Genomic DNA, 115,343 nt, shown 5'->3' with positions numbered 1-115,343 from the left:
ATATTTGTTAAGATCATTAATTAAAAATTTAATTTATAATATATATCACTAGGGGGGAAGTGTAGTGGGAAAGCCTAGTATATTCAGTAAGGATTATGAAAGAAAAATGAAGAGAAGAAAATTCAAAATACTATTTATAGGATTAATTGTAGCTTTAGTTGTGGGAACTATATTATGTAGTGGATATATATCTAATTTTATACAGGAAACAAAAAAACAATATTTAGCTGATAAACAAAAGGAAGAAGAAAAAGAAAAAGAAGTTTTAGATAAAAATAAGGATAGCAGTGAAGAGAGTTCTTTAATTAAAGAAGAAAAGGATATAGCTAAAGAAGAACAACTTTACTATGAAATAAAACTCACTGATGATACTATAGTAAAGCTTGTATATGAAGGAAAAGACGAAAATATAAAATATAAATTCGCCGAAACTGATGGTAATAAAATATATTTTGATATAAATCCTTCAGGGAAAAAGCTTCTTATTTATGAGGAGGGTACTCAAAATCTATTTATTTATGATACAAATGGTAATTATGTAGATGGAACTATGAAAAATTTCACTTCAGGTTCTGCTGGTAAAACTTTTGATAAAGATACAGAGCTTGGTAAAAATCCTTCATATATCTGGTGTGGTATGCCAAAATTCTATAGTGATACACAGATAGCATTTATAAGTCAACTTCCTTGGTTTGGAAAGGAAGATAAATATATATGGACCTTGGATTTAGATGCAAAATCATATAACAATACTAATATTCAAGGAAGAAATATAATTATAAATGGAATGCAAGATAAAGGATTAGAGATAAGTTTAGATGGAGTTTTAAACTATATGACAAAGGATGGAAACATTGTTCAATAATGAAAATTAGATTTAGTTGGTAAAAAAGTCTATAGCCGAGCCTTAATTCGAAAATATTTCGCAATAATGTTTGAAATGAATTTCATAATTATGTTATAATGTCTAGGTTAGTATATGGCTTTTAATATAAGAGTTTATTAGGAGGAATTACACAATGAACGTTAAAATGGAAAAAACAGAAGCTAATGTAGTTAAGCTTGAAATTACAGTAGATGCAGATAAGTTTAGTGAAGCACTAAAGAAATCATATAATAAAAATGTAAAGAAATTTAGTGTGCCAGGATTTAGAAAAGGTAAAACACCAATAGGAGTTTTAAAGAAATACTACGGAATAGAAGTTCTTTATGAAGACGCTATAAACTTCTGCTGCGAAGATACATATCCAAAGGCTGTAGAAGAAAATAATATTGAACCAGTAGATTATCCACAAATAGATATAGTTCAAATAGAAGAAGGAAAAGACTTTATATATACTGCACAAGTTATTGTAAAACCAGAAGTTGAACTTGGAGAGTATAAAGGTTTAGAAGTTAAGAAAGTAAAATATGAAGTAAATGAAGAAGAAGTTCAAAAACAACTTACAGCTATGCAAGAAAGAAATTCAAGACAAGAAGTTAAAGAAGAAGGAAATGTTGAAGATGGAAATATAGCTGTTATAGATTTTAAAGGATTTATAGATGATGTGGCTTTTGAAGGTGGAGAAGGAAAAGATTACCCACTTGAAATAGGATCAGGTACATTTATAGGAGATTTTGAGCAACAATTAATAGGAACAGCTTTAGGAGAAACTAAAAAAATTAATGTTAATTTCCCAGAGAACTATGGTAAGGAAGAATTAAACGGAAAACCAGCTACTTTTGAAGTAACTGTAAATGAAATAAAGGTTAAAGAATTACCAGAACTTGATGATGAGTTTGCTAAAGAAGTATCTGAATTTGATACTTTAGAAGAGTTAAAAAATGACATAAAAGCAAAAGCACAAGAATCCAATGAACTAAGAGAAAAAAGAGAATTTGAAGAAGCTGTATTAGAGGCTGTATGCGCTAATGCAACTATAGATATACCAGAAGTAATGGTAGAAAAAGAAATAGATCAAATGATGAGAGATCTTGAAATGAGACTTAAATATCAAGGATTAGATCTTGAAACTTACTATGCATACACAAATAATACAGAGCAAAAGATGAGAGACTTCATGAAAGAAAATGCTGAAAAGAAAGTGAAGACTGATTTAGTTCTTGAAAAAGTAGGGGAAGTTGAAAAAGTAGAAGCTACAGAAGAAGAAATTAAAGAAAAGGCTATGGAAGTAGCAAAACAATACGGAGATAAAGAAATAGAAAAAACTGCTGATTTAATTGTTAAAGCTCAAGGAGAATTATTAAAGACAGATGTAGTAATAGAAAAGACTATAAAATTATTAGTAGAAAATACTAAATCTATAGAAGAATAAACCTTAAAGTATATTGCCAGAATAATTGATTTCTGGCAATTATTTTCAATATAATAGAAATTATATAGAAATTAATATATAATTAATATATAATTATTAAATAAATAATATTATATAGTTACAATATTAAAAAATTGGTTATATTATATAATGGATGAATTTTTGAGGAGGGAAAAATATGAGTTTAGTACCTATGGTTGTAGAACAAACTAATAGAGGAGAGAGATCTTACGATATATTTTCAAGATTATTGAAAGATAGGATAGTGCTTTTAAGTGATCAAGTTAATGATACTACAGCAAGTCTTATAGTAGCACAATTGCTTTTTTTAGAAAGTGAAGATCCAGATAAGGATATACATTTATATATAAATAGTCCAGGAGGATCTATAACAGCAGGCATGGCGATTTATGATACTATGCAGTATATTAAAGCAGATGTATCCACTATATGCATAGGTATGGCTGCATCTATGGGAGCGTTCTTATTAGCAGCAGGTGCAGAAGGAAAAAGATTTGCTCTTCCAAATAGTGAAATAATGATACATCAACCACTTGGGGGATTCCAAGGCCAGGCTACAGATATAGATATCCATGCAAAAAGGATATTACGAACTAAAGATACGTTAAATACTATATTAAGTGAAAGAACAGGTCAACCAATTGAGAATATAAAAAGAGATGTTGAAAGAGATTATTTCATGACTGCAGAAGAAGCCATGAAATATGGAATAATAGACAAAGTTCTAATTAAAAATCAAATAAATGCTGAATCTAATAAATAATATTAGTTTAAGCATAGAAACCTTAGAGAGGTGTGACGATGGTAAAATATGATGATAAAAAGCAGCTTAAGTGCTCTTTTTGTGGCAAAAATCAAGATCAGGTAAGAAGACTTATAGCAGGTCCAGGAGTTTATATATGTGATGAGTGTATAGAATTATGCTCAGAGATAATTGCAGATGAATTTGAAGAGAGTTTACAGTTAGATGTAACTTCTTTGCCTAAGCCAGTAGAAATTAAAACTTATTTAGATCAATATGTAATAGGTCAAGAAGATGCAAAAAGATCTTTAGCAGTAGCGGTTTATAACCACTATAAGAGAATAAATTCTAATGAAAGTGATCAAGAAGTTGAATTACAAAAGAGTAATATACTATTATTAGGACCTACTGGTTCAGGAAAGACACTTTTAGCACAAACTTTAGCAAGATTTTTAAATGTGCCTTTTGCCATAGCTGATGCTACTACATTGACAGAGGCAGGTTATGTTGGAGAAGATGTTGAAAATATACTTTTAAAGTTAATTCAAAACGCAGATTATGATATTGAAAGAGCTGAAAAAGGTATTGTGTATATAGATGAAATTGATAAGATAGCGAGAAAATCAGAAAATCCATCTATAACAAGAGATGTTTCTGGAGAGGGAGTTCAACAGGCACTTCTTAAGATATTAGAAGGTACTGTAGCTTCAGTTCCGCCTCAAGGAGGAAGAAAACATCCACATCAAGAGTTTATACAAATAAATACTTCAAATATATTATTTATATGTGGAGGAGCTTTTGATGGTGTAGATAAGATAATAGAAAAAAGGACCATCAAAAATACAATGGGATTTGGAGCACAAATTCAATCTAAAAGTGAAAAGGATATTGGCAGATTATTAAAAGATATAATGCCAGGAGATCTTTTGAAATTTGGACTTATACCAGAGTTTGTGGGTAGACTTCCCATAGTGGTTACATTAGAATCTTTAGATAGAAGTGCTTTAGTTAATATACTAAGTAAACCTAAAAATGCTCTTGTTAAGCAATATACTAAGCTGTTTGAGCTTGATAATGTTAAACTTGATTTTGAAGATGGAGCTTTAGAGGCTATAGCAGATGAAGCTTTAAGTAGAAATACTGGAGCAAGAGGTCTTAGAGCTATAATTGAAGAAATAATGAGAGATATAATGTTTGAAGTTCCTTCTGATGAGGAGATTCAAAAGGTTACAATAACTAAAGAGTCTGTAGACACTAAGAAACCTTTATTTGAGAAAGTAGAGGGAGAAAAGAGACTACCTATAAAGCCTAAGAAATCTAAGAATAAAAAAGGTATAGAGAGTGCTTAGACTTTAGTATTAATATGAGTGAATTAAAAACACTTAGTATGATAAACAACAACTCCTTATATAAGGAGTTGTTTGTTTTTCATAAAAGAATATGAAGTGTTCACTTGATATAACAATTGAATTTTAGTTATAATATGTGTATACTAAATTAGATTGAATACTATATAAAAATTAATATATAATAAAATTTAATTTATATTAGTGTATATGTTTTAGTTTTTATTTAGAAATAAAGTTTAAAACTACTATAGAATATACCACAGAAATGAGGGAAGAAACATGAATAAAGAAACAAGAGTAATTCCTCTTATTCCTTTAAGGGGAATAACTATTTTTCCTTATATGGTATTACATTTTGATGTAGGAAGGGAAAAATCTATAGCTGCATTAGAGGAAGCTATGATGAAGGATCAGGAAATATTTCTTGTTGCTCAAAAGGATGCAAAGATAGAAGAGCCAGAACAAGAGGATATTTATACCATAGGAACACTATGTAGTATAAAGCAGTTATTAAAGCTTCCAGGTGATACTGTAAGAGTATTAGTAGAAGGATTAAATAGAGCAAAAATTATAAAATATATTGAAAGTGAATCCTGCTATAAAGCTGAGATTGATATCTTAGAAGAAAAGGATTGTGTAAAAGATAATAAATGCGAGGCTTTGGTAAGAAGTCTTAGAGAAGTTTTTGAAGAGTATATAAAGATATCTGGAAGCATACCTTCAGAGGCATTAATTAGCTTTGAAGATATGGATAGCCCAGGAAGACTTGTAGATACAATTAGCTCCTATTTAATGCTTAAAGGAGATATTAAACAAGAACTTTTAGAAGCTTTTGACGTATCCAAAAGAATAGAAAAGCTTATTGTAGTTATAAAGAATGAACTTGAGATCTTAAAACTTGAAAAAAAGATTGGTGTAAGGGTTAAAAGCAAGATAGATAAGGTTCAAAAGGAATACTATCTAAGAGAGCAGTTAAAGGCTATCCAAGAAGAACTTGGAGAAGATGACGAAGATAAAAAGGAAATAAACAGATATAAAAATAAAATCAAGAAAGCAAAGCTGCCAAAACCAGTTAAAGACAGAGCTATCTATGAATTAGAAAGATTAAAAAACAGTGGAAGTTATTCCTCAGAGGGTGGAGTAATAAGAACTTATTTAGATTGGATATTAGACCTACCTTGGAATACTCAGACTAAAGATAATATGGATGTTAAAAAAGCTAGAGAAGTATTAGAAGCTGAACACTATGGGTTAAAAGATGTAAAAGATAGGATAGTAGAATATCTAGCAGTAAAACAGATGAGTAAGTCATTAAAAGGACCTATAATATGCTTAGTAGGACCTCCAGGAGTTGGAAAAACTTCTATAGCTAAGTCTGTAGCTCATGCTTTAAATAGAAATTTTGTAAGGATGTCTTTAGGTGGAGTAAGAGATGAGTCAGAAATAAGAGGTCATAGAAAGACTTATGTAGGTGCTATACCAGGTAGAATAATATATGGAATGAGGCAGGCTAAATCTAAAAATCCTTTATTCTTATTAGATGAAATAGATAAGATGAGTAATGATTTTAGAGGAGATCCAGCAGATGCATTATTAGAAGTGCTAGATTCAGAACAGAATAGTACCTTTAGAGATCATTACCTAGAATTAGAAATGGATCTTTCAAATGTAATGTTTATAACAACTGCTAATAGTTTAGATACTATACCAAGACCGCTTTTAGATAGAATGGAGATAATAGAAGTTTCAGGGTATACTTATGATGAAAAATTAAGTATAGCTAAGCAGTATCTAATACCTAAACAAATAAAAGAACACAGTGTAGATGAAAATATGATTAAGTTTACAGATAGTGGCATTAATGAAATTATAGAAGGATATACAAGAGAATCAGGAGTAAGAAATCTTGAAAGGCAAATTGCTTCTATTATAAGAAAGACTTTAGCAGACATGCTAGAAACAGATAAAAAGGATGTAAGTATATCCACTAATCAAGTAAGAAAATACTTAGGACCTGTAAGGTTTACTTATGATAAAGCCGATAAAGAAGATAAAATAGGTGTAGTTACAGGTATGGCTTGGACTGCATATGGTGGAGATATACTACCAATAGAAGTAAGCGTAATGAATGGAAGTGGAAAGTTAGAACTTACAGGACAATTAGGAGATGTTATGAAAGAGTCAGCTAAAGCAGGATATAGTTATGTTAGAGCAAATGCTGATAAGTATGATATAAATCCTAATTTTTATAAAGAAAAAGACTTGCACATTCATGTTCCAGAGGGTGCAGTTCCTAAAGATGGGCCATCAGCAGGAGTTACTATGATAACAGCTATGGTATCTGCATTAGCTAATAAAAAGGCAAGACATAATGTAGCTATGACTGGAGAGATAACCTTAACAGGAAGGGTACTACCTATCGGAGGGTTAAAAGAGAAATGTCTTGCAGCTTATAGAGCTGGAATTGATACAGTAATAATTCCAAAGGAAAATGAAAAAGATATGCTAAAGATACCTAAATCTATAAAAAGCAAATTAAATTTCATACTGGCTACAGAGATAGGTGAAGTTACTAAAAATGCTTTAATTGAGGAGAATTAAAATGATAATAAAAACATCAGATTTTGTAAAATCAGCAGTAACTAAAAGTCAATATCCAGAAGATAAAAGGCTGGAAATAGCCTTTTTAGGAAGATCAAATGTAGGAAAGTCATCCTTGATAAATGCTTTAACAAATAGAAGAAAACTTGCAAAGGTAAGTTCCACTCCAGGTAGAACTAGGCTTATTAATTATTTTCTAATTAATGATGATTTCCACTTAGTAGATTTGCCTGGATATGGATATGCTAAAGTTTCCAAAAGTGAGAAGGCAGCTTGGGGTAAGATAATTGAAGAATATCTTATGAGCAGTGAAACCTTGACAAGAGTTGTACTTTTAGTAGATTCTAGGCATAAGCCTACAGCTGATGATATTATGATGTATGAATGGATAAATTATCACAATTATGATGTAGTAGTAATAGCTACTAAGAGTGATAAAGTATCTAAAAATGATATTAGAAAAAATGAAAAGCTTATAAAGGATACTTTAAAACTTAAACCAGAACATAGATTAATATTCTTTTCTTCAGTTAAAAAAGATGGAAGAGAGGATCTTATAAATACTTTATTTGAGGATCTAGCCTCAAAATAGTATTATAAGATTGAAGTTTTTAAATTTAAACATAGTAAAAAGACCTAAAGTCTAAAATTAATTAGACTTTAGGTCTTTTTTGTTAAGTTATACCATGACGGTTTTTATAGGAAACTCATCTTCATATCTTCAGATGAGTACTGGAAGAGTAAGCGAATACCATCAAACCATAGGTTTGGGTACCTGCTTAAGCGACTATCACCAAATCATAGATTTGGGATATCTGGTTAGGTTGGAGTAAAGAGTGGTTAGGTCTCTTGATAGCAAGTTCTAAGGAACAGTTGGAGTTTTTTAAAGAGTATTAGAAATGATATAAATTACATAAAGGATAAATAAAATATTAAAAATTAAATTAAAGTGGTAAGTAACAAAATTAACTATACAGAATAGTATATAGTATAAACTAAAGATAAATAAGATGAAGAAAGGAGGAGGTAAAGTGGATATAAATAATTTGATAAGTGAATTAACGAAAAACATGGATGGAGCCAATATGGATGGATTAAACATGGATGGGCTAAATATGGATGGATTAAACATGAATGGCCTTAATATGGATAATATATCATCTCTTATTGGAGGTAAAGGAACATCAAAGAATTCCTTCTTTATATTGATTCTACTATTCCTATGTTGCTGCTGTAACAATGGAGGAGGATTCTGTTGCGGAGGAAATGATGATTGTTGTTGCGACCCTTGTTGTGATCCTTGTTGGGACCCTTGCTGCTGCAAGTACAAAAAGAAAAAACGCCGTGTGAAATGTTACTACTATGAGCCTTGCAAGGTAGAATGTGATCCTTGTTGTTGTAACAACCGTGGTGGATGGGGTGGTAACTTTGGTGGATTCGGAGGAGGTAACTTCTGTGGATTTGGCGGAGGTGGCTGCTGGTGGATAATAATTATACTATTCTTCTTATTTGCTTGTGGCAAGAAATCAACACCTATATGCAATGACACATTTGGATTAACAGAAGAGGTTTAATAAAGAGCTTAAGTATTTTATATAAATTCAAAGGAAAAAATTAAAAGTAACACTTAAGCTATTATAAATAGCTAAGGATAAGAAATAGATTACAAATAACCATAGCCCAAGAAAGGGGGGTTCAGCATGTCAAGAAGAAGAAGATGTTGTGATAGATGCTGCAGAGATGATAACAGATGCGGAAGAGGACTTAATATATGTACTCTATTACCATTCCTATTAATTTTAGGAGAAACTAATTTATTAAACAATAATAGAGTGTACACTTTAATCCTTTTATTCTGGTGCTGCTGTGGCGGTAACTGTGGCAAAACATTATGCTGCTAATATAAAGGGAAATTGTTGGAGGGCTTAATAGCCCTCCAAAAAAATATCTAAATCCTTAATAAGGAGGAGTATTATGGGAAAGAAGAAGAAGGATAGATATGATAGATATAGAGAAGATAACAGGATGCCACAGGGGTCAAATAATGGCTTTGGTGGAGGAATGAATCCACTTATGTCTATGTTAGGCAATATGGATATGAGTCAAATATCATCTCTATTAGGAGTTTTAAATTCAGATGGAGCAAATTTGGGAAATTTAAATATCGGTGATTTATTAGGAAGTATGAACAATCAAAATAATCGTCCCCCTATAAAACAAGGAAGAGAAGACATAAGTATAGATGTAGGAGATCAAGCTATTATACAACTTTTAAATTCCTTAAAACCATTTCTAGGAGAAAGAGAAGGTCTAATTGATAAGGTAATAGACATGTACTTAGCAGGAGATATGGATGAGGATTAAAATCCTGCAAATTTTATGAAAATTAAGATTTAAGAAGTGTTTTTTAGCTTTGTAAATTCTAATTTAATTTTTAGATTTTAAACCATCTAGAAAATTTAATTAATCTTTAATTAAAAAAGGCGACAATGTCGCCTTTAAAATATTATTCTAATATAGATGGGTTATCGCTAACCATAGTGCATTTACCGTCTAAAGATCCACCTTCTTTTATAATAAGATTTTTAACCGTTATATCACCTATTATTTTACCGCAGGGTTCAATAATTAGAACCTCTTCGCAAGTTATATTTCCTTTAACTTTTCCATTAACTTTTGCATTTTTACAACTTATATTTCCATCATATAATGCGGTTTCACCAATTATAACATCATCTCTCCAAAGCATATCACCTTCTATAGAACCATCTATTTTTATTAGGCCTTCCCCAGATAAGTTTCCAACTATATTACATAGTTCACCAATTAGTGTTTCTATTCTATCAATATTTTTGCTATCTTTATCAGAAAACATATTAATCCTCCTTTAAATTAATAAATAAAATTTTAAATATTATTTATAATGTGTATATTTTAAATTGATATGGTTAATACTATTAATGAAATAGGAGATATATCTCCTATAGCTAAAAATTTTTTAGCTATATAAAACCCCCCATCCCCCTTTGGGTCGCTATAGCGACCCTTATTTTTTTAGTATTTTATTCATTTGAAATAGATAGTGAAGAAATTCTAAATTCATTATTAAACGCTTCACAGGGTTTTAATATTAATTTTAATGAGTGTTTAGATTTTGAGCTTTCTGGGGTTTTTAAATTATACCCAAAGTTCATAGTCCACTTTAATTCTATGATTTCGCCTTCTTTGTTCCACTTACTGTCTTTAAAGGAACCATCTAAGAACTTGTAGTTATTTCCTTCAGCAGCTAATTGTCCTATAACAGCTATATCTTGAGCCGTTAATCCACTATAAAATATATCAGGTTTGTTTACTTCACCCTCAGGCAAACTTTCTATGTAGTGGATAAAGTTTAATATAATATCTTTTCCAGGAAACTTACTAGAATCGTAACTATAATTTTTAAATTCTTTACCTATAAGTATGTTGTAGGACATAGCTATGTTTCCATTTTTTATATTTCCGGATATATATTTAGGTGTTTTGTTATTTTCACTGTCTAAAAAACCCATTACATTGTTGTTTGAGCAATAAATATCTTTAAATTGCTTGTTGTCCCACAAAAAAACATGTTGAATGGGTAAGTTGTTCTGAGAAGATTGTATAAATATTTCAGGAATTTTATCTCTTGAAATATCAGTGAAATTTATCCTTAGTGGCCAATGATGATATAACTCACCCATGGTATTTAATTTTTTTTCAGGTTCTAGAAAATAACTATCATTTTTAGTATTCACTTGAAGGTAATATTTATTTTTGTCTATATTTATATAAAGTAAGTCTTCTTCACCATCACCATTAAAATCAGCTTTTATGGATTTTGAATCTTTTATAGACATAAAGGTAGGGGCGGATCTCCTTTTCAAATTAAATAAGGATAATACTATAATAAAGAAAGTTGCTACTATAAGAAAATATAAAAGATGTTTTTTCTTTAGAAAAAATACCCTGAGTTTCATAAAATCACCTCTATTAAATTATATGATTATAATAATATATTTAAGTATTCTACATAAAATATATTTAAAACAATTGAAAAATATGATGAAAAGAACTTAATACATTATAAACTCCTTAATTATTTAGGAATTTAATAATTGTTAAGGGGAGGATATTATGAAAAAAAACAATAGAAATATACTTATAGCTATAATTATTATATTTTTTTTATCACTAAATATATGTTCCTGTAGTAAAGCAAAGAAAGAAAAGAAAAAGGAAGACAAAAGCAAGATAAATATATATACAGATATAAAGGATGAGTATTCATTAAATATAATACAATTGGGTATAGATTCATATAAAGAAAAAAATAATAAGGTAGAAATAATTATAAAAAATTCTATTAACCAAAAGGATATTTCTAAATATTTAAATGATAATAAAGATATAGATTTAGTTATAACCAATAGAAATAATATGTTAGAGATTAGTAATAAAGGACTTTTGGCTAACTTAAATGGTTTTTACAATAAAAATGATATAAATAATAGATTTTATAATATTATTACAGCATATGGTATGAAGGGAGATAAATACTTTGGGTTAGCACTTGTACCTTTTACTATAGAAATAATATATAATGAAAAATATTTTAATAGTATGGGAATAACAAATACTAATAACAAAGTTTCTTTAGAGGAATTAATAAAAAATATAAAAGACAAGAACCTTAAGATTCCAATGGTGATTCCTGAATCTATGGATACTATGGAAATGTTAAGTATAATCTTTGGAAATAGCTTAGTTGACAATAGGAAATTAGAAAGCATATATGATTCTGGAGGAGAAAAGTATAAGGAATTTAAAGATGTACAAAATTTCTTAGATAGCTTTAATAAATTAATTAAAAGTGGATATTTTAATAAAGAAACTTTTGAAAGAGGCAATGAGAGTACTATAGCTTATGTAGAGAGAGGAGAGTACCCTATGGCCTTTGTAGTATCTTATTATAATCAGGAAATGGCAAAGGCTAATATTAAAGTCTTAGATAATTATAAGATTTTAGGAAAAGAAAATACACCTGTAGTACTTGTAGATACTTTAATTTCCCTTACAAATAATTCAAAGAATACAGAAGATGCCACTGACTTTATAAAGTTTATATGCAGTGATGAGTTTCAAGATAAGTTAGCTGACTCAGGTGTTATAGTAGGCAATAAGAAGTCTTTAGATAGTATGATTTCTCTATATCCTCATATAAAAGGCAATTTAAGCTCTAGTAATATGGATAGTGTTGTTTATATTTATAATTTGCCTATTCAAATGCGAAAAGAGTTAAAAATAGAGATAGAAAGCCTATCAAAGGGCAAATATGATGGGAAAGAATGGAGTAGGATTATAGATAGTTTATATAAATAAGATTAAATCTAGTTTATAATATCTTACTAGTTTATAAATATCTTTATTAATGAAGTAGCTATATATTTAAGGCGCTATGCAATTAAAGTTATGCAGGAGCTATTAATTGATTTATTCTTGTATTTACATGGAGTTTACTTAAAGTCAATAGCTTTGTTATGTGAAGCTTAGAAGGTAAGTTTCATATTAAGATTATTAGATATCATAGTCATGATATAAAAAAACAAAAACTACTCCTGATTAGGGAGTAGTTAAAATAAATTTTAAATTTTAATTTGGATGTAAAGTTTATATGCTATTCACTCTTTTTCTTACACTCATTACATAAGCCATAAAAATAAATCCTGTTAGTAACTACATCGTAGTTAGTATAAGGTTTTATGGTTTCATTAAGTTCGGTAAAAGATATACCTTCTATATCATCCACTCTATTACAGCACATACATTGAATATGAGGATGTGCTCCAACTTTTCCATCATATCTAAAATTTCCTTCGCCTACATTGATTTCTTGCACCAAGCCTACTTCAACTAAAGTCTTTAATGCCTTATAAACTGTTGCTAAACTCATTGTAGGATAGGATGGCTGAAGAGCTTTATATATGGCTTCAGCTGATGGATGTTCTGTAGTGGATTGAAGGTACCTGTAAACAGCAATCCTTTGAGGGGTTAGCTTTAATTTTTTTTCTCTAAAAATAGCTGTTATATTATCCATGTTGCACCATCCTTACTATTAATCAATTATATTATATAATAAAAATTATTACAAGTCAAAATCTATTTACAAATATAGAATATTTATTTATAATAATGTGTATTAATATATCAAATTGTGTAAATCACCATTGTAATTATAGCACTAAATCATAATAAAGCATAGTTGATTTTAAGGGCTGTTAATTTATTAACCAATATAAACCTTTAAAAAAATAAATTTTTATGGTGAAATTATAAAAAACTCTTGTAATTATAAAAAAATCTGATAAAATTGAATTAAAGGCTGTTAAGAAATTAACAATTTTCGTCCATGTTCATTTTATTTATTTTAAAGAACAGAATTTCTGTTCTTTATTTTTATAAAGCATTAATATTAATATATCTAAAATAAGATTTCTAATATTAAAATAGAATTAATTTAAGTCTTCTTTTTTATAAAGAGGACTTTTTTTATTACTTACATTCTTTAAAGAAGGTTTTTTTAGTTTTTATTAGAATTATATATTATATAAATATTATAATAAGGAGGTTTTAAATTTGATAAATTTAGATTTAGCATTAAGCTATGAAGAATATATGGATAAACTTACAGAAGATCATAAAGCTGTATATGAAAAAACATTTATAGCAGAAGATACTAAGGATACACTGAAGGGGTTAGATAGAAAAATTAATGCTATAGTATTTAGCGAAGGTTTTTGCCCAGATTGTACTGTATCTCTTCCTATACTAAAAAGATTTCAAGAAATAAACTCTAATATAAAGATAAAGATGCTTCCTAGAGAAGGGAACGAAAGTTTTTTAGAAGAGAATTTAGGTGAAGCAAGAATTCCTACCTTTATGTTTTTTGATGAAAATATGAATCCTTTAGGGGTTTTTGTAGAGTTTCCAGAATCTTTAAAAGAAAAGATAGCTTTAGCAAAGATGGATGAAAAACAACAATTTGTTAGAGAGTATAGAGAAGGAAAATATAATAATCTTATAGAAAAAGATTTTTTAAATATTATATTTTCTTAACTTTAAAAAAAGCTTAAAAAATACTATTAAATTAATATTTTAGGAGTGCCTATATGGATAAAAAGCAGATAGCGAGCATAAAGAAAAATATAAGTTCTAATGGAAAACTTCTTCAATTAGAAGAGATCTACAGTTGCTATGTAAAAAAAGATACTGGAAAAGTTATATATAGTGAGAAAAAACACTTTAATACATTAGAAGAAGAAGTAGAAAAACTATATATAAATAATTTTAAAAAGATACTTACAGGTAATATTGATGAAAAGATTTTTCAATTAGATTTTGTTCAAGGACAGGAGTTAAGTACTCAAAATGTATTATTAGATATACTCAATGAAGATATAAATGAAGAAAATATGGAAAGTCTTATAAAGAAGATATATGAAAATTGTATATATGAAACTGATATAACTATAAATATATTAAAAGGTAAATATACTATAGATAAAAATTCTTCTTTAGATGAAAATCCAAATTTCATTATAGTCTCTATAAATAGAGTAGTGCCACCTAAGAAGTCACTAAAATTTGATCATAGCAGCAAAACTTTTAAAGAAAGTTCAAATTTAGATGTTATTGTAGACTTAAATTCACCTATACAAGGTTTTCTTTATCCTTTATTAGAGGTAGATGGAGATAATCTAGATAGAATACTATATTATAATGGAAAGATGAAAGCCTTAGATGAATCTTTTATAAAGTGGGTATTAAACTGTGAAGCTAAATCTACTTTATCAGAAGATAAAGAGAATTTTTTAAATATAATAAAGTTTTCTGCAAAGGAAGGACTAAAAATATCTACTTTGAAGAATTTATATGAATTTATAGATGAACAAAAGGAAAACGGAGAGGAAGCTTTAACTATAAGGGACATATTACCTTTTATAGAAGAGGAAAGCAATCTAGGAGAAGAAGAGTTAATTAATATGGGAAAGAACTTGCTACCAAGTGAGGACTACTCTTTTAATATAAATAGTATACTTCCAGATATTAAATCAAAATCCTTAAAGATAGAAAATGAATATTTAACCATAAATATAAGTCCTTCAGCTCTGAATAAGATTAAGCAAAACATAGGAGATGATGGGAAGAGATATCTCATGATAAGTATGGATGAAAAACCTTCCATTGGAGATATAGAAATAAGAGATGATGAAGGTAAGGAAATAATAGAAGACTTAAATTCAGCTATAGATATATAAAAAGTGTAAAAGGTTATGTTTTAAAATATATTGATATGAAACCTATCTTAGGTATTTTATATCAATATATTAAGACATAACCTTTATAAATTATAATTATTCTATCTATAATTATTTTAGCCTATGTATATATTTATCCATAAAAATTATAATCAATGTAAGGGCATAATCAAAGATTATAAAAGAGATTTCAATGATTATAATTATTAGTGCATAAGGTAAGTCTATATATGGAATGGAGGTAAATATAAACTTAAAAACATATACATTTATAAAGAGAGAAATATTAAAAAAAGTGAGTTTTACTAATATTTCTAAGGGCGCTTTTCTTAAATTCTCTATATAGTACTTTATGAATCCGTATATTCCAAAAAATAGTATATAGGTTATAGAGACTCCTTTTAATCCTAATATTAAGGAAAGTATGGATGAGGCTAAATATATTCCTAAAGCGTACCTTACGTTGATGGATAAGATTCCAAGAGGAATTATGGCAGATGCCAAAGTTAATAGTGTGAGTTTGCTAGTAGGGGCTATATTTGCAATATATAATATTATAAGGGTTAAAGCAGTTAATATTCCACTTTTAGCAAGGTTTTTACTCTTATTCATTCTTATCCTCCCTATTAGTTTATATAAGGTTTAACAACAAGGAATTATGTCCCCACCAAAACATTCGCAGATACTGTCTAAGCACCAAAGCTTAAGGCAAATCTCGCAAAAGCTATCATCTCTTCTACCGCCACCATAGTAGGAATTTCTATAATGGGTATTCCTTTGATTTATCATATTCAAAGTATGTCTATACTCTTGATTGTTAGGGGATAATCTACAGGCATTTACTATATAATTATAACCACTATCATTCCAACCCTTTTTTAAATGTGTAAGTCCCATAAGATAATTCCACTCTGCATCTCTTACTTTAACATTGTTTAATTTTCTTTCCGCAGATATTATATCCCCTCTTTGTATATCCATTCTTATTTCGTTAAAATTAGGATATTCAGAACCATAACTTTCACTGTTATAGTTTTGATTATTATAGCTTTCCCTGTTATAATGATTTTGATTTGAACTAGTATTTTTTACATTTTTTATAAGATAATCATAAGCTTCATTTATTTCTCTCATTTTATCTTCAGCTAAACTTCTTAAAGGATTATCTCCATATTGATCAGGATGATATTGTTTAGCTAGTTCTCTATAAGCTTTTTTTATTTCTTCTTCGCTGGAACCTTCTTTGATTCCAAGTATTTCATATGGATTTTTCATCTTATTACACTCCTTTTTGTAGATCCTTATAGATATTGTTTTTCTTATATTGTTCAGGATTAAAAATCATATCCATTTTTTCCATTAGACCATATTTAAGTATATTTTCTAGTAGTTCATGATTTCTATTAAGGGGAAGTTTATGAAAATAATCTAAACATTGAGAGCCACAAGAAATCAATATAAACTCAACTCTATTTTTTATTAAGTCATATAACGCTTTATATGTCATATTTTGCTCATTAAAGCAATGATTTATGGCGTTAAATCTATTTTTCTTCATATCTTCCTCTAGATCATCCATAGCATCTATTATGTATATCCATTTTCCTAGATTATAACCAAGCCAATAAAGATCTTGTTTAAAGCTTTCATCTTTGAATTTATACTCTGACAGTATACATGCTGTAAGGTGCGCAAAGCTATCACTTAGGCTATCTATATTTTTTTCTTTGGGGTCTTTTTCTTGATTTGATAGCTTATCTAAAGAGTCTTTTATTAACTGTTTCATATTATTTAAATCTGAAGAATCTTTATTTACATATATGCGTGAAATTCTATATAATAGACTAAATTTTAAGGATTTTTCATCATTTAAGTCATCTAGAAATTTGTAATGAGCAAGATTTATGTTCATTTTTGAGGCATAGGATACTGCATTGTTATTAGCTATATAAAGTCTTTTCTTTAATGGGTGTACAGCACAACGATGAAGCTTTACATCTAAAGGATTAGTTTCAAGAGAATCAATTAATATAGCTAAAAAAGTCATATCATAATTTAATGAGGCTCTTGGAATGTTGCCATAGTTATCTTTTATGGATTTGCATACACCGCAGTAATAGGCTTTAAATTTTTCGAAGTCTTTTATTTTAAGTTCCATTCTACATGGAGTTACGTATCCGAACATTATATGAGTATACTCTCCTTTATATCATATAGCGTTAACACTATATTATTTTACCATAAGGAGATTATAACATAAAATTAAAAAGAATTTTTATATTACTATAAAAAGATAACAAGCTGTTAATATGAATAAAATTAATAGCTTATTAAAAATGCTAGAGTGCATACATTATTATATAGAATTTTCACATAATAGTATATTTAAATGAATTATGTTAAAATTAAATTATATTTATAATATTTAAAAAGGAGATGAGGTCATGAGTAAGTACAAAGTAGGAGATGAATTATTAATAATTGAAAACCCAAACGAAGAAGGGGATAGGCTAAAAGAAATGACCAAGTTGCAAATTGATGGAGAATTCGCACAAATATCTTGGGGACTAAAAATTGTGGATGTTGAGTATGATAAACCTAATGTTACGTTAACCTATAGAAATGTATATGGTGAATTAAACAAGGTGTTTGCTGTCTGCAAGGATGTAGCAAACTTTGATAAAGAAAAGGTTTTAGAGAAGGCTTTGCTTAAAGCTTTTCAAAATGAAATAATAAATATAACCGTAATAAAGAATTCAGGTAAAAAATCTGAAAAATAATTAAATAGTAACCTTAAATATAAGATTTGAAAGAACTTTAAAATAACTATTATTTTAAAGTTCTTTATTTTTGTGTTGTATTTACTGACTATTCAAAACCAATGTTAAATTTATTTACTTTTATGTTTAATATTTTGTTCATTATTTATTAATAATTACAAATACAGTCTATAATGAAAACATATACATTGAGACTAGATGAAATTATTTTATAAAATAAGGAGGAACAAATTGTGAATAAAAAGAGACTAATAGCTTTAACATTGGGAGTAATAATGTCTGTTGGAGTTTTTGCAGGTTGTGGTAAAAAACAAGGAGATTCAAAGAAGAAAGATCTTAAATTAACTATATACTCAGGACTTATGGAAGATCATATGATTAAAGCTATGTCAGAGTTCGAAAAAGAAACTGGAGTAAAAACAGAGGCTGTTAGAATGAGTTCAGGAGAAATACTAGGAAGAATAAGAGCAGAAAAGGAAAACCCAAAGGCTTCTATTTGGTTTGGTGGCCCAGCAGATGGATTCGTTCAAGCTGATGAAGAGGGTTTATTAGAAAAATATGCTTCACCTAATGCAAAGGATATACCAGATAAGTATAAAGATAAGGATGGAGCTTGGACAGGTATATATGTAGGATATTTAGGATTTGTTTCTAATGGAAAATTGTTAAAAGAAAAGGGTGCTGAAGTTCCAAAGTCTTGGGATGACTTATTAAAACCTGAATTTAAAGGGCAAATTTCCATATCTAATCCAGGGTCTTCAGGAACAGCTTATACAGCTTTAGCTACAGTTATTCAACTTATGGGTGAAGAAAAAGGTTTAGAATATATGAAACAACTTAATAGTCAAGTAAAATCCTATGAAAAATCAGGGACTGCACCTGCAAGAATGGCAGGGCAAGGTGAAGTTATGGTAGGAGTAAGTTTCCTACATGATGGAATCAAATATAGGGAAGAAGGTATGAAAGACTTAGTTATGAGTACACCTATAGAAGGAACAGGATATGAAATAGGTGCAGTAGGAATGATAAAAGGAGCTCCAGATGCAGAAGCAGCTAAAATGTTTATTGATTGGTGCTTAACTAAGAAAGCACAAGAACTTGGACAATCAGTTGGTTCTTATCAATTTTTAACTAATCCAAGTGCTCAACCTCCAAAACAAGTAGAGGAGTTAAAGGATACAAAACTTATAGATTACAATCTTGATTGGGCAGGTAAAAATAGAAGTGCTGTAGTTGAAAAATGGAGTAAGGCTATCAAATAATTATAGGATAAATGCTTTTAAGAGGAGACCAGATACCTGGTCTCTGATTTATATTAAAGAACTGTTGTATAAAAATTTTACCTTTATGTAGAATATTTTGCTCAATAAATTAAAATGAGGAGGAGCAATAGAAATGGCATTAAAAAAACATGGAAATTCCATAAATCATAATATTAATGATATGAAAAAAATATGGCGGGATCCTATGCTTTTAGTGACAATAATTTTTGTTATACTATCTTTAGCAATATTTATAATTTATCCATTAATTTCTGTATTAAAAGTGAGTTTTATAGGCAAAGAAGGATTTACCTTAAGTGCATATTTTACTACTCTTAAAAACCTAGAATTTCAAAAAACATTGAAAAATACCTTGTTATTAGGAGTTACAGTAGGATTTTTATCTACACTAATAGGGTTTATATTTGCTTATGCAGATTCTTATATTAGGACTCATTTTAAAAAACTATTTAAAGTTGTATCATTATTACCAATAATATCACCACCTTTTGTTTTAGCACTTTCAGCTATAATGTTATTTGGACAGTATGGACTAATTACAAGAAAGTTATTTGGAATACAGGATGCTAATATATATGGATTTCATGGGTTGGTTATGGTTCAAACTATGACTTTCTTCCCGGTAGCTTATCTTCTCTTGACAGGACTATTAAAAAGAATAGATCCATCCTTAGAAGAGGCTGCTAGAAATATGGGAGCTTCAAGATGGAAAACTTTTAAAACAGTTACATTGCCACTTATGGCTCCAGGTCTTGCTAATGCTTTTCTTTTAACTTTTATAGAAACAGTGGCAGACTTTTCAAACCCAATGGTTATAGGGGGAAACTACTCAACTTTAGCCACTCAAATATATCTTCAAGCTATAGGAAACTATGATATGCAAGGGGGAGCTGCTGTAGCAGTAATATTACTTGCTATATCTATTCTATTATTTGTATTAGAAAAGTATTGGATAGAGAAGAAATCCTATGTTACTGTAACTGGAAAGGCTTCAAGAGAAAGAGATTTAATAACAGAGGGGCATATAGTATGGCCAATAGATATGATATGTCTATTAGTTACAGTATTTGTATTAGCCTTTTATGTTCTAATACCTCTAGGAGGATTTTTCAAAGTAATGGGAGTAGATTACTCTTTAACATTAGATCACTTTAGATATGTATTTAAATTAGGAACTAGTGCTTTAAAAGATACTACCTATTTAGCAGCTATTGCTACACCCATAACAGGATTATATGGAATGATAATAGCATTTCTTATTGTAAGAAAAAAGTTCTACGGAAGAGGATTTATAGAATTTACTTCTCTTCTTGCTATGGCGGTTCCAGGAACAGTAATAGGTATAGGCTATGTATCTGCTTATAATACAAAACCTTTAGTATTAACAGGTACTGCTGCAATTATTGTTATCTCATTTATAATGAGAAGTGTTCCAGTAGGAGTAAGATCGGGAGTTTCTGCCCTTCAACAGATTGATCCTGCAATAGAAGAAGCTGCGTCAGATTTGGGGGCAAACACAAGAAAAGTATTTACATCTATAACTTTACCTCTTATAAAATCTGCATTCTTCAGTGGACTTGTATACACTTTTGTAAGAAGTATGACCGCAGTAAGTGCCGTTATTTTCCTTGTATCAGCTAGATATAAATTACTTACTGTTCAAATATTGTCACAGGTAGATAGTGGTAGATTTGGAGTTGCATCTGCATTTTCAACTATACTGATAATTATAGTATATATAGCTATTTCATTAATGTATTTAGCACTTAGCAAAATGGGCGTAAGTAGAGAAGAAATGTAATATGGAGGTAGTAAAGATGAAAAGTAAGGGAGTTAATATAAAAAATTTAACCAAAATATATGCAGGAAATAATAATGAATTTAAGGCTGTAGATAATATTTCTGTAGACATAAAGGCTGGAGAGTTTGTCACTCTTTTAGGTCCTTCAGGTTGTGGAAAGACTACCACTTTAAGGATGGTGGCAGGATTTGAAATACCAACTTCAGGAGAGATATATCTAGGAGGAGACCTTATTAATAATCTTACACCAGATAAAAGAGATACTTCTATGGTTTTTCAAAGCTATGCCCTATTTCCTCATTATAATATATATGATAATATAGCGTATGGATTAAAATTAAAAAAGATGGATAAAGAGACCATAAAAGATAAGGTTAGTAGTATAATAGAATTAGTAGGATTAACAGGTATGGAGAATAGATACCCTAATCAACTATCAGGAGGACAGCAACAAAGAGTTGCTTTAGCTCGTGCACTTGTTATGGAACCAGGAGTACTGTTATTTGATGAACCTTTATCAAATTTAGATGCAAAACTTAGAGTTTATATGAGGACAGAAATCAGAAAAATTCAAAAAAAGGTAGGTATTACAGCTATATATGTAACTCACGATCAATCTGAAGCCATGAGTCTTTCAGATAGGATTATAATAATGAATAAAGGTATAATAGAACAGGTAGGAACACCAAAAGAGATATATTATACACCAAAGACTGAATTTATTGCTGACTTTATTGGTACAGCTAATTTTATAGAAGGTAAAATATTAGAAGTTAAAAATAATAATGCTACTATAGAGATAGAAGGACATGAAATAAAGGTTCCATATAGTGGAGAAAAGAAAGATGGAGAACTATGTAAGGTGGTGCTAAGACCAGAAGCTGTTAGTATAGGCAAAGAGGGAATGCTTGATGTGGATGTTGTTTTATCAACATTTATGGGAGCATACCAAGACTACACAGTAAAGACAAAGAGTACTGAAATTAAGATCCAAGATAATAATCCTCAAGGTAGAGAGGTATTTAAAGAAGGAGATAAGGTTAAAATTAGTTTTTCACCACTTAATGTTCATATAATCTAAAAAGGAGGAAGATAATGAAAGTCCATGAGGTTATATTTAGGCTTTTGATAGCTATAGTAATAGCTGGGGCTATTGGGTATGAAAGAGAATCTAGAAACAGACCAGCAGGATTTAGGACTCACATATTAGTTTGTGTTGGTGCAGCGGTTATTTCTATGATACAAATTCATGCAGTGGAGGATGCTCTGAAAAGGATTATTGAAAACCCATTATTGACTAATGCTTTAAAGGCGGATGTAGGAAGAATGGGAGCTCAAGTTGTTAGTGGAATAGGTTTTTTAGGAGCAGGAGCCATAATTCATGAAAAGGGCTCCATAAGAGGACTTACTACAGCCGCTAGCCTTTGGGTAGTAGCTTGTATTGGACTTGCAATAGGGATGGGTTATTATGTACTAGCTATACTCTCAGGCATAAGTGTAGTCATTGTATTAGGTATTCTAAAAAGATTTGAAAGTAAATTTCTGTATAAAGGAAAGCTAATGAAGATTGAAATACAGTATGATAATCAAAAAGTTGTAACAGAAGTACTTGATAATTATTTTAATAGAAGAAAGATAAAGATAAAAAATATAGAATACAGTATAGATGATGAAGATGACGACACTACTAATGACAATACTCATATTAAAACTAGTTTGTATACAATTTTAGCACCTAAGTATGTAAAAAGCGGTGAACTGTTACATGACCTTATGGAAAACGAATTTATAATAAAAGTTAGTGTATTATAATTTTGCTAAAAACATATTTGCTTTTAAAATGAATATAAAATCAGATATTTAAAATACCTATAGGAATTATAGAAAAATATCATATATCTATTGTATTAATTAATTATGTGGTATAAAATAATACTATAATAATAATTGATAATAGTTATTATTATAGTATTATGAAAAGAGGTTTTTTTATGAGTACATTAAAGATTAGTGATTCAGCTTATGAAGAATTCAAAAAGCTTTTAGATGATAATAATATTTCAGATTATGTTATAAGAATTAATCTAGCGGGAATGAGTTGTCATGGACCTGCATTTAACATAGTAGTAGATTCTGAAAAAGAAGATGACGTAGTTGAAAAAGTAAAGGATATAACTTTTTTAATTAATAAGTCACTTATAAATGATTTTGAAGGTTTTATAATCAGTTCAGCAGAAGAGAATGGTAGAGGATTGCAACTAGAGCCTATTAAAGATTTAGGTCTTGGTGGTGGTTGCTCTGGTTGTTCTGGTGGATGCGGAGTTTAAGAACCTATAGATTAAAAATAATTAATAGTATATAAGCCACAGTGCTAAAGGGAACTCTTTAGTACTGTGGCTTATACTTTTTATTCTTCTAATAATATATTTCCACATTATTAAAAGAAATGCATAAATTCCATAGAACTTATAAGGACTAAATACATAAGCATTTATGATATAATATTAAGTGAAAACCTTATAAATTATAGTAAAGTGAGAGAAAATAAATGAAGTATAGATTTATAAACAAATCCTTTGGTAATAGACTTTTTAAAGCCTTCATGCTCATAGTTTTAATACCTGTTATTGTTATGTCAGCATTTTATTATAAAAATCTAAGTGAATTTACTGAAACTAAGATAAATAATAGTGTTACAGAAAATTTAGAGTTTACTAGTAAGCTAATAGATTCAACAATTTCTAGTTTTATTAAGATTACTAATTATATGTCATATAATGATGATGTACAGTCTATTCTTAAAACAAAAGAATACAATACATACGATGACAGGTTTAAAGATATACAAGCAATGTATAAAATATCAAGTGGTGTATTAGCAACTCAAAGCTTTGAGGTACCTATTCACATTATTGATTTAAATAGAAAAAGCAGATTTAGTACTACAGAATATAATGTACCTATTTACGAAGATTCAAGAGGAAATTTTTTTCACATCATGGATAGCAATGAAGGAAAAGAGCTATCTTTTATTCATAGAAGGGTAGACGGTAAAGAGAGTAAAGATATAGTTATGGCTGTAGGAAAGCAGGTTAGAGATAAACAGGAGGGAGAAGCTTTAGGATACATAATCTCTGATGTCTATGATGACTATTTTACAGATGTATTTAAAAATACAAATTTATATGAGGACAATAATATATATGTTATTGATAAAAATGGTTATATAATTACAGATAAAAAATATAAAAATATGACTGGTTTTAAGTTTTATGAAGAATATTTAAGCTATATATTAGAGAATAACAAAGGTACTATGGAGATGGATATTGATGAGGTAACTTACAAAGCGTATTTCACTACTTCACCACATACATCTATAAAGATTATAGAATTGATACCAAAAAGAATTATTTATAAAGAAAGACACTTAGCTATTGTTACTTTTATAATATTTATAGTGATTATTTTGTTTATGTGTATAACCGCATCATACATGCTATCTAAAAGTATATCTCAACCTATAAACGAGCTTTCAGGGTTAATGAAGAAAGTAGAATCTGGTGAAAGGGAGGTTAATTTTCATATTAAAACAGAGGATGAGATAGGGCAACTAGGAAAAAGTTTTAATGACATGGTAAAGGAAATAAATAGACTAATAAAAGAAGTATATGAAAAACAGTATTTAGTACAGGAATCGGAATTTAAAGCATTAAAAGCACAAGTTAATCCTCACTTTTTATATAACACCTTAGAGTCAATTCATTGGATGGCAAAACTAAAAGACTATGAAGGAGTTACAGATATGGTGGTGTCATTAGGTAAGCTTTTAAGGTATAGCACCAATAAAAATAGTGATATAGTTAAGGTAAAAGAGGAAATAGAGCAGATAAAAAATTATCTTAGGATTCAAAAGATAAGGTATTCAGATAAATTTGAAGTTGTTATAAATATTGAAGAAGAAGTTTATGACAAATATATGCTTAGATTTTTATTACAGCCCATAGTGGAGAATGCTATCACCCATGGATTAGAGCAGAAGATGGGTAAAGGTATTATTGAAATAAGAGGAATAATTAAAGATGAAAATATATGTTTTGAAATATTGGATAATGGGGTAGGTTTTGGAAACAGCAAGTCTAAAGGCGAAGGAATAGGAATGGATAATGTTAATAGTAGAGTAAAGATACATTATGGAGAAGCTTACGGGTTAATTGTAGAAGAAAAAGATGGCTTTACTTCCGTTAAAATATTAATACCAGACATAGACGAGAGTAGCAATATGAATAACAGAGGTGAAAAATTTGTTTAAGGTTTTTATAGTAGATGATGAATATTTTGCAAGAGAGGGAATGAAAAGAACTATAGATTGGAATTCCTTAGATTGCGAAGTTTGTGGAGAAGCGGATAATAGTATAAAAGCTATAGAGTACTGTAAAATATTAAAGCCTGACATAATAGTTACAGATATAAATATGCCTGGAATGAATGGGCTTGAGATGGCTTTTAATATAAAAACCTTTCTACCAGATTGTAAGTTTATAATAATTACCGGTTATGATGAATTCCAATACGCAAAGGAAGCTATAAAATTAAAGGCTGTAGATTTTATACTAAAACCTATAGATGAAATTGAACTTATAGGGGCTATAAAGCATTGTATAGAAGATTTAAATAAACTTGCCTTAAATAGGTCTGTGGCTCAAGAAAAATTACTTTTAGATGCTATGAGAGGAAGATTTTCAGAAAAAAAAGTTATGTTAGATGCTTTAAGTGAATCTAGAATAGATTTAAATACTATAAGAATTATAAGTATAGAAAACGATAGTTATAATGGACTTGTGGAAGAAGAGTTAGCAGATAAATTTTATATGGAAAATAGAGTTATAAGAGACTTAATACATAAATATTTTAAAAATAGGTATTATGTGGTTGACTGCCATCTTTATAGGTTAGCTATAGTACTTGAAGAAAATGAAGAACTTGATGATTTAAAGGAAAGTTTAAAATCTTTTACTAAAAACATAAAGGAAGTTTTAAATATTACAGTAACTCTTGGAGTATCAAGTAGAACTTCTTTAATAAATATAAAAGAGGCCTATAGTGAAAGTAAAGAAGCTATAAGTCATAAACTCTATCTTGGAAAAGATAAAATAATATATTTTGAAAATATATTAAAAAATGGTTCCCCTATAAATTTAGATTTTACCAAAGAGAAAAGTGAAATAAATCTATATGTAAAAGCAAAAGACAGAAGAAAAATTGAAAATAAGCTAAAGGATTTATTTACTAAATTTAAAATTTATAAGTCTAAGGAAGATTTCATAAGAGGAATAAGTATTGAAATAATATTAGAATCAATCTCTGTACTAAAAAACTATAATGAATGTATTAAAAGTATGGATTTAGAGGAATCTAATATATATGAATATGCTACTAAGTTAAATATTATTGATGAGTTATATGAGTTTGTTTATTCTTATCTTATGAAGGTTGTGGATATTTTAAGAGAAAAGGATGCGGAATCTGAGGAAACTGGTATAGAAAAAGCTGTAGAGTTTTTAAAGGCTCACTATAGAGAGGACATATCCTTAAAAGATGTGGCAAGTTATGCTTATTTAAGTGAAAGTTATCTTAGTAGAAAGATGAAGAAGGTTTTGGGGATAGGATTTAGTGAATACATAACTAAGCTTAGAATGGAAAGAGCTATAGAGCTTTTAACGGAACCTAAGGCTAAGGTGACAGAGGTTGCCCTTCAAGTAGGATATACGGATTACAGATATTTTTCTCAATCCTTTAAAAAGTATACAGGATATTCACCTAGAGAATTTACAAAAGATAAAAAATAAAGTTAACAAAAAAGCAATGAGCTAAGATTATCTTAGCTCATTGCTTTATATATATAAAGTTACTATAGTTTCAATTGATCAACGATATGTTTATTGTTCATCATTAGTTTCATTATGGTGCATCCAATTATGGTAACCACAACAAATTCTCCAAAGGCAACATATAAGGTAGTGGCCAGTAATGGCGCATTTGTTAATATGTTAAACTCTAAACCCAAAATGATACCATTAAAAATTGCTGGCCATAAAGAAGCTACAATAAGGTTTTTTGACTTTGTTATCATAAATAGGCTTATAGTTGTTGCGAAGCTACCGAAAAATATATCTACTATACCTAAAGGGCTTGTAAAGTTTGCAATTACGCAACCTAAAACCAATCCAGGTACATAAAGTGGATCTATAAACGCAAGTAAGACCATAAGTTCAGAAACTCTGAATTGAACGGGTCCATAACTAATAGGCGCAAGACCCATGGTTAATACTGCGTATATAGCTGCTACCACAGCAACCTTTATCATTTTGTTTAAGGAAATCTCTTTTAAATAATGCTTAAACACTAAAAATAGCATAAGCATTGTTAAAAAAGAAAAAGAAATTAATATAAGTTTATTATTCATAAAAATACCTCCTTTTTTTAGTAGTAGTGGGTACAAGGAGAAAACACTATAGTAACCTTATAGATTATATCATATTATTTAAAGATAAAATAGCAGTTAAATTAAATTATTTTATTTGAAACTAATATAATTTAATTAGTATAATATAAGTAATGTTAGGTATTTATGGTTAAAGCTAGTTACAGTACTTTAAATATCAGATTGAGGGTGATTATGGTGGATGTTTATGTTGCAAGACAACCTATATTTGATAGACAGGAAAAGGTATTTGGATATGAGCTTTTATTTAGGGGGAATAAAAACAATTCCTATGAATCCTGTGATGGGGATGATGCTACTATACAGCTAATAAAAAATAGTTATTCTGTTATAGGGATAGATAATTTAACTAATGGAAAAAGGGCCTTTATAAACTTCACAGAAAACCTTATCACAAGTGATGTTATTGATTTATTGCCAAAGGATTCTGTGGTAATTGAAATATTAGAAAACGTTAGACCTACTGAAGCTGTAGTAAAGGCATGTAAGAATTTAAAGAAAAAAGGATACATATTAGCTTTGGATGATTATGTATATGAGAAAAGTATAAATCCATTAATATCTTTAGTGGATATAGTAAAGGTAGACTTTTTGTTAAATGATGATATAAAAAAAGAAAAAATATATAAGATGTTAAAATCTAATTTTAATATTAAGGTTCTAGCTGAAAAAATTGAGACTATAGAGGAATATCATAGAGCTATGGAAATAGGATATGATTATTTTCAAGGATATTTTTTTAGTAGGCCTAATATACTTTCGGGATATGACTTTCCACAACAAAATATTTATTCATTTAAAATATTAAAAGAATTAAATGAAGTGGAAGTGAATTTTGATAATATAGAAAAAATCTTTAAGACAGATGTAACTATGTCTTATAAATTATTAAAATTTATAAATTCTGCAAAGTTTTATTTTCCTAAGGAAATAACATCTATAAGGCAAGCTATAGTTCTTTTAGGAAAAGATGAGTTAATGAAGTGGATTTTATTAGTATCTCTCAGTAATATAAATAAAATGGGTAATTCAGAATTGATGACAATCTCCATAATAAGAGGTAAATTTTGCGAGATAATATCATCTAAATGTGATAATACTGATAAATCATCAGCTTTTATGGTTGGTAGTTTATCCATACTTGATGCTATATTAGATAAACCTATAGGTGAAATAATAAAGGATTTACCATTAAAGCTAGAGATTAAGAATGCCATTATGGGTGATGAAAGCTATTTAGGAAATATATTAAAGCTAATAAAGGCTTATGAAAGAGGTGAATTAGGAGAACTTCATGAATTAAGTTATAATATTGGATTAAATTCAGATTTTATACAGGAACTATCACATATGTATGTAACATCATTGATTTGGGCAGATGATGTAATAAATAAATAAACTTAAATTAATATACTAATTAATTCCTCATACTTTATAGTTGAGGAATTTTATTTTTGGGGAAATTAATGAATTTAATAATGGATTTGGCACAGCATAATAGAAGTTTTAATATTTGTAACATAATATTAACATTTAAGACTTTAATTTTTAGAAGAATTAGAATATAATGATTTTAATTAAACCATAGGGGTGAGGGGGAAGTAGGATGAAATACTGTCCATTTTGGTCAAATAAAAAAGAAAAAGTTAGATGTTTTAAAGAATGCGCTTTTTATTCTTTAAATAAGGATGAGGAGTGTCCCTTTAAACTTTATGATTTAAGTAATCCAACTTTTTTGGATAGTTTAATTGAGATAGATATGGATGAAAGGAAAGAAGAGCTGGCCTGGTAAGAGTATAATGATTTATGTATTAAATAAGGTTTCCAATAGTTGATTCTATTGAAAACCTTATTTCTATGATGATTCATGTAAGTTTTTTATGTTATTCATTGTCTTTATAGGCTTCAGAATATTTATGAAGTAAGTTTTGTTTTATGCCCCAAAGCTTTGGAGATAAGTCAACATAATATGTATGAGGATTTTCAAATCTTAAAACCTCATTCCATAATTTTGAGGTTTCCTGTTTAGCATATTCTCTTATTTCTAATACAGAAGGACTTTCATAAATAGCCTCACCATTATCGAATATTTTAACCATAAGATCTTTTACATAATAATTTTTAATCTTTTTCTTTTTCCAAGTATACACAGGATTAAATATTTCAAGAGGTTTACTCTCATCTATAGTTTCACCGTTTAATGTTATTAAATCTGCTATGGCTTTATGGCTGTTTTTATCAAATATTCTGTATATTTTTTTAAATCCGGGATTAGTTATTTTCTCTTCGTTTTCACTTATTTTTATCTTAGCAGTTATGCTTCCGTCTTCTTCCTCTATAGCACATAGTTTATATACCCCGCCAAAAACAGGCTCTGACTTAGCTGTTATTAATCTTTCACCTACTCCAAAACTATCTATTTTGGCACCTTGAGATAGAACATCAGATATTATATGTTCATCCAGTGAGTTGGATATAACTATTTCGCAGTCAGGATAACCAGCATCATCGAGCATTTGTCTGCATGTATTTGCTAGATATGTAATATCTCCACTATCTATTCTTATACCTTTAGGTCTTAATCCTTTAGGTTTAAGTATCTCATCAAAAACTTTTATGGCATTTGGTATTCCAGATTTTATAACATTATAGGTATCTACAAGAAGTAAACAGTTTTCAGGGTAGGTCTCAGCCCAAGATTTAAAGGCTTCATATTCCGTAGGGAACAATTGAACCCAACTATGAGCCATGGTCCCTACAGCAGGTATACTGAATATTTCATCAGCTATGGTACATGCTGTAGAACTGCAGCCTCCTATAACAGCAGCTCTTGCTCCATAGATAGCTCCATCGTAACCTTGAGCCCTTCTTGATCCAAATTCCATAACAGGTCTATCCCCAGCAGCGCGACATATTCTATTTGCTTTTGTAGCAATAAGGGTTTGATGGTTAATAGTTAATAATATCATAGTTTCTATAAATTGAGCTTGAATAATAGGTCCTTTAACTGTGACCAAAGGTTCATTTGGGAAGACAGGATTTCCCTCAGGTACAGCCCAAACATCACAAGAAAACTTAAAGTTCTTAAGATAATCTAAGAATTCTTCTGAAAATAGGTTTTTGGATTTTAAATAAGCAATATCCTCCTCTGTAAATTCAAGACTACTTAGATATTGGATTAGCTGATCCACCCCAGCCATTATACAATATCCACCTCCATCAGGGACTCTTCTAAAGAACATGTCAAAATAAGCAACTTTATTTGCTACATTGCTGCTTAAATAGGCATTTCCCATAGTTAATTCATAAAAATCTACCAACATGGTGAGATTTCTATGATTATGAACATCGAACTTTGTTATATTACCCATAGTAAATCTCCTTTAAATTAAGGTTTTGTATAATATATACTAGTTATATTATATATCAAATTTATCAAATAAAATCAAATAGTTAATCTATTCAAATATATGATAGTATAAATATAGAATTAATAAAAGTGGCTATAATGATTATTAAGATAATTTTCATTATATATTTTAATTATTAAGGAGAGAAGTATGCAATTTTCTTTAGATAAATATCAGAAAGAAGCGGTTAGGACTAAAAAAAGAAATCTTTTAGTAATATCTGCACCAGGTTCAGGAAAAACAACGGTGATCGTGAATAGAGTTGATTATATTGTTAAAGACTTAGGGATTAATCCAGATAATATTATTGTAATTACATTTACAAGGGCAGCTGCTCAAAATATGAAAGAAAGATATTTAAATATGACAAAAGGAAAGAGATCACCTTTCTTTGGTACTTTTCATGGACTTTTCTACAAAATATGTAGTAGACATTATAATGAAGTCAAACTTATAGAGCAAAGGGATACTTATAGAATAATAAATAATGTGCTTATTAAATATTTAGATGAAATAGGAGAAGAAAAGGTAAAGGAGGTAATCAATGATATTTCACTATTTAAAAGTAGTTCTATAAACTTAGAAGACTTCAACAGTAATATAGATAAAGATGTATTTGTTCATTGCTTTGAGGCTTATGAAAAGTATAAAGAGGAAAAAGGGCTATGGGATTTTGATGATCTTCAAATAAAGACTGTAGAGCTTTTTATGAAAAATCCTAATATTTTAGAAGGGTATAGAAATCTTTTTAAATATATATTAGTAGACGAGTTTCAAGATTGTGATGATATTCAAATAAATATACTTAAGCTTTTAAATAGAGATAACTCAATATTTGCAGTGGGTGACGAGGATCAATGCATATATTCCTTTAGAGGCTCTAAACCAGAGTGCATGGTAAGATTTTCAGATATATTTTATCAGGGAGAAAAAGTGTATCTATCTTACAATTATAGAAGCGCAGAAAACATAGTAGAAGTATCTAAATCTCTTATAGAGTTTAATAAAATGAGAAATAAAAAGATTATAAAAGCTTATAGGCATGACAGAAAACCTATTTTCAATAAACAGGTATTAGATGAAACTTTTCAGGGGGAAGACATAGCAGAAAAGATAAGTGTATATAAAGCTATGAAGGGAAGTCATTATAAAGATAATGCTATTTTGTATAGGACTAATTTTGAGGCAAGAGCAGTGATAGATACCTTCATAAGAAAAAAGATACCTTTTATGTTGTTAGATAAGGAATATAATTTCTTTGAACATTTTATATGTAAAGATATGTTAGGGTATTTAAAGCTTTCTATAGATCCATTTCATAGAGAAAGCTTTTGTAGGATAATAAATAAACCCTTTAGGTATATAAGTAAAGTTAATTTAGATAAAGTAAGAAATCATAAATATCAGGATAATTGCTTTGATATTTTAAAAGCTATTGAAGGGATGGCTACCTTTCAAATAAAATCTGTAGAGGATATTAAAAAAGATATTTTATGGCTTAATAAGATTTCTTTAAGAAGTGCTATAGATTTTATTATTACAGACCTTGGATATATAAATTACCTTAGAGAATATAGTGAGAAATTTAAAGTTAAACTAGGAGATTTAGAGGATATACTAGAAGAGTTTAAAAATTCCTCAGAAGGGTATAACAATATAATAAGTTTTTTAGCTCATGTAGAGACAGTAAAAGAAGAAGTGGAAAAGAGTAAAAATATAAGAAATAAAGATGCAGTTATAATGAGTACCATTCATGGGGTAAAGGGAATGGAATTTAAAAATGTATATATAATAAATTGTAATGATGAGGTAATTCCGCATATAAGTTCAGGAAAAGAATCCTTAGAAGAGGAAAGAAGATTATTTTATGTTGCCATCACAAGAGCTATAGATAATCTACATATATATTCAACACAGTATATGACAGGGAAGAAGAGGCAAATATCACCCTTTATAAAGGAGTGTAACTTTAAAGAAGAAAAATTAACCATGCCTTATAAAGAGGGAGATAGGATTTATCATAATTCCTTTAAAGAGGGAGTAATAAAATCTATAAGCGAGGATGAGATAGATATTTCATTTATAGATGGGTTAGAAAGAAGATTTGATTTCAAAACACTATATATGAATAATTTGATAAAAAAGATAAGTTAAAATGGAAATTAGCATATCTTATATGCTATAATAATAAAAATAGAATACTCTCTTTCGATATACACACCTTTTAGAGTATGTTATATACCCTTAATAGGTTAATTGTTAAAGGCATAACATATAGAAAAATTTCTCGTATATTATTGTAGAGAGTTAATTTGAAAGGAGGCACTACTATATTTTGATATAGTGGGAAAAAATATGGTGGCTTTTAAAACTATGTGGGAAGATGTAAATGATCTTTTAAGCAGGGGAGAGAAATTTAATATAAACATAGTTGAAACTTTTAATTGTGGTTTCACTGTAGAGGATAATGGTAATACAACTTTTATAACAAAGGATGATTTTGTAGATTTTTGGTGTAATATGCTTTACTTTAATGAAATACCTAAATCTAAGATTATAAATGATGAGAGAAGCAAATCAAAATATGTTTATGAAATAATAAAGAAATTACCTTATATAAATGAGAAATCAGAGGTTTTAACGCTTTTAAAATAATATGAAACTTATAGAGAATTTCTAAAAAGACGACCAAGTCGTCTTTTTTTAATATTTTGAATTAAAAATACCCTACCAAATTTCGTAAGCTTTGTTGTATAATTATGAGGAGATAATAGTTATAAATGAGGATAATGTATATCAATCTTTAAAAGAGAGGTTTAGTTATATGGAGGAAATTAAGATTAATCAAAAGGATATAGTTTTTGCTTTAGATATAGGAACTAGATCTGTTATAGGAACAGTTGGATTAATAGAAGATAAAAAATTTAAGGTTATAGCAGAGCATTATGTAGAACATGAAGAAAGATCCATGATAGATGGACAGATTCATGATATTAATAAGGTAGCTGAGGCTGTTCAAGTAGTAAAACATAATTTAGAAAAGCAATTAGATATAAAGTTAAAAGAGGTTGCCATAGCTGCTGCAGGTAGATTTTTGAGAACTGCAAAGGTAAAGGTAGATTTAAATATAGATGAAGATAGGGAGATAAATAAAGAAGAAGTTAGAAGATTAGAGCTTACTGCAGTAAAAAAAGCAGAAGAAGAAATAAGTAAGGCCTCAGAGGGAAAACTTTACTGTGTAGGTTATAGCATAGTAAATTACTATCTTAATGGTTATGTAATATCAAATCTTTTGTCTCATAAAGCAGAGAATGTAGGAGTTGAAGTTATAGCTACATTCTTACCAAGGACTGTGGTGGATAGTTTATACTCTGTTATGAAAAAAGTTAATTTAAAGGTTATAAGCCTTACATTAGAGCCTATAGCTGCTATAGAAGCTGCTATACCTAAAAATTTAAGACTTTTAAATTTGGCTTTAGTAGATATAGGGGCGGGTACTTCAGATATTGCTATAAGTAGTAAGGATAGTATAACTGCATTTGGAATGGTTCAAATGGCAGGAGATGAGATTACAGAAGCTATAGCACAAAATTATTTAGTGGACTTCAATGGAGCTGAAAACATAAAAAAAGCTCTTACCAGTGATGAAGTAATAAAGTATACAGATGTGCTTGGATTGGAAAATCAGGTTAAGTCAGAGGAGGTAATAAAGTTAATACTTCCTTTGGTGGAAAAGATAACCCATGCCATTGCTCACAAAATATTAGAGCTTAATGGGGGGAAGGCTCCTAATGCTGTATTTTTGGTGGGAGGAGGAGCTCACACCGCTTATATGAGAGAAAAGCTTAGTGAAAAGCTTAATATTCCTACTCAAAGAATTGGGGTAAAGGGTAGAGAGGCTGTAACGGATTGTATATGTAGGGATAATTCACTTGGAAGTGTAGGCGTAACAGTATTAGGTATTGCTTTAATGGCAATAAAAAACTTAGGTCAGGATTTTATAGATGTTTATTTAAATGGAGAGGTAATAAGTCTTTTCAATATTCATGATCACAAAGTCACAGAAGTACTGTTACAAGCAGGAATAAATCCTAAGATGCTTATAGGAAGAAATGGAAAAAATATTAGATTTAGTTTAAATGGTAATAAGAGACTTGCTTTTGGTAGTCTTGGGAAGAATTCAATTATTCTTATAAATGGAAAAGAGTGCAGTATGGATTCAGAGGTTAAAGAAGGAGACAGTATTGAGGTACAGTTTGCTTTAGATGGAAGAGATGCACAGCCCAAGATTAAAGAGTACATAACCAAGCTAGACTCTATTAGTTTTTTCTATAATGATATAATTCAAAATCTTGATCCTATATGTATGATAAATGATGAAATAAAAGATATAGACTCTATTATAGAGGAAGATGATTATGTAGAGATAATTTATCCTTCTACTTTAGGAGAATTCAAAACCTATATGCTAAAAGAGCAAGGTACATTTTTGCTAAAGGATCACATTATAGGCGATGAGTATATAATAAAAGAGGGAGATAGAATATATAAGGCTTTAGTAGTAGAGGATAATAAAGAAAATAATAGTTCTATAGAAAATTTAGCTTTATTAGAGACTGCTGTAGACCTTGAGGAAAAAACAGTTGAGAATATAACAAATGATCTAGATAGACCTATAAGTAAAGATAATTATGAGGATAAAAAAGAGAGTAAAGGCTTAGAAGAGGATCATCATTGTATAGTGATAAATGTAAATGGGGATTTAGTAACTCTTAAAGGAAAAAAAGAGTATATATTTGTAGATATATTTAACTATATTGACTTTGATCTTTCTAAGTTAAGAGGTAGAATAACTCTTGAACTTAATGGGGTGGAGGCTTCTTATGGTGATAAGCTTAAGGAGGGCGATATCATAAAGGTTTATTGGGCATAGATTTTAACAAATAATAAATAAGTTGTAATAAAATTAATATTTAGCTAGATGGATAATTTTTACTTAAGGAGGGAAGAATTGTGGAAAAGAGAATAGATTTTTTTAAAAAGGCTGAGGCAATAAAAGATGAATTAATAGAAATAAGAAGAGATATACATGAGAATCCAGAACTGGGATTTGAAGAGTATAGAACCTCTCAAAAGATAAAAGACTTTTTAGATAAGGAGGGTATACCTTATAAAACTGTAGCTAATACAGGGGTTTGTGCCTTAATAGAGGGAGGAGCAGTAAGTAAAGATAATATAAAAACTATAGCTCTAAGAGGAGATATAGACGCTCTACCTTTAAAAGATAACAAAAGTTGCATTTATTCTTCTAAAGTTGAAGGAAAGATGCATGCTTGTGGCCATGATGCCCATACTACAATATTATTAGGTGCAGCTAAAATTTTAAATAGTATTAAAAGTGAATTAAAGGGTAATGTAAAGCTGTTATTTGAGCCTGCAGAAGAAACTGTAGGTGGTGCAAGATACATGATAAAAGAAGGAGTTCTTGAAGAGCCTTATGTAGATGCAGTAATAGGTCTTCATGTATCAGAAAACATAGAAGCTGGTAAGATAGGAATAAAGAAAGATGTTTTTAATGCGGCTTCTAATCCTTTTACCATAAAGGTTAAAGGAAAGGGAGGACATGGTGCACATCCGGAACACACCATAGATCCAGTACTTATTGCTAGTAATATAATTGTTACATTACAAAGTGTAGTGAGTAGAGAGATTCCACCAGTATACCCAGCAGTTATAACCGTGGGGAGTATACACGGGGGAACTGCACAAAATATTATTCCAGAAGAAGTAGAGATTAAAGGAATAATGAGGACAATGACTGCAGAACATAGGGAATATGTTAAAAAGCGATTAGTAGAAATATCAAAGGGTATAGCTACTTCTTTAAGAGGAGAAGTGGAAATAGATATAGAGGAAAGTTATCCTTGTCTTTATAATGATGATAATATGGTTGAACTTTTAAAAACTACGGCTCTCCCAGTGGTAGGAAAAGAAAATATTATAAATCTTCAGCATCCTAGTATGGGAGTAGAAAGCTTTGCCTATTTTTCTATGGAAAGACCGGCAGTATTTTACTTTTTAGGTAGTGCTAATTTTGAAAAAGGGATTAATCACCCTGCTCACAGTAACTTATTTGATATAGATGAAAAGTGCATACCTATTGGTGTAGCTATTCAGTGTAATACGGCCTTTGAATATTTGACAAGGGAATAAATAAGTATTAATCTTAAGAGTGATATAAAGTAGCTGTGTTTGTGATATAATATCAAAGACACAGCTATTAAGGATTTTTAGACTTGTGTATTTAGTTCGATAGGAGTGATGTTGTGAAAATAGAAATTGGAATAAATGAAGCTGGCCAAAGATTAGATAAATTTTTAAGAAAGTTATTAAAGGATGTACCCTTAAGTACTATATATAAAGTAATTAGAAAAGGCGATGTAAAGGTAAACGGAGTTAAATCTAAAGAAAAGTATTCTCTATCACAGGGAGATATAGTCACTATAGATAATATAGAGAGTAAAAAAGAAAAAGGTTTAAAGTTCCAAAAGGTTAAAGCGAACTTTAAGGTTACATATGAAGATGAGAACATGTTATTACTGGAAAAATGGCCAGGAGTATTGGTTCACTCAGATAAAAAAGGAGGAGAGCCTACATTAACAGATTATGTGCTTTCTTACTTATACGATAAGGGAGATTATAACCCAGAAAAGGAAATTACTTTTACACCAGCTTCCTGCAATAGATTAGATAGAAACACTTCTGGAATTGTAATTTTTGGTAAAAATTTTGATTCTCTCAAAGCTTTAAATGAAATGATAAGAGAGAGAAAAATAAAAAAGTATTACTCTGCTTTGGTTAAAGGAAGAATAAAAGATGGTGTATATGAAGCTTACATATCTAAAGATGGTGAAGAAAATAGATCTAAAGTCTTTAATGAAAGAAAATCTGATACAAAAAAAATAGCTATGGAAGTAAAAACTATACAAAGCAATGGAGCTTTTTCTTTTATAGAGATAGATCTTTTAACAGGAAGAAGTCATCAACTTAGGGCTCATTTATCCTTCTTAGGTAATGCAATAATTGGAGATGGAAAGTATGGAGATAAAAAGTTAAACTCATTCTTTAATAATAAGTTTGGTTTAGACTATCAATTTCTTTATGCCTATAAGGTTATATTTAAGGATTGCCCTGAAAGCTTGAGTTATATGGTAAATAAGACCATAGCTGAAACTCTTCCGCCTATATTTAAGAAAATTAAGAGTGATGTTTTTAGATTTTAATTTATAATTAATATTATTTAAATAAGAGGAGATAGGTATGAAAGAGCAGTCCACTACAAAAGGATTTGCCGTATTGTCTGCAGCGGGTATGTTTGCAAAGGTACTATCACTTTTATATGTACCTTTACTATTAGCTACCATTGGGGATGAGGGGCATGGAATATATGCGGCAGCTTATGATATATTTAGTCTTATCTATGTTATGACTAGCTCAGGGATGGAGGTAGCCATAGCAAAACAGGTATCAGAGCTTATGGCTCTTAATAATCCTAAGGATGCTATAAAGACCTTTAAGCTTGCTAGATTTGGACTTATGGTTATGGGAACCTTAGCAGCCTTAATAGTAATTATATTTGCAGGACCTATATCAACCTATACAGGTAATCCAAGGTCTTATTATGCAATAATAGCTTTAACACCAGCAATGCTTGTAACTTCTGTGCTAGCAGCCTATAGAGGGTATTTTCAAGGGCTTAGTGTAATGACTCCTAAAGCTGTATCACAGATTATAGAGCAAATAGCTAACATACTGTTTAGTTTGATTTTTGCCTATATTATGATGAAAAAAAGTGTAGACTTAGGAGCAGCAGGAGGAACAATAGGTACAACCATTGGAGCCATAATTGCAGGATATTATCTTGCTAAGCTATATAAAAAGAGTAGAGGTATAAGGATAACGAAATCAGTAGCTGAAACTCCAGTAAAAAGATTATCAACGAAGACTCTTTTAAGAAGACTCTTAAAATACGGGTTTCCAATAACATTAAGTTCTGGGATGCAATATGTAGGTGCAGTAATAGATTTAACTATAGTAAAGAAAAGGCTAGAGGTTGCAGGGTTTTTACTAACAAAAGAAAGAGATATAAAGTATTCGCTTTTGAGTAGATACAGAACATTATTATATGTACCTCTTACCATAATATCGGCACTTTCATCAGCACTTTTACCTGCTATATCAAGGGCTGTAGTATTAAATAATAAGAAAGAAGTTAAAGAAAAAATAGATTTTGCATTTAAGATAAGTTATATTGTTTCAATACCTTCAGCTGTTGGACTTGCAGTTTTAAGTAAAGAAATATATAGACTCATAAGATATGGAGCAGGACATGAAATAATGACTTACGGTGCTATAGTAGTAGTTTTTATGGCTATAGTTCAAATTCAAACTACTATACTCCAAAGTATAAATAGATTATACATAGTAATTGTTTCTCTAGGTGTAGGTATATTAGCGAAGCTTATAACTAATTACTATTTAGTGGCAATACCAAGTATAAACATAAATGGAGCTGTAATTGGAAGTTTATTATGTTTCCTAATACCTATGATAATTAATAATATAGCTTTAAATTCAGCTTTAAGAGTAAGGATAAGTCTTATAAAAGTTGCAATTAAACCTACATTGGCAGCCATACTTATGGCTGTAGTTATAAAAATATTAAATGCTAATTTTTCTTTTATATTAGAATTAGTTGGAAATACATATGTGTTAAGTTCAATTTTTACTTTAATAAGTGTATTTGTTGGTATGATAGTCTATCTTTATGGATTAGTTCTTACTGGTGGAATCACCAAAAAAGATATGAAAGCATTACCAAATAAATTAACTAAACTTGTACCTAAGTTTATATTAAATAGATTAAGATAAACAGATAGCTTGCAAAATTGCAAGCTATCTGTTTTTTTAAAAAGAAATTTAAGTAGAATGTTTTCTTGGAGTAAAAATTATGGAAAGAAAGAATGAAGAAAAACCTACCAATATTAATAGGAGATTTTTTATTTGACTTAAGGAATCGGGTATTCTAGTTTTTAATATTATAAGATTAAAATAGAATAAAAGACTTATTAAAATATATATAAATATATTTATTATAGATATATTTATAGAGTAATATTTTTTTATTTCTTTTAAGTTCAGGATTATGGAAACAATAGAGGACATCATCATAGTGATTCCATAACCAAATATATTAATGCTTTTTATACCAGTAAGTATATATAGACTTACAAGCTCGAATAAAGAAGTTACTAGAGAGTTTCTAAGTACTGTATTCTGTTTACCTAAACCATTTAATATGCCATAAGTTGTAGAAGAACAATATAAAATTGGAGCAGAAAGTGAAGCAAATTTTATATAGGTTGTAAGATCATCTCTTTTAAAAAACATTTTACCCAAATACTCAGGTATTGAAATACAGAGTATCACTGTAGCAAGTCCTAATATGAAAGATATTCTAAGTACTTCCAATATACGGTTTTCTACAAAATAAGTATCCTTTCTATTCACGCTTTGAGATAAATCTGGAATAAGCACTGTTACTATAGAAGAAATAACTATCATGGGGAAAAATACAATGTTTAATGTCATACCAGTAAATTTTCCTATAGTAGAAAGAGCTTCGCTGTATTGAAATCCTGAACTCATAAGTCTTCTAGGTAAAATCAGTGTAGATAAGGCTCCTAAGGCTGTAGATATAAATCCATTCAAACAAAGAGGAAGAGATATAACTAGAACATCAAATAATAGCTGAGCTCTACCTTCTGTTTTTTTAGGAACATAACTTAGCTTTCTTGTAGATCTTTTGTAGTAAATGTAAAGTAGGGCAAGGCTTATAAATTCTCCAAAACATAAAGCTACATAGGCAGCAGAAACTGTTTGAGTTATGGTGCTTAGCTTAAAATAATTAACTATAAAAAGGATTATTATAATCCTTATAAATTTTTCTAATATATCTATAAAAGCGGGAATCTTTATGGAAGAAGTACCATAAAAATAACCTTTTAATATATTAGAAAGAGCTATAAATATCATTGCCGGACAGGTTATTCTTATTGCATAAATAGTTCTTGTATCTTTTATAATTTTTTCTCCAAGAAAAGGTGCGAAAATGAAAACTAATAATACTATTATAAAAGACCATAAAAAGTCAAATTTCATTGTGGCTTTTATAGTGTTTTTAAGGTTACCAATGTCATTATTATCTTTATAAATTGCGGAAATCTTTGATATAGCCACTATTATACCTCCACATATAAGGCATATAAAAAGATTATATATAGGCATTATTAGTCCATATAGCCCCATTCCCTCTGGACCTAGCTCTCTTGAAAGTATAATCGAAAACATAAATCCTAAAACACCAGTGGTAAGATTTGACAAAGTAAGCGTAAATGAATCTCTATAAAATCTATCTTTTACCATTAATAACTACCCCTTACAATAATGCTGACATTAATAATTATTCCTCAAGTTAAATATATATTCTTTATTTAATTCTAATGAAGTGTAAAATAGATAATTTTAGTAATTAAAGATAATAAAATTAAATATACATGAATTAAATATATTAATTTATTAATACAGTTAGGGGAGAAGTTATGAAAAGAATTATAAAAACTGTGGCAGTAATTATTATACTTCCTATAATAGCCCTATGGCTTTTAAGATTTAAATCAGAGTTTAATATAAATATTATGGAAAATGACCTTAAGGTAAGTAAAAAGTTTAAAGGATTAAAAGGTGCTATAGATTTTGAAATAGACCAGGACGGAAATTATTTTGTTGCATTTAAAGATCATATTCAATATATTGATAATAGAGGTAAAAGTGATATCTTATTTAAAGAAGAGAATATTGAAATAAGTTCAATAGCTATAAAGGATGAGTATATATACTATTCATCTTTAGATAAGGTATACAAATATAATAAAATTACAGAAGAGAAAGAAAAGGTTTTGGATAATATACCTAACTTTGGGGACTATAATAAGAGTAATATAATGATAAAGGATGAAAGCCTATTTGTTACCATTGGTTCTGCAACCAATTCAGCAATAGTAGGGCCAGATAATTTATGGGTAAGTAATAATCCTTTTAATTATGATATAACTCCTAAAACTATAACTATAAGAGGAACTAATTTTGAAAATGGTACTACAGGCGCCTTTGTACCTTATAAAACAAAAAATATTTCAGGACAAATAGTACCTGGACATTTCCCAGGCAATGCTTCCATAATAAAATATGATATAGATTCAAAGAAAACAGAGTTATATGCTTGGGGTATAAGAAATGTGACGGCCTTAGATTATGATAGTTCTGGCAAGATAATAGGAATAGTAGGAGGAATAGAAGATAGGGGTCTTAGACCATTAAAGGGAGATTGTGATTATATATATAATATAAAAGCAGGGGTTTGGTATGGATGGCCCGATTATAGTGGTGGAGATCCAGTGGATTCTCCTAGATTTAAAGATAATGAATCTAGGAAAATAAGTTTTTTATTAGATAAGCATCCTTCAACTAATCCACCAGCACCATTATATCAACATAATAAATTAAGTACCTTAAGGGAATTAGTTATAGATAAAAAAGGTCATATAGGAGAAGAAAATGTAATATATTTTTACGATATAGAGGATAATATCATATATTCTTTAGCTAAGGAGTCGGTATTAAAAGAATTTATAAAATTTCAAGGAACGGTAGAAGTAAGTTCTATGAAATTTAATGCAGAAAATCTAAATATATTAGATAAATCTTCTGGTATACTATATGAAGTAAAAAAAGGAGAAATTATCAACAATTATGCATTGAAAAGAGGTATAATTTATTGTATTCTTGGGGTGATAGGAATGATTATCATTTCTATCTTGTGGCAAAGTAAAAATTCTTAAACAAAAAGAGGTAAAAGCTAATGGAAAAAAACAAGTTTGAATTTACTTATGGCAAAGCCCTTCATGGAATAATGTTTGCTGTTAATCCATTGAAGAAACTAGTATTAAAAACTCACTGCATTGTTCATAAATTTATTAATATACAAGCTATACAAATACTAAATAATGACGGCTATGTTGAAGCTGGAGATTACTATAGAGATCATATAAAACCTTTAAATGAAGGTGTTACTTGGGCAGACCAAGACTTTAAAAGCTCTAATCATTTTTACCATGTTACAAAAGGCAAGGGACTTTACGGATTTTCAGATGCTTTAACAGAAGGTAAAAAATATTATAAAATGGCTATAAATTATATGGAGGCAGGGGATACCAATAAGGCTCTATTTTATCTTGGAGCAGCTTGTCACTTGGTACAAGATACTACAGTACCTCACCATGTAAATAATAAGCTTTTAAAGAAACACAGAAAGTTTGAATTGTGGATAATTTCTAAGTTGTTTAGTGATTATTCTTTTGCGGTGGAAAGTGGAATTTTAAGATTTGATAGTATTGATGATTATATAAAAAGCAACTCACAGGTAGCTTATAGTGCATATTCTAAATTTAGTAGTATTGAAGATAAGGAGGAGAGATACTTTAGGATATCTTCCCTTATATTAAAGCAGGCACAGGTAACTACTGCTGGATTTTTATTAGACTTTTATGAAAGTTATATAAAGTAAAATGAATTTTTATAAGGAATAATTCTTCCAAATCATGGAAGAATTATTTTTTTTATGTTAAATTAATTATAGGAATGATATTTTAGGAGGGATACTATGGAAAAGAAAATAGAGCATATTATTGACTTGAAATCCTTTAAATTTAAAGGGAATGTATTAGATATAGGTGAAGAAAATCATGGTATAGTATATAATTTATTTAAGAATAATGAAGAAGATGAAAGCACAGTAGATTACATAGAAGGAAGTGAAAATAAATCTGTGCTAGAAAAGGAATACTATCACAATGTGGTGTTATTTTTTTATTTAAGTACTTTATGGAATGGAAAGGATAGGAGAAAAGTTTTAAAAGATGCATATGAATTTTTAAATCCAGAAGGGCAAATACACATATGGGACATAAGCAAAATAAATAGCAAAATACTAAATGAAAAGATAAAGCTAATTCTACCTAAGGAAGAAATAAAGGAGATAAAGATAAAGGATTATAATATTATAAAAGAGTATTCTAAGATGGATGCTTTAAATATGTTAGAAGAACTCTTTGAAATAAAAGATATAAGGCAATGGAATGATGTTTACTATATATCTGCACAAAAGAAGGGGGACGTAATTAATGAAGATTCTACTAGTAGGGATAAACTCAAAGTATATACACAGCAATTTAGCAATAAGGTATTTAAAAGCATATACCAAAGATTTGGAATATCAATGCCAAATAAAAGAGTACACAATAAACGATAGAGTTGAAAATATTGTTCAGAGTATAATTGAAGAAAATGCAGAAATAATAGCATTTTCTACTTACATTTGGAATTTAGAATATGTAACTAGGGTAGCAAATCTTATAAAGTTAATAGATCCTTCAAAAGAAATACTATACGGAGGGCCTGAGGTTTCTTACAATAGCAAGGAGTTTCTTTCCAATAATCCTGGAGACTATGTTATAGAAGGAGAAGGTGAAGAAACATTTAAAGAGTTTGTAGAAAGAAAAATTGGAATAAAAGAAAAAGGTATGATAAAAGGATTATATGAGAAGGAAAATGGAGATATTATTTATGGAGGGAAGCGACCTTTAATGGATATGAATGACCTTATATTTCCATATAATAAAGAAGAAGATTTAACTAATAAAATAGTTTACTATGAAGCATCTCGTGGCTGTCCTTTTAATTGCAAATATTGTCTTTCCTCCACTATACATGGAGTAAGATTTCTAGATATTGAAAGGGTAAAAAAGGAGTTAAAGTTTTTAATAGATAAAGAAGTTAAGCTGATCAAGTTTGTAGATAGGACATTTAATTGTAATAGTAAATTTTCTATGGGAATATGGCAGTTCTTAATAGATCAAGATACAGATTCTACTTTCCATTTTGAAATATCAGCAGATATATTAAAAAAAGAAGAAATTAAGTTACTATCTAAAGCGCCAAAAGGACAGTTTCAATTTGAGGTAGGAGTTCAGACTACCAATGATGAGGTATTGAAAAATATAAATAGAAATGTGAATTTTAGTGATATAAAAGAAAAAATAGAAGAGATGGAAAGTATAAAGAATATAAAACAACATTTAGACCTTATTGCGGGACTTCCAGGAGAAGATTATGAATCTTTTAAAAGATCCTTTAATGATGTATATTCCATAAAACCAGAGGAGATTCAGTTAGGATTTTTAAAGCTTTTAAAAGGATCACCTATGACAGCAGAAGCAGAAAAGTGGGGGATGGTTTACTCTCCTTATCCACCCTATGAAATATTAAAAACTGATATGATAAGCTATGATGAGTTACTAGAGCTTAAAGCTGTAGAAGCTATGGTAGATAAATACTATAATTCTCAAAAGTTTAATAATATAATTGATTATTTAGAAAAGAAATTTGATGCCCCCTTTGAATTTTTCCATAGTTTAGCTATGTTTTTTAAAGAAAAAGGATATTTTCAAAGAAACTTATCTAATACTGAATACTACAATGTATTTTTAGACTTTAGTGAAAATATTTTTGGGGAAGATAATATATTAAAAGAAATAATAAAGTTTGATTATATGAATTTTAATAAGAAAAAATGGCTTCCAGAGTTTTTAGATAGAGACTTATCAAAGAAAGAAGATAAGCGTTTAAAAGAATATATAAAACTTAATTATGAACGTGGAAAGAAATATCATGGAGAGTTATATAAAATAGACATTTTAAAATACATAAATTATGGAATTTTGTGTGAAGAAAAGTCTTATATACTATATGATGAGGAAGATTGGAGTTTTATAGAGGATATCACAGGAGATTTTGAAAAATTTTAACAATTATTCGGTAAAATATTACATTATATGACTGCAAAAAAATTATTTAAGCTAACTTTTTTAATTAATAAAGAGTATTTTAATTAAAAATTTACTTATAAAAGTTGAAATATACGCAAAACATAGTATAATTATATATAAATATATTGTAATTAATACTATATTAAGTATTAATGAATATAAAGTTTAGGATTATTAAACATTGAATAAAAAGGTGGTGAGACTTTGGCATTAGACGTACTCAAGGATATTAAAGCCGCAGAGCAAAAGGCTGATGGTATAATCAAAAATGCTCAATCAGAAAACAAAGACATATTAAAGAATGCACAATTGGAAGCACAAGAGCAATATGAAAATATATTGAAAGAAGCCAAAAAAAAGGCAGAAGATATAATAAATGTTGCTGTTATGTCAGGAGAAAAGGAATCGGTGCCTATTCTTGAAGCTGGTAATAAAGAAAAAGAAGCTATATTAAATGCACCTAAGGATAAGTTTGATGATGCAGTAAAAATAGTTATTGAGAGGATAGTGAAGATCAATGGCAATAGTTAAGATGAACAAATTTACTTTACTAGCCTTTGAATCACAAAAACAACAGCTTTTAGAGGAATTGCAACGATTTGAAGGAGTGCAATTTATAAATCTTCAAGATGAGATTGTCTTAGAAAAACATGAAGAGTTAAAAGACTTAAAGAAGGATAATCTTGGAGAAGAGTTTGATAGTTATGAGGACGCTCTTTCAAAGATAAAGTTTTCTTTAGAATTTCTAAATCCTTATATGGAAAAAGAGCCTGCAGTAAAAGCTTTCTTAAATGGTAAAAAATCTCTAGACTATAGAGAGTTAGATGAAAAGATGAAAGCTAACCACTGGAAAGATATCTATGAAACTTTAAAGAAAAAAGAAGAAAGGCTAAATACTTTAAGTAATGAAAGGACTAAAATAGATACAGAGATTACCACCTTAGATTTATGGGTGAATTTTGATGCTCCTTTTAAAGATTTGAAGAACTTAAAGTATGTTTCTCCATTTATAGGGAATTTAGCAATGCAATATGAAGAGGATCTTTTGAAGGACTTTAATGAAAGCATAAAGGAAGGGTACATAGAGGTTATCAATAAAGATAGCCAGGATATGTATATTTATGCACTAGTACCTAAGGAAGACGAGGATAAGGCACGTGAAGTATTAAAAAATTATGGATTTAACTCTTTTGCACTTATATATGATGAAAGCCCTAAAGATCTAATAAAAGATTTCATGGAAAAAGTTACTAGTATAAACAAAGAAGAAGACATTATACATTCAGAGCTTAAAGGGTTAAAAGAGGATTATGAAGAATTACAGATAGCTTATGAGTATTATAACAATAATGCTATAAAGCTTAAAGCTTCGCAAAACTTCTTAAAAACTGATAAAGTTGTAACCATTTGTGGTTGGAATACAGTAGATTCAAATGAAAATCTAAAGAGCGTAATTTCAAATGCAATAGGTGAGGATCATTATTTAAGTTTTAATGAAGTTTCAGATGAAGACTTAGAAGAGGTACCAATAAAGCTTAAAAATAATAAGTTTGCAGAGTCTTTTGAAAATATAGTAGAGATGTATAGTTTACCACTATATAGTGAGATAGATCCTACACCCATATTGTCTATATTTTACTTTATATTCTTTGGAATGATGCTTTCAGATGCGGGATATGGATTAATAATGGTAGTGGCATCTATATTGGGATTAAAGTTTGCTAAAGACAAGGATAAGAAAAAAACTTTTAAGTTTTTCTTACTTGCAGGTATATCTACAGTAGCCTGGGGTGCTATTTATGGTGGTTGGTTTGGAGATTTGTTATCAGAATATCTAGGTATAAAGGTTCCATACCTGCTAGATCCTCCAACTAGTATAATAGAGATATTCACACTTTCATTGGCTTTTGGTATTATTCACATATTTGTTGGTCTTGGTATAAAAGCTTATATGTTAATAAGAGATCATAAGATAAAAGATGCAATTTATGATGTATTCACCTGGTATATAACCTTAATAGGATCATTATTACTAATATTAGGAAAAGGTGGATCAGCAGGAAAATGGATGTTAATTTTAGGTTTAGTTGCTCTATTATTAACTCAGGGAAGAAGTGCTCCAACCCTAGGTGGTAAAATCGGGGGAGGTGTATATGGTGTTTATGGTATAACTGGTTATTTAGGAGATGTAGTTTCTTACTCAAGACTTTTAGCATTAGGTCTTGCCACAGGATTTATAGCTAATGCCTTAAATCTTATAGTAAGCTTATTCCCTAAACCTTTCATATATGTGTTAGCACCAATACTTTTTATTTTCTTACATCTTTTTAATCTAGTTATAAATGCTTTAGGATCATATGTCCATGCAGCTAGATTACAATACCTTGAATTTTTCGGTAAATTCTATGAGGGTGGGGGTAAAAAGTTTACTCCATATAAACTTTCAGAGGAATATATAAAAATAACAAAATAGATAGGAGAGGATTTTAACATGACATTCGTACAATTTTTAGTTGAAAACAACGGTGGACTAATATTAGCATTATTAGGGGCTGCTCTTGCAACAGGACTTGCAGGAATAGGTTCCGCAAAGGGAATAGGAATAGTAGGTGAGGCTGCTGCAGGTTTAATGACTGAAGAGCCAGATAAATTTGGTAAAACATTTATACTAGTTGCTCTTCCAGGTACTCAAGGTTTATATGGTTTCGTTATAGCACTATTACTATTTACAAAGATAGGTATATTTGGAGGAAGTGCTCCTTCTTTAGATCTTGGATTTAAATATTTAATGGCTTCACTTCCAGTTGCACTTGCAGGATGGAAATCAGCTATAGCTCAAGGTAAAGTTGCTGCTTCAGGTGTTCAAATATTGGCTAAGAGACCAAATGACGTAATGAAGGGCGTTATATACGCAGTTATGGTTGAAACTTATGCAGTTTTAGGATTCGTTGCATCATTATTTATGGTTTTATTTGTAAAATAGTTTGGAGTGATAAGGTATGTCTAATATAAATAATCTTGTAAACAAGATATTAGATGAAGCAAATGCTAAAAAAGACGAAATCCTTAAATCTGCTCATGAAGAAAAAGAAAATATAATAAATAAAAAAGTACAAGAAGCTAAATCACTTGAAAAGTCTATAATAGAAAAGTCAGAAATGGAAAGTGTTACAAGAAAAAGTAGAATAATTTCCAATGCAGAGCTTAAAGTAAGAAATGAAAAGCTAGAAGCAAAGCAAATTATGATTTCAAGGGTTTTAGATGAGGCTTTAGAAAAATTAGCCATAATGGATTCAATGGAATATATAAACTATATTAAAAATAGAATTAGTGCCTTAGACATAATAGGAGATGAAAATCTTATATTAAACTCTAAAGGCAAAAGTTTACTTTCTAATGAAGTTATACAAGAAATAAATCAATCATTAGTGGCTAAGGGCAAAAAAGGTAATATAAGAATAAGTTCTGAGGATAGAGAATTTAAAGGCGGCTTCATTTTAGAGAAAAATGGTATAGAAATTAACAATACTTTTGAAGCATTAATCAATTCCATGAAAGATGAATTGGAGTATGAAATAGCAAGGGTATTGTTTAACTAAGGAGGGTAATAAATGGATTCAATGCTTTTTACCCAAGTAATACCCAGACTTAGGGTTTTAGAAACTAGACTTTTAGATAGAGCAAAAATTGATAGAATGATAGACTCAGATTCTGCAGAGGATGCTTTAAAGGTTCTTCAAGAATCAGAGTATTCTACCCTAATGTCTAATGTAAAAAGAGCTGAAGATTATGAAGTCATATTAAGTGCTGAACTTAAAAGAGTATATAAGATGCTATACGATATGACACCAGAGGATAGCGTTGTAGATATAATGAGCCTAAGATATGATTATCATAACATCAAAGTTTTAATTAAGGGGAAGCTTTTAGAAAAAGATTTTTCCTATATGCTTATATCTGTAGGGACTTTAGATATTAATAAACTTAAATATGCTTTAGACAATGAATCTTATAGAGATTTAAATCCTATAATGAGAAAAGCCATTGAAGAAGCTTTAGAGGATTTTAGTACTTCAAAAGACCCACAGAAAATAGACATTATTTTAGATAAATATTTATTTATGCATCAGCTTTCTTTAAGTAAAGATATAGAAGACAAATTTTTAGAAAAATATTTAAAATATCTAATTGATTTAACTAATATAAAAACTCTTTTAAGAGTAAAAAAACAACAAAACACAAGAGATTTTTTAAATAATACAATTATAGAGGGCGGTTACGTAGATAGAGATAGATTAAATTCTTTGTACAATGATTCAGTAGAAAATATAGCTGGAAAGCTTGCTTTCACAGATTATTCTGAGGTTTTAAAGGCTGGTATTGAAGCTTATAGTAAGACAGGATCTATAAATTTATTTGAAAAGTTAAGTGAAAACTTCATAATGAATTTTATGAAAAAGGCTAAGTATATAAGCTTTGGATTAGAACCTCTTATTGCATATATATATGCAAAGGAAAATGAGATCAAGCTTATTAGAATTATAATGGTTGGTAAGTTGAATAACATTCCAAGTGAAGTTATTAGAGAAAGGCTGCGTGATAATTATGTATAAGATAGGTGTGGTAGGAGATAAGGACTCTGTATTAGCTTTTAAAGCTTTAGGTATAGATGTTTTTCCTGTTATTGAGCCTGAAGAGGCTAGAAAAACCATAGATAGATTAGCCATGAACCAATACGCAGTTATTTTCGTTACTGAAGGAGTAGCTAAAGATGTAAGCGAAACTATTGAAAGATATAATAAAGAAACATTACCAGCCGTAATATTAATTCCAAATAATCAAGGTACATTGAACATAGGAATGAGTAAGATAAACGAAAATGTAGAAAAAGCAGTTGGTGTTAATATTTTATAGGAAGGTAGGTTGGTAACTTGAAAACCGGTAAGATTATTAAAGTTTCAGGGCCTTTAGTAGTTGCTGAAGGAATGGATGAAGCTAATATATATGACGTATGTAAGGTTGGAGAGAAAGGCCTTATCGGTGAAATCATTGAGATGAGAGGCGATAAGGCATCCATCCAGGTTTACGAAGAAACATCAGGAATAGGACCTGGAGACCCAGTTAGTACTACTGGGGAGCCTTTAAGTGTAGAACTTGGACCAGGACTAATAGAGGCTATGTTTGATGGAATTCAAAGACCATTGGACGCGTATTTAAAAGCTGCTCAAAGTAACTATTTAAAGAAAGGTATAGAAGTACCTTCTTTAAATAGAGAAAAGAAGTGGACTTTTGAACCAAAGGTAAAGGTTGGAGATAAGGTTCAATCAGGAACAATATTAGGAGTAGTTCAAGAAACAGCAGTTATAGAACATAGAATCATGGTACCTAATGGTATCGAAGGTGTTGTAAAAGAAATTAAATCAGGAGAATTTACCATAGAAGAAACTATTTGTATATTAGATACAGATAAAGGTGAAAAATCTTTAAATATGCTACAAAAGTGGCCAGTTAGACGTGGTAGACCTTATGTTAGAAAGTTAAACCCTGTAGAACCTATGGTTACAGGTCAAAGAGTAATAGATACATTTTTCCCAGTAGCTAAGGGAGGAACGGCTTCTGTTCCAGGACCTTTTGGTGCAGGAAAAACTGTAGTTCAGCACCAAATAGCTAAATGGGGAGATACTGAAGTAGTTGTATATGTTGGATGTGGAGAACGTGGAAATGAGATGACTGACGTTTTAAATGAGTTCCCAGAACTTAAAGACCCTAAAACTGGAGAGTCATTAATGAAGAGAACTGTACTTATAGCCAATACATCTAACATGCCTGTTGCGGCTAGAGAAGCTTCAATATATACAGGAATAACTATTGCAGAATACTTTAGAGATATGGGATACTCTGTAGCTATAATGGCTGATTCAACTTCCCGTTGGGCAGAGGCTTTAAGAGAGATGTCAGGAAGACTTGAAGAAATGCCTGGAGATGAAGGTTATCCTGCTTATCTAGGATCAAGACTTGCTGAATTCTATGAAAGAGCTGGTAAGGTAATATGCCATGGAGGAGAGGAAAGACAAGGTGCTGTTACTGCCATAGGAGCGGTATCACCTCCAGGAGGAGACTTATCAGAGCCAGTAACGCAAGCTACTCTTAGAATAGTTAAGGTATTCTGGGGACTAGATGCTCAACTAGCATATAGAAGACACTTCCCATCAATTAACTGGTTAAACTCCTACTCATTATATGCAGATAAAATAGGAGAGTGGATGGATAGCGAAGTATCTCAAGATTGGGTAGAGATTAGAACAGAAGCTATGGCGTTACTTCAAGAAGAAGCTAATTTAGAAGAAATAGTTAGATTAGTTGGTATAGATGCTTTATCTGAAAAAGATAGATTAAAGCTTGAAGTTGCTAAATCTTTAAGAGAAGATTATCTGCAACAAAATGCTTTCCATGAAGTAGATACTTATGCTTCATTACCAAAGCAATATAAAATGTTAAAGCTTGTATTACAATTCTATTTTGAATCTGTAAAAGCTTTAGAGGCAGGTATTTACTTAAAAGAACTTTTAAGTCTTGAAGTTAGGGATAAAATAGCTAGAAGTAAATACATACCTGAATCAGAGATAAATAGAATAGATGAAATATCCAAGGAACTTTCAAGTGCTATTGAGAACTTGATAAGCCAAGGAGGTGTGCTAGATGCTTAAAGAATATAGAACTGTAACAGAGGTTGTTGGACCTCTTATGGTAGTTGAAGGCGTTGAAGGTGTAAAGTTTGATGAATTAGTTGAAATAGAAATGCATACTGGTGAAATGAGAAGAGGTAAGGTTCTTGAAGTTAATGGTAGCAAAGCCATGGTACAGATTTTCGAAGGATCTTCAGGTATAAATCCTAAAGGTACAAAAGCTAGATTTTTAGGTAGACCTCTTGAACTTGGAGTTTCAGAAGATATGCTTGGAAGAGTCTTTGATGGTATGGGTAGACCTAAGGATAATGGTCCTAAAATAATACCAGAAAAAAGATTAGATATAAATGGAGAACCAATAAACCCTGTGGCTAGAGATTATCCTTCTGAATTTATACAGACAGGAATATCTGCTATAGATGGATTGAACACTCTTGTTAGAGGACAAAAACTTCCAGTGTTTTCTGGATCAGGACTTCCACATGCTCAACTTGCTGCTCAAATAGCAAGACAGGCAAAGGTTTTAAATTCTGATTCAAAGTTTGCGGTAGTTTTTGCTGCTGTAGGTATAACCTTTGAAGAAGCAGAGTTCTTTATAGAAGACTTTACAAGAACAGGAGCTATTGATAGATCCGTATTGTTTATGAATCTTGCTAATGATCCTGCTATAGAAAGAATTGCAACTCCAAGAATGGCTCTTACTTGTGCAGAGTATTTAGCTTATGAAAAAGGTATGCACGTTCTTGTAATAATGACAGATATAACTAACTATGCTGAAGCATTACGTGAAGTTTCAGCAGCTAGAAAGGAAGTTCCAGGTAGAAGAGGATATCCAGGATACCTTTATACTGACTTATCAACTCTTTATGAAAGAGCAGGTAGATTAAGAGGTAAGGAAGGGTCCATCACTCAAATACCAATACTTACTATGCCAGAAGATGATAAAACTCACCCAATTCCTGACCTTACAGGATATATAACAGAAGGACAGATAATTTTATCTAGAGAGTTATATAAAAAGGGTATAATGCCACCTATAGATGTTTTACCATCTCTATCAAGACTTAAAGATAAAGGTATAGGTAAGGGCAAGACAAGAGAAGATCATGCAGATACTATGAACCAGTTATTCTCAGCCTATGCTCAAGGTAAACAATCAAAAGAGCTAGCTGCAATACTTGGAGAATCTGCACTTTCAGATACAGATAAAAAGTATGCACAGTTTGCTGAAGCCTTTGAAAAAGAATATGTAGCTCAAGGCTTTACTGCAAATAGAACTATAGAGGAGACTTTAAATCTTGGTTGGAAACTACTTAGAATACTACCAAGAACTGAGCTTAAGAGAATAAGGGATGAATATCTTGAAAAGTATCTGCCTGTAAGAGAGGAAGATTAGTATGGCAAGATTGAATGTAAATCCTACAAGAATGGAGCTCACTAAACTAAAAAAGAGACTTGCAACTGCTACAAGAGGACATAAACTGCTTAAAGACAAGCAAGATGAGCTTATGAGACAGTTTATAAACTTAGTAAGATACAACAATGAACTTAGAAAGTCTGTAGAAGCAGAGCTAGAAGAGGCCTTAAAAAGCTTTGTAATGGCAAGAGGAGTTATGAGTTCTGAATTTTTAGAAGAAGCCATAGCTTATCCAAAAGAAAAGATAAGCTTAGAAGTAGGTAAGAAAAATATAATGAGTGTTAATGTTCCAGTAATGAATTTTATAAGACAATTAAATGATGATGCTGGAAGTATATATCCTTATGGATTTGCAAACACCTCAGCAGAGCTAGATGGTGCCATCGAAAAATTATATGCCGTGCTACCTAAACTATTAGAACTAGCTGAAGTGGAAAAATCTACACAACTTATGGCAGATGAAATAGAAAAAACAAGAAGAAGAGTTAACGCTCTTGAATATATGACAATACCTCAATTAGAGGAAACAATAAAGTATATAAGAATGAAACTAGACGAAAATGAAAGAGGAGCTCTTACAAGACTTATGAAGGTTAAGAGCATGATAGAACAACGTGGATAATATTTGTTAAATAAAAAAACACCCGAAAGGGTGTTTTTTTATTTAACATTGAAAATATATTTTGCTTAAGTTTAAAGGGTAACACCCTTCACTCCAAATATAGAACCTAGTAATGGAATTTTTATCTTTTGATAAATATAAAGTTCACTATCATCTACTATAAGGGATTTATGTATATAGATTTTAATTCCCTCATGTTCATAAAGATTATAATTTTCTACATCATCTAAGTATTTTAAAACCTCAATCCAGAGATTTCTAACAGAACCACTTCAACCACAATTGCTTACTACAGATTTTATAACTAAGAATCCACCTTTTTTCTTAATAGTTTTTAAAGCTTTATCATCAATTTTCATTTAAAACACCTCCATATACCTATACAGGGTATGTGTATATTATAAATGTATTTATATTTTAAGTCAATATTAGTAAGAGATTATAATTTATAAAGTTAATAGTTAATTTCTTAGAAAATGATTCAGAGATTCAGACAAAGTTTACCTATGAGGAGTACTCAGTCTTAGAAAAAGTTATTCAGAATAAATATTCAAAAAAATTCATGAATTTAACGAAAAGGGATGTTTACAACAAAGATAAAATAATATATACTAGTGTATATACACTAAGGGTTATTTAGGGGGGATTATTATGGATAATAAATTAGAAAAAATGATTCTTACAGCCATATTTATAGCATTTTCAATTATAATACCAATACAATTTGGATTTTTAAGCATTAAAATACCACCATTTTCAGCAACGCTTGCAGCTCATGTACCTATGTTTTTTTCTATGCTTATATCACCGGCTAGTGCTGTTATGGTAGGTGTAGGATCTGCAATAGGATTTCTTTTATCAGGGACTCCTATGCCCATAGTAGCAAGAGCTAGTATGCATATTATAGTTGGACTTGTAGGTGCTTTAGCTATAAGAAAGGGAACTTCTTTTCAAAAGGTTGTAATTATAACTTCACCTATACACGGAATTTTAGAGGCATTAGCAGTAATACCTTTTGTGGGAATGGATGTTTTTTATATATTAGTGGTAATTATGCTGGGAAGTATGATACATCATATTGCTGATGGTGCTATATCCTATGTTTTATTAAAAAGTATGTCCAGAGCCATGAAAAGAGATTTAACAAGAAGCATTTTAAAATCATGATAGTTGTATAAGTTTTAAAGAGTATAATAAATAAGGCTTTTCTGAAGTTACTTTAGAAAAGCCTTATTTATTTTTATTACTTTAAATAATCTATAATGCTATCCTCCCAAGATGGAATATTTATATTAAAAGTTTTTTCTAGTGTGTCACAGTTTATAGCTGAAAATGATGGTCTAGGAGCAGCAGAGGTTATATAGTCACCAGGAATTTTAATAGTCTTTTTGTTATACTCTAGATTTTTTATTAGGGAATTTACTATATCATATTTTGAGGTAAATCCCTTATTGCATAAATTATATATGCCATAATTATCAGTTTTTATAATTAGTTTAATAAATTCAGAAAGGTCTTTTATATAAGTTATATTGGTTATCTCTTCAGAGCAAAGAACAATGGAGGAGGAGTTTTTTAATATTCTTTTAATAGGACAATTATTTCCTCCAATAACCCAAGAAGTTCTAAGGATAAAAAATTTATTGCATAGAGTTCGTATGAGATTTTCACCTTCTAGCTTTGTTTTACCATATATATTTATTGGACTACACTGATCCGACTCTATATAAGGATTACTTTTGTAATTTCCATAAACATAGTTACTAGATAGATATAACAAAGGAATGTCAAATTTGGAGCATATAGAGGCTATGTTTAAGCTACCTATAGTGTTAGTGGAATAAGCTACACACTGATTAAACTCACAATAATCTATATCAGTTATAGCAGCACAATGTATAACCATATCAGGCTCTATTTTAGAAATAATATTATGGATAATGTCCTTGTTACACACATCAAAATCAGCTTTAGTGAAGGAATATATTTCATGCTCAGAGCTTAAGTCTTTTGTTAAATAACTACCTATATTTCCATTACCTCCAGAGATTAAAATTTTCATAGTATCACCTCGTATATTTTTATTTTGTTATTAATACTCTTCTTAAGTTATAATATTAATATTGATTTGTTTTTTACTTCTATAACATAATATTCATATTGGCCATAAAGGACTTAATAAAGTATATGAAAGCTATGGAGGATTTATTGACAGATAATTCTTATAAATGTTATAATATGAAATTCAGAGAAGAGGTGGAAATATGGGGAAAGAGTCTGAGTTAATTTTAGAAAGAGAAAAGTTAAAAGATACTAGAGAGTGGATAAAGTTTCAAGTTGACTCCATAGAAAATAATGAAAAAGAATTGAAGACAAAAATAGCTAGTTTAAAAAAGGCTTCTCACGGTAGTTATAGTGAAGAGCTTGAAACTAGTCTAAAACTATATGATATAGTTTATAAAAACCTAAGTAACTATAAAGATTCCTATGAGGAACCATATTTTGCTAGAATAGATTTTAGGGAATATAGAAAAGAAAAAGAGAGTTATTATATAGGTAAGATCGGTTTAGGAGATATGGAAAAAGGAGAAGAAATAGTTATAGACTGGAGGGCTCCAATAGCAGATCTTTATTATAGTGGTTCCGAAGGGGATTCCTATTATACAGCTCCAATTGGTGTTATAAGTGGAGATTTATCTTTAAAGAGAAGGTTTTTATATAATGAGTCTTATATTAAAGATATTTTTGATGAGGGTATAAATGATATAATATTAAGAAATGTAGGAAGCGTTTCATCAGAAAATGTATTAGTGGATGAGTTCTTAAAGATAAACTTGGAAAAAAGCACAGGAAGTAAGCTTAAAGATGTAGTAGCCACTATTCAAAAGGAACAGAATGCAATTATAAGAGCAGAAAAAAGCTTTCCTATTATAGTCCAGGGGTCTGCTGGATCAGGAAAGACTACTGTGGCTCTTCATAGGCTAGCCTATCTTTTATATAGATATAAGAATAAAATAAGTGGAGAAGATATTTTAGTATTGGCTCCCAATAAGTTATTTTTAGATTACATATCAGAAGTATTACCTAGTCTGGGAGTAGATAAAGTAAAACAAAGTACCTTTGAAGATATATCTCTTCAAATATTGAATATAAAAAAGAAGGTTGTAACTAAAGATAAGAAGTTATCTTTTATATTAGAAGAAGATCATAAGGACATTAAATATATAACTAATTCTAGTAAAGTAAAAGGTAGTATGGTATTTAAAACTATGCTAGATAGATATATTCAAATCTTAGAAAGAAAAGATGGAGATATCCAGGATATAAAGGTAGACGATTATGTTTTATTTCAATCTAAAGATATAAAAAAATTATTTTTAAAGGATATGACTAATCTTCCTATTAATAAAAGAAAAGAAGAAATTAAAAGATATCTTAAGCTTAAGCTTAGAGAGAGAATTAGCGATGTTATGGATAGGATAGACTTTTTTTATGAATATAGCATAGCTAGAACAAAGAAAACTATGGAAGATGGAGCAGAAAGAAGGAAAAGACTCATTGAAATTTATGATGAAAGAGATGAGAAAAAGAAATACATTAAAAAAGAAGCTCAATATAGTTTTGATAGGTATTTCAAGAATTGGGGAAATTTAAATTCAGAGTCTCTATACTATGAAATGTTTGAAGATGAGGATATGTTTTATCAAGTTACAGGAGATAAGATACCTAAAGTTTTAGCAGAATATATGATAAAAGATGCACTTAAAAGTAAAGAAGATAACATAATAGATAGCGATGATCTTTGTGCTATGTTATATATTAAATTTAAGATAGAGGGAGTGCCGGAGAAATATAAATTTGCTCATGTGGTAATAGATGAGGCTCAGGATTATAGTTATTTTCAATTAGAAACCCTTAAAAATATTGCACAAGGTGAATCTTTCACAATTGTAGGAGATTTAGGTCAAGGTATATATTATTATAAGGGTATTGAAGACTGGAATAAAGTAATTGAAGAAATCTTTAATAATAACTGTAGCTATATGCCTCTTATGCAAAGCTATCGTTCTACTGTAGAAATAATTGAGTTTGCAAACAAGGTATTAAAAAAGCAAAAAAACAATTTAGATCCAGCAAAACCTGTACTTAGACAAGGGAAGGAGCCTGAAATAATCAAGTATAAAAATAATAAGGAGTTTGCAGAGAAGCTTGATAACATCGTTGATGAGGTTTATAAGTTAGGAAAAAATAGTGTGGCAATAGTAGGACGGACATATAAGGAGTGCAAAAAAATTAGTGATCATATGAAAAAATATAGTAAAAACGCATGGACTCTAATAAGAGATGGTGATGAGGACTTAGATCTTAAAAGAATAATAATACCATCTTATATGACTAAAGGTCTAGAATTTGACTGTACTGTTGTATATAATTGCAATAAAGAAAATTATAGTGAAGAGGAATTAGATAAAAGGCTCCTTTATGTAGTGCTTACAAGAGCTCTTCATCTTGAATATGTATTTTACACTGGAGAAAAATCTCCCTTACTAGAATAAATCTAATTAATAATTATTATTTGTTATACTTGAAATTTATATTATATATGATAAAATTAAGTTGTAACAGGTTGATACTTTGTGTAATATAATTAGTGTGACACTTAACAAGGTATACGGATAATAAATGCTTAAGGAGGTTATTACATGGCTGCGAAAAAATTAAAACAGAATATTTATTGGGTTGGTGTATTAGATCCTGATTTAAGAATATTTGATATAATTATGGAAACAAGGAAAGGTACTACTTACAACTCCTATATAATAAATGATGAAAAGGTAGCGGTTATTGATAGTGTTAAAACTGGTTTTTATGGTGATATGAAGAAAAATATCACTGAGGTTATAGGAGATAAAAAAGTAGATTATATAATAGTCCAACATACGGAATTAGATCATAGTGGCTCTATAATTAAACTTATAGAAGATTATCCTGAAGCGGAAATAGTAGGATCAAAAGCTGCTTTAATGTATTTAAGACAAATAATGAACAAAGACTTTAAATCTAGAGAAGCCAAAGAAGAAATAAACTTAGGTAATCATACTTTACAATTTATTTCTGCTCCAAATTTACATTGGCCAGATACTATTTTTACTTATGTTAAAGAGAAGGAAATACTATTTACTTGTGATTTTACAGGATCACATTATTGTCCTAAAAAACCATGTATACTTGATGATTGTGCTGAAGATTATATGGATGAAACAAAATATTACTTTGAGGTAATAATGGGACCTTTTAAAAAGTTTGTAAACTGTGGATTGGATAAGATAGAAAGCCTTAAATTTGATATGATAGCGCCTAGCCATGGTCCAGTTCATAATAAAGATGTAGAAAAATACTTAAATCTTTATAGACAGTGGGCAACTATAGAAGAAATAAAAGAGAAAAATGTTCAAGTATTTTATATATCAGCATATGGAAACACAGAGGAGATGGCCAAGTTCTTAGTGGATAAGATAAGTGCAAAAGGTATAAAGGCACAATGTCATGAAATAACTTCTATGAATTTAAATGAAGCAGCTGAATTAATTGAGAAGGCAAGCGGAGTTCTTATAGGTTCACCAACTATAAATCAAGATGCTGTAAAACCAGCTTGGGATCTTTTATCCTTGGTTTCACCTATAACTAATAGGAGTAAAGCGGCAGGAGCTTTTGGTTCTTATGGATGGAGTGGAGAAGGGGTACCTATGTTAACTGAAAGATTAAAAAGCTTAAAGTTCAATGTGGTAAATCCAGGACTTAAATTTAATTTTGTTCCTTCAGAAGAAGAGTATAAAAAGGCTGAAGAATTTGTGGAAAGTTTTTTAGATATACTAAAATAGCTAAATGAATTTTTTAAAAATTTTATATAAAGTAAGAAAGAAGAAATAAAAATAGAAATTAGTTGGGTTTTCTAATTCATTATAGAAGATTTTCTAAATCTAATTTTTAGCTTCTCAGAACCTTGTTAAGAGAAGCTTCTTTATTTCATCTTTCTTTTTTATTTGCCTTTTTTAAAATTGTTAGGTAACTTTTGAAAATAGGTTGAATAATAAATTTGTAATATGGTAATATCTATTTATAATACTAGCGTTTCTAAAGATTGGAGTGAGATTATGGAAGATAGAGAAATAATGTCTTTTAAAGATGAAAATGGAAATAAAGTTGATTTTGAAGCCGTTGCAAGGATATATTTAGAGGAGCAAGAGTATCTTATTTTATCACCTTTAGATGGTAAGGAAGAAGATGCTTTTATATTTAGAGTAGATAGGCTTGAAGATAAAGAGGAATTAAATCTAGTTGAAGATGATAAAGAGTTTGAAGCAGTAAAAAAAGAGTATAAAAAGCTACTATATTAGTATTAACTAAGGAGGGATTATTATGAAAAAAGATGAAATAATGGATTTTCTATTAGAAGGAGAAATAAGCGAAGTAGAGGAGATACCTTATAAAGAGGATGTGCTTTTATTAAGAGCCTACTATGATTTTGATGAGGATGAGATTAAAGCTGCAAAAGCTTATGCTAAGGATGAATATGAAGGTGAGATAGAAGATGATCAGTGGTATGATGAGTTTTTCTTACCATATCTTAGTGATGTAGCTATAGATAATTTAGGAGATATTATGGAAGATCTTATGGAAGATTTTGAAGTAGAGGGTCAGTATGTATCTTATGATTTATCTAAAGAGAATTGGCAGTATAATGAGTTTATACTAGCTATATCTCCTAAGGGTAAAGCTATGGATATTGAAGATGCTTTAAATGAACTAAATCTATAATAGATATTATGGTTTACAGTGGCTTGTGTAACACAAAATAAATATTATAAAAATTCCATGAATATAATTCATCCTGAATTTTTATAATATATTTATAAGTATTATGCAAGCCTTTTGTATTTTATGAATTTAACAGCTTTAGAAAGCCTTTATATAGGTTGGATTATTTTAATAATTAGAGTGTAAATTATTAAAATAGATATAGAGATTACAGGGATTTTATTTAATCTTTATTTCAATTTCTACTAATTGATATAGGTTTATTTGAATTTAATATTTTTTGATATTCCACAATAAGCTTGTCCAATTCTTGGCTACATTTAACTACATAGCCATCCGTCATGGGTTTTCTAGACAAAAGTAGATATAAGTAAGTTTTTAAATCATCTATCTGAATTTTTAATATATCTTTTTCCATTAATATTCCTCCTAAAATGTGCTACGTAAACTATTGTATCAGAATATGAAAATTATTAAAGATAAAAAAATGGTCAATATATTACATATTAATACAAGAATACATAAAGTAGTACATAATAATAAGTAAAATATATAATCTATGAAATAAGCTTAGTAAAAATTTCGGCAATTAATAAGGTTTCAAAGTAAAAGTAAAAATATGTAAATGACGAAAATAGTCAATATATTTTTGGTGAAAACTACAAAGTTTTTATTTTATAGAATACTTTTAGAATAAATGCATTTTAATTGTAGCAAAATTGATATAGAATTATATTAGGGTTTTTATTAATATAAAAAATAAAAAATTTTATAAAAACATGGATCAGTAAGAAAGGACGATTTTATGAATATAGATGAATTGATTAATAGAATAAATTTTTTATATAAGAAAAGCAAAGAAGAAGGTCTAACAGAAGAAGAGAAATTAGAACAAGAGAAATTAAGAAGAAAATATATAGATAATATTAAATCTAACTTTAGAGCTCAGTTAGATATGGTTAAGAAAAAATAATTTAATTAGGTAAATTAATAAAATCATAGGATCATTTAAGTTTTATTGAAGTAAAGTTAGATTTTAGGAGGGGGTTTTCATGACGGTATCCATAGAAAAATTGATAAAAGACTTTAATTTAGAGGTTTTAGTAAAGGGGCAAAAAGGAATAAATGTAAGTACCAGTGATTTAAATAGACCTGGGTTACAATTATCTGGATTTTATAACTATTTTGCTAAAGAGAGAATTCAAATAATGGGCATGGCAGAATGGAGTTTTATCGATGACATGCAGGTAGAACTTAGAAAAAAAAGACTTAGAAAATATTTTACCTTTGAGACACCATGCTTAATAATAACAAGAGAATTAGAACCTCATGAAGAGTTGTTAGAAAGTGCTAGAAAAAATAATAGATGGGTATTAAGAACAGATATGATATCAACTAGGTTTATAAGTAAATTGACTACTTACCTAGATGACAAATTGGCCCCTGATACTAGGATACATGGTGTTTTAGTAGATGTTTATGGTATAGGTATACTCATAACAGGAGAGAGTGGCATTGGTAAAAGTGAAACTGCTTTAGAGCTTATAAAAAGAGGGCATAGATTAGTGGCGGATGATGCTGTAGATATAAAAGAGATTGAAGGAATATTAAAAGGTCAATCCCCTTATATAACTTTTGGGATGTTAGAAGTAAGGGGGATGGGAATAATTGATGTACCAGCCCTTTATGGACTAAGTTCTGTACTAAATAGTAAGACTGTAAAATTAGTAATACGCCTTGAACATTGGAGAGACGATGGTGTTTATGATAGACTAGGTATTGATAAAGAGTATGTAGATATTCTTAATGTACCTGTAAGAAAGATTACAGTACCTATAAGACCAGGAAGGAATGTAGCTGTTATTGTAGAGGCAGCTGCTGCAAGTTACAGATATAGTCATATGTCTAACATAACTCCAGCAGAGATAATAGATCAAAGAATGGAGAGAATATTAGATGAAGATAGTTAAAGCGAAAAAAGATTTAAGAAAAGAAGCCATGGACATTAGAAAATCTTTATCTAAAGAAGAAATAACTAGATATAATAAAGATATATTAAAAAAGGTTTTAAAGGATGAAAATTTTATCTATAGCAATACAATTTTTATTTACGTAAGCTATAAAAATGAAGTAGACACTCATGAAATTATTAAAGAATCATTAAAACTTAATAAAAAAGTATGTGTACCAAGGGTGATTTCTAAAGAAGAAGGTATGAAAGCTATATATATAAGTTCTCTAGAGGATCTTAAACCTAGCTCTATGGGAATATTGGAGCCAGAATATGATGAATCTAAAATAGTAAGCATTGAAGATATCGATGCTAGTTTTATTCCCGGTTTGGCATTTGATATGCATGGAGGAAGACTAGGATATGGTGGAGGCTTTTATGATAGGTTTTTAAAAGACATAAAAAAAGGTTCAAAAAAGATTGCATTAGCTTACAGTAATCAGATATTAGATAATATACCTATGGATGAAACCGATATAAGGATAGATTATATAATAAGTAATGATAAATAAAATTCATTTGTTTGTATTTTTTTAAAAGTTAATGTAAAATATAGTTGTTACTACAATTCTTGCTTATATTTATTCTGAAAAGAATGGGGGATACAAAATGTCAACAAAAAATGAAAAAAAGAATTTATTAACTAAAAGCTATGAAGTGGCTTGGGACAAGTATTCAAAGGAAGACCTTCAAAAGGTTTTTGCTCTAAGTGACAGATATAAAGAATTCATGTCCAAGTGTAAAACAGAACGTGAATGTGTTACTGAATTTATAAGCCTTGCTGAAGCAAAGGGGTATGTAAATATTGAAGATATAATAGCTGAAGGCAAAAGCTTAAAACCAGGAGATAAGGTTTATGCAAACAATAAAGGAAAAACCTTAGCTATGTTCTTAATAGGGGAAGAAAACTTTGAAAAGGGTCTTAAGATATTGGGGGCCCATGTAGACTCACCAAGATTAGACTTAAAGCAAAATCCATTATATGAGGATACAGATCTTGCTCTTATGGAAACTCACTATTATGGAGGAGTTAAAAAGTACCAATGGGTTACTATTCCACTAAGTGTACATGGTGTTATGATTAAGAAAGATGGAACTTCTGTTGAAGTTATAATTGGAGAGGATGATAATGATCCAGTTATAGGAATATCAGATCTTTTAATCCATCTATCAGCAGATCAAATGAATAAGAAGCTATCTAACGGAATTGAGGGAGAAGACCTTAATCTTTTAGTTGGAAGTATGCCAATAGAGGACAAAGATTCAAAGGAAAGAGTTAAAAATAATATATTAAGATTATTAAACGAAAAATATGGAATTGTAGAAGAGGATTTTGTGTCAGCAGAGCTTGAAGTAGTTCCAGCTGGAAAAGCTAGAGACTATGGATTTGATAGAAGTATGGTTATGGCATATGGTCATGATGATAGGGTATGCTCTTATACTTCCTTTGAAGCTATAATTGATATGGATAAAACAGATAAAACCTGCGTAGCATTGTTTGTAGATAAAGAAGAGGTAGGTAGCATTGGAGCTACTGGTATGCAGTCAAAATTCTTTGAAAATGTAGTGGCAGAAGTAATGGATAGAGTAGGAGACTACAGTGAATTAAAGTTAAGAAGATGCTTAGCTAATTCAAAGATGTTATCTTCAGATGTAAGTGCTGCTTATGATCCAAATTACCCATCTGTTATGGAAAAGAAAAACGCTGCATATTTTGGAAAAGGATTAGTTTTTAATAAATACACTGGTTCTAGAGGAAAAGGTGGATGTAATGATGCTAATGCTGAGTATATAGCAGAAATAAGAAGCATAATGGAGAAACATGGAGTTACATGGCAAACAGCAGAACTTGGAAAGGTAGATCAAGGTGGCGGTGGAACTATCGCTTACATTCTTGCTGAATACGGTATGGAAGTAATAGACTGTGGAGTTGCATTACATAATATGCATGCCCCATGGGAAGTAGCAAGCAAGGCAGATATATATGAAGCAATGAGAGGATATTATGCTTTCTTATTAGAAGCATAGAATTCTAAGTAATATGACAGTTTAGGGAGTATTCTATTAATTAAAAATCACATAATGAAACAATAAATTTTTATTTTAAAAAGTCATGTGATTCCTTTTTAAGAATTATTTAAGAGGGGAGTTGCATGGCTTTTTTATTGCAAAGACGAGATTTATGATCCAATGCATTAGAATAATTAACAGTTAAAAATTATCACCTCTTAAGATTAAGTGGAATACTATATAGTATCCTATTTTCTTTAGAGGTGATTTTTATGAAATTTAAAAGGTTAAGAAATTATGGTTTGTGGATTTCTATATTTGCATTTATTCCATTACTATTAAAGGGTTTTAATATAAATATACTACCTCAAAATTACGAAGAAATTGTTAGTTCATTACTTGCTATACTAGTAATGGCAGGATTAATAAGTAACCCTGCAACGGAGAATAAATGGTATTTAGATGATGAAATAAATAAAGAGCAAGATAAAATAGAAAAAGAGCAAAAAGATTTGGAAGAAGAGAAAAAGGAATAAAAATAAAATAGCTAGAATCTTAAATTAAAATTTTAGATTCTAGCTATTTTTATATTATTTTAGAAATAAATTTATAAACGCCTCAAGTTCGTGTAAATTACTATTTACAGTACCTATATAGCCGTGTTTTGTATCTTCTTTCCCATGACCGTGGAAATCAGAGCCACAGCATAGAAGTTTATTATTTTTCTTTGCTATATCTATATATTTATTTTGTTCTTCTTCAGAATTCAGATAGTATACTGCCTCCAGACCATGAAAGTTAAATTTAATTAGTTCTTCTACAGGAGTTTTTTTTACTAGCTTAGGATGGGCAAGCATTACCACTGCATTTAAATTTTTTAAAATATCTATACCTTCCTCAATAGAAATCTTTTTATTATGAACATAAGCAGGACTATTTTTACCTATTAGTTTGTCAAATATGTAATCCCAGCTATAAGGATAGCCTTTGTTTATTATGGCTTTTGCTATATGAGGTCTTGCAACAACACCTTTTGCATTTTCTCTTATTTCTTCATAATCTAACTTAATATTAAAAAATTTATCTAAATTAGCAATAAACTTCTTTGCCCTAGATATTCTGTAATCTTGCATGTCTTTTAAAAAACTTTGAAACTCTTCATTTTCATAGGAATTATCTCTAAAGTATCCAAGTATATGGATACTTTCACTATTGTGAATTGTGGAAAGCTCTATACCTGGGATAACTTTAATGCCTAGTTTTTCTCCTTCTATAAGGGCTTCCTTTATTCCCTCTGTAGTATCATGGTCTGTTATAGCTATTAAATCTAGACCTTGATCTTTTGCTAGAACTACTAGCTCTCTAGGATTTAACATTCCATCAGAGGCAGTGGTGTGTAAATGAAAATCTGCACGTATATCCATAAAGTCACTCCTTTCTGTATCACTATCATATACAAATTGCAGAAAGATTACAAATTAAAAATATATAGAATTTAAATAATCATAAGTGTTTTTTAACTTGTTAAAAAGGGTTTCATTAAAATTATAGGTTTCAAATTCAGCTCCATATAATCCGTATTTGTTTCTAGAACCCATAAAAGTTCCACCAAGGAAGTTTGTGCTATAGTGCCATTGCCCTCTTATAGTAGCTAATATAGATAAACTTCCAGAAGAAAGAGCTGGTGCTATGTAGGGCTTAAATCCTGTTTTTCGTACATCTAAATTAGCTTTTTTAGTAAGGTCAGTAAGAAGGTTTGAAATATTTTCATCATAGTTTTCTACGCTATTGACTATAATTAACCCTTCGCCGTGAGGACCAAAGGCTCTCCCTTCTTCATTATAATTTTTTAATATATCTTTTTCTTTAGCATAGAAGGCAGCTCTACCATTCATTACGCCTAAACCATAGCCTCTTATTTGATCTGAACCTAATCCATTAAAATCAAACTCATCTTTATCATCTTTATTACTTTCATTAAAGGCAACCTTGCATAATAGGTCTACTGGATCAGAGACTACAGAGAAAACTCCTTTAAAATTATTTTTTCTAGCTAATTTAGCATAGTAGGATACTATTTTAGAGTTTCCTTCTAACTGTGCAAGTCTTACATCTTTATGCTCTTTACCTACCTTTGGAACACCTACGGAAACACAAAATATAAACATATCACAATTAAATAGATCCTTTTCCTCTAGAGGAAAAACAAAAGGAGCATCAGGTGAATTTATGTCTAATATAGCATTAGATTCAAAGTACCATCTATTTACTTTGCTTTCATCCTTATCATATATGCCTATGGAACTTAGTACATCTCCACCCATAAGTCTTAAACCAGTAACAAGAGTGCCCCCAACATCACCTAATCCAATTACATTAACCTTCCACTTTCTATTAATCTGTTTTTTATTTAATAGATCTGTCCAATTGTTATAAGCGGAATTTAAGAAAACCACTGTTTTTTCTTCAATAAGTTTATTAAAATAACTATAATCAGAATTAAGCATACTATTGGTTCTTAAAACATTTAAGTCTTCCTTATCATAAGGAAGGGAAGAAGAGCTATCCATAAGAAAGCACCTTCTAAAGTATTTAGGGTTCTTTTCTGCTAGGAAAAAGATTTTTCCCCTTGTATTTAGAGCTTCTTCCTTTGAAGATGATTTAAAGCTATTACTTAAATTAAGATCTGTAGCTATTATATTTTCTTCCTGTACATAAAAATTCATTTCATCATCTCCCGATTATATTTTCTAATCTACATAGCACTTCTAAATCATTTTTTAAATAGCGTGAAGGAGAAATATTTAAATCGTAGTTCATATCTACTCCTTTATCTGGGCATCTTGGTATGGTAAATACCTGACCTAAAGAAGAAAGAGTTAAATTTCTTTCATTTAAAATATGATACTCATCTTCTAGTACAGATAATATATTTATAGCATTTTCTATGCAAATTTTTGATAATTTATATAATGAAATACTTGAAGTATCTACTATAAATTTAGGTGAGGTATAGGGTAGTATCAAATTTATAGAGGGAAGAAGATTTCTTTCAGGGAAATTTCCTCTCCAAAGAGAATCCCCACCTATAAATGGATACAGGGCATTTTCATTAAACCATATTTTAAGTCTTGGTATAAAATATACACAATCTACATCTCTTTCTTGATAATCCATCAAATCTTTACCCCTAGCAGATAGAATTCCAGTTATTATCTTTTGAACTTTTATTTTTTCTTTTTTAAATAATGGATCTAAAGCTTGCATTCTATGTCCCTTATGCAGCAATGTATCCACTAATATTATAGGTTTATCAAAGGATTTTAGCATTTTAACCTGATTTTCAAGATCCATATAATGAGGAAACTCACCAATATTAAAGAGGCTCATATCTGTTTCAAAGTATTTCTCTGTATGAAGAGATTTGGTAACTGTATTAGGAACAATGTATCTATCAAGGATATCTCCATAGGGTACACACATGGACTTTCCTAGTAGTCTAGGGCTTAAGGTTTGTGGGGGAACCTTATTTTCATAGGAAACTTTTTTTATAAGTCCATAATGAAGCATATTTATATCAAAAGGAAGTACAAGTTCTCCAGGGTAAAGTTCACATAAAACTTCAAGAAGTTTTAATCTACTTTCCTTTATTACTGCTTTTACCTTGTTATTACTCCTAAAAGGTTCTTTTATAAGGTTTTCTAGGTCTAAGTTTATCACAGAAGGAGTGCTCATATTAACTATCCAGATACCGTACTTTCCACTTTCATCCCTTACTCTTTTAAATCCATAATGGCTTAGAAGATTTTCTAAACTTTGGGAGCAAGGTAATTCTTTATCTTGTTTAAATAAGGCGTACTCATAATCCTTTGATATACAAAAGGCTAAGGTTTCTGTAAGGAGTATTTGCTCCAGATTTTTGCTTTTATCATTATCTTTTATATATAATCCATCTAATAGTATTATTCTACCAAGACTTTGTTGCCTTAATGTATGAGAGAGTTTCACATCTTTAATTTCTTCATATAACATACTAGAACGAGTCCAATGAAATAGTGAAAAACCAACAATTTTTTTGCTATTGCTATCCCTTAGAAGCAATGCCCTTCCAGAAGGTTTAGAGAAAACCTCTCTGATTTTTCTTTGAATATTTTCAGAGGGATAATTAACTATAAAACAAGCTATTTCATGTAACTCCTGAGAAATTTTATTAATTACCTCCACATCTAAGCTAGTGGAATTTAAGGTGCCTTTATCTAAAGACTCTCTTTGGTAAAATCCATTTTCATATATATACTGTTGACATAAGGGATCTATTAAGCTTGATATATCCTTATTTTCATCTATATAATTTCTTATTTGAGATGAACTTATGTCTGTATATTTTGATGGAAGATATAATATTTCTACATTTCCGTCTATATTTTTTGCTAAAGATTTTAGATCTTTAGACCTATTCCTTTCAAATATTATATGAGAAAAGCTGTGTATAGAGCCTTCCTTTTTATCAAATTTATAGCTACTAGCATTAAGCAGCACATCGCTACCGATAACTATATATACCTCAGAGTCTTTAAAATTATTTCTTAATGTACATAAATCTTTTATGTTGGAAATATTAGTTGGATAGCTATCAGGGTATATATAAATATTAAGTTCACTAGCTATGGACATATTTAGTATATTTCTTCTTATAAGATTTGGAAGAGGTTTTTTGGACCAAGAAAATTCGTCAATAGCTAGATAAACCTCGTAACCTAAATCTCTTATGCTTTTAGCTATTTCCTTATGAGTTAAAGAGAAGGGGTCAAAGGTTCCAGGAAAGAAGGCTACCTTTTCTGGATGGTTTAAATATATATTTCCAATAAAAAAACTATAGTCAGAAATAAATCTGTAAATGTGGTTTAATGCTGCTGAATTTGAGAGAAAAAGAAGTTCATTATTTTTTTCTTCTATCACTAGGGTTAAAATTTTTTTAGCTATTAAATGGAATATGCTCATTTTCTCATTTAGTGAAAGATATCTAGAACCAAATAAACCTTTGCCTATAACGGTAAAAGCTGATTGCTTAACTTGATTATTATAATCACCAAGTCCATTAAGTAGTATTCCAAGTAATGCTACAAATCTTTTATGTAGATCCTCCTTAGTTTCATTGAATCTATATGAGTACTTAGAATAATACTCCGCTGTTATAGCTAGAGTTTTAAGTATAAGTGTTTTTACAGAAGGCTTTGAAATCTTTATTTTAAATGCTAAGTCATCTAATATTTCATCCAGCTCCTTAGGTGGAAGAAATAAAAATACCTGACCTAAGTATCGCGGAATATACTCTGTAAATTTATGACCTTCAATTTCTAAAGCACGTAACAATTCAACGGCTACTTCATTTCTCTCGGAAAAGGATAGATTAGGCATTATTTTTAATATAGATAATCCTGCTTGATGTCTTACATCTTCAACAGCACTTACTTTTAATAGATTACAAAAATGTATGGCTGCATGCATAGGGTTTACATCCTTATCTTCTAATACATGATCTAAAAGGATAGTTACTTGATGCTTCTTGTTTATCCAATCTGTGGCGGTTTTTAGGTTACTTAAAAATATATCTGTAATTTTATCCTTATTTTTATCATAAAAGTTTTCTAATTTTTCTATATTATCATATTCTATTTTTTTTGCTAATTTAGCTCTAAGCATGTTTTCAGAAGGATTATTGCTTTTATGATTTATGCTGTTTAGATAAAATTTAATATCTTCTATAAAGTCTTGGTTTTCATCTATTCTATCACAGAGATTCATTAAAGCTTCAAGAGCGCTGAGCCTTAAGGTTACGTTTCTCTTATTTAGCATATTTAAAATAAATTTGTATAAAGTGCTTACAGATTGGTCAAAGGGCCTAACAGGGATAGACTTTATACTTTCTAACAAAAATATGTAACTATCTATAGCCCTATCCTTATTAGTATGATAATATTGAGAAATTAAATCCCTATATACAGGTATAAAATCCTTTCTGCAGTTTTTAAATAAAGCATTTAAAAGGATATTTAGACTATGTCCAAGCCAAAATCTGTGAGATTGAATTAATTTATGATTTGGAAATAAAAGCTTATTTACGTATTCAAACAAAAGATCTTTGCTATTTAAAGAAATACTTTGTATATTTACATTCTCAGGGATTTCTTTTCTATAGTCCTCGTCAAATATAGCAATAAGAGTACCTATAAGCTCGGCACTGTGACGTCTTATGTCATCTTCAGGATGTATTAAATTATCAAAGAGGAATTTTATGGTTTGAAGCTTTTGTTTTTGAGTGAGGTAAGTGGAATATTCTTCAAATATCCTTATATATTCTCTTAAGTTTTTCCAATCTTTTTCGCTTCTTGCGGTTTCTAATATTGCATCTAAAGAAAGTTCATCTCTTAATGTGTACATAAGATTTATGTTATGATTAATTGCTATAAATTTAAGGTTTTGGACGATTTCATTTCCCATCATAATAGAATAGCTTGGAGTCTTTTGTGGTTTTATAGAATTAAGATTTATAGTAGTATCCACTTCAACTTCAATATTCAAATTTATTAGAAAATCTTCGAAATCTTTAAGTTTAGAATAAACTCTTTTATAGCGTTTTTCTTTATTAGTGTCTAGGTTGTCAAGTTTGTTTAGTATTACATCGAAGGACTCTTTTAGTGGGAAAATGTACATTTCCTCTCCATTTTCCCTTTTTTTATTTTTTACCCTAAAATCTGAATATATAAGAATTAAACTCTCAAGAGATAGGTTTTCAAGCTCTAAGTCCCAGGTCGAATGGTTTATAGCTATATTTCTTATATAGTTGATGTTGTGTTTTTTAAACCATTGATCTGAATAGTAATAATGAAGATAGGGCACCCTTCTAAGCTCTGCACCTTTACAGCCATATTTACCTATGTCATGGCCAGCAGCGCTTCCAGATACCCTTCCAAGATCTATATTTACTCCTAAGTGTTTTAGCTGTCTTCCAATATATAATGCAAGATAATGAACTCCGCAAACATGATCTAAGGTATTAAATCCTGTAACTTCTGTGTTAAGTTTCATTAATTCATATACATAATCCTCTTTAAAAGCCTTTAAAAACAGTTTATACTCCTCAGCATCCTCAAGAGAAGCTTCCTCTTCAGCACTTAGGAAATAAAATGGATATTGACTTTGAAAGCTGCCATCATTACTCTTTTTTTGAAGTTCAGAAATTATTCTAAATAATCTTAAATAAAGTTCACAAGCAGCATCTAAATCTGAATCAAGATCCATAGTAACTGCCTCTTTAAAAGATTTGGACAAAGTAAATTCATAGATATATTTTATCCACTGATGAGAGGTAAAACTTTTAGCATCACCTTTAGATAATTCTAATAATAAGGGGTGACATAATCTAAGGGTTCTATAAGCAGTAAAATCCTTTTCATTTAACATCAAAGAAAATTCATTTAAAAACCTGCTATCCCTAATATGTTTATCCACAATAGATTTATTTATATTATATTTTTTTAACCACCTTATACTGGAAAGTTTTTTTACAATGTTACTGTAGCTTTCAGAAAATTTTATTCCTTCCATAGAAACTCTCCTTTCCCATATCATAATAAAATTATATATCTTAGAAAGATTATTTCATAGGGAATTTATAAAAACAATGCCTTTATATTAATATATATTTATTTTGGATTATTTATTGTATACTTGCAAAAGCTAAATAAATTATAGGCACTATGAATATTTTTCATATTTATAAAATCAATATCGTAATTGCCGTCCCAAGGATAAATTGAAATATTAGTATCATTATAAATATCTATAATATATTTCTTAGAATTAGCAGTAATAAACATTTTATACACAGGTTTTTCAGAGAAATCTTTTGGCTTCTCCACAAAATTATCTAAAGTTAAGGAAGAAAAAAATTCTGTTAATGTACTAAGCTGCTCTTTATTTAAGCTAGCTTCTTTATGGAGGTTACTTTCATATACCCTACAAGAAAAGTTTTCATCTTTGTTTAAGTTTAAAAATAAGTCCTCTGTATAAAAATGCCCATTAGGTTTATTCTTAAAAGGAAAATAATCAGGATAACGAAAGTTACAGCTTATAAGTAATATAGGACATAGTATTATAATAAGAATGAAATAACGTAATTTCAATAGATATCACCTCACAATCTTCTCAAAATAAAACTATGAAATATGAGGAAGAATTATTACTTTTTTGAACAAAATTCTATATAAATGAATAATATAGTTTATATATATTTCATAAGCAATAATAAGAGGTGTTAAACTTTGAAACTAGGCTTTGACATTAGCCTTAATGAAAACCCATATTTAAGTAAGAATGAAATGGAAAGTTTTTTTATATCAGAAATTTTTTTAATGATAAAATCTAAATTGGAAAGTGAAGGACATACCATAGTTGATTGTAGTCCTAAAAATGTATTAAGTGATGGAGAACTATACCATAAAAAACTTATAAATGCTATAAGAAATAATTTAGATCTATTTATTTCCTTAAACTTTAATGGTACAAAGGAGAAAGAATATATAGAAATATTTTATAATTATAAATGTAGAGAGGAGTTAGTTAAAAACTTTGAATATAGTATAAATAAGTTACCTGTAGATGTAATTAATAAAAAAGAAAGTGAAGAGTTATATATTTTAAAAAACTATCCAGGGCCATGCATGGTTTTAAATATATTTTTATTTGAAAAAGATCTAATATACAACAAAATCCTACTGAAAACGATATCAAATACCATATATAAAGGGTTGATAAATATAAAGTTGTGAAAAGCTTTTCATTAAGAGTAATATAATATTAAAATTTAATTAAAATACTTAACAAAATATTAATACACTTTAGTACAAAAATATGATATATTTATATTAAAGAAACAATTAAAACTACAGATAAAAGTTTATAAGATAACCCCTTATTTATATAACCCCTTTAATTTAAAGATATTGGTATCCCCCACCAATATCTTTTTTTATTGCTTACTATTTATCCTATGCCTGACATATCTAAGATTCCTCCATGAGAAAACTAAAAGTCTAAGCTTTAGAGGAAGTGAAGTGTTCCTTTTAAATAAGTTTCATCTGAATCTAATAATCCCTCCATAAACTAAATTAAAATACTTGCATATTATATAAGATTAAGAAGTTTACACAGGACAAATAGATTTTTATCCCATGAATAACTGCTCTAATATTTCCATATTTTTTAAACTTAGAGTAAAGAGCGGATACATCTTTGGATAATGATTTCTAGCTTTAGAGATGGTGAGAACTCTTTTTATATTCTAGAAGTTTTAATTATGAGTACTTGCTGATAGATATTTTTAATATTATATATTAATGGGGGGATGAGTTATGTTTAATTTTCAAGATATAGGATTAATGACAGCTGTTGTTATGGGATTATCCCAAGTTGCAAAAGAGCTAGGTATAAAAGTAAAATTAATACCCATATTAAACTTAATCTTGGGATTAATAGCTGGAATTGTGTATGTAGCGCCAGGAGACTTGAAAACAGGCATATTTTCAGGGCTTACTATAGGATTAACAGCTTCAGGATTTTATTCTGGAGTGAAAAATGTGAGACAAGAATTTAGAAGATGACTTAAAGCCATGGGGAGTATTTACCCATGGCTTTTTATTAACAAATAATATTTAATATTGACATATGATTGTCACAAAAGATATTTATAATAAAATTAAACAAAGACCCCTTTATATATTTGAAAGCAGTTGGTTAGGTCCCCCTTTTCAACTGCTTTTTTTATTTAGAAAATTAATTATAGTGGAATGCTTGATGTTAAAATTATATTGTAAATAAGTTGAAATTAAATAAAGGGTTAAAGCATGGTTATTTAAAGCTATGAGAAATTAAAGATGATTAATAAGCTTTAGAAATAAATATATTTTTATGATATTACATGGTAAAATATAGTTTGTAAAGAAAATAAGCTATGGGATGTAATTATGCTTTAGCAAGTATAATTAAGTTATGAGAAATCTTTGCTGTTAGAAACTTTAAAGACTGCTATTTACTTTAGACTGAATATTATGAAATTAATTAGAAGTTAAGCTTTTATAACAGGAATAATGGTGTATATTTTTTAAGGTACTAAAAAATAAATTTTATTAAAGAGGATATAGTTAGAGAAAGAGAATTAATTTGCTTATTGATTTAAAGGTAGTTTTGTATATAGATTTAATTTGGAAAGGTTAAATAAAGTAAGGGTTTTATATAGTGTATAATTTAAAGGAGGATGTAAAGTGAGAAAAATAACAAAACAGCAACTAAATGAAATTGGTGAATGGATTAGTAAGAATGGTCGCCCACTAGAAGTTGCACGATGGTCATATCATTTTGAAAATGGTTCTTCTAATGAGGTACTAGAATGTCTTAAGGCCTATCAAAATGAAGATGGTGGCTTTGGACATGGATTAGAATGTGATAGTTGGACACCTTATTCATCACCTCTAACTTCATCAGTGGCATGCAAAATAATGTATGAAGTTGGCTTCAGGAAAAGTAACCCAATCATTAAAAACTGTCTTAATTATTTTAAAAACAATTATTTTAATATAGAAACTGGAACATGGGCTACCATAGTTCCAGAAAATAATGATTATCCTCATGCTCCATGGTGGAGTTGGACAGCGGATGGAAATAATACTTGGGACTTCAATCCATCCATTGAGATAGCAGGGTTTATGATTTATTGGTCAGACAAAGGCTCAAGGGAGGAAAAGCTTGCTAATATTTGTTTTGAAAAAGCGCAAAAACATTTGTTTGAATCTGAAAAAATGAATTTTCATGAAATATGGAATTATACACATGCTCTAATACTAGCTAAAGCTGTACCTGAGAAGATTAACCTACCAATAAATTTAATGGAGAAAAAAATAATTGAGCTTGTACTCTCTTCCGTATGCCTAGAGTCTTCAAAATGGTCAACAGCATATGTAGCTCAACCAATTGACTTTATAGATTATATTAATGGAGATAGCAATTTTATTTATTCACATTTTGAAGATAAAATAAAAGAAAATGCTGAGTTTTTAGTTGAGTCCTTACAAAATAATGGATTATGGGATATTACATGGGATTGGGGAAATCAGTATCCAGAAACCTTTGAAATAGCTAAAGACTATTGGAAGGGAGTATTTGCCCTTGAAAAGCTTATAAAACTTAAGAAATTAGGATTCATTGAGAAATAGGAATGCTTATAGTTTTTCTGTTAATGTGTGTTAAATAAATTCATTAGAACTAAAAACATTAATTATTATGAGTGGTTTATTAATAGCAATGTTTAAAGAAAGAATTTAGATTTAGAAGGAGTAGAGGCACATTGAATAAAATACTTTTAAAATTAATAAAAAATGATTTCACTAATGATGTGCAGAAGAAAAGAAATTTTGCAAACATAAGAAAGTTTTTTGATATGAATAAAAAAGGAGAATATACCTTAGATAATCAAACCTGGGAGGACTTAGATATGGATAAGGTATATGAAAAATTGGATAAAACTTATAGTAGCCCAGGAGAAGCAGCACTATACTCTATGCTTAGAAATCCTTTAGTAAATGAAGAAGGATTAAAAGAAAGAAGTAAATTAATTGAATCATTTAAAAGTGATAGTAAATTAAGAGAGAGTCTTATGAAGATTTTTTTTAACTTAAATAGAGATGCTAAAAATTGCTTTTTGGATATGATAGATAATGACCTCGTTATAAATAAAGCTAAATACTATATATACACTATTATTGGGAAAGTATTTCCTATGATTATAATTCTTCTTGCAATATTTATAGATATAAAATTTATGATAATGCTATTTGTATTAAGCTTTTTCAATATGCTAATAAACTCTAATGAGAGAAATACAATTAAGTCTAATGGCATATTGTACTTAAGAAAAGTTATTAAAGCATCTAAGAAAATTGAAAGTATAAATAACAAAGATATTATTAATTATAAAGATAAAATAAGCTCTATTCTTAAAGATATAAAAGATATTGATAGAGGAACAAGATTAATAGGATTTATAAACATGTGGGATGGAGTATTCGAAGCCCTTTCTGTAATTTTTCTTTTGGAAGAGTGCGCTTATTATTCAATATCAGCTAAGGTGAAAAAGGAAAAGGAATCTTTAATGGACCTTTACTATACAATTGGTGAGTTAGAAGCTTTAGTTTCTATTTCTTCATACCAATATAATCTAAAGGATCAATATACGGAGCCTAATTTTATAGAAGATATTACTTTGAATATATGTGAAGGTGTTCACCCCCTTATAGAAGATGCTGTTTCTAACTCAATTTCTATAGAAAATAAAGGTATAGTTCTTACTGGTACAAATATGTCTGGTAAGTCTACCTTTTTAAGAATGCTTGGAGTAAATATACTTTTAGCTCAAACCTTTAACTTTGCTTTAGCTAAAAGCTATGAAGCGCCGTTTTTTAATATAGTTTCATCCATTAGTCCTAATGATGATTTAACAAAAGGGAAAAGTTTCTACATGGCAGAGGTAGAATCTATTTTGAGAATAATTAAAGCTTTAGAAAAGGATGTACCAGTGTTCTGTCCTATAGATGAGATTTTTAGAGGAACAAATCCTATAGAGAGGATTTCTATGTCCGCAGAAATATTGACATACATAAATAATAGAAAATCTATTTCACTTGTAGCAACTCACGATAGAGAGTTAGTGGATATTTTAAAAGAAAACTACGAATTTTACTATTTTAGTGAAGATGTTGATAGTAAAAAAGGTTTAAGTTTTGATTATAAACTAAAAAAAGGAACTTCTAAGTCAAGAAATGCAATTAGACTTTTAGAGTATATGAATTATCCAAAAGATATAATAGATAAAGCTTATAAAAGATCTAAAAGCATAGAAGGGTTTTTATAAGTAATTAAGAAATAATGGAGATGGTGAAATGAATAGTAAAAAAGTAGCTGGAGAAAAGGCCGTTGAATTTATAAAGGATGGTATGACCATAGGACTTGGAACTGGCACAACTACATACTATACTATTGTAAAGTTAGCTGAAAAAGTGAAGGATGGATTAAAAGTTAAAGCCATTTCAACTTCAAATAAAACTACTGAACTTGCTGAAAAACTAGGCATAGAAATAGTTCCTTTTAATGAAGTAGATTATGTAGATTTAACTATTGATGGAGCCGACGAGGTTGATAATTTATTAAATGGAATCAAGGGTGGCGGAGGAGCTTTATTATACGAAAAGTTGGTTGCAATGTCATCAAAGAAAGTAATATGGGTTGTCGATAATAGTAAAAAAGTTCATTGCCTAGGAAGATTTCCACTTCCAGTTGAGGTTGTTCCTTTTGCATATAATCAGATATTTAATAAATTAGAAGAATTAAAGTTAAATCCTGAGATTAGGAAAAGAGATAGCAATTATTATTTAACAGACGGACAACATTATATTATTGACTTATTTTTAAATAAGATAGAGGATCCATATAAATTAGAAAAAACACTAAAATCAATACCAGGTGTAGTTGAAACTGGGCTTTTCCTTCAAATTGCTAATACTGTTATCGTTGGTAATGGAGATCAGGTTCAAATTATAGAAAAATCTTAGGTGAAATACATAAGGGGGGGGTTCTATGATTGAAAATATTAATATTATTTTAGATGAGGTATCTAAGCTATATCAGTTAAATATTGATATAGGAAATTTTAACAAAGTAGGCAATTCCAATAATCTTATTTATGAATTTCAATATGAAAATGAGTATTTTGTTTTAAGAATTACTGAAAAGGATATAATACATTTACCAAGTTATGAAGCAGAAGTAGATTTTATTAATTATCTAGCCAAAAATAAAGTTAGAGTATCAAAAGCCATTTCATCAATAAACAATAAATTAGTTGAGTCCATAAAATTTACTAATTCATTTTACATAATTTCAATTTTTGAAAAAGCGGATGGCCACATGCCCATAATGAATTCAGCAGAAGAATGGAATAGTACATTATTTCATAACTGTGGTCAAACTATGGGACAAATTCATGCTTTATCAAAGGAATATAAATTTAATAATAAATATATGAAAAGAAAGCAGTGGAATGAAGATATTTATTTCACAGAGGAATATAGTATTTCTATAGAAGATAAGAAGATCTTTAATAAGTGGAATAAAATTGTAAGTGAATTAAATTCATTACCTAAAGATAAGAATTCTTATGGACTTATACATTATGATTTTCATCAGTACAATTTTTTTATTAATAAAGATAACAATTTAACAGTTTTTGATTTTGATGATTGCTTATATAATTGGTTCCTATGTGATATAGCAATTGCATTTTATCATGCAATAGGGCATAAACCTGTAAATGAACCTGAAAAACGTAGTAATTTTGCATGGGATTTTATAGAGTCATTTTTGAAAGGATATCTAAAAGAGAATACAATTGATAGCTATTGGATTGAAAAACTTCCTTTGTTTTTAGAATACAGGAGAATATGCTCATATATTTTCTTTACAAAAATGTGGGATAAGCAAAATATAGAGCTAAAGCAAAAAGAATACCTTAAAAAAATAAAATATGATATAGAAAATGAAGTTCCATATATTGGAATGGACTTTAAAATATTAAAAGAAAAGCTATATACTTGGTCTTAAAATGAAGGAGGGCTTTAATTGGACAACCTGATTGCATATTGTGGGATTAATTGTAATTCATGCTCATTATATATTGCTACTATAAAAAAGGATGTTTCTTTAAAAATGGAAGTAGCTACGAACTGGGGAAAAATGTATAATAGAATATTTAAAATTGAGGATATGGAGTGCCTAGGATGTAAATCAAAGAAAGTATTTATGCTATGTAAAAAATGTGATATAAAATCATGCAATGAAAATAAAGCTATAGAAACATGTAGCCAATGTGATAACTATCCATGTAGCAGAATAGAAAAATTTCATAAATGGCAAGAAAAACAGGATACAAAAGTTGAAATAATAACTAAAAGGTAGATAGAAAACTACATTCAATTAATACTGTGATAAAATATATATTATAAAAAGAGTTTAGAATGGGGTAATCATAAATGCGAAAAGAAAATCAGGTAATAAAGCAGATATTAGACTTTGCCTGTAATGAAGAAAAAGTTAGAGCTGTTATGATTAATGGTTCAAGGGTTAATTCTAATGCACCAAAAGATATCATGCAAGATTATGATATAGTGTTTTTTATAACAAATATTGATGATGTAAGTTATAAGATAAATCAAGATTGGGTTAATGTATTCGGAGAGCTTGTTATTATGCAACAAAATGATTTTGAGGATGGTTCATATATTTTTCTTATGCAATTTAAAGATGGGGTTAGGATAGACCTTGGGTTTAAAGATATTAATAGAATAGAGGAAATGACTAAAGAAGATACATTAAGTAAAATACTATTAGATAAAGATAATATTGGTCTTAAATTACCTTTGCCTAATGATAGTATACACTATGTAAAAAAGCCCACTGAAAAAGAATTCAACGAAATACTTAATGAAGCATGGTGGATTCAAACCTATGTGGCAAAAGCGATATGGAGAGATGAATTACCTTTAGCTAAATACATGTTTGATGTTGTTTTAATAGACTGTATAAGAGAGATTTTATCATGGCATATTGGAGAGATGTATAATTGGAAAATCAATGTAGGAAAGTGCGGCAAGTGGTTTAAAGGATTATTACCAGAAGAAATATTTAATGAGCTAGTTTCTATTTATCCAACTGTAGATTATGAAGAAATGTGGCAATCACTTTTTGAAGCAGGTAAATTTATAAGAAAAATAGGTAAAGAATTAGCTGAAAAACTAGGATATAACTATCCTATACAAGATGATATTAATGTAACAGAATATATACAAAAGATTAAGATATTACCAAGAGATGCAACGGACTTCTATTAAAAGTAAATCTAAAAAGCACTTACCAAGTGATATATAGAAAAGGAGAAATGAGGGAATGGTTTGCATGGAAAGATTATCTAAAATGCCTAATATAGGTGTAACCCTAGAGAAAAAATTAATAGATGCAGGTATTAGTACACCTGAAGATTTGAAAAGTTTAGGAAGCAAGGAAGCTTTTATAAGAATAAAAGTTATAGATAATACAGCATGTTATAACATTTTATGTGCCTTAGAGGGAGCTATACAAGGGATTAGGTGGCATAACTTATCTGATGTTAGCAAAAAGGATTTAAAATGTTTTTTTCAATCCTTTAAACTTTAGGAATGGATATAATAATATGATGTTATAAGACAGAGGTATTTTATAATTGCGGAAAACAATAGATTAAAGTAAATATAATTTAATATACAATAAGTGTTTGGAAAAGCGAAAAAAGAAAAATATATATCATTAAATTACACCTAAATATTAGAGTTTTATATTTTTGAAAATTAATATAAGGGAGGTAATTATTTGGAAAAGGAAATAAAAGATTTATTTGATGAGGAGATTTTAAGAGAAGCGGCAGCTAGATTTGATATAGATGTTTCTACATTAACCTTAATTGGAAGATTTCAAAACTTTGTTTATGAATATGAAAAACAAGATAGATCATATATTTTAAGGTTAATACACAGCTCACACCGAAAAGAAGAGGCTGTCAAAGGTGAATTGGATTGGATTTTATATTTAGCTAATAATGGGGTATCAGCTTCAAAGCCAATTTATTCAATAAGGGATAGATTAACAGAAAGAATCTCTGCAAAAGATTCTTATTTTATTGCTACTTCATTTGAAAAAGCTATTGGAAAAAAGATTGGATATCCTGAATGTATTAATAACCAGGAGTTATTTGAAAAGTGTGGTGAAATAACAGGGAGGATGCATCTTTTATCAAAGCAATATATACCTTCAACTAAAGAAATTCAAAGGCATGAATGGACAGAAAATTATTATTTACAAAATATAAAGAAATTTATTCCTACTAGTCAATATGAGATACATGAAAGTTATAAAGTTTTAATAAATAAAATTAATCATCTTGAAAAAGATTCAAATTCATTTGGAATTATTCATGGAGATATAAATGTTGGAAATTTTTTATTAAGTGATGAAGGAATTAATATTTTTGATTTTGATGAGTGCCAGTATAGCTGGTTTGTAGAAGATATAGCAATTCAATTATTTTATATTATTTATGTTTTTTTAGATGATAGCATAGAGGAGAGACAAGAAGAAGCATATACTTTTATGAAAAGCTTTATGAGAGGTTATTATAGAGAAAATTTTATAGATGAATATTGGTTAAGACAAATACCTTTATTTTTACAATTAAGAGAAATAATTGTTTATATAGGAATATATCGTAGTTTTGAACTTTCCAATTTGAATCAGTGGAGACGAAATTACATAATGCAAAGTAAAGCAAGAATAGAGAAAGGAACTCCTATAGTAAAGGATGTAATTTATTAATTAATAGGGTTAATATGAATAAAAAATAATTATTTTATAAATTAGAATAGTATTTATGTATAAACAGGGGGATTTATCAAAATTCAACCTTATGAGATTTTATCCATGTTTAACTACTACAAGAGAAGATATAGATAGCTTTATAGAATGTATAAAAGAAGTTATAATGTAAAGTGATTTAGAGGATCATGTGGAGTTTTCTTATGAAAAGCACTCTCTCCATCTAAATCTTACAAGAGTTTACCTAAGGAATCATCAGTAATACTCCAAACTTTTATAAAAGTTTGGAGTATTACTGATGGTAGTCATAAGATAAAGTTACAAATTTTAGATTAAGCAAATCTTCAATTGATAGTAATTAGGAGGAAGTAAATGAGATTATTCCATGTAAGTGAAGAAAGTGATATTAAGGTATTTGAACCTAGGATACCAACAAGAGAAGATCTTGATAAAAGTAAAGGACTTGTATGGGCCATAAATGAAACATGTTTACCAAATTTTCTTACTCCACGAAATTGCCCGAGAGTAACATATCACTGTAATAAAGATACTAGTGAAGAGGATAAGTTAAGATACTTTTCATCGAAAACAACTAATCATGTAGTTGCTATAGAACATAAATGGTTTCAGATAATGAAAAACACTACATTGTACCTATACGAGTTTGATTCAAGAAACTTTTATCTTCAAGATAAATGTGCAGGATACTATGTTAGTGAAATAACACAGGTTCCAATCAATAAAATAGTTATTACTGACTTATTTGCAGAGATTATAAAAAGAAATGTTGAGATAAGGGTAGTTGATAATTTGTGGGATTTAAGTGAAGAAATAAAAAGAACTACTTTTGATTGGTCTATGTGTAGAATGGCATATGCAGAGAAAAAATAAGGAAATAATTTTAAATCTGTAATTTTTCCTAGTATAACCTCATAAGATTAACTATACTGATTTTTAGGAGGTAAGGTATATGCCGGATAAAGGAAAAAGTAAAAGTGGTTCCACTAAAAATAGTAGCAAAAATGGTGGTAAGGATAAAAAGAAAAATACAAAGAAAAAATAAAAAAGTATCTTTCTGTATAGGCTTAAAAAAGTGATGGAATTTTATAACTAACATCACTTTTTTATTTTGTATATTTAAATATATGCTACAATAATGATAATATGGATAAATTTAGTTAAACTGTACATAGGTAGGTACATACTAAAATTATAGGAATTATTTAAATATAATTAATGGGAAATGGAGGTTTTCTTATGAATAATTCTATACTCCATGACTGTAAGGTTATAAAAGTTTTTAATAATAATGTGTTATTAGTAAGTGAAGATGATAAGGAAAAAATCTTATTTAGAAAAGGTATAGGTTTTGGGAAAAAGACAGGAGATATAATTAAGTCCGGTGTAGAAATAGAAAAAATTTTTACCATAGAGGATAAAACTAATTATGCTAATTTTAAAGAATTAATAAACTATGCAGATCAGGGGATAGTTGCTTTAAGTGAAGAGATAATAGCAATGATATCTAATGAGCTTCAAGAGGAGTTAGATGAGAAAATACACATATCCCTAACAGATCATATAGTATTTGCTCTTAAAAGATTAGAAAATAATGAAGAAATAGAAAATCCCTTTCTTGTAGAAACAGAAATACTTTATAAAAAAGAGTTTGATATTGCAAAAAAGGCAGCTCTTACTATAGAAAAAGCTACATCAATATACATACCTGATGGAGAGGTAGGTTTTATAGCTTTGCATATACACTCTGCAAGGAATAAGGGGAAATTATCCAATACTATAAAGTATAATTTTATATCCAATAGTATTATAGAATTTTTAGAAGAAGAACTGGATATAGAAATAGATAAGGAATCTTTGGATTATGCAAGATTTTTAGCCCATATAAGATTTGTAATAGAAAGGTTTGTAAGCAACAATCTTATTAAAAATGATCTTATACCTGCTATTAAAAAACAATATAAAAGCTCTTATAAAATTGCAAAGAAATCTGTTAAAATAATTGAAGAACAATTTTCTATTAAGGTGACGGAAGATGAAATAGCTTATTTAGCGATACATATTGAGAGATTAAAGCAAACAAGTAATAAAATACATTAAAGGTAAATGTTGACATATAAGTACTTTTATTATATAATAAAAACAATAAATGAATATGCTTATGCAAAAACCATTCATCGGCGTGCAACCTTTAGTAATAGGGCAATAGCTGAAAGGGAATTAGATTTCTATTCCTTTTCGGCTTTTTTTATTGCTTTTAACATTAAGTACAGCTAAATGCTTTAAAAAGAAGGAGGTGTTCACAAAATTACTAACTATAATATTAAGAATATTTGGATAAAAGATGTAGCCCTATAAAATTAGGATCATGATCTACTTTAAATCAAGCATATTAATTTATAAAAATAAAATGGAGGGATAAAAATGGCAAATAGTAAAAATAAGTTGCAAGATTTGTTAACTAATATTGGTAAGATATTAATTGCCCCCATTGCTGTATTACCAATTGTCGCAATATTATTTAAATTAGGGGATGCCAGTGTACTAGATATACCTTGGCTTAAAGAAGTGGGTGTTGCAGTGTTTAAAAATATAGAGCTCATATTTGCTGCAAGTATTGCCGTAGGAGCTTCTGAAGAAAACAATGGTGTTGCTGCCATATCAGCAGCTGTTGGGTATTTTATATTAACTAATGTTTCAAAAACCATAAATGCAGATATTCATACTTCTATTAAAGTATTTGCAAGTATAGTATCAGGAATAAGCGGTGGACTTTTATATAATAAATATAAAGATATTAAGCTACCACAAATCTTGGGGTTCTTCGGTGGAAAGAGATTTGTGCCAATAGTTACATCTTTTGTAGGGCTGGTTTTAGGGGTAATAACAGGATTTATTTGGCCTTAATTAATATATAGTTTATTTATAAATAAAATGGAGGGATAAAAATGGCAAAGGGGAAAAATAAAGTCCTAGGTTTCTTACAAAAGCTAGGTAAATCATTAATGATACCAATAGCAGTATTACCAGCGGCAGCTTTGTTATTTAGATTTGGTGATGCCGATTTATTAAATATACCTTGGGTTATGAAAGCAGGATCAGCAGTATTTGATAATTTGCCTATTATTTTCGCATTAGGAATAGCAATTGGATTTGCAAAAGAAAATAATGGAATCTCTGCTATCTCTGCAATTATTGGATATTTTATTATAAATAGAGTAGCTATAAGCTTTAATTCTACTATTAATATGGGGGTTTTTGGTGGTATTATTGCAGGTATAACAGCAGGTTTACTTTATAATAAGTTTAAAGATACAAAACTTCCTAAGGGATTAAGTTTTATTAGTGGAAAGAGATTTGTACCACTTATGAGCTCATTTGTGTTTATAATTATTGGAATAATATTAGGGTTTATATGGCCACCTATTCAACAGGTCTTAGATAACTTTTCTAATTTTATGGCTAAAGCAGGACCAGCTGGTGCTTTTGGATTCGGATTTTTTAATAGACTATTAATTCCTTTTGGCTTACACCATATAGTAAATACTGTTTTCTGGCAACAATTAGGATCCTTTACTACTGAAGTAGGTAAAGTGGTTATGGGAGACTATAATAGATTTTTAGCAGGGGATCCAACCGCAGGAGCATATTTAACAGGATTTTTCCCTGTTATGATGTTTGGATTACCAGCTGCTTGTTTAGCTATGATTACTACAGCTAAAAAAGAAAAGAAAAAGATTATTGCAGGAATGCTAATAAGTCTTGCAATAACATCCTTTCTAACAGGTATTACAGAGCCAATAGAGTTTGGATTTATGTTCTTATCACCAGTATTATATGGATTACATGCTATATTAACAGGGGCAGCATTAGCTGTTACTAATGCTCTTGGAATGCGTAATGGTTTTGCTTTTTCAGCAGGTGCCACTGACTTTTTTCTAAACTGGGGTAAAGCGACAAAGCCAGTTGGCATTATACTTGTAGGATTAGTATTTGCAGTTATTTACTATTTTGTGTTTGTATTCTTTATTAAGAAATTTAATCTTAAAACTCCAGGTAGAGAAGATGATATAGAGGAAGATTTAGCTTTAAATAATTTAGATTTAGATGAAAAAGCTTTAAATATATTAGAAGCTGTAGGGGGACATGATAATCTTGATTCTTTAGATGCTTGTATTACAAGAATAAGGCTAACTCTAAAAGATCCTTCAAAATTAGATGAGAAGAAATTAAAAGCCATGGGGATAAGTGGTATTATGAAGATGGGAGAAAATAATGTCCAAATAATTGTAGGAACAATGGCAGACCCTATAGTAACTAAGATGAAGAATGTAGTATCAATTGATTCCTAAGCAGAGAACCAAACCTATGGTTTTATGGTAGTCGCTTACTCTTCGAGTACTCATCTGAAGGTATGAAGATGAGTTTCCTAAGCAGAGAACCAAGATCTGTGATCTTGTGTGAATCGGTTAAGCAGATATCCAAACCTATGGTTTTATGGTAGTCGCTTACTCTTCGAGTACTCATCTGAAAGTATGAAGATGAGTTTCCTATAAACACATCAGCAGTGGTATCAAAGGCATAAAAATAAAAGCGGCTGTATTTTATAATGATTAAAAATCATTTTAAAACAGCCGCTTTTAATAAATTTTAATTATATAAACTCTTTTTCTTTAGATATAGTATAATTAAGATAAACTGTGAAAATATAGGATTTAAAAGAGAGGGGATATTTTGGGATTGAGTATATTCTAACTATATATGCTTCTGAGCTGCAATAATCAGTATCTTCTAAGATGAATTTAAGAAAGATAAGGTTTATGTCTTAAGCCTACTGGTTTATTTGGAAAATAATAGGGGGTATAAATGAATATAAAAGTTTGTAATAAATTAAAAGATGATATTATATCTGAAATCAGAAAGATTGAGGAAATTTCTAATGAACAGGATAATTTAAAAATCAATACTTTTCTTGATGATTCAATGAACTTTAATAAAGAAATTAATAATTTATTTTTGGCTTATGAGGGAGATAAGTTAGTTTCTTTTCTTAATATATTTATACCAACCTCTAAAGAAGGTGAAATTTCTGCATGTACATTGCCAGAATATAGGAAAAAGGGGTATTTTAAATCTCTTTTTAATAAAGCAATACAGGAACTTTATAAATATAAAGTAGAAGATGTGTTGTTGGTGGTACAGGAAAATTCAGAGGTTGGTAAGGCTATAGCGATTAATTTAGGGGCTAAATATGATTTTAGTGAGTACTTGCTAAAATTTAATGGAGATATCAACTTGCATTTAGCGGTTCCTGACAAAATTCAAATTTTAGAAGCCAGGGTAGAGCATTTAGAGGATATGATAAAACTAGCGCAAAGTACTTTTAATAGGGGTTATGAAGAAAGTGAAATTATGGTAAATAATGCTTTTGAAACACAAAACAGAAAGCAATATATTATAAAATTAGAAGAAAATATTATTGGTATGGCAGGAGTAAGTTTTGAAGATGGGGATGGTTATATATTTGGACTAGGTATATCACCTGATTATAGAGGAAAAGGTTATAGTAAGATACTTCTAAATGAGATAATTAAAGACACCTATATAAATCATACAAAGAGTATTGTGTTGGAAGTTGATAGCAATAATAAAATAGCATTTAATCTATATACTAAAAATGGATTTATAATAGATAATGCCTTCCATTATTACAGGAAATCTTGCAAAGATAACTAAAGTTAAGTGGTCTAGAATTTTTTTGGAGATATAGTGCAATTGGAATAATAGGTGTTAACTAATTTATAAAATTATTTTAATAAACTGAAGTCATTAACTTTTAAGGAGTAAGTTGAAGGTTATGTAGTATTTCATTGTTATTGGATACTTAAGTAAGAAAGGTAAAAATGTTATGGATAACAATATTTTATTAGCAAGTTTAGATAACTTAGAGGATATAGTTTCTATGGCTTTAGAGCTATGGCCAGATAATACCATAGAAGAACTAAAAGAAGAATTTATGGAAATATTAAAAAGTAATAATCAAGGTGTACTTTTGTATAAATTAGAAGGAAAATTCATTGGATTTAATCAGGTTTCTATTAGATATGATTATGTTGAAGGATCAAATACAAGACCAGTAGGATTTATTGAAGGGATATTCGTAAAAGAAGGTTATAGACTTAAGGGGGTTGCAAAATCATTAGTAAGAAATGGTGAAAAGTGGGCTAAAGCAAAAGGATGCACTGAAATGGGGTCAGATGTGGAGCTTCATAATGTTGATAGTTATAATTTTCATAAAAGTATAGGATATACTGAAATGAACAGAATAATATGCTTTTTAAAAGATATTAAATGAATATAAGTAATGAAGATGAAATGTAATTTTAATGGAGATGAGGTAATTAAAATGTATACTGAGCTAAATAAAGATGAGTTTATAATTGTAAGAGATTACTTTAAGGAAAAATATCAAATACCTGCTGTTTCAGTTATAAATAATAATTTTCCAGGTAAAATATTTGTAGATAATAAGGAAGAACCAAAAGCAATTTTAGTATGGGCTATTTCAAGATGGGCATATGTATATTTTCAAAAAGAAAATTCTAAGAGTAGAGACTTCTTTAATAGTTTACTTCAAAAAGAAATTACACCTTTAATGAAGGATTTAAATGAAGAATACTTTGAAGTATATTCGGGAAATGAAGAAGCATGGGATGCTATTTTAAATACTGATTTTGAAGGATTCAATATTTTTAACAAACACTTTGAAAATACATTTATTTTGAATTATGAAATGTTTTCAAAGGTAAAATTAAATGGAAATGAAACAAAGATTTTTGAAAGAAAATTTCCTATAGTACCTGAAATATACAGCAAATATTTTAATATTTCTACTATGAATAAAGAAGTAGATGGTATGGTATTAGAGGAGAATGAAAGAATAGTCTCTCAGTGTGTAAATAATGGTTTTATAAGTGATAATTATTATTTTCTTGATTTAGATACATTTGAAAAGTCAGAGAGAAACAAAGGTTATGGTTCAATTGTAGCTTATGAATTAATAAATAATTTAAATAAAAAAGGATTTATGCCACTTTGGGAAACTACGGAGGATAACTTACCATCACAACGTGTTGCTAAAAAACTAGGATTTGAAAAGGTAGACAGGTATCCCGTTTATATTTATAAGATGATCTAATTAAAGTAGAGATTATTAAAAGGCTTTAAATTCATAGCATTAACTTTATTAATTAGGATAAAATAATCTTATTACTTTTAAAAGGAGAAGTTGCTATGGATATAAAAAGAGCTACTGAAATAGTTAAATCATTAGGGGTTATTGATGTAAATTATAAAGGAAACTCAGTATGGATAGAAAATATCAATCAAAAGGATAATGAAGCGGTGGTTAAAGACTTAAAGACAAATAAAGAGTTTCCAGTGGATATTTCTCAACTAGAAGAGGGTAATGATAAATAAATTAAAAAAGTTAAAGCTTTGGGTTTTACATTAAACCCAAAGCTTTATTTTGTCATTAAAAAGTAATACTTTATTTATCCTCTTAATATAATAATGATAGCGGTAATTAATATATTAAGAGGGGAAAACTATGCTATCTAGTATGGAATTTATACGTCAATCATTGGAGCTACATCTTTTTTTTGCAAGGATTATGAAGGAACATTCATTCTTTTTAGGAATAGGATTTACACAAAAGGATGGATGCTTTATAAATCAGGCAGATGCCTTTAGAATGGAATTTGATAGACTTTTAGCAGATGTAATATCCATTTCTAATGGTGTTGTTAGTCATAACGTATTACAGTCTGGTGAAGTAATAACTCCTTTTACATTAAAAGCTGAAATGGCTTCAGCATATTTTACAGGAGTTAATATTCCAATTAATTTAACAGAAATAGAGTCATTTTTAGTTGGGGGTACCTTAAAGGAAGGGAACCCTATGCTTGAGCAAAGGGTATTTGTTATCAATCAGAGAGCTATGAGGTTAGCAAAAGCTTTAGCTGAGTTTAAGACTATGTTATTATCAGAAGTTATGTGCTGTAGGATTTTTACAGTCAATTATCCTTTACTTATAGATCATATTTTAAGAGAAGCGAAGCTTTATTTTCAGATGATTCAAAGGCTACAAAATCGTGAAGAAATAAACTTAGAAAAAGAGACTTATGAACAAGAAACTTTTTGGAATAGAATTATGGCTGAGCACTCAAAATTTATTCGCGGACTTCTTGATCCAACTGAAAATGATCTTATAATTGCAGCAAATAACTTTGGAAATGAGTTTGATAAGTTGACAAAAGAGGCAAAAGAAGCTATGGATGGTGTAATGCCAATTTCAAAAGTTACAAGTGATAGTCTTAAGGCAACTACAGAGATAAGTAGATTTAAGGCACAGGGTACTGAAGGAATATTAGAATGCAAAATAAGGTCTATAATAATACCATTATTGGCAGATCATACCTTACGTGAAGCAAATCACTATTTACGTTTATTAAAAATATTTGAAAAGAGTTCATAATATAAAAATTTTATTAAGATTAGAGCAGGAGAAATCCTGCTTTTTATAAACTTTATTAAGATATTAAGGTTACGTTAATTTATTAATGGCTAAGTGTGGTAAAAATATTAAGAGGTAATGCTTTGATTATATATACTGAAAGAGAAGCGTGCATTATGAAAGTGCCGCTTTTTTATTGTTGTCCTCAGAAAGATTTTTAAATCTATTTGACATTCAATAGATTTGTGGTATATTTATAACATAAAGAGCGAAATACACCGCATTTAAAAAGGAGAGGATTTACATGAAAAATAAGTATGGGTTTATTGGTTTTATATCTTTGTTAGGGCTTATTGGAGTATTTAATGGAAATAAAGATTTCTACGCTTTTATTACTTTTGCAATCTTTTTTAAATATTTCTTTGTTACACGAGATGAGATGTTTATAGAAAACATGCGTAAAGCTGCTTCATGGGCATTTTTTAGTGGGCAGGCAATCACAGTAATTATTACACTTGCACATACTATCACTAAAACAAAATATGATGCTTTAACAATGGGTATCACACTAGGATGGAGTATTTCTATTATTGTCTTTTGTTTATCTACTACCTATTTTGAGTGGAAAGACAGTAGAGGTATTGAAAGATGATAATTCATAATAGAATTAAAGAGTATAGAGCAAAGCATAATATGAGTCAAGAGGAATTAGCTTCATTAGTAGGTGTTCGAAGAGAAACAATAGGAAACCTTGAAAAAGGAAGATATAATCCATCTTTAGTATTAGCGTGGAATATTGCAAAGGTATTTGGTGTGTCAATTGAAGAAATATTTACAATTGAAGAATAACAAAAAAACAGAAGTGATATACTTACCTTAAGTAAAGGTAATATTGCTTCTGTTTTTAATTTGATTTACATTTCAAGATAAAAAAAATGGGAGAACGTGAAATGGCTAAGATAACTTTTAAGAAAAAAATTTATAATTTAATCGGTGAATTTTTGAAAGCAGAAGAAGACTTGATTTTAACAATTGAAGATGCAGAGTAGATAAAAAAAGGGTGCTTTAAGAATAAATTAAAACACCCTTAATTGTATAAAAAAAACACACTGTAAAAGTGTGTTTAATCATGGTGCCGGAGGCGGGAATCGAACCCGCATGGTATTGCTACCGACGGATTTTGAGTCCGTTGCGTCTGCCAGTTCCACCACTTCGGCATATCTGACAAAGCTTATGATATCATAATTTTTTTTATAATGCAACTACTTTTTACAATAAATAGGCTTAATAAATAGATAAAACATAAAAGTTATGATTCAATTATAGATATAAGCAATTTTGTATTGAAAATACATGTAAAAGAATATATAGTAAAATTGTATGTTAAAGCTGATTTTGAATGTAAGGAGAAGGAGCTATGCAGAACTTACTAAAAAGTATAATAGAAAATAATCAAATTTACACAAAAGAGGGTAATGTAGCATCATACATACCTGAACTTGGAAAGGCAAATGAAGAGGATTTAGGCATATGCGTGGTTACTTTAGATGGTAAGGAGTTTGCAGCAGGGGATAGTGAAAAAAAATTCACTATGCAAAGTATGTCTAAAGTTATAGCTTTAATTTTAGCTATTTTAGATAATGGAAAGAAAACCGTATTTTCAAAAGTTGGTATGGAGCCTACAGGGGATAGTTTTAATTCTATAATGAGTCTTGAAGTAAAGCATCCAGAAAAGCCTTTTAATCCTATGATAAATGCTGGGGCTATTGCAACTACGGCGTTGATATCAGGAAACACTGAAGAGGAAAAAATACAAAACATATTATCTTTTACAAGAAAAATCACAGGCAATGATTCTATTTCCATAAATGAAGAGGTTTACATGTCGGAAAAAGCTACAGGTAATAGAAATAGAGCCTTAGCTTATTTCATGAAAAGCAATGGTTTATTAGAAGGGGACGTAGAATCTATTTTAGATGTTTATTTCAAACAATGCTCTATAGAATGTAGTTGTAGAGATATTGCAAGAATAGGTGCTATGTTAGCTAATGATGGGGTTTTGCCTTGGAGTGGTGAAAAGGTTATATCTAGAGAAGTAAGTAGAATAGTTAAAACTATAATGGTTACTTGTGGTATGTACGATGCTTCAGGTGAATTCGCAGTGCACATAGGAATACCAGCCAAAAGTGGCGTTGGTGGAGGAATATTAGCCTCTGTACCAAGAAGAATGGGGATAGGTGTATATGGACCAGCTTTAGATAAAAAGGGAAACAGCATAGGAGGGCTTAGGGTTCTTCAGGAATTGTCTAATGAACTGGACTTAAGTATTTTTTAGAAGTTTAGATTTTGAGGTTTTTAAGTATTTTTAAAAACCTCATTTTTATTGTATTTTTTAAAAGTAATCTTAGAGGTAGCTTCTTATTTAAATATGATATAATAAAATAAATTAATTTTAAAGTTCAAAATTAGGAGTGATTAAAGTGCCTCTTAGATTTTTAGACGGGGGAGAGTCCCATGGCAGAGCCTTGGTAGCAATTTTGGAAGGATTTCCTTCAAATTATGAAGTAGATATAGATTATATAAATCATCAGCTAAGCAGAAGACAGAAAGGGTATGGAAGAGGTCAGAGAATGACTATAGAAAAGGATAGGGTAGAGGTATGGTCAGGGCTTAGAGGACGTAAGACCACAGGAAACCCTATTACCTTAATCATTAAAAATAAGGACTATGAGAACTGGAAGGGCTACTGGGAAAAGGATATAAAGAAAGAGGATAAAATAGGAATTGCAAGACCTGGACACGGTGATTTAGTAGGATTTTATAAGTACAAAACTGGAGATATAAGAGATATAATTGAGAGAACTTCAGCAAGAGAAACTGCTATAAGATGTGCCGTAGGGGCTTTATGTAAGCAACTTCTTGAAGATATAGGTATAGACATTAGGAGTAAAGTACATAGTTTAGGCGAATTTTATGATGATAATGTAGATATTTTTAATGATGAAATTTATGATATTATAAATAGAAGTCCAATGAGATGTTATAATAAGAATATTGAGACTCATATGAAGAATACTATAGATATGTGTAAGGAAGAAGGAGATACCATAGGAGGTAGAGCTTATTTATCTATAAGAGGAGTGCCTATTGGTATTGGAAGCTATACTAATTGGGATAGAAAACTAGATGGCATATTATCTATGGCAATATTATCTATTCAAGCAGTGAAAGCTGTATCTTTTGGAAAAACCTTGGAGTTACCTTTAATAGGTAGTGTGTATAATGACGAAGCATACTTGGAAGATGGTGCTATAAAAAGGAAGACCAATAATTGTGGTGGTATTGAAGCTGGGGTTTCTAATGGAGAAAATATAGAAATCTACGCTGTAATAAAACCCATACCTTCTGTAAAAAAAGGATTAAATTCTGTGGATTTAATTAATAAAAGCAATGTGATTAGTCGTTATGAAAGATCCGATGTGTCAGCAGTGGTACCTGCCACCGTGGTACTTGAAAATGTATGTGCATTTCATATTTTAGATGAGATTTTAAAAAAGTTTCCAAGTGATGATTTTTATGAGCTTAAGAATAGTATAGATAGATATAAAGAGGAGTTACTTAGTTATTAGATTATTACTTAAAAAATAATGATTATAGTTATTATTGGTTAATACCTATTGTCAATATGTGGAGGATAGATATGGAAAAATTATTGATATTAGATTCTAATAGTTTGATGAATAGGGCTTTTTATGCCTTACCACCGTTAACTAATAGTGAAGGAATTCATACTAATGCAGTTTTGGGTTTTACAACAATGCTGTTTAAAATAAAAGAAGAGATAGAACCAGATTATATAGTGGCTACCTTTGATAGAAAGGCACCTACCTTCAGACATAAAGAGTATGAAGATTATAAAGCAGGAAGAAAGAAAATGCCAGAAGAGCTTAGAGAACAGTTTCCTTTAGTTAAGGAATTGCTATCACTTATGGATGTAAGTATATTTGAAATAGATGGATTTGAGGCAGATGACCTTATAGGTACACTTTCTGTTTATGCTGAGAGCCATGGTATAGAGGTTTATATAGTTACAGGGGATAGAGATGCCCTTCAATTAGCTACTGATAATGTAAAAGTTATAATAACCAAAAAAGGTATAACTGAAAAAGAAATATATGATAAAAATAGAATGATAGAAGACTTTGGAGTTACACCTACTGAATTTATAGATGTAAAAGGACTTATGGGGGATGCTTCTGATAATATACCGGGTGTTCCTGGCATAGGAGAAAAAACTGCCTATAAGCTTATACAAACCTATGGAAGCGTAGAGTCAGTGCTTCAAAATATAGAAAATATAAGTGGTAAAAAGATAAAAGAAAATTTAAATAAGTATAGCGAGCAAGCTTTATTTAGTAAAAAGTTAGCTACTATTATGACAGAAGTGCCTGTAGAAATAGATTTAGATGCTATAAAATCAAAGGATAAATATGATGTTGAAGCATTAAAAAAATTATTCTTTAAATTGCAATTCAAATCTCTAATAGATAAACTTCCTAAGGGGGAAGAAAAAGAAGAGATTCCATTTGATAGTTATGTGTTTATAGAGGATATAAAAGGTCTTAAAAGTTTGAAAGATTACATAAAGAAATCAAAGAAAAAAGAGCCTTTATATATGAGTTTTGATATAATTAATCCAGAATTATATTCAAGCATGGAGATAGAAACTATTTATCTATGTGTTGATGATAAGGATTGGGTTATAAAATTAAAGGGTCTTTTACAAAAAGATAAGGAAGAAGTTATAAATATTTTAGGGGAAGTCATAGAAGATCATAGTATAGAGAAAGTTTGTTATGATGCTAAAAATGCATATACTTCTTTTAGAAAGATAGGTTTAAACTTAGAGGGTATAATCTTTGATATTAAAATAGCAGCTTATATTATAGATTCTTCTAAGGGTAACTATGATTTAAATATTCTTATAAATGAATATTTAAGTAAGTATCCTAAGGGAGAAGATCAGGCTATAAAAGCTTATGAAAATAGACTTATGAAAGAACTTTATAAAGTTCTCAAAGAGAAGATAGAAGAATCACATATGGAAGATCTTCTATATAAAATGGAGCTTCCTTTGACTAAAGCTTTATCTCATATGGAAGGTGAAGGATTTAGAATAAATAGAATTATGCTAGATCAATTAGGAAATAAATTTAATCTAGAAATAGATAAAATTCAAAAGGAGATATATGAATTAGCAGAAGAGGAGTTTAATATAAATTCTCCAAAACAGCTTGGAAAAATATTGTTTGAAAAACTTGACTTACCGGTTATAAAAAAGACCAAAACAGGATATTCCACTAATGCAGAGGTATTGGAAGCTTTAACAGATAAACACCCTATTATTGAAAAGATAACTTACTATAGGCAGTTAGCCAAAATATATTCAACTTACGTAGAAGGGTTAAAGGCTGTAATTGATAGTGATGATAAGATACATTCTAGTTTCAATCAAACAGTAACTACTACAGGCAGACTATCTAGTACAGAGCCTAATCTTCAAAATATACCTATAAAATATGAGATGGGTAGAGAAATAAGAAAGGTATTTGTACCTGAAAATGAAGATTCAGTAATATTATCAGCAGACTATTCTCAAATAGAACTTAGGGTTCTTGCTCATATTTCAGAGGATGAAAATTTGATTTCTGCCTTTAAGCATCATAGTGATATCCATACAAAGACTGCATCGGAAGTTTTTAATACTCCTATAGAAGAGGTAACACCACTTTTAAGAGGGAGAGCTAAGGCTGTAAACTTTGGTATAGTTTATGGAATAAGTGACTTTAGCTTAGCAAAGGATTTGAAAATTCCTAAAAAAGAAGCAAAAGAGTATATGGATGCTTATTTTGAAAGATATCCTAAGGTTAAAAAGTATATGGAAGATATAGTTGTTATGGCAAAGGAGAAAGGTTACGTAACTACTCTTTTAAATAGAAGAAGATATATAAAAGAGGCAAGTGCATCTAATAAGATAGTTAAGGCCCTAGGGGAAAGACTTGCTATGAATGCTCCAATACAAGGAACAGCTGCAGATATAATAAAGCTTGCTATGGTAAATGTTCAAGAAGAGCTTCATGAAAAGAAGATGAAAAGTACTCTTATACTTCAAGTACATGATGAGCTTATACTAAATGTTTATAAAGATGAATTAGAGGAAGTAAAAGCATTAGTAAAAAAAGAAATGGAAGAGGTATTAGACCTTTCTGTACCACTAGAAGTAGATATTAACATTGGAGAAACATGGTATGAGGCAAAATAAAATATTATAAAGTCTTTTAAAAGGAGGAGACCATTGTGTTAAAAGTAGGCCTTACAGGAGGTATAGCTACAGGAAAAAGTACTGTTTCTAATATGCTTTTGGAAGCTGGGTTTGCCTTTATAGATGCGGATATTGTAGCAAAGGAAGTTTTTGAGATTTACCCATCTCTTATAGGAGATATAAAAGATACCTTTGGGGAAGTTTTTTTTAACGAAGATGGCTCTTTAAAAAGAAGAGAGTTTGGTAATTATATATTTAAATATCCAAAAGAGAGATTGAAATATGAAAATATAATAATTCCTTTAATAAAAGATAGAATTACTGAACTTTTTAAGGAATACGAGATAAAAGGTGAAAAATTAGTTATATTAGATGCCCCTACTCTTATAGAAAATAATCTTCAAGGTGATATGGATTATATAATTTTAGTATGGGCAAGTAAGAGTGAGCAAATAAAAAGATTAATGAATAGAAATAGTTTTGATCATGAAGAAGCTATAAATAGAATAAAGTCTCAGATTTCTCTAGAAGATAAGAAAGCTTACTCAGATTTTATTATAGATAACAGTAATAGCTTAGAGGAGACAAAGGATATAGTTAAGGAACTCATAAAGCTATTACATATACTAACTTATAAATAGATTTGAGGGATGAGATGAAAAGTAAAGTTTTAAGATTCAGTATATTTATACTTATATTTTTTATAGTCGTAACCGGAGGGGCATATATCGTAAAAAATGTGGTATATCCATATAAATATCAAGAGCTTATTGAAAAATACAGTGAAAAATATGTATTAGACCCTTTGTTAGTGGCAGCAGTAATAAAGACAGAAAGTAATTTTAGAAAAGAGGCAAGATCTAATAAAGATGCTGTAGGACTTATGCAAATTACAGAGGATACTGCAAAGTGGGCAGCAGGTGAAATGAATATAAAAGATTTTGACGTAAAAACTTTGACGGATCCAGAGCTTAATATACGAATGGGTTGCTGGTATTTGGATAATTTAAAAAAAGAATTTAACGGAGATATGGATTTAGTTTTAGCATCCTACAATGGTGGTAGAGGGAATGTTCAAAAGTGGCTTAAAAGCAAAAAACACTCTAAGGATGGAAAGAGCCTAGATTATATACCCTTTAAAGAAACAGACAAATATTTAAAAAGAATAAAAGTAAATTATAATATATATAAATTTTTATATAAGAATTCAATTTAAAGGCTTTAATTTTAAAACTTTATTATGAAACTTATAAGAAGATTTTACCTTAAATTTAGGAGGGATACCTGTGAAAGAATATAATAGTGTAGATGTAGCAAAGGCTTCTGTGGAAATGGCTATATCTTCAAGAAGTGAAGAAGAGAAACTTATAGAAAGTTTTAAGGAAAATGGAATATTAACAGTGGCTGTTGATATTGGCGGAAATATAACCTCATCAATTCCTAAAATAATTGAAAGGGCTCTAGTTGCATCTAAAAGGACAGGTATAATAAAGGACTGTCATGTTCATGATGGTGCTGTGGCAGGAGCTACAAGAGAGGCTATAATTCAAATTTTATCAAAGGCAAACGGACTTAATGTAGGTGGTAAAATAGGTATTGCCAGGTTTGATGAGCATTTAAGTGTATGTATATTTTTAAGCATAGGATTGCTTCATTTAAATGAGGTTGTTATAGGATTAGGCCATAGATCTATACCAAAGTTATAAAATTAAAATAAAGTTTGACAGATAAAAAGTTTCTTTGTATAATTAAGTTGTTTTTAGAAGTATGGTAGAAAAATTTAAAAGCATTGTAGTATGGTAGTATTGTAGGAGAAGAGCTTTTATTTTAATAAAGCAAGATATTTTTACTTAGATATTTTTGTATTGAAGTATTTTGGTGATACAGGTCTCTCCTTTTTTGGGAGAGACCTTTTATTTTATATATAGTGAGGATTTTAGATACTAAAAGATCACTAAAAAATATTCTAATATAATTTAAAAGGAGAATGGTAGCATGGTAGTGAAAAAGAGAATTTCATTTTTTATTTCATTTCTTTTAATCTTTTCATTGATTACAGGTTTCTTAATAAAACCTGCAAAATCGAAGTCACAGGTTGTAAAATATAGGATTGGTATATCTCAAATAGCAGAGCATCCAGCTTTAGATTTAGCTAGGGAAGGATTTATAGATGGATTAAAGTCAAAAGGATTAGTAAAAGACGAAAATATAGATATAGAAATCCAAAATGCTCAAGGAGATATTGCTACAGCTCAAATGATAGCACAAGGCTTCGCAGCAGAGAAAAAAGATCTTATATTTGCAATTGCAACACCCTCAGCACAAACTGCTTATAATACTACAAAAAAAATTCCTATAATGGTGACAGCTATAACAGATGCTGTTTCAGCAGGTATTATGAAGTCAAAGGAAGATATAGCTAATAATATAGCTGGAACTAGTGATGCTGTTCCTATAGCAAAACAACTTAAACTTCTTAAAGAATTACTTCCGGAAGCTAAAAAGCTAGGAATAATATACAATACAAGTGAGCTTAATTCAGAGATTCAGGTAGAAAATATAAAAAGGTTAGTATCTCAATATGACTTAGAGCTAATATCCATGGGGGTTAATAATAGTAGTGAACTATCTCAAACCTTAGACCACATGGTAAATATTGTTGATGTATTATATATACCTACAGATAATCTAATAGCTTCTTCAATGCCTTTAATATACTCAAAGTTTTCAAGTAAAAACAAACCCATTTTTGGAACAGAAGAGGCACATGTTAAATCTGGAGCATTAGCTACAGAGGGGATAAACTATTATCAATTAGGGTTTGAAGCAGCTCTTATGGGAGCAGAGGTTTTAAATGGAAGAGATATAAAAACTATGTCAGTACAGGAAATTAAAGATGCGGAGATAGTTATAAATAAAGAGGTAGCTGAAAAGCTCAATATATTAATTCCACAACATATACTTGATAAGTCAAAAGTAATAGAAGGAGTACAGTAGCATGGAATTTTTAATTAGTATTTTAGAACAAGGATTTATATTTGGAATAACTGCCTTAGGGGTTTATATAACATATAGTATATTGGATTTCCCGGATTTATCTGTGGATGGTACCTTTACTTTGGGAGCTGCTATATCAGCTACAATGATTTTTAAAGGAGCAAATCCCTTTATAACCTTAATAGTAGCCTTTATAGGAGGAGCTATTGGAGGATTTATAACAGGAGTCCTTCATGAAAGGTTAAAGATAACAAATCTTTTATCAGGGATACTTGTTATGATAGGATTATATTCAATAAACTTAAGAATAATGGGAAAAGCTAACATAGCTATATTTAACAATAAAAATATATTTTTAGATAGATATCCATTAATAATACTTGCAATATTTTTAATTATAACAAAAATATCCCTAGATTTATTCTTTAAAACCCATATAGGATATGCTTTAAAAGCGGCAGGAGATAATGAAACTTTAATAACATCTTTAGGAATAAATAGCTCAAGGGTAAGGATATTAGGACTTATGGTATCTAATGCTATAGTGGCTCTATCAGGAGGCATAATGGCACAATACCAAAGATTTTCGGATATATCTATGGGAAACGGAACTGTAATAATGGCTTTAGCTTCTATAATAATGGGACAATCTTTTATTAAAAAAGAAGGGGTTCTAAAGGCTACAACTAAGGTAATAATAGGAGCTATAATGTATAAATTAAGCATAGGTATAGCTCTTAAATTAGGAATGCCACCTACAGATTTAAAGCTTATAACTGCAATTATAGTAGTACTGGCTATAGCTTTAAATAATAGAAATATACTAAAAGATGTTGAAAGACTTTTTAAAAGAGGAGGCGCTAAAAATGCTTAGTTTAGAGTCTATAACTAAAACCTTTAATAAAGGTACAGTAAATGAAATGGATATATTTAAAAATTTTAGTATTCATATAAAAGAAGGAGACTTTGTATCTGTAATAGGAAGCAATGGTGCAGGTAAGTCTACTCTTATGAATTTAGTATCAGGAAACATAATGCCAGATAAGGGCATTATAAAATTAAAAGGTAAAGATATAACTATGTACAAAGATTATAATAGGGGAAAGCTTATAGGAAGAGTATATCAGGATCCAACTAAAGGAACATCTCCTTCTATGACCATAATGGAAAATCTATCAATGTCTTATAATAAAGGAAAAAGCTTTGGTTTAGGTTTTTGTGTAAAAAAGGACAAGGAAAAATATTTTAAAGAGGAGCTTTCAGTATTAAATTTAGGATTAGAAAATATGCTTCACTCAAAAGTAGGATTACTTTCAGGAGGTCAAAGACAAGCATTATCACTATTAATGGCCACCATGGTTAAACCTGATTTGCTATTATTAGATGAACATACGGCAGCGCTAGATCCTAACACAGCAGAAAATATAATAAAACTTACTGAAAGCATAATAAAAGAAAAAGGCATAACCACTATGATGATAACTCATAATTTAAGTCATGCAGTAACCTATGGAAATAGGTTGATACTTATGCATAAAGGAAATATAGAAATAGATTTAGAAGGAGAGGCTAAGAAAAATCTCACCATAGAGAATCTTATAGAGGAATTTAGAAATATAGCTTCACATAATGAGTTAAAGGATAGTATGCTTTTAGCATAATATTAAAAGAGATCTAACTAAATATTGTAGTAATAATAAAGAGAAGATAAGCAATTTATGAAGAGCAAATTTATAAAAAGTGTTAATAACAACTAATTTTAATATATTACACATGTGTAGTATGTTAATAAAGAAATATAAAAATTACTAATAAAAAGCTACTCTATTAAAAATTAAGATGTACCCTATGGGATAGATACTTGAAAAAAGTCTACCCTGTAGGGTATTTTTGTGTATAATAAAACAAATGAAACTAAGATTAGATTAAGATGAGCAATAAGATATTTATTTCATGCTTAGCCCATATTCTAGAAATTGTAAAGTTATGGTACAATATTGAATGTAAAATACATTCAAACTTTATAAAAGGAGGAAATATAATTGAATGATATTTTTAAAAAAGAATACAAAATAAATATTTTTGATGTTGATTCTGAGCACAAATGCAAATTTTCATCTTTGGTAGATTTCTTATGGGATGTGGTTATATCTCAGTCTGATTATTTAGGAGAAACTAAGGAGGGTTTTGTTCACAATCAATGTATTTGGGTACTTTTAAAGTATGATATAACTATATATGAATATCCTGAATTTAGAGATACAATAACTGTTGACACTAAGGTGTTAGGTACCAAAAAGTTCTATGGTTATAGACAAAATATTATAAAAAACTCTGAAGGAAAAGTTATAGGTGAAGTTTTTTCAACAGCTATATTAATAGATTTTGAAAAAAGACGTCCTATGAGAATATCCTCTAATCAAAGCGAAATATATGGACTTAATGGAGAATTAGATGAAGTACCGCTTTTAGATGATATTCCTAAAATTCAAAAAGAAGACTATATAAAAGACTACCCTGTTAGATATAGTGATATAGATTCTAATGGGCATGTTAATAATGTAAAGTATATGGAAATGGCAGCAGATACTTTGCCAAGAACTATATTAAATGAATATAAATTATTTAATATTAAAGTACTATTTAAAAAGGAAACAACTGATGGAGATACACTACATATTTCATCTGAAGTAATTAATGATGAGAATAATGATATTACTACCATTCATAATATTACAAGTAATAACGGGAATCTTCTTACAAAATTGCAATTCATATGGAAGAAAAAATAAGATGGATTTGTCTACTAAATTAAAAATAGTTATGTTATTGATAAATAACAGACTATTTTTAATTTGTTAATTATGAAATTTTTTTCACAGGCTCTTAAATATGTTCCGTTACTTGTGATTGTTCATATCTAAGCATATCTATTTGTATAATCTACATCTATTTCTTGTAGGTATTCAAAATATAGTTTTAAAGAGTAGCGATATGTCTTTTGAGTATTAAAACTCCTTCACTATTGTCAATATACTTTAGGTATTTTGCTACTGATATTATTGGCAGTCCATTATCATCAACCAACAAGCATCTTCTTTGTTTATTATCTAATTTTACTTAGAAAATATATTATATAAAAAAAGATATAGGACTTATTAGTAATCTATACTAACTATCCTATATCTATAATACTATATTTAAAGCAATTATCTTCTCTTTATTTAAGTTATGATAAAAACAAATTCAAAACATAAGATGTTGCAATAGAAGCAATATAATTATATAAAACTACAATAATTAAATTAAGAACTAAGTAGTTAACTATTTTTATTGTAGGCTTAGAATATTTATTTAAAGCATTTATGGATTTATAAATTGAAAATATACACATGACCCAAGGGAGAAAGCCCTCAATAGATAATATTGGTATAATAAAATTTAATGCTATTAAAAAATGTAGTAATTTGCTATTAGACTTATGAAAGATATATGTATTCAAAGATAGCCCTCCTAGTTTTTAAAATAGTTTGCTCGAATTAATTTATCACTTAATTCTATACTTTTAAGCATTTCTTCCTTCTCATTAGGACTTGAATCTTTACCTAAGTATGTCCTATCGGAAAGAATAACAAAATCTTTATTGGTATTAAGAAGATTCCTTCCCATTGTACTAGTTGTAAAGTCTTCCTCATTAGCACCAAATAGATAAGCTAAAGTAGGGAAGGTATCAGCTTGTCCACCATGAATTGAAACTGTTTTTCCCTCTAAATCTTTCGAGTATATTATAAATGGAACCTTTTTATGATTTTCAATCCACCAATCTTCTTTATCAGGTAAATTAACTATTTCGTCATTAAAAAATTTATGAACCCCCTCATGATCACCATAAATTGCAACTACAGTATTATCTAATATACCATTCTCATCTAAGGTATTTAAAAGTTCACCAATATATTTATCTGTATATCTTATACCTTGAAAATATCCACCTAATTTTGAGTTAGCTAAACCTTCATTTAAATTAAGATCTCTATATTCTTCAGGTAAAATAAAAGGTGTATGACTAGTTAATGTTACAGTATATGCAAAAAATGGGGTATTTAAATCCTTTATTACTTCCGCAAACTGATTTAAATAACTTTTATCACTTAGTCCTAAGTTAAGTACTTCATCAACATTATAATCATTTGAATCCATAACATTTTCAAAGCCTATAGACTTTAAAGCAGGCATCCAATTCCAAAAAGAACCTTTATCAGGATGAGATGCTAAAGTAGTATATCCTAATTTACTCATAATATTAGGAAAGGAATTTTTATAGGTGTTATTTGGATATCTAAAAAATGTACTTCCTGATCTTACAGGAAAAACTGAAGTATGAGTGATTAATTCCGCATCAGAACTTGTACCATGATGGGTTTGTTCATAAAAATTATCAAAATAAATACTATTTTTTAGAATGTTATTCATATTAGGGGTGATTTCTTGATTATCTACCTTTTGATTTATAACAAAGGTTTCAAGAGATTCCCACTGAATCAATAAGAGATTCTTACCTTTAAAAATTCCTGAATACTCATTAGGAGGTAAAACTTCCTTGTTATCTTTAAACCATTTTTCTGTTTCTGACTTTTCACTATCAGAAAGAACATAAGGTTTACTATCTTTATAAGAATAATAAGTATCAAATAAATGATACCCAATAGGAGTTAAATTAGATATATTTTGATTTGGAGACCAACTTTTTTGGAAAACCATTTGATTTTCAAAACCTTTATTTAATATATCTATTTTATAATGAGCGTAAGTTATATAAAGTGTAGAAATTACAAATAACAATAGAAAACTTGATATAGATCTTTCATTATCTTTAAATTTTTCTTTTAGCTTAATTGATAAGGGTATTTGAAGTATTAAATCTATAATAAATAAAATATCTACTAGACGTACCATTGAAATAATACTACTTCCTAAGTTTTCAAGATTGGAAGTCATTTTGAACATGTGAATATTTAAAAATGCGCTGTTACTTCTAAAATACCAAATATCAAAAATATATAGGGCGGTTATAAATAAATTAATAATCCAAAATAATACCATTTGAGCCTTTCCTTTAAATAAGAAACCAAATGAAACTACAACAGCCACAAAACTAAGGTATAGAAGAAAAGGGGGAACACTATAAAATATTCTAATAGGAACTATACCATTTGCTTTGTCATGGGAAATTAATAATATAAACAATATAGATTTTAAAAGAATAAATATGTAGGTGTATAAAAATAGCTTATTTCCTACTATTTTGTTAAAAGAACTTTTAATAGAATTTAATAAATTATGTTTTTTTGAATTTTTAGTGTAATATATCATACAAACTCCTCGCATAAACTAATGATAAATCAATTATAGCATAGATAAAAAACCTATATAGTGAAAAATTATTAAAATATCCTTAATAATTTATTACTTTTAAATATAATCATAACTATTTGAAAAATTTTACAAAATTTGTATTTAAAAATATTCTTGATTATAGTTTTTATTGCTGATATAATATAAATCGTTAAGTAAATATATTTTATATTTGCTTTTATGCGAGAGTGGCGGAATGGCAGACGCGCACGTTTGAGGGGCGTGTGGGAGACCGTGTGGGTTCAAGTCCCATCTTTCGCACCATAATTTTCTGGAATATTCGATAAGCTCTATGTTTTGAACCTACATTATAACTACGGGAGTTCAAAATCTAGAAGTGGATATGTACTTTCCTGTGAGACCCTTAGATGGCATGGAGAGCGATAGAAGCTACTGTGAGGACACCCACCTATGGAGACATAGGTGTCAAAAGTAGAGCAACGGTATTTTGGATTATATTTTTACAATTAAAGACACCAAGTAAAAGGTGTTTTTTTAAAGGACAGAATCACTAAAACTATTACATAACTTATGCTAATTAAAATGCATAAGTCTGTGGTAGTTTTTTTATATGTTCATCTCGAATATTTTATAGAGATGAACAAGCATGCAGACAGCAGAAATCTTAAGGAAGCTTTTAGAAAGATTATACTTTATAAAAGCTTCCTTATTTATTTTTCATTTCAATTAATATTTATTAGAATTTATTTAGATAAGAACTCTATCCTATCTCTACCTTGCTTTTTGGCGTAATATAGAGCCATATCTGAATCATTTATAAGATTTTCTTTAGTTAAATTTGAGCTTGGTATCATGGAAGATACCCCAATAGTTATAGTAATACGATTTATTAATGGAGAAAATTCATGAGGAATGTTTAGTTTTGCTACTGCTTCTTTCATTTCTTTAGCCACAGTTAAAGCTCCTTTTGAATTTGTATTAGGTAAAACAGCCACGAATTCATCTCCTCCGTAGCGAGCGAAAAAATCTGTTGATCTTTTTACAACATTATTTAGAGCTTCAGCTATGGTTTTTATAACCTCATCACCAGCTAAATGACCATAGTGGTCGTTATATTCTTTGAAATAATCAATATCTATAAGAAGGAGAGAGATTGGATCAGAATAAACCTCTGATTTGTTCCATTCTATATTAAAACATTCATCAAATCTTCTTCTATTAGGAACTCCTGTTAGACCATCTATTTCTGATAGTATGACAAGTTCCTTATTTAATTTTTCTAATTCACGTTGAGCTTTTTCTCTTATTTTTATTTCTTCTTGAAGTTTTTCTGACTCATTAGCATTATTTATTGCAATGGCAATATAAGAGGCAAGGGCTTTTACCATATCAAAATTATATTTATTATAGGCATTTTTGTTAATGCTTTGTACTGTCATAACTCCTAGAACTTTATCCTCCACAATAAGAGGGCAATAAATTAAAGATTCCATTTTCTTACCTATAGTATTTTTTCTTTCTTTTAAATATAGAGAATATTGATTCTCTACATCGTTTATCATAATCTCTTTACGATTTAATAAGCACCATGTAGCCCAGCTACTTTTACTGGTAAGAGGTATAGAAAACTCAGGGATTTCTGTGGAGTCTTCTATATATAATTTAAAGTGTACTTCATTTGTTTTATCATCATATAGTCCTATACCAAAAGATGTTGCATCTATTAGAGTATTTATGCTTTCGTAAACTCGTATTAATATTTTCTCTAAATTTAATGTAGAGGTTATACTTTGACCTATATCGCTTATAATTTGGATGTTCTTATAAGATTCACTTAATTCCTTTGTTTTATTTTCAAGTTCTTCAGTTTTTTGTTTTAAAGTGATATTAGTTAAATGGTATATTTCTTTTTCTTGAAGGGATTGTTCAATTGTAAGTTGTAAGGTTATACTCCTTAGTTTTTGTTCTAAGTTGTTGTTATTAGATTGAACCTCTGTATTGTGGTATTTTTTATAATAATACAAGGTTTTCTCGCAATTTTTCATTTTTTCATAGGTTGTAGCTAGATGAGAATAAACTTTAGCCATAACAGATTTGGTGTTTATTTCCTCGGCAAGCTCAAGTGCTCTATTTAAAGATTTAAGCGCTTTTTCCGAAAGATTTTCTGATAAAAATAAATTGTGTACATCAATTAATATGTCAATTTCATGGAACTTGTCTCCTAATTCCTCAGAAATTTTTAGACTTTCATCTAGGAAATCCTTAGCCTTTTCTTTTTCACCAAGCTTAAAATATACTTTACCTAACTGGTGAAGTGTATAGCTTTCTACTATTTTATCTTTTGAATTTTTACATATGCTAAGACTTATTTCGTTATTTTCCATGGCTAGATCATATTCTTCTAGAGAGTAATATATTGATGCCATATTTAAAATAGGAATAGATATAAGATATTCACCTTCTAAGCTATTGTAAATATTTTTACTTTTAGTGTAATATTCTAGAGCTGTATCATAATCATTTAATTCTCTATATATTTCCCCTATATTGTTTAATATAGCTGCTTCTATGAAGGGATTAGGAGAGTTTTTTAGAATCTTAAGACCTTTCATATAGTAATTTAAGGCTCTATCGTATATTTGAAGGTTTATATTTACATTTCCTAAGGTCCTCAATATATCTACTTCATAATTTGCAATATTAAAGTCCTTACTTATATCTAAAGATTCCATAAGTAAGGTTACTGATTGATCTAAATTACCTAAAAGCCATTGGCTACGGCCCATCCTAAATATACTTCTACATATACCATCTTTATAATCTTCCTTAAATGCTATTTCATAAGCCTTTTTAGAAAGTTCTAGTGAATGAAGTGGTTTAATTCTTTCAACCTCCTCAGAGATATCATTTAAGGAGTCCACTAAATCTATTAAATTAGAATATGCAGAGAGAATTTCATTATATTCATCTAATATACTATTCAATTTTATCCCCCCGATATAAAAGTAACATTGAATATAAACTCTTATACTAAATAATATGATTGATAGAAATTATAGTCTACTATAATATACAAATTTTCTTAGTGATATTATAGCATATTTCTGAAAATTCAAACCAAGTATATGAAAAATTTAACAAATAATATATTCCTGTTAAAATTTATAAATCAGTAATGGAAGTTATATTTATTAAAAGATTTATCTAAATTTGCTAAAGATTACATTGAAATTATAATATTTCATTTATTTTTTGAGGTATATGATGTAGAATGGATATATTACTAAATGTATAAAATGACATAAGTTTTAATAATAAAGATCATTACTAATGAAAAGGGTGGTTAATATGGAAAAAGTAAAAGTAGTAATAGTGGATGATTCTCCATTTTCCATAAGTATCATAAGGGATATACTGGAGGAAAATGGATATGATGTAGTTGGAGAAGCTGGAAGCTTAGAAGAAGTTAAAGAAATAGTTAAAGAAACTAGACCGAATTTAGTCACCATGGATATGACTCTTCCAGGTACAGATGGAATTGAATGTACTAATGCTATTCATGAAATAGATGGCTCTATAAAAGTCATAGTAGTTAGTTCAATGATGGATGAAGAAATAGTAAAAAAAGCTAAGGATAATAAAGTTTCAGGATACATACAAAAACCTATAGATCCAGAAGAGCTTTTAAAAGAAATTGAAAGAGTAGTTTTTTCAGAGAAGTTGTATGAAGAGTTACAAAGCATATATTTTGTTTACTTTAAAGAAGCCTTCGCAGATGGATTAAACAAGTTCACTAAGACTATAGCTCATTTTGGAGAGGATTATAAAGCAAAGGCAATTGAATCTTCTAGGGGAATATCTGTAGTTGTTGGTATAATAGGAAATTATTCAGGTCGTATGATACTGGATTTATCTCAAGAAACAGCGCATAATATGGCCAAAGTCATGTTAAGAAGAGAGCCTAAAAGTTTAGAGGAAACCTTAAATATTATAGGAGAAGTTGCCAATATAATATCTGGAAATGCGTGTTCTATGATAAATAGAAAAAATAAAGTATTTGGATTAAGGGTAGCACCACCTACTATATTTTATGGAAAATGCTTAAATATATCTCAAGCAATGATAGAAGGATTAGCAGTAGAGATAGATACAGATTTTGGACAAGTATATATTAATATTGGCTTTAAAAGGGGTGAGTAGTTATGGATGTAAAACATATAAACCCTTTCATAGAAGCTTTTTTTAGCATAATGCCTCAAATAGGTTTTAGCGATATAAAAAAGAATTCTCTAGAGGTTAGACAAGAAATAAAAGCTACAGGAGTTACTATAAGTTTAGGTATTATAGGAGATGTTAAAGGGAATGTAATATATACATTAGATACAGAAAGTGCAAAAAAGATTGCCTCCACAATGATGATGGGATTTCCAGTAACGGAATTAGATGATATGGCTCAAAGTGCAATATCAGAACTTTCTAATATGCTCACAGCTAATGCAAGTACTAATTTTTCCAACATGGGCATACAAATTAATATCTCTACTCCAACCCTTATATATGGAGAAGAGTTTAGAATTAAAACCAATACAGATAAGATATTAGCTGTAACTTTAAGTGCAGACAATATACCTGTAGATATAAATATAGCTCTTGAAAATATGTAATAAAAATGAGGCACTCATAATTTTTGAGAGGCCTCATTTTTATTGGTTATTTATAATTTATCTAAAGTTCAGATAGAGAAGAGTATTCTACATAAGTAAGTTCAAACTAAGACTAATCATTAGCTTTAAAGGTTTATAGTACATATTTATATACTAATAAAAAATGACTAAAGCTGCCTAATAAAACGAAGATATGAAATAATTCATGAAACCCAAACTTTTTAGATATGTTGGGCACTTTTATGGCATAAATCACCCCGCCTATTGTGTAAAATATTCCACCTAAGAATAACCATAGAAATCCCTTAGAGGATAATACTTTTGATAAAGGACTAAGGGCACATACTAAAAGCCAACCCATGAATATATAAAATGAGGTGTAGAGCCATCTAGGACTATTAAACCAAAATATCTTAAGTATAACCCCGAGAATAGCTAGAGACCAAATAGATATAAATATTCCCCATCTCCAATATCCTTCAAGGAGTATAAGACATATAGGGGTGTAAGTTCCAGCTATAAGTACAAATATCATAGAATGATCTAGTTTCCTTAAAAATTTTATAACACCATCTGAAGATATAACTAGATGGTATACTGAACTTGCTGTATATAAAAATACAAGACTTAGTCCAAATATTATAGATGAAACTAAAACCATATTATTTGAATAGTCCATTCTAATGGATTTTATTATCATTGCTATTAATCCTACTAAGGATACTATAGCTCCGAAAAGATGAGTAAAGCCACTTACTGGTTCTCTAAACTTTTTATTCATTTATTATCACTCCTTACAACCTATGCAACTATACGTAGTTATTAAAACTATGTACTGTTATAATTACATTATATGATTTTTTATATTAATATGTAAAGGGGGTAAAGGGGGATTATTATTTATTAATAAGGAAAAAATTCAGGTTTATCTTGATTTTTCTATGAAATACTACTAATATGTATAATATGAAATATATATATAATCATATGTAGTTTTAAACACTAGATTAGTAAATTTTATTTTGATGGGAGCATAATTGTGGATATAAATAAAGACATGTTAGAAAAGTTACTTGAGAGTATGAATTTTGAAAAGGAGATAAGATTTGAAGATATACCTTCTATAGATCTTTATATGGATCAAGTTATTACTCTTTTTGAAAACAATCTTAGTGCATACAAAAGAAGTGAGAAAGATAAGATATTAACTAAAACTATGATAAACAACTATGCTAAGGATAAGCTTTTGATGAGCATAAAAAATAAAAAGTACACAAGAGAGCATATAACTTTAATGATACTTATATATAATTTAAAACAAAGCTTAGCTATAGGAGATATCAAAAAAATATTAACTCCTTTAGTAGGAAAATTAGAAAATAAAAAAGAAGATGTGCCTATTAAAGAATTTTACAATTTATTTTTAGAAGTAAAAAAAGAAGAAAATTTTTCTATAAAAGAAGATTTGGATAAGAAATTGGAAATGATTAATTCTAGTATAGGAAATATCAGTTTAGGTGAGTTAGATAAGGATTATGTTACATCTTTATTTATGGTAATATCTTTGATAAATGCATCAAATATGTATAAAACCTTAGCAGAAAAGATTATAGATTATAACCTTAAGGGTAATGAAGATTAATCTAAAAGCTTTTATAAAGCTACCTTGAACAATATCTTCAGCATCTTCTTTTTTACAGCCATTTTTTAAAAGATAAAGCTATATAAAATTTGCATGCTTTTTATACAGCTTTAAAATTAAATTTTCACTGATTTTTGCCTCCTTTCTAGCTTTTTATAAGGTCCTTATACTAATATAACAATTAAGAAAGAGAAAAGCATACAAAAGGTAAAGAGATTAATAAATAGAAATATTTAAAATATAAAAATAGAAAATTCAGATTAAAGAAATAAATAGGGTTTTATCCAACAAATTTTGTGTTGACTGTAAGGCTTAGAAGTGATATATTTAAATCAAGATAAATTCTGAAATATTTGTGAAGCTCTTATTTTGAACCTACAGCATTGAGCCGGGAGTTCAAAATATAGATGTGGATTTGACTTATAAGACCTATTGTATGATATTCATCTAGGCAAGGTCTTCGAAGCAGTATTGAGGACACCCACCTATCTGAGAGATAGGTGTCAAAATTAGAGCAACGGTATTTTGGATTATAGTAAGCAAATGATTTTATAAATAAAAAGAGGTTATTAAACCTCTTTTTTTATGTTCAGTAAGAACTCTTTTATATATTCATAATCTCTTGCACCTACTATTTTATAAGTATCATTTATTATAAATGTAGGAACGCTATTTATTGCATATTTATTAGCTAAGGATTTAGTTTTATCTATAGCATCTTTAAACTTTCCACTGTCTATTTCTTTATTCATTTCATTTATATTTAATCCTATGTTAGAGGCTATTTCATTAATAATTTCTTTCTTTCCTATATTTTCATTGTTTTGAAAATAGGCTTTAAACATAGCTTTTGAATATTCATCATATTTACCTTTTAGTTTAGCATATTGGCCACCTTCTAAGGCTCTATAAGAATTTGGAAGTATATCTACCTCACCAAATCTTATATTAAACTCTTTACCTCGTTCCTTTAGCATTTTAAACATCATATCTATTTGAGTTTGAGGAAATCTACTGTTTAACTCTGCGCCAGATAAAGGTGTTTCAGGGTGAAGTTCAAAGGGGAGCCATTCTATTTCAATTTCAATACCATCTTCTTTTAGTTGTCTTATGATGCCACTGCCTATATAGCAAAATGGACATACATAGTCAGAAAAAATCTGCATTTTCACACTCATATTATTACCTCCTCTATACATCCTGATGTTGTTAAGAATGTTTTTTACTATTATAATATATAAAATAATAATATTCAAAATATTAATAAATAAAGGAGGAATATTTGTGAATAATAAATTTTTAAAATCTGATAAAGATATAGCATTAAAAAAATTATCTCCACTTCAATATAAAGTAACTCAAGAAAGTGCTACAGAAAGGCCTTTTCAAAATGAATTTTGGGATTATAAAGAAGAAGGAATTTATGTGGATATAGTTTCTTCAGAACCACTTTTTACCTCCCTTGATAAATTTGATTCCGGTTGTGGATGGCCTAGTTTTACAAAGCCTTTAGATAGGCAAAACGTAAAAGAGAAAGCTGATTTTAGTCATAATATGCATAGAATTGAAGTTAGAAGTAAGGAAGGCGACTCTCATTTAGGTCATGTTTTTACAGATGGGCCTTTAGATAAGGGGGGACTGAGGTACTGTATAAATAGTGCATCGTTAAGATTTATACCTAAGGATGAAATGGAAGAGGAAGGTTATGGTGAGTATTTAAGATTATTTAATAATAAATAAATTAACTAAGCATAATACATAAGATTTGTTTATGCAAATGGGTTTCGTAAAGTGACATAGGAGTATTAGATCGTATATAGCCGTCATAAATATAATATAAAGTAAAAGTCTAAATATATGGGGAGAGGTTGAATTGAATAAAAATCAAATAAAAAAGCATAAGTTACCCTATAATTATGAAAAGATATTTGAGAGTATATTTTTTATATTGATTTCAATATCTATAGTGATAAATATAGTTTATAAAAATACAGAGGGTACATTTTCTTCAATATTAACTCTTGTAACTATTATTATTCCTAGGTATATCTTAAAAAAGAGCAGTATAAAAGTTTCATCCTATTTATACTTATTTGTATTACTATTTATATTTTTATCTATGTTTCTTGGTAAAATTTTAGGATTTTATTATACTTTCCCTAGATGGGATAAAATGCTGCATATATTATCAGGATTTATATTGGTACTTATAGGTTTTGTTATGTTTTTTATATTAAGCAAAAAAGATATGAGAGGAAAGATCCCCTCAATAGTAATAGTTTTATTTGCTTTATTTTTTTCAGTGGCCATGGCTGGAGTGTGGGAGATATTTGAATTTACTACAGATTCTATTTTCGGTTTTACCTCTCAAAATGAAAGCTTACTTGATACTATGGGTGATATAATATCAGGAACTGTAGGTGCTATTATAGCTTCAATCCTTGGCTATTTACATTTAAAAGGAAGAAGTAACAGGTTATTTACTCAGATTATTGATTATACAATAAATGAAAATAACCATATAATAAAATAAAAATATATTAATAGTTATAAAATATAATTTTTACAATAGGTATATTAAAATCTTA

107 protein-coding genes, 2 tRNA genes and 2 other RNA genes are annotated in these 115,343 nt (G+C 29.1%); 90 read left to right on the top strand and 21 right to left on the bottom strand.

What is annotated here, in order from left to right:
* Nucleotides 1–64: 64 nt before the first annotated feature.
* The 9 genes from KQI89_RS13985 (at nucleotide 65) to KQI89_RS13945 (ending at nucleotide 9,392) form a co-directional block, all read left to right on the top strand.
* Entirely contained in the window at nucleotides 65–865 is an 801-nt protein-coding gene (locus KQI89_RS13985; RefSeq protein WP_216457561.1) for a hypothetical protein, read from the top strand.
* A gap of 154 nt (nucleotides 866–1,019) precedes the next feature.
* Entirely contained in the window at nucleotides 1,020–2,315 is a 1,296-nt protein-coding gene (gene tig, locus KQI89_RS13980) for a trigger factor (protein WP_216457560.1), read from the top strand.
* Nucleotides 2,316–2,493: 178 nt separating this feature from the next.
* On the top strand, nucleotides 2,494–3,099 hold the full coding sequence (clpP, locus tag KQI89_RS13975) for an ATP-dependent Clp endopeptidase proteolytic subunit ClpP (protein ID WP_032120791.1): 606 nt from the start codon (nucleotides 2,494–2,496) through the stop codon (nucleotides 3,097–3,099).
* 38 nt (nucleotides 3,100–3,137) lie between these two features.
* Nucleotides 3,138–4,427 (top strand): ATP-dependent Clp protease ATP-binding subunit ClpX, encoded by a 1,290-nt coding sequence (clpX, locus tag KQI89_RS13970; protein WP_032120792.1) that lies wholly within the window; start codon nucleotides 3,138–3,140, stop codon nucleotides 4,425–4,427.
* A gap of 279 nt (nucleotides 4,428–4,706) precedes the next feature.
* The gene (gene lon / locus KQI89_RS13965) at nucleotides 4,707–7,028 is read left to right on the top strand and encodes an endopeptidase La (protein WP_032120793.1); all 2,322 of its coding nucleotides are present in this window, start codon (nucleotides 4,707–4,709) and stop codon (nucleotides 7,026–7,028) included.
* 1 nt (nucleotide 7,029) lies between these two features.
* The gene (gene yihA / locus KQI89_RS13960; RefSeq protein WP_216457559.1) at nucleotides 7,030–7,620 is read left to right on the top strand and encodes a ribosome biogenesis GTP-binding protein YihA/YsxC; all 591 of its coding nucleotides are present in this window, start codon (nucleotides 7,030–7,032) and stop codon (nucleotides 7,618–7,620) included.
* A 439-nt stretch (nucleotides 7,621–8,059) separates the two neighbouring features.
* The gene (locus KQI89_RS13955; protein ID WP_216457558.1) at nucleotides 8,060–8,602 is read left to right on the top strand and encodes a hypothetical protein; all 543 of its coding nucleotides are present in this window, start codon (nucleotides 8,060–8,062) and stop codon (nucleotides 8,600–8,602) included.
* Between the two features lie 126 nt (nucleotides 8,603–8,728).
* Nucleotides 8,729–8,929: a hypothetical protein gene (locus KQI89_RS13950; RefSeq protein ID WP_216457557.1), complete on the top strand. Its 201-nt coding sequence runs from the start codon at nucleotides 8,729–8,731 to the stop codon at nucleotides 8,927–8,929.
* A 73-nt stretch (nucleotides 8,930–9,002) separates the two neighbouring features.
* Nucleotides 9,003–9,392 carry a hypothetical protein gene (locus KQI89_RS13945; RefSeq protein ID WP_216457556.1) on the top strand — a complete coding sequence of 130 codons (390 nt, stop codon included), beginning with the start codon at nucleotides 9,003–9,005 and terminating at the stop codon, nucleotides 9,390–9,392.
* Nucleotides 9,393–9,534: 142 nt separating this feature from the next.
* Here KQI89_RS13945 and KQI89_RS13940 read toward each other — a convergent pair whose 3' ends face one another.
* Together KQI89_RS13940 and KQI89_RS13935 are read right to left on the bottom strand one after the other, a co-directional pair.
* Nucleotides 9,535–9,903: a bactofilin family protein gene (locus tag KQI89_RS13940; protein WP_216457555.1), complete on the bottom strand. Its 369-nt coding sequence runs from the start codon at nucleotides 9,901–9,903 to the stop codon at nucleotides 9,535–9,537.
* A 187-nt stretch (nucleotides 9,904–10,090) separates the two neighbouring features.
* Nucleotides 10,091–11,026, bottom strand: a complete 936-nt coding sequence (locus KQI89_RS13935) for an FG-GAP repeat domain-containing protein (RefSeq protein WP_216457554.1) — start codon at nucleotides 11,024–11,026, stop codon at nucleotides 10,091–10,093.
* A gap of 157 nt (nucleotides 11,027–11,183) precedes the next feature.
* Here KQI89_RS13935 and KQI89_RS13930 point away from each other — a divergent pair, with 157 nt between their 5' ends.
* Nucleotides 11,184–12,428, top strand: coding sequence for an ABC transporter substrate-binding protein (locus tag KQI89_RS13930; protein WP_216457553.1), 1,245 nt, complete (start codon nucleotides 11,184–11,186; stop codon nucleotides 12,426–12,428).
* 295 nt (nucleotides 12,429–12,723) lie between these two features.
* Here KQI89_RS13930 and perR read toward each other — a convergent pair whose 3' ends face one another.
* Nucleotides 12,724–13,143, bottom strand: a complete 420-nt coding sequence (perR, locus tag KQI89_RS13925; protein WP_032120801.1) for a transcriptional regulator PerR — start codon at nucleotides 13,141–13,143, stop codon at nucleotides 12,724–12,726.
* Between the two features lie 539 nt (nucleotides 13,144–13,682).
* Between perR and KQI89_RS13920 the strand changes: the two genes are divergently transcribed.
* Nucleotides 13,683–14,162, top strand: coding sequence for a thioredoxin family protein (locus KQI89_RS13920; RefSeq protein WP_216457552.1), 480 nt, complete (start codon nucleotides 13,683–13,685; stop codon nucleotides 14,160–14,162).
* 53 nt (nucleotides 14,163–14,215) lie between these two features.
* A complete protein-coding gene (locus KQI89_RS13915; protein ID WP_216457551.1) occupies nucleotides 14,216–15,364 on the top strand; it encodes a DUF4317 family protein in 1,149 nt (382 codons plus the stop codon).
* 111 nt (nucleotides 15,365–15,475) lie between these two features.
* On the opposite strand, the gene KQI89_RS13910 is transcribed toward KQI89_RS13915, so the two are convergent.
* Genes KQI89_RS13910 through KQI89_RS13900 form a run of 3 tightly spaced genes read right to left on the bottom strand, consistent with a single transcriptional unit; the run spans nucleotide 15,476 to nucleotide 17,549 of the window.
* Nucleotides 15,476–15,976: a hypothetical protein gene (locus KQI89_RS13910; protein ID WP_216457550.1), complete on the bottom strand. Its 501-nt coding sequence runs from the start codon at nucleotides 15,974–15,976 to the stop codon at nucleotides 15,476–15,478.
* A gap of 30 nt (nucleotides 15,977–16,006) precedes the next feature.
* The gene (locus KQI89_RS13905) at nucleotides 16,007–16,639 is read right to left on the bottom strand and encodes a J domain-containing protein (protein ID WP_032120805.1); all 633 of its coding nucleotides are present in this window, start codon (nucleotides 16,637–16,639) and stop codon (nucleotides 16,007–16,009) included.
* Nucleotides 16,640–16,643: 4 nt separating this feature from the next.
* Nucleotides 16,644–17,549 carry a DUF5685 family protein gene (locus KQI89_RS13900; RefSeq protein WP_216457549.1) on the bottom strand — a complete coding sequence of 302 codons (906 nt, stop codon included), beginning with the start codon at nucleotides 17,547–17,549 and terminating at the stop codon, nucleotides 16,644–16,646.
* Between the two features lie 259 nt (nucleotides 17,550–17,808).
* Here KQI89_RS13900 and KQI89_RS13895 point away from each other — a divergent pair, with 259 nt between their 5' ends.
* The 8 genes from KQI89_RS13895 to KQI89_RS13860 all read left to right on the top strand — a co-directional run bounded on the left by KQI89_RS13895 (nucleotide 17,809) and on the right by KQI89_RS13860 (nucleotide 27,077).
* Entirely contained in the window at nucleotides 17,809–18,144 is a 336-nt protein-coding gene (locus KQI89_RS13895; RefSeq protein WP_032120807.1) for a hypothetical protein, read from the top strand.
* A gap of 233 nt (nucleotides 18,145–18,377) precedes the next feature.
* A complete protein-coding gene (locus KQI89_RS13890; protein WP_343216373.1) occupies nucleotides 18,378–19,406 on the top strand; it encodes an ABC transporter substrate-binding protein in 1,029 nt (342 codons plus the stop codon).
* 133 nt (nucleotides 19,407–19,539) lie between these two features.
* On the top strand, nucleotides 19,540–21,228 hold the full coding sequence (locus KQI89_RS13885) for an ABC transporter permease (RefSeq protein ID WP_032120809.1): 1,689 nt from the start codon (nucleotides 19,540–19,542) through the stop codon (nucleotides 21,226–21,228).
* 16 nt (nucleotides 21,229–21,244) lie between these two features.
* A complete protein-coding gene (locus KQI89_RS13880) occupies nucleotides 21,245–22,309 on the top strand; it encodes an ABC transporter ATP-binding protein (RefSeq protein ID WP_216457548.1) in 1,065 nt (354 codons plus the stop codon).
* A gap of 14 nt (nucleotides 22,310–22,323) precedes the next feature.
* A complete protein-coding gene (locus tag KQI89_RS13875) occupies nucleotides 22,324–23,040 on the top strand; it encodes an MgtC/SapB family protein (RefSeq protein WP_032120811.1) in 717 nt (238 codons plus the stop codon).
* Nucleotides 23,041–23,219: 179 nt separating this feature from the next.
* Nucleotides 23,220–23,555 (top strand): HesB-like protein, encoded by a 336-nt coding sequence (locus KQI89_RS13870; RefSeq protein ID WP_032120812.1) that lies wholly within the window; start codon nucleotides 23,220–23,222, stop codon nucleotides 23,553–23,555.
* A 221-nt stretch (nucleotides 23,556–23,776) separates the two neighbouring features.
* The gene (locus KQI89_RS13865; RefSeq protein ID WP_216457547.1) at nucleotides 23,777–25,540 is read left to right on the top strand and encodes a cache domain-containing sensor histidine kinase; all 1,764 of its coding nucleotides are present in this window, start codon (nucleotides 23,777–23,779) and stop codon (nucleotides 25,538–25,540) included.
* Nucleotides 25,533–27,077, top strand: a complete 1,545-nt coding sequence (locus KQI89_RS13860) for a response regulator transcription factor (RefSeq protein ID WP_216457546.1) — start codon at nucleotides 25,533–25,535, stop codon at nucleotides 27,075–27,077. The genes KQI89_RS13865 and KQI89_RS13860 overlap by 8 nt, the downstream gene beginning before the upstream one ends.
* A gap of 62 nt (nucleotides 27,078–27,139) precedes the next feature.
* On the opposite strand, the gene KQI89_RS13855 is transcribed toward KQI89_RS13860, so the two are convergent.
* On the bottom strand, nucleotides 27,140–27,646 hold the full coding sequence (locus KQI89_RS13855; protein ID WP_042439221.1) for a QueT transporter family protein: 507 nt from the start codon (nucleotides 27,644–27,646) through the stop codon (nucleotides 27,140–27,142).
* 261 nt (nucleotides 27,647–27,907) lie between these two features.
* Here KQI89_RS13855 and KQI89_RS13850 point away from each other — a divergent pair, with 261 nt between their 5' ends.
* Entirely contained in the window at nucleotides 27,908–29,131 is a 1,224-nt protein-coding gene (locus KQI89_RS13850) for an EAL and HDOD domain-containing protein (protein ID WP_216457545.1), read from the top strand.
* A gap of 208 nt (nucleotides 29,132–29,339) precedes the next feature.
* Nucleotides 29,340–29,525 carry a hypothetical protein gene (locus KQI89_RS13845; RefSeq protein ID WP_032120814.1) on the top strand — a complete coding sequence of 62 codons (186 nt, stop codon included), beginning with the start codon at nucleotides 29,340–29,342 and terminating at the stop codon, nucleotides 29,523–29,525.
* Between the two features lie 91 nt (nucleotides 29,526–29,616).
* Here KQI89_RS13845 and KQI89_RS13840 read toward each other — a convergent pair whose 3' ends face one another.
* Nucleotides 29,617–31,104 (bottom strand): nicotinate phosphoribosyltransferase, encoded by a 1,488-nt coding sequence (locus KQI89_RS13840; RefSeq protein ID WP_032120815.1) that lies wholly within the window; start codon nucleotides 31,102–31,104, stop codon nucleotides 29,617–29,619.
* A 189-nt stretch (nucleotides 31,105–31,293) separates the two neighbouring features.
* Between KQI89_RS13840 and KQI89_RS13835 the strand changes: the two genes are divergently transcribed.
* The 6 genes from KQI89_RS13835 to KQI89_RS13810 all read left to right on the top strand — a co-directional run bounded on the left by KQI89_RS13835 (nucleotide 31,294) and on the right by KQI89_RS13810 (nucleotide 40,074).
* A complete protein-coding gene (locus KQI89_RS13835) occupies nucleotides 31,294–33,297 on the top strand; it encodes an ATP-dependent helicase (RefSeq protein ID WP_216457544.1) in 2,004 nt (667 codons plus the stop codon).
* A gap of 201 nt (nucleotides 33,298–33,498) precedes the next feature.
* Nucleotides 33,499–33,798 carry a hypothetical protein gene (locus KQI89_RS13830; RefSeq protein ID WP_032121059.1) on the top strand — a complete coding sequence of 100 codons (300 nt, stop codon included), beginning with the start codon at nucleotides 33,499–33,501 and terminating at the stop codon, nucleotides 33,796–33,798.
* A 169-nt stretch (nucleotides 33,799–33,967) separates the two neighbouring features.
* Nucleotides 33,968–36,076 carry a cell division protein FtsA gene (locus tag KQI89_RS13825; protein ID WP_216457543.1) on the top strand — a complete coding sequence of 703 codons (2,109 nt, stop codon included), beginning with the start codon at nucleotides 33,968–33,970 and terminating at the stop codon, nucleotides 36,074–36,076.
* Between the two features lie 92 nt (nucleotides 36,077–36,168).
* Nucleotides 36,169–37,356 carry a M20 metallopeptidase family protein gene (locus KQI89_RS13820; protein ID WP_216457645.1) on the top strand — a complete coding sequence of 396 codons (1,188 nt, stop codon included), beginning with the start codon at nucleotides 36,169–36,171 and terminating at the stop codon, nucleotides 37,354–37,356.
* Between the two features lie 113 nt (nucleotides 37,357–37,469).
* Nucleotides 37,470–38,426, top strand: a complete 957-nt coding sequence (locus KQI89_RS13815) for an RluA family pseudouridine synthase (protein ID WP_216457542.1) — start codon at nucleotides 37,470–37,472, stop codon at nucleotides 38,424–38,426.
* 37 nt (nucleotides 38,427–38,463) lie between these two features.
* Nucleotides 38,464–40,074, top strand: a complete 1,611-nt coding sequence (locus KQI89_RS13810; protein ID WP_216457541.1) for a putative polysaccharide biosynthesis protein — start codon at nucleotides 38,464–38,466, stop codon at nucleotides 40,072–40,074.
* Nucleotides 40,075–40,122: 48 nt separating this feature from the next.
* Here the strand turns inward: KQI89_RS13810 and spoVB are convergent, their stop codons facing one another.
* Nucleotides 40,123–41,628: a stage V sporulation protein B gene (gene spoVB, locus KQI89_RS13805; protein ID WP_216457540.1), complete on the bottom strand. Its 1,506-nt coding sequence runs from the start codon at nucleotides 41,626–41,628 to the stop codon at nucleotides 40,123–40,125.
* 176 nt (nucleotides 41,629–41,804) lie between these two features.
* On the opposite strand from spoVB, the gene KQI89_RS13800 reads away from it, so the two are divergent.
* The 14 genes from KQI89_RS13800 to KQI89_RS13740 all read left to right on the top strand — a co-directional run bounded on the left by KQI89_RS13800 (nucleotide 41,805) and on the right by KQI89_RS13740 (nucleotide 56,040).
* Nucleotides 41,805–43,103 carry a PQQ-dependent sugar dehydrogenase family protein gene (locus KQI89_RS13800; protein WP_216457539.1) on the top strand — a complete coding sequence of 433 codons (1,299 nt, stop codon included), beginning with the start codon at nucleotides 41,805–41,807 and terminating at the stop codon, nucleotides 43,101–43,103.
* A 20-nt stretch (nucleotides 43,104–43,123) separates the two neighbouring features.
* Nucleotides 43,124–43,828, top strand: coding sequence for a zinc dependent phospholipase C family protein (locus KQI89_RS13795; protein ID WP_216457538.1), 705 nt, complete (start codon nucleotides 43,124–43,126; stop codon nucleotides 43,826–43,828).
* A gap of 96 nt (nucleotides 43,829–43,924) precedes the next feature.
* Nucleotides 43,925–44,572 (top strand): class I SAM-dependent methyltransferase, encoded by a 648-nt coding sequence (locus KQI89_RS18065; protein ID WP_343216372.1) that lies wholly within the window; start codon nucleotides 43,925–43,927, stop codon nucleotides 44,570–44,572.
* Nucleotides 44,466–46,127 carry a B12-binding domain-containing radical SAM protein gene (locus tag KQI89_RS13790; protein ID WP_343216379.1) on the top strand — a complete coding sequence of 554 codons (1,662 nt, stop codon included), beginning with the start codon at nucleotides 44,466–44,468 and terminating at the stop codon, nucleotides 46,125–46,127. Before KQI89_RS18065 ends, KQI89_RS13790 begins: the two co-directional genes overlap by 107 nt.
* A 225-nt stretch (nucleotides 46,128–46,352) precedes the next feature.
* The gene (ahaH, locus tag KQI89_RS13785) at nucleotides 46,353–46,679 is read left to right on the top strand and encodes an ATP synthase archaeal subunit H (RefSeq protein ID WP_032120824.1); all 327 of its coding nucleotides are present in this window, start codon (nucleotides 46,353–46,355) and stop codon (nucleotides 46,677–46,679) included.
* Nucleotides 46,666–48,621, top strand: coding sequence for a V-type ATP synthase subunit I (locus KQI89_RS13780; protein WP_216457536.1), 1,956 nt, complete (start codon nucleotides 46,666–46,668; stop codon nucleotides 48,619–48,621). The genes ahaH and KQI89_RS13780 overlap by 14 nt, the downstream gene beginning before the upstream one ends.
* A gap of 18 nt (nucleotides 48,622–48,639) precedes the next feature.
* On the top strand, nucleotides 48,640–49,131 hold the full coding sequence (locus tag KQI89_RS13775) for a V-type ATP synthase subunit K (protein ID WP_032120826.1): 492 nt from the start codon (nucleotides 48,640–48,642) through the stop codon (nucleotides 49,129–49,131).
* 16 nt (nucleotides 49,132–49,147) lie between these two features.
* Nucleotides 49,148–49,747 carry a V-type ATP synthase subunit E gene (locus KQI89_RS13770; RefSeq protein WP_032120827.1) on the top strand — a complete coding sequence of 200 codons (600 nt, stop codon included), beginning with the start codon at nucleotides 49,148–49,150 and terminating at the stop codon, nucleotides 49,745–49,747.
* A gap of 12 nt (nucleotides 49,748–49,759) precedes the next feature.
* Nucleotides 49,760–50,761, top strand: coding sequence for a V-type ATP synthase subunit C (locus KQI89_RS13765; protein ID WP_216457535.1), 1,002 nt, complete (start codon nucleotides 49,760–49,762; stop codon nucleotides 50,759–50,761).
* Nucleotides 50,748–51,062, top strand: a complete 315-nt coding sequence (locus KQI89_RS13760; RefSeq protein ID WP_243125382.1) for a V-type ATP synthase subunit F — start codon at nucleotides 50,748–50,750, stop codon at nucleotides 51,060–51,062. Before KQI89_RS13765 ends, KQI89_RS13760 begins: the two co-directional genes overlap by 14 nt.
* Before the next feature lie 17 nt (nucleotides 51,063–51,079).
* Complete coding sequence (locus tag KQI89_RS13755) at nucleotides 51,080–52,855, top strand: V-type ATP synthase subunit A (RefSeq protein ID WP_216457534.1); 1,776 nt, start codon at nucleotides 51,080–51,082, stop codon at nucleotides 52,853–52,855.
* On the top strand, nucleotides 52,848–54,230 hold the full coding sequence (locus tag KQI89_RS13750; protein ID WP_032120830.1) for a V-type ATP synthase subunit B: 1,383 nt from the start codon (nucleotides 52,848–52,850) through the stop codon (nucleotides 54,228–54,230). Before KQI89_RS13755 ends, KQI89_RS13750 begins: the two co-directional genes overlap by 8 nt.
* Before the next feature lies 1 nt (nucleotide 54,231).
* Complete coding sequence (locus KQI89_RS13745; protein WP_032120831.1) at nucleotides 54,232–54,873, top strand: V-type ATP synthase subunit D; 642 nt, start codon at nucleotides 54,232–54,234, stop codon at nucleotides 54,871–54,873.
* A gap of 651 nt (nucleotides 54,874–55,524) precedes the next feature.
* The gene (locus KQI89_RS13740) at nucleotides 55,525–56,040 is read left to right on the top strand and encodes a hypothetical protein (protein ID WP_032120832.1); all 516 of its coding nucleotides are present in this window, start codon (nucleotides 55,525–55,527) and stop codon (nucleotides 56,038–56,040) included.
* Nucleotides 56,041–56,116: 76 nt separating this feature from the next.
* Here KQI89_RS13740 and KQI89_RS13735 read toward each other — a convergent pair whose 3' ends face one another.
* On the bottom strand, nucleotides 56,117–56,935 hold the full coding sequence (locus tag KQI89_RS13735; RefSeq protein ID WP_216457533.1) for an SDR family oxidoreductase: 819 nt from the start codon (nucleotides 56,933–56,935) through the stop codon (nucleotides 56,117–56,119).
* Nucleotides 56,936–57,137: 202 nt separating this feature from the next.
* Here KQI89_RS13735 and helD point away from each other — a divergent pair, with 202 nt between their 5' ends.
* The 4 genes from helD (at nucleotide 57,138) to KQI89_RS13715 (ending at nucleotide 61,692) form a co-directional block, all read left to right on the top strand.
* Entirely contained in the window at nucleotides 57,138–59,429 is a 2,292-nt protein-coding gene (helD, locus tag KQI89_RS13730) for an RNA polymerase recycling motor HelD (RefSeq protein WP_216457532.1), read from the top strand.
* 147 nt (nucleotides 59,430–59,576) lie between these two features.
* Nucleotides 59,577–60,755 carry an FprA family A-type flavoprotein gene (locus tag KQI89_RS13725; protein WP_216457531.1) on the top strand — a complete coding sequence of 393 codons (1,179 nt, stop codon included), beginning with the start codon at nucleotides 59,577–59,579 and terminating at the stop codon, nucleotides 60,753–60,755.
* A gap of 273 nt (nucleotides 60,756–61,028) precedes the next feature.
* Entirely contained in the window at nucleotides 61,029–61,271 is a 243-nt protein-coding gene (locus KQI89_RS13720) for a DUF1292 domain-containing protein (RefSeq protein ID WP_032120836.1), read from the top strand.
* 22 nt (nucleotides 61,272–61,293) lie between these two features.
* A complete protein-coding gene (locus tag KQI89_RS13715) occupies nucleotides 61,294–61,692 on the top strand; it encodes a hypothetical protein (protein ID WP_032120837.1) in 399 nt (132 codons plus the stop codon).
* 235 nt (nucleotides 61,693–61,927) lie between these two features.
* On the opposite strand, the gene KQI89_RS13710 is transcribed toward KQI89_RS13715, so the two are convergent.
* Nucleotides 61,928–62,110, bottom strand: coding sequence for an aspartyl-phosphate phosphatase Spo0E family protein (locus KQI89_RS13710; RefSeq protein WP_051986283.1), 183 nt, complete (start codon nucleotides 62,108–62,110; stop codon nucleotides 61,928–61,930).
* 387 nt (nucleotides 62,111–62,497) lie between these two features.
* Here KQI89_RS13710 and KQI89_RS13705 point away from each other — a divergent pair, with 387 nt between their 5' ends.
* The 5 genes from KQI89_RS13705 (at nucleotide 62,498) to KQI89_RS13685 (ending at nucleotide 66,249) form a co-directional block, all read left to right on the top strand.
* The gene (locus KQI89_RS13705; protein ID WP_081923182.1) at nucleotides 62,498–62,665 is read left to right on the top strand and encodes a DUF896 domain-containing protein; all 168 of its coding nucleotides are present in this window, start codon (nucleotides 62,498–62,500) and stop codon (nucleotides 62,663–62,665) included.
* A 79-nt stretch (nucleotides 62,666–62,744) separates the two neighbouring features.
* A complete protein-coding gene (gene hprK / locus KQI89_RS13700) occupies nucleotides 62,745–63,662 on the top strand; it encodes an HPr(Ser) kinase/phosphatase (protein WP_032120839.1) in 918 nt (305 codons plus the stop codon).
* Entirely contained in the window at nucleotides 63,649–64,215 is a 567-nt protein-coding gene (locus KQI89_RS13695) for a 5-formyltetrahydrofolate cyclo-ligase (RefSeq protein WP_216457530.1), read from the top strand. The genes hprK and KQI89_RS13695 overlap by 14 nt, the downstream gene beginning before the upstream one ends.
* Before the next feature lie 97 nt (nucleotides 64,216–64,312).
* Nucleotides 64,313–65,731: an aminopeptidase gene (locus KQI89_RS13690; RefSeq protein ID WP_216457529.1), complete on the top strand. Its 1,419-nt coding sequence runs from the start codon at nucleotides 64,313–64,315 to the stop codon at nucleotides 65,729–65,731.
* A gap of 254 nt (nucleotides 65,732–65,985) precedes the next feature.
* Nucleotides 65,986–66,249: a holin gene (locus tag KQI89_RS13685; protein WP_216457528.1), complete on the top strand. Its 264-nt coding sequence runs from the start codon at nucleotides 65,986–65,988 to the stop codon at nucleotides 66,247–66,249.
* A gap of 54 nt (nucleotides 66,250–66,303) precedes the next feature.
* On the opposite strand, the gene KQI89_RS13680 is transcribed toward KQI89_RS13685, so the two are convergent.
* The 4 genes from KQI89_RS13680 to KQI89_RS13665 form a co-directional block, all read right to left on the bottom strand.
* Nucleotides 66,304–67,137, bottom strand: coding sequence for a PHP domain-containing protein (locus KQI89_RS13680; protein ID WP_216457527.1), 834 nt, complete (start codon nucleotides 67,135–67,137; stop codon nucleotides 66,304–66,306).
* A gap of 54 nt (nucleotides 67,138–67,191) precedes the next feature.
* Entirely contained in the window at nucleotides 67,192–68,439 is a 1,248-nt protein-coding gene (locus tag KQI89_RS13675; RefSeq protein ID WP_216457526.1) for a lactate/malate family dehydrogenase, read from the bottom strand.
* Nucleotides 68,440–68,443: 4 nt separating this feature from the next.
* Nucleotides 68,444–73,321: a nucleotidyl transferase family protein gene (locus KQI89_RS13670; protein ID WP_216457525.1), complete on the bottom strand. Its 4,878-nt coding sequence runs from the start codon at nucleotides 73,319–73,321 to the stop codon at nucleotides 68,444–68,446.
* Nucleotides 73,322–73,419: 98 nt separating this feature from the next.
* Nucleotides 73,420–73,899 (bottom strand): DUF4883 family protein, encoded by a 480-nt coding sequence (locus KQI89_RS13665; protein ID WP_032120846.1) that lies wholly within the window; start codon nucleotides 73,897–73,899, stop codon nucleotides 73,420–73,422.
* A gap of 138 nt (nucleotides 73,900–74,037) precedes the next feature.
* Here KQI89_RS13665 and KQI89_RS13660 point away from each other — a divergent pair, with 138 nt between their 5' ends.
* The 21 genes from KQI89_RS13660 to KQI89_RS13560 all read left to right on the top strand — a co-directional run bounded on the left by KQI89_RS13660 (nucleotide 74,038) and on the right by KQI89_RS13560 (nucleotide 92,603).
* Nucleotides 74,038–74,544 (top strand): N-acetylmuramoyl-L-alanine amidase CwlD, encoded by a 507-nt coding sequence (locus KQI89_RS13660; protein WP_216457524.1) that lies wholly within the window; start codon nucleotides 74,038–74,040, stop codon nucleotides 74,542–74,544.
* A gap of 582 nt (nucleotides 74,545–75,126) precedes the next feature.
* Nucleotides 75,127–75,375: a hypothetical protein gene (locus tag KQI89_RS13655; protein WP_032120848.1), complete on the top strand. Its 249-nt coding sequence runs from the start codon at nucleotides 75,127–75,129 to the stop codon at nucleotides 75,373–75,375.
* A gap of 660 nt (nucleotides 75,376–76,035) precedes the next feature.
* Nucleotides 76,036–76,983 (top strand): hypothetical protein, encoded by a 948-nt coding sequence (locus KQI89_RS13650; RefSeq protein WP_216457523.1) that lies wholly within the window; start codon nucleotides 76,036–76,038, stop codon nucleotides 76,981–76,983.
* 131 nt (nucleotides 76,984–77,114) lie between these two features.
* Nucleotides 77,115–78,677: a MutS-related protein gene (locus KQI89_RS13645; RefSeq protein ID WP_216457522.1), complete on the top strand. Its 1,563-nt coding sequence runs from the start codon at nucleotides 77,115–77,117 to the stop codon at nucleotides 78,675–78,677.
* 28 nt (nucleotides 78,678–78,705) lie between these two features.
* Nucleotides 78,706–79,374, top strand: a complete 669-nt coding sequence (gene rpiA, locus KQI89_RS13640; protein WP_216457521.1) for a ribose-5-phosphate isomerase RpiA — start codon at nucleotides 78,706–78,708, stop codon at nucleotides 79,372–79,374.
* A gap of 25 nt (nucleotides 79,375–79,399) precedes the next feature.
* The gene (locus tag KQI89_RS13635; RefSeq protein ID WP_216457520.1) at nucleotides 79,400–80,422 is read left to right on the top strand and encodes a phosphotransferase enzyme family protein; all 1,023 of its coding nucleotides are present in this window, start codon (nucleotides 79,400–79,402) and stop codon (nucleotides 80,420–80,422) included.
* An 18-nt stretch (nucleotides 80,423–80,440) separates the two neighbouring features.
* Nucleotides 80,441–80,776 (top strand): DUF3795 domain-containing protein, encoded by a 336-nt coding sequence (locus tag KQI89_RS13630; RefSeq protein ID WP_216457519.1) that lies wholly within the window; start codon nucleotides 80,441–80,443, stop codon nucleotides 80,774–80,776.
* Nucleotides 80,777–80,850: 74 nt separating this feature from the next.
* Nucleotides 80,851–81,708 carry an aminoglycoside 6-adenylyltransferase gene (locus KQI89_RS13625; protein ID WP_216457518.1) on the top strand — a complete coding sequence of 286 codons (858 nt, stop codon included), beginning with the start codon at nucleotides 80,851–80,853 and terminating at the stop codon, nucleotides 81,706–81,708.
* A 55-nt stretch (nucleotides 81,709–81,763) separates the two neighbouring features.
* The gene (locus tag KQI89_RS13620) at nucleotides 81,764–82,030 is read left to right on the top strand and encodes a TfoX/Sxy family protein (RefSeq protein WP_343216371.1); all 267 of its coding nucleotides are present in this window, start codon (nucleotides 81,764–81,766) and stop codon (nucleotides 82,028–82,030) included.
* 192 nt (nucleotides 82,031–82,222) lie between these two features.
* Complete coding sequence (locus KQI89_RS13615; protein WP_216457517.1) at nucleotides 82,223–83,221, top strand: phosphotransferase enzyme family protein; 999 nt, start codon at nucleotides 82,223–82,225, stop codon at nucleotides 83,219–83,221.
* A 372-nt stretch (nucleotides 83,222–83,593) separates the two neighbouring features.
* The gene (locus tag KQI89_RS13610) at nucleotides 83,594–84,112 is read left to right on the top strand and encodes a DUF6886 family protein (protein WP_216457516.1); all 519 of its coding nucleotides are present in this window, start codon (nucleotides 83,594–83,596) and stop codon (nucleotides 84,110–84,112) included.
* Between the two features lie 366 nt (nucleotides 84,113–84,478).
* Nucleotides 84,479–85,339 carry a glucose PTS transporter transcription antiterminator GlcT gene (glcT, locus tag KQI89_RS13605; protein WP_216457515.1) on the top strand — a complete coding sequence of 287 codons (861 nt, stop codon included), beginning with the start codon at nucleotides 84,479–84,481 and terminating at the stop codon, nucleotides 85,337–85,339.
* Nucleotides 85,340–85,663: 324 nt separating this feature from the next.
* Nucleotides 85,664–86,146, top strand: coding sequence for a PTS transporter subunit EIIC (locus tag KQI89_RS13600; protein ID WP_216457514.1), 483 nt, complete (start codon nucleotides 85,664–85,666; stop codon nucleotides 86,144–86,146).
* A 41-nt stretch (nucleotides 86,147–86,187) separates the two neighbouring features.
* Complete coding sequence (nagE, locus tag KQI89_RS13595) at nucleotides 86,188–87,591, top strand: N-acetylglucosamine-specific PTS transporter subunit IIBC (protein WP_216457513.1); 1,404 nt, start codon at nucleotides 86,188–86,190, stop codon at nucleotides 87,589–87,591.
* 514 nt (nucleotides 87,592–88,105) lie between these two features.
* Nucleotides 88,106–88,975, top strand: coding sequence for a GNAT family N-acetyltransferase (locus tag KQI89_RS13590; protein ID WP_216457512.1), 870 nt, complete (start codon nucleotides 88,106–88,108; stop codon nucleotides 88,973–88,975).
* A gap of 172 nt (nucleotides 88,976–89,147) precedes the next feature.
* Nucleotides 89,148–89,594, top strand: coding sequence for an aminoglycoside 6'-N-acetyltransferase (gene aac(6') / locus KQI89_RS13585; protein WP_246583125.1), 447 nt, complete (start codon nucleotides 89,148–89,150; stop codon nucleotides 89,592–89,594).
* Nucleotides 89,595–89,645: 51 nt separating this feature from the next.
* A complete protein-coding gene (locus tag KQI89_RS13580) occupies nucleotides 89,646–90,437 on the top strand; it encodes a GNAT family N-acetyltransferase (protein WP_216457511.1) in 792 nt (263 codons plus the stop codon).
* A 95-nt stretch (nucleotides 90,438–90,532) separates the two neighbouring features.
* A complete protein-coding gene (locus KQI89_RS13575; RefSeq protein ID WP_216457510.1) occupies nucleotides 90,533–90,718 on the top strand; it encodes an H-type small acid-soluble spore protein in 186 nt (61 codons plus the stop codon).
* 130 nt (nucleotides 90,719–90,848) lie between these two features.
* On the top strand, nucleotides 90,849–91,775 hold the full coding sequence (locus tag KQI89_RS13570; protein ID WP_216457509.1) for a DUF2935 domain-containing protein: 927 nt from the start codon (nucleotides 90,849–90,851) through the stop codon (nucleotides 91,773–91,775).
* 283 nt (nucleotides 91,776–92,058) lie between these two features.
* Nucleotides 92,059–92,406 (top strand): DUF3796 domain-containing protein, encoded by a 348-nt coding sequence (locus KQI89_RS13565; RefSeq protein WP_216457508.1) that lies wholly within the window; start codon nucleotides 92,059–92,061, stop codon nucleotides 92,404–92,406.
* The gene (locus KQI89_RS13560) at nucleotides 92,403–92,603 is read left to right on the top strand and encodes a helix-turn-helix transcriptional regulator (protein ID WP_246583124.1); all 201 of its coding nucleotides are present in this window, start codon (nucleotides 92,403–92,405) and stop codon (nucleotides 92,601–92,603) included. The genes KQI89_RS13565 and KQI89_RS13560 overlap by 4 nt, the downstream gene beginning before the upstream one ends.
* Nucleotides 92,604–92,884: 281 nt before the next feature.
* Here KQI89_RS13560 and KQI89_RS13555 read toward each other — a convergent pair.
* A tRNA-Leu gene (locus tag KQI89_RS13555) sits at nucleotides 92,885–92,971 on the bottom strand.
* Between the two features lie 200 nt (nucleotides 92,972–93,171).
* Here KQI89_RS13555 and glsA point away from each other — a divergent pair.
* The 10 genes from glsA to KQI89_RS13505 all read left to right on the top strand — a co-directional run bounded on the left by glsA (nucleotide 93,172) and on the right by KQI89_RS13505 (nucleotide 103,865).
* On the top strand, nucleotides 93,172–94,089 hold the full coding sequence (glsA, locus tag KQI89_RS13550) for a glutaminase A (RefSeq protein ID WP_216457507.1): 918 nt from the start codon (nucleotides 93,172–93,174) through the stop codon (nucleotides 94,087–94,089).
* A gap of 145 nt (nucleotides 94,090–94,234) precedes the next feature.
* Nucleotides 94,235–95,383, top strand: a complete 1,149-nt coding sequence (gene aroC, locus KQI89_RS13545) for a chorismate synthase (protein WP_216457506.1) — start codon at nucleotides 94,235–94,237, stop codon at nucleotides 95,381–95,383.
* A 71-nt stretch (nucleotides 95,384–95,454) separates the two neighbouring features.
* A complete protein-coding gene (gene polA, locus KQI89_RS13540; protein ID WP_216457505.1) occupies nucleotides 95,455–98,076 on the top strand; it encodes a DNA polymerase I in 2,622 nt (873 codons plus the stop codon).
* Between the two features lie 35 nt (nucleotides 98,077–98,111).
* Complete coding sequence (coaE, locus tag KQI89_RS13535) at nucleotides 98,112–98,717, top strand: dephospho-CoA kinase (RefSeq protein ID WP_216457504.1); 606 nt, start codon at nucleotides 98,112–98,114, stop codon at nucleotides 98,715–98,717.
* Between the two features lie 14 nt (nucleotides 98,718–98,731).
* Complete coding sequence (locus tag KQI89_RS13530) at nucleotides 98,732–99,292, top strand: lytic transglycosylase domain-containing protein (RefSeq protein ID WP_216457503.1); 561 nt, start codon at nucleotides 98,732–98,734, stop codon at nucleotides 99,290–99,292.
* Between the two features lie 70 nt (nucleotides 99,293–99,362).
* On the top strand, nucleotides 99,363–99,782 hold the full coding sequence (locus KQI89_RS13525) for a HutP family protein (protein WP_032120872.1): 420 nt from the start codon (nucleotides 99,363–99,365) through the stop codon (nucleotides 99,780–99,782).
* Nucleotides 99,783–100,071: 289 nt separating this feature from the next.
* A complete protein-coding gene (locus KQI89_RS13520; protein WP_216457502.1) occupies nucleotides 100,072–101,073 on the top strand; it encodes an ABC transporter substrate-binding protein in 1,002 nt (333 codons plus the stop codon).
* Nucleotide 101,074: 1 nt separating this feature from the next.
* Nucleotides 101,075–101,947, top strand: a complete 873-nt coding sequence (locus tag KQI89_RS13515) for an ABC transporter permease (protein ID WP_032120874.1) — start codon at nucleotides 101,075–101,077, stop codon at nucleotides 101,945–101,947.
* Complete coding sequence (locus KQI89_RS13510) at nucleotides 101,940–102,734, top strand: ABC transporter ATP-binding protein (protein ID WP_216457501.1); 795 nt, start codon at nucleotides 101,940–101,942, stop codon at nucleotides 102,732–102,734. The genes KQI89_RS13515 and KQI89_RS13510 overlap by 8 nt, the downstream gene beginning before the upstream one ends.
* 381 nt (nucleotides 102,735–103,115) lie before the next feature.
* The gene (locus KQI89_RS13505) at nucleotides 103,116–103,865 is read left to right on the top strand and encodes an acyl-[acyl-carrier-protein] thioesterase (protein ID WP_216457500.1); all 750 of its coding nucleotides are present in this window, start codon (nucleotides 103,116–103,118) and stop codon (nucleotides 103,863–103,865) included.
* Between the two features lie 437 nt (nucleotides 103,866–104,302).
* Here the strand turns inward: KQI89_RS13505 and KQI89_RS13500 are convergent, their stop codons facing one another.
* Together KQI89_RS13500 and KQI89_RS13495 are read right to left on the bottom strand one after the other, a co-directional pair.
* Nucleotides 104,303–104,575: a hypothetical protein gene (locus tag KQI89_RS13500; protein ID WP_216457499.1), complete on the bottom strand. Its 273-nt coding sequence runs from the start codon at nucleotides 104,573–104,575 to the stop codon at nucleotides 104,303–104,305.
* An 11-nt stretch (nucleotides 104,576–104,586) separates the two neighbouring features.
* Nucleotides 104,587–106,446 carry an LTA synthase family protein gene (locus KQI89_RS13495; RefSeq protein ID WP_216457498.1) on the bottom strand — a complete coding sequence of 620 codons (1,860 nt, stop codon included), beginning with the start codon at nucleotides 106,444–106,446 and terminating at the stop codon, nucleotides 104,587–104,589.
* 224 nt (nucleotides 106,447–106,670) lie between these two features.
* Here KQI89_RS13495 and KQI89_RS13490 point away from each other — a divergent pair.
* Nucleotides 106,671–106,752 (top strand) — tRNA-Leu (locus tag KQI89_RS13490).
* A 1-nt stretch (nucleotide 106,753) separates the two neighbouring features.
* A non-coding RNA gene (gene ssrS / locus KQI89_RS13485) (6S RNA) lies at nucleotides 106,754–106,947 on the top strand.
* 245 nt (nucleotides 106,948–107,192) lie between these two features.
* Here ssrS (KQI89_RS13485) and KQI89_RS13480 read toward each other — a convergent pair.
* Entirely contained in the window at nucleotides 107,193–109,433 is a 2,241-nt protein-coding gene (locus tag KQI89_RS13480; RefSeq protein WP_216457497.1) for a sensor domain-containing diguanylate cyclase, read from the bottom strand.
* Nucleotides 109,434–109,797: 364 nt separating this feature from the next.
* On the opposite strand from KQI89_RS13480, the gene KQI89_RS13475 reads away from it, so the two are divergent.
* Both KQI89_RS13475 and KQI89_RS13470 read left to right on the top strand, forming a co-directional pair.
* Nucleotides 109,798–110,649, top strand: coding sequence for a response regulator (locus tag KQI89_RS13475; protein WP_032120879.1), 852 nt, complete (start codon nucleotides 109,798–109,800; stop codon nucleotides 110,647–110,649).
* 2 nt (nucleotides 110,650–110,651) lie between these two features.
* Nucleotides 110,652–111,113: a chemotaxis protein CheX gene (locus KQI89_RS13470; protein WP_032120880.1), complete on the top strand. Its 462-nt coding sequence runs from the start codon at nucleotides 110,652–110,654 to the stop codon at nucleotides 111,111–111,113.
* 133 nt (nucleotides 111,114–111,246) lie between these two features.
* Here KQI89_RS13470 and trhA read toward each other — a convergent pair whose 3' ends face one another.
* Nucleotides 111,247–111,894, bottom strand: a complete 648-nt coding sequence (gene trhA, locus KQI89_RS13465; RefSeq protein ID WP_216457496.1) for a PAQR family membrane homeostasis protein TrhA — start codon at nucleotides 111,892–111,894, stop codon at nucleotides 111,247–111,249.
* A 258-nt stretch (nucleotides 111,895–112,152) separates the two neighbouring features.
* Here trhA and KQI89_RS13460 point away from each other — a divergent pair, with 258 nt between their 5' ends.
* Entirely contained in the window at nucleotides 112,153–112,755 is a 603-nt protein-coding gene (locus KQI89_RS13460) for a DUF1836 domain-containing protein (protein WP_343216370.1), read from the top strand.
* Between the two features lie 338 nt (nucleotides 112,756–113,093).
* Nucleotides 113,094–113,291, top strand: a non-coding RNA gene (gene ssrS, locus KQI89_RS13455) — 6S RNA.
* A 33-nt stretch (nucleotides 113,292–113,324) separates the two neighbouring features.
* Here ssrS (KQI89_RS13455) and KQI89_RS13450 read toward each other — a convergent pair.
* Nucleotides 113,325–113,933, bottom strand: coding sequence for a DsbA family oxidoreductase (locus KQI89_RS13450; RefSeq protein WP_216457495.1), 609 nt, complete (start codon nucleotides 113,931–113,933; stop codon nucleotides 113,325–113,327).
* Nucleotides 113,934–114,039: 106 nt separating this feature from the next.
* On the opposite strand from KQI89_RS13450, the gene msrB reads away from it, so the two are divergent.
* The gene (gene msrB / locus KQI89_RS13445) at nucleotides 114,040–114,495 is read left to right on the top strand and encodes a peptide-methionine (R)-S-oxide reductase MsrB (protein WP_425514090.1); all 456 of its coding nucleotides are present in this window, start codon (nucleotides 114,040–114,042) and stop codon (nucleotides 114,493–114,495) included.
* Between the two features lie 133 nt (nucleotides 114,496–114,628).
* Nucleotides 114,629–115,288 (top strand): DUF2238 domain-containing protein, encoded by a 660-nt coding sequence (locus tag KQI89_RS13440; protein ID WP_216457493.1) that lies wholly within the window; start codon nucleotides 114,629–114,631, stop codon nucleotides 115,286–115,288.
* Nucleotides 115,289–115,343 lie beyond the last annotated feature (55 nt).

The organism is Clostridium simiarum, assembly GCF_018919175.1.
GTDB lineage: Bacteria > Bacillota > Clostridia > Clostridiales > Clostridiaceae > Clostridium_L > Clostridium_L simiarum.
Note: the sequence above shows the minus strand (reverse complement) of the source record. Positions and strands in the feature narration are given on the sequence as shown.

Excerpts from the sequence above, each read along its gene's own strand:
- KQI89_RS13690 (WP_216457529.1), top strand. The coding sequence starts at position 64,313 with ATGTCAACAAAAAATGAAAAAAAGAATTTATTAACTAAAAGCTATGAA.
- KQI89_RS13575 (WP_216457510.1), top strand. The coding sequence starts at position 90,533 with ATGGATATAAAAAGAGCTACTGAAATAGTTAAATCATTAGGGGTTATT.
- KQI89_RS13935 (WP_216457554.1), bottom strand. The coding sequence starts at position 11,026 with ATGAAACTCAGGGTATTTTTTCTAAAGAAAAAACATCTTTTATATTTT.
- KQI89_RS13570 (WP_216457509.1), top strand. The coding sequence starts at position 90,849 with ATGCTATCTAGTATGGAATTTATACGTCAATCATTGGAGCTACATCTT.
- KQI89_RS13610 (WP_216457516.1), top strand. The coding sequence starts at position 83,594 with ATGAGATTATTCCATGTAAGTGAAGAAAGTGATATTAAGGTATTTGAA.
- glsA (WP_216457507.1), top strand. The coding sequence starts at position 93,172 with ATGCAGAACTTACTAAAAAGTATAATAGAAAATAATCAAATTTACACA.
- KQI89_RS13900 (WP_216457549.1), bottom strand. The coding sequence starts at position 17,549 with ATGTTCGGATACGTAACTCCATGTAGAATGGAACTTAAAATAAAAGAC.
- KQI89_RS13830 (WP_032121059.1), top strand. The coding sequence starts at position 33,499 with ATGGTGGCTTTTAAAACTATGTGGGAAGATGTAAATGATCTTTTAAGC.
- KQI89_RS13560 (WP_246583124.1), top strand. The coding sequence starts at position 92,403 with ATGATAATTCATAATAGAATTAAAGAGTATAGAGCAAAGCATAATATG.
- polA (WP_216457505.1), top strand. The coding sequence starts at position 95,455 with ATGGAAAAATTATTGATATTAGATTCTAATAGTTTGATGAATAGGGCT.
- KQI89_RS13745 (WP_032120831.1), top strand. The coding sequence starts at position 54,232 with ATGGCAAGATTGAATGTAAATCCTACAAGAATGGAGCTCACTAAACTA.
- KQI89_RS13695 (WP_216457530.1), top strand. The coding sequence starts at position 63,649 with ATGAAGATAGTTAAAGCGAAAAAAGATTTAAGAAAAGAAGCCATGGAC.
- clpP (WP_032120791.1), top strand. The coding sequence starts at position 2,494 with ATGAGTTTAGTACCTATGGTTGTAGAACAAACTAATAGAGGAGAGAGA.
- KQI89_RS13775 (WP_032120826.1), top strand. The coding sequence starts at position 48,640 with ATGACATTCGTACAATTTTTAGTTGAAAACAACGGTGGACTAATATTA.
- tig (WP_216457560.1), top strand. The coding sequence starts at position 1,020 with ATGAACGTTAAAATGGAAAAAACAGAAGCTAATGTAGTTAAGCTTGAA.
- KQI89_RS13715 (WP_032120837.1), top strand. The coding sequence starts at position 61,294 with ATGAAAAAAGATGAAATAATGGATTTTCTATTAGAAGGAGAAATAAGC.
- KQI89_RS13835 (WP_216457544.1), top strand. The coding sequence starts at position 31,294 with ATGCAATTTTCTTTAGATAAATATCAGAAAGAAGCGGTTAGGACTAAA.
- KQI89_RS13705 (WP_081923182.1), top strand. The coding sequence starts at position 62,498 with ATGAATATAGATGAATTGATTAATAGAATAAATTTTTTATATAAGAAA.
- KQI89_RS13945 (WP_216457556.1), top strand. The coding sequence starts at position 9,003 with ATGGGAAAGAAGAAGAAGGATAGATATGATAGATATAGAGAAGATAAC.
- KQI89_RS13675 (WP_216457526.1), bottom strand. The coding sequence starts at position 68,439 with ATGAATTTTTATGTACAGGAAGAAAATATAATAGCTACAGATCTTAAT.
- KQI89_RS13940 (WP_216457555.1), bottom strand. The coding sequence starts at position 9,903 with ATGTTTTCTGATAAAGATAGCAAAAATATTGATAGAATAGAAACACTA.
- KQI89_RS13510 (WP_216457501.1), top strand. The coding sequence starts at position 101,940 with ATGCTTAGTTTAGAGTCTATAACTAAAACCTTTAATAAAGGTACAGTA.
- KQI89_RS13885 (WP_032120809.1), top strand. The coding sequence starts at position 19,540 with ATGGCATTAAAAAAACATGGAAATTCCATAAATCATAATATTAATGAT.
- helD (WP_216457532.1), top strand. The coding sequence starts at position 57,138 with ATGGGGAAAGAGTCTGAGTTAATTTTAGAAAGAGAAAAGTTAAAAGAT.
- KQI89_RS13870 (WP_032120812.1), top strand. The coding sequence starts at position 23,220 with ATGAGTACATTAAAGATTAGTGATTCAGCTTATGAAGAATTCAAAAAG.
- KQI89_RS13950 (WP_216457557.1), top strand. The coding sequence starts at position 8,729 with ATGTCAAGAAGAAGAAGATGTTGTGATAGATGCTGCAGAGATGATAAC.
- KQI89_RS13750 (WP_032120830.1), top strand. The coding sequence starts at position 52,848 with ATGCTTAAAGAATATAGAACTGTAACAGAGGTTGTTGGACCTCTTATG.
- KQI89_RS13825 (WP_216457543.1), top strand. The coding sequence starts at position 33,968 with ATGGAGGAAATTAAGATTAATCAAAAGGATATAGTTTTTGCTTTAGAT.
- perR (WP_032120801.1), bottom strand. The coding sequence starts at position 13,143 with ATGGATAATATAACAGCTATTTTTAGAGAAAAAAAATTAAAGCTAACC.
- KQI89_RS13845 (WP_032120814.1), top strand. The coding sequence starts at position 29,340 with ATGAAATACTGTCCATTTTGGTCAAATAAAAAAGAAAAAGTTAGATGT.
- KQI89_RS13565 (WP_216457508.1), top strand. The coding sequence starts at position 92,059 with ATGAAAAATAAGTATGGGTTTATTGGTTTTATATCTTTGTTAGGGCTT.
- trhA (WP_216457496.1), bottom strand. The coding sequence starts at position 111,894 with ATGAATAAAAAGTTTAGAGAACCAGTAAGTGGCTTTACTCATCTTTTC.
- KQI89_RS13475 (WP_032120879.1), top strand. The coding sequence starts at position 109,798 with ATGGAAAAAGTAAAAGTAGTAATAGTGGATGATTCTCCATTTTCCATA.
- KQI89_RS13910 (WP_216457550.1), bottom strand. The coding sequence starts at position 15,976 with ATGAATAAGAGTAAAAACCTTGCTAAAAGTGGAATATTAACTGCTTTA.
- KQI89_RS13470 (WP_032120880.1), top strand. The coding sequence starts at position 110,652 with ATGGATGTAAAACATATAAACCCTTTCATAGAAGCTTTTTTTAGCATA.
- KQI89_RS13450 (WP_216457495.1), bottom strand. The coding sequence starts at position 113,933 with ATGAGTGTGAAAATGCAGATTTTTTCTGACTATGTATGTCCATTTTGC.
- spoVB (WP_216457540.1), bottom strand. The coding sequence starts at position 41,628 with ATGGTAAAAGATAGATTTTATAGAGATTCATTTACGCTTACTTTGTCA.
- KQI89_RS13620 (WP_343216371.1), top strand. The coding sequence starts at position 81,764 with ATGGTTTGCATGGAAAGATTATCTAAAATGCCTAATATAGGTGTAACC.
- KQI89_RS13710 (WP_051986283.1), bottom strand. The coding sequence starts at position 62,110 with ATGGAAAAAGATATATTAAAAATTCAGATAGATGATTTAAAAACTTAC.
- clpX (WP_032120792.1), top strand. The coding sequence starts at position 3,138 with ATGGTAAAATATGATGATAAAAAGCAGCTTAAGTGCTCTTTTTGTGGC.
- KQI89_RS13735 (WP_216457533.1), bottom strand. The coding sequence starts at position 56,935 with ATGAAAATTTTAATCTCTGGAGGTAATGGAAATATAGGTAGTTATTTA.
- KQI89_RS13765 (WP_216457535.1), top strand. The coding sequence starts at position 49,760 with ATGGATTCAATGCTTTTTACCCAAGTAATACCCAGACTTAGGGTTTTA.
- KQI89_RS13635 (WP_216457520.1), top strand. The coding sequence starts at position 79,400 with ATGATTGAAAATATTAATATTATTTTAGATGAGGTATCTAAGCTATAT.
- KQI89_RS13850 (WP_216457545.1), top strand. The coding sequence starts at position 27,908 with ATGGTGGATGTTTATGTTGCAAGACAACCTATATTTGATAGACAGGAA.
- KQI89_RS13520 (WP_216457502.1), top strand. The coding sequence starts at position 100,072 with ATGGTAGTGAAAAAGAGAATTTCATTTTTTATTTCATTTCTTTTAATC.
- KQI89_RS13895 (WP_032120807.1), top strand. The coding sequence starts at position 17,809 with ATGAGTAAGTACAAAGTAGGAGATGAATTATTAATAATTGAAAACCCA.
- KQI89_RS13685 (WP_216457528.1), top strand. The coding sequence starts at position 65,986 with ATGAAATTTAAAAGGTTAAGAAATTATGGTTTGTGGATTTCTATATTT.
- KQI89_RS13855 (WP_042439221.1), bottom strand. The coding sequence starts at position 27,646 with ATGCTATTTTTAGTGTTTAAGCATTATTTAAAAGAGATTTCCTTAAAC.
- KQI89_RS13875 (WP_032120811.1), top strand. The coding sequence starts at position 22,324 with ATGAAAGTCCATGAGGTTATATTTAGGCTTTTGATAGCTATAGTAATA.
- KQI89_RS13865 (WP_216457547.1), top strand. The coding sequence starts at position 23,777 with ATGAAGTATAGATTTATAAACAAATCCTTTGGTAATAGACTTTTTAAA.
- hprK (WP_032120839.1), top strand. The coding sequence starts at position 62,745 with ATGACGGTATCCATAGAAAAATTGATAAAAGACTTTAATTTAGAGGTT.
- KQI89_RS13590 (WP_216457512.1), top strand. The coding sequence starts at position 88,106 with ATGAATATAAAAGTTTGTAATAAATTAAAAGATGATATTATATCTGAA.
- KQI89_RS13530 (WP_216457503.1), top strand. The coding sequence starts at position 98,732 with ATGAAAAGTAAAGTTTTAAGATTCAGTATATTTATACTTATATTTTTT.
- KQI89_RS13720 (WP_032120836.1), top strand. The coding sequence starts at position 61,029 with ATGGAAGATAGAGAAATAATGTCTTTTAAAGATGAAAATGGAAATAAA.
- rpiA (WP_216457521.1), top strand. The coding sequence starts at position 78,706 with ATGAATAGTAAAAAAGTAGCTGGAGAAAAGGCCGTTGAATTTATAAAG.
- KQI89_RS13680 (WP_216457527.1), bottom strand. The coding sequence starts at position 67,137 with ATGGATATACGTGCAGATTTTCATTTACACACCACTGCCTCTGATGGA.
- KQI89_RS13600 (WP_216457514.1), top strand. The coding sequence starts at position 85,664 with ATGGCAAATAGTAAAAATAAGTTGCAAGATTTGTTAACTAATATTGGT.
- KQI89_RS13810 (WP_216457541.1), top strand. The coding sequence starts at position 38,464 with ATGAAAGAGCAGTCCACTACAAAAGGATTTGCCGTATTGTCTGCAGCG.
- KQI89_RS13795 (WP_216457538.1), top strand. The coding sequence starts at position 43,124 with ATGGAAAAAAACAAGTTTGAATTTACTTATGGCAAAGCCCTTCATGGA.
- nagE (WP_216457513.1), top strand. The coding sequence starts at position 86,188 with ATGGCAAAGGGGAAAAATAAAGTCCTAGGTTTCTTACAAAAGCTAGGT.
- KQI89_RS13655 (WP_032120848.1), top strand. The coding sequence starts at position 75,127 with ATGTTTAATTTTCAAGATATAGGATTAATGACAGCTGTTGTTATGGGA.
- KQI89_RS13495 (WP_216457498.1), bottom strand. The coding sequence starts at position 106,446 with ATGATATATTACACTAAAAATTCAAAAAAACATAATTTATTAAATTCT.
- yihA (WP_216457559.1), top strand. The coding sequence starts at position 7,030 with ATGATAATAAAAACATCAGATTTTGTAAAATCAGCAGTAACTAAAAGT.
- KQI89_RS13740 (WP_032120832.1), top strand. The coding sequence starts at position 55,525 with ATGGATAATAAATTAGAAAAAATGATTCTTACAGCCATATTTATAGCA.
- KQI89_RS18065 (WP_343216372.1), top strand. The coding sequence starts at position 43,925 with ATGGAAAAGAAAATAGAGCATATTATTGACTTGAAATCCTTTAAATTT.
- KQI89_RS13725 (WP_216457531.1), top strand. The coding sequence starts at position 59,577 with ATGGCTGCGAAAAAATTAAAACAGAATATTTATTGGGTTGGTGTATTA.
- KQI89_RS13670 (WP_216457525.1), bottom strand. The coding sequence starts at position 73,321 with ATGGAAGGAATAAAATTTTCTGAAAGCTACAGTAACATTGTAAAAAAA.
- KQI89_RS13780 (WP_216457536.1), top strand. The coding sequence starts at position 46,666 with ATGGCAATAGTTAAGATGAACAAATTTACTTTACTAGCCTTTGAATCA.
- KQI89_RS13800 (WP_216457539.1), top strand. The coding sequence starts at position 41,805 with ATGAAAAGAATTATAAAAACTGTGGCAGTAATTATTATACTTCCTATA.
- lon (WP_032120793.1), top strand. The coding sequence starts at position 4,707 with ATGAATAAAGAAACAAGAGTAATTCCTCTTATTCCTTTAAGGGGAATA.
- glcT (WP_216457515.1), top strand. The coding sequence starts at position 84,479 with ATGAATAATTCTATACTCCATGACTGTAAGGTTATAAAAGTTTTTAAT.
- KQI89_RS13915 (WP_216457551.1), top strand. The coding sequence starts at position 14,216 with ATGGATAAAAAGCAGATAGCGAGCATAAAGAAAAATATAAGTTCTAAT.
- KQI89_RS13930 (WP_216457553.1), top strand. The coding sequence starts at position 11,184 with ATGAAAAAAAACAATAGAAATATACTTATAGCTATAATTATTATATTT.
- KQI89_RS13840 (WP_032120815.1), bottom strand. The coding sequence starts at position 31,104 with ATGGGTAATATAACAAAGTTCGATGTTCATAATCATAGAAATCTCACC.
- KQI89_RS13880 (WP_216457548.1), top strand. The coding sequence starts at position 21,245 with ATGAAAAGTAAGGGAGTTAATATAAAAAATTTAACCAAAATATATGCA.
- KQI89_RS13580 (WP_216457511.1), top strand. The coding sequence starts at position 89,646 with ATGTATACTGAGCTAAATAAAGATGAGTTTATAATTGTAAGAGATTAC.
- KQI89_RS13770 (WP_032120827.1), top strand. The coding sequence starts at position 49,148 with ATGTCTAATATAAATAATCTTGTAAACAAGATATTAGATGAAGCAAAT.
- KQI89_RS13905 (WP_032120805.1), bottom strand. The coding sequence starts at position 16,639 with ATGAAAAATCCATATGAAATACTTGGAATCAAAGAAGGTTCCAGCGAA.
- KQI89_RS13625 (WP_216457518.1), top strand. The coding sequence starts at position 80,851 with ATGCGAAAAGAAAATCAGGTAATAAAGCAGATATTAGACTTTGCCTGT.
- KQI89_RS13515 (WP_032120874.1), top strand. The coding sequence starts at position 101,075 with ATGGAATTTTTAATTAGTATTTTAGAACAAGGATTTATATTTGGAATA.